123 protein-coding genes and 2 pseudogenes (1 of these 125 cut by a window edge) are annotated in these 109,201 nt (G+C 63.6%); 66 read left to right on the forward strand and 59 right to left on the reverse strand.

Features of this window, described 5'->3' with window-relative positions; translation table 11 throughout:
• Positions 1-158: 158 nt before the first annotated feature.
• A complete protein-coding gene (locus NKI18_RS13520; RefSeq protein WP_352621902.1) occupies positions 159-911 on the reverse strand; it encodes a tryptophan 2,3-dioxygenase family protein in 753 nt (250 codons plus the stop codon).
• Between the two features lie 159 nt (positions 912-1,070).
• Here NKI18_RS13520 and NKI18_RS13525 point away from each other — a divergent pair, with 159 nt between their 5' ends.
• On the forward strand, positions 1,071-1,544 hold the full coding sequence (locus NKI18_RS13525; protein WP_352621904.1) for an Lrp/AsnC family transcriptional regulator: 474 nt from the start codon (positions 1,071-1,073) through the stop codon (positions 1,542-1,544).
• A 4-nt stretch (positions 1,545-1,548) separates the two neighbouring features.
• On the opposite strand, the gene NKI18_RS13530 is transcribed toward NKI18_RS13525, so the two are convergent.
• Positions 1,549-2,022, reverse strand: a complete 474-nt coding sequence (locus NKI18_RS13530; RefSeq protein WP_352453704.1) for an Lrp/AsnC family transcriptional regulator — start codon at positions 2,020-2,022, stop codon at positions 1,549-1,551.
• Positions 2,023-2,133: 111 nt separating this feature from the next.
• Here NKI18_RS13530 and NKI18_RS13535 point away from each other — a divergent pair, with 111 nt between their 5' ends.
• Positions 2,134-2,700: an RBBP9/YdeN family alpha/beta hydrolase gene (locus NKI18_RS13535; RefSeq protein WP_352621906.1), complete on the forward strand. Its 567-nt coding sequence runs from the start codon at positions 2,134-2,136 to the stop codon at positions 2,698-2,700.
• Positions 2,701-2,760: 60 nt separating this feature from the next.
• Here NKI18_RS13535 and NKI18_RS13540 read toward each other — a convergent pair whose 3' ends face one another.
• Positions 2,761-3,720, reverse strand: a complete 960-nt coding sequence (locus tag NKI18_RS13540) for a prohibitin family protein (protein WP_352621908.1) — start codon at positions 3,718-3,720, stop codon at positions 2,761-2,763.
• Between the two features lie 291 nt (positions 3,721-4,011).
• Here NKI18_RS13540 and NKI18_RS13545 point away from each other — a divergent pair, with 291 nt between their 5' ends.
• The 5 genes from NKI18_RS13545 (at position 4,012) to NKI18_RS13565 (ending at position 5,948) form a co-directional block, all read left to right on the forward strand.
• Positions 4,012-4,389 carry a hypothetical protein gene (locus NKI18_RS13545; protein WP_352621910.1) on the forward strand — a complete coding sequence of 126 codons (378 nt, stop codon included), beginning with the start codon at positions 4,012-4,014 and terminating at the stop codon, positions 4,387-4,389.
• Positions 4,386-4,694 carry a hypothetical protein gene (locus NKI18_RS13550; RefSeq protein ID WP_352621912.1) on the forward strand — a complete coding sequence of 103 codons (309 nt, stop codon included), beginning with the start codon at positions 4,386-4,388 and terminating at the stop codon, positions 4,692-4,694. Before NKI18_RS13545 ends, NKI18_RS13550 begins: the two co-directional genes overlap by 4 nt.
• An 11-nt stretch (positions 4,695-4,705) precedes the next feature.
• Positions 4,706-4,888 (forward strand): DUF3606 domain-containing protein, encoded by a 183-nt coding sequence (locus NKI18_RS13555; RefSeq protein ID WP_023675702.1) that lies wholly within the window; start codon positions 4,706-4,708, stop codon positions 4,886-4,888.
• A 221-nt stretch (positions 4,889-5,109) separates the two neighbouring features.
• The gene (locus NKI18_RS13560; RefSeq protein WP_245274654.1) at positions 5,110-5,292 is read left to right on the forward strand and encodes a hypothetical protein; all 183 of its coding nucleotides are present in this window, start codon (positions 5,110-5,112) and stop codon (positions 5,290-5,292) included.
• Between the two features lie 44 nt (positions 5,293-5,336).
• Positions 5,337-5,948, forward strand: coding sequence for a hypothetical protein (locus NKI18_RS13565; RefSeq protein WP_352621914.1), 612 nt, complete (start codon positions 5,337-5,339; stop codon positions 5,946-5,948).
• A gap of 15 nt (positions 5,949-5,963) precedes the next feature.
• Here NKI18_RS13565 and NKI18_RS13570 read toward each other — a convergent pair whose 3' ends face one another.
• The gene (locus tag NKI18_RS13570; RefSeq protein ID WP_023675699.1) at positions 5,964-6,869 is read right to left on the reverse strand and encodes a S1C family serine protease; all 906 of its coding nucleotides are present in this window, start codon (positions 6,867-6,869) and stop codon (positions 5,964-5,966) included.
• 249 nt (positions 6,870-7,118) lie between these two features.
• Here NKI18_RS13570 and yghU point away from each other — a divergent pair, with 249 nt between their 5' ends.
• A complete protein-coding gene (gene yghU / locus NKI18_RS13575; protein ID WP_352621916.1) occupies positions 7,119-8,006 on the forward strand; it encodes a glutathione-dependent disulfide-bond oxidoreductase in 888 nt (295 codons plus the stop codon).
• Here yghU and NKI18_RS13580 read toward each other — a convergent pair.
• The 5 genes from NKI18_RS13580 to NKI18_RS13600 all read right to left on the reverse strand — a co-directional run bounded on the left by NKI18_RS13580 (position 8,003) and on the right by NKI18_RS13600 (position 11,061).
• Positions 8,003-8,485 carry a hypothetical protein gene (locus tag NKI18_RS13580; RefSeq protein ID WP_352621918.1) on the reverse strand — a complete coding sequence of 161 codons (483 nt, stop codon included), beginning with the start codon at positions 8,483-8,485 and terminating at the stop codon, positions 8,003-8,005. The genes yghU and NKI18_RS13580 overlap by 4 nt on opposite strands.
• A gap of 51 nt (positions 8,486-8,536) precedes the next feature.
• Positions 8,537-8,800 (reverse strand): hypothetical protein, encoded by a 264-nt coding sequence (locus NKI18_RS13585; RefSeq protein ID WP_353019875.1) that lies wholly within the window; start codon positions 8,798-8,800, stop codon positions 8,537-8,539.
• Between the two features lie 329 nt (positions 8,801-9,129).
• Complete coding sequence (locus NKI18_RS13590; RefSeq protein ID WP_023675695.1) at positions 9,130-9,381, reverse strand: exopolysaccharide production repressor protein; 252 nt, start codon at positions 9,379-9,381, stop codon at positions 9,130-9,132.
• Positions 9,382-9,536: 155 nt separating this feature from the next.
• A complete protein-coding gene (locus NKI18_RS13595; protein ID WP_502900699.1) occupies positions 9,537-10,697 on the reverse strand; it encodes a KamA family radical SAM protein in 1,161 nt (386 codons plus the stop codon).
• Between the two features lie 193 nt (positions 10,698-10,890).
• Positions 10,891-11,061: a hypothetical protein gene (locus NKI18_RS13600; RefSeq protein WP_023675693.1), complete on the reverse strand. Its 171-nt coding sequence runs from the start codon at positions 11,059-11,061 to the stop codon at positions 10,891-10,893.
• 129 nt (positions 11,062-11,190) lie between these two features.
• On the opposite strand from NKI18_RS13600, the gene NKI18_RS13605 reads away from it, so the two are divergent.
• Positions 11,191-11,622 carry an SAM-dependent methyltransferase gene (locus tag NKI18_RS13605; RefSeq protein ID WP_352621923.1) on the forward strand — a complete coding sequence of 144 codons (432 nt, stop codon included), beginning with the start codon at positions 11,191-11,193 and terminating at the stop codon, positions 11,620-11,622.
• A gap of 61 nt (positions 11,623-11,683) precedes the next feature.
• Here NKI18_RS13605 and NKI18_RS13610 read toward each other — a convergent pair whose 3' ends face one another.
• The 8 genes and pseudogenes from NKI18_RS13610 to NKI18_RS13645 form a co-directional block, all read right to left on the reverse strand.
• Positions 11,684-13,306 carry an ABC-F family ATP-binding cassette domain-containing protein gene (locus NKI18_RS13610; protein WP_352621925.1) on the reverse strand — a complete coding sequence of 541 codons (1,623 nt, stop codon included), beginning with the start codon at positions 13,304-13,306 and terminating at the stop codon, positions 11,684-11,686.
• A gap of 826 nt (positions 13,307-14,132) precedes the next feature.
• Positions 14,133-14,528, reverse strand: a pseudogene (locus NKI18_RS13615) (LysR substrate-binding domain-containing protein); the annotation flags it as partial.
• A 66-nt stretch (positions 14,529-14,594) separates the two neighbouring features.
• Positions 14,595-15,365 (reverse strand): exodeoxyribonuclease III, encoded by a 771-nt coding sequence (locus NKI18_RS13620; protein WP_352621927.1) that lies wholly within the window; start codon positions 15,363-15,365, stop codon positions 14,595-14,597.
• A 9-nt stretch (positions 15,366-15,374) separates the two neighbouring features.
• Positions 15,375-16,019 carry an alpha/beta hydrolase family protein gene (locus NKI18_RS13625; RefSeq protein WP_352621928.1) on the reverse strand — a complete coding sequence of 215 codons (645 nt, stop codon included), beginning with the start codon at positions 16,017-16,019 and terminating at the stop codon, positions 15,375-15,377.
• A gap of 214 nt (positions 16,020-16,233) precedes the next feature.
• Positions 16,234-17,265 carry a tetratricopeptide repeat protein gene (locus tag NKI18_RS13630; protein WP_352621938.1) on the reverse strand — a complete coding sequence of 344 codons (1,032 nt, stop codon included), beginning with the start codon at positions 17,263-17,265 and terminating at the stop codon, positions 16,234-16,236.
• A 59-nt stretch (positions 17,266-17,324) separates the two neighbouring features.
• A complete protein-coding gene (ku, locus tag NKI18_RS13635) occupies positions 17,325-18,236 on the reverse strand; it encodes a non-homologous end joining protein Ku (protein WP_352586985.1) in 912 nt (303 codons plus the stop codon).
• Positions 18,237-18,455: 219 nt separating this feature from the next.
• Positions 18,456-20,954, reverse strand: coding sequence for a DNA ligase D (gene ligD, locus NKI18_RS13640; protein ID WP_352621930.1), 2,499 nt, complete (start codon positions 20,952-20,954; stop codon positions 18,456-18,458).
• Between the two features lie 87 nt (positions 20,955-21,041).
• A complete protein-coding gene (locus tag NKI18_RS13645; RefSeq protein ID WP_023675682.1) occupies positions 21,042-21,266 on the reverse strand; it encodes a hypothetical protein in 225 nt (74 codons plus the stop codon).
• Between the two features lie 183 nt (positions 21,267-21,449).
• Here NKI18_RS13645 and NKI18_RS13650 point away from each other — a divergent pair, with 183 nt between their 5' ends.
• The 6 genes and pseudogenes from NKI18_RS13650 to NKI18_RS13675 all read left to right on the forward strand — a co-directional run bounded on the left by NKI18_RS13650 (position 21,450) and on the right by NKI18_RS13675 (position 27,665).
• Complete coding sequence (locus tag NKI18_RS13650) at positions 21,450-22,457, forward strand: aldo/keto reductase (protein ID WP_352621932.1); 1,008 nt, start codon at positions 21,450-21,452, stop codon at positions 22,455-22,457.
• A 229-nt stretch (positions 22,458-22,686) separates the two neighbouring features.
• Entirely contained in the window at positions 22,687-23,637 is a 951-nt protein-coding gene (locus tag NKI18_RS13655) for a substrate-binding domain-containing protein (protein WP_352472200.1), read from the forward strand.
• Between the two features lie 249 nt (positions 23,638-23,886).
• Positions 23,887-25,455: a sugar ABC transporter ATP-binding protein gene (locus NKI18_RS13660; RefSeq protein ID WP_502900695.1), complete on the forward strand. Its 1,569-nt coding sequence runs from the start codon at positions 23,887-23,889 to the stop codon at positions 25,453-25,455.
• Positions 25,452-26,468, forward strand: coding sequence for an ABC transporter permease (locus NKI18_RS13665; protein WP_352453856.1), 1,017 nt, complete (start codon positions 25,452-25,454; stop codon positions 26,466-26,468). Before NKI18_RS13660 ends, NKI18_RS13665 begins: the two co-directional genes overlap by 4 nt.
• A 241-nt stretch (positions 26,469-26,709) precedes the next feature.
• Positions 26,710-27,078: pseudogene (locus NKI18_RS13670) on the forward strand (endonuclease domain-containing protein).
• 107 nt (positions 27,079-27,185) lie between these two features.
• Positions 27,186-27,665 carry a GNAT family N-acetyltransferase gene (locus tag NKI18_RS13675; protein WP_352617031.1) on the forward strand — a complete coding sequence of 160 codons (480 nt, stop codon included), beginning with the start codon at positions 27,186-27,188 and terminating at the stop codon, positions 27,663-27,665.
• A 197-nt stretch (positions 27,666-27,862) separates the two neighbouring features.
• Here NKI18_RS13675 and NKI18_RS13680 read toward each other — a convergent pair whose 3' ends face one another.
• Genes NKI18_RS13680 through NKI18_RS13690 form a run of 3 tightly spaced genes read right to left on the reverse strand, consistent with a single transcriptional unit; the run spans position 27,863 to position 30,039 of the window.
• A complete protein-coding gene (locus tag NKI18_RS13680) occupies positions 27,863-28,003 on the reverse strand; it encodes a hypothetical protein (protein WP_352617034.1) in 141 nt (46 codons plus the stop codon).
• Positions 28,004-28,045: 42 nt separating this feature from the next.
• Positions 28,046-29,677 carry a chaperonin GroEL gene (gene groL, locus NKI18_RS13685; RefSeq protein WP_352617037.1) on the reverse strand — a complete coding sequence of 544 codons (1,632 nt, stop codon included), beginning with the start codon at positions 29,675-29,677 and terminating at the stop codon, positions 28,046-28,048.
• Positions 29,678-29,724: 47 nt separating this feature from the next.
• Complete coding sequence (locus NKI18_RS13690) at positions 29,725-30,039, reverse strand: co-chaperone GroES (RefSeq protein ID WP_352617040.1); 315 nt, start codon at positions 30,037-30,039, stop codon at positions 29,725-29,727.
• 338 nt (positions 30,040-30,377) lie between these two features.
• Here NKI18_RS13690 and NKI18_RS13695 point away from each other — a divergent pair, with 338 nt between their 5' ends.
• Positions 30,378-30,647, forward strand: coding sequence for an usg protein (locus NKI18_RS13695; protein ID WP_023718102.1), 270 nt, complete (start codon positions 30,378-30,380; stop codon positions 30,645-30,647).
• On the opposite strand, the gene NKI18_RS13700 is transcribed toward NKI18_RS13695, so the two are convergent.
• Positions 30,590-30,946, reverse strand: coding sequence for a DUF982 domain-containing protein (locus NKI18_RS13700; protein WP_352617043.1), 357 nt, complete (start codon positions 30,944-30,946; stop codon positions 30,590-30,592). The two genes, NKI18_RS13695 and NKI18_RS13700, sit on opposite strands and share 58 nt — an antisense overlap.
• Positions 30,947-31,080: 134 nt before the next feature.
• Positions 31,081-31,293 (reverse strand): hypothetical protein, encoded by a 213-nt coding sequence (locus NKI18_RS13705; RefSeq protein WP_245274651.1) that lies wholly within the window; start codon positions 31,291-31,293, stop codon positions 31,081-31,083.
• A 342-nt stretch (positions 31,294-31,635) separates the two neighbouring features.
• Here NKI18_RS13705 and NKI18_RS13710 point away from each other — a divergent pair, with 342 nt between their 5' ends.
• The 9 genes from NKI18_RS13710 to NKI18_RS13750 all read left to right on the forward strand — a co-directional run bounded on the left by NKI18_RS13710 (position 31,636) and on the right by NKI18_RS13750 (position 39,319).
• Entirely contained in the window at positions 31,636-32,112 is a 477-nt protein-coding gene (locus tag NKI18_RS13710) for an Hsp20 family protein (protein WP_352617046.1), read from the forward strand.
• A gap of 29 nt (positions 32,113-32,141) precedes the next feature.
• Positions 32,142-32,651, forward strand: a complete 510-nt coding sequence (locus NKI18_RS13715; protein ID WP_353019880.1) for an Hsp20/alpha crystallin family protein — start codon at positions 32,142-32,144, stop codon at positions 32,649-32,651.
• Between the two features lie 64 nt (positions 32,652-32,715).
• Positions 32,716-33,396 carry a hypothetical protein gene (locus NKI18_RS13720; protein WP_352617052.1) on the forward strand — a complete coding sequence of 227 codons (681 nt, stop codon included), beginning with the start codon at positions 32,716-32,718 and terminating at the stop codon, positions 33,394-33,396.
• 106 nt (positions 33,397-33,502) lie between these two features.
• Positions 33,503-34,105, forward strand: a complete 603-nt coding sequence (locus tag NKI18_RS13725) for a CDP-alcohol phosphatidyltransferase family protein (RefSeq protein WP_352617055.1) — start codon at positions 33,503-33,505, stop codon at positions 34,103-34,105.
• Between the two features lie 26 nt (positions 34,106-34,131).
• The gene (locus NKI18_RS13730) at positions 34,132-35,919 is read left to right on the forward strand and encodes a bifunctional alpha/beta hydrolase/class I SAM-dependent methyltransferase (RefSeq protein WP_352617058.1); all 1,788 of its coding nucleotides are present in this window, start codon (positions 34,132-34,134) and stop codon (positions 35,917-35,919) included.
• A gap of 2 nt (positions 35,920-35,921) precedes the next feature.
• On the forward strand, positions 35,922-37,265 hold the full coding sequence (locus NKI18_RS13735; RefSeq protein WP_352617061.1) for a phosphatase PAP2/dual specificity phosphatase family protein: 1,344 nt from the start codon (positions 35,922-35,924) through the stop codon (positions 37,263-37,265).
• A complete protein-coding gene (locus NKI18_RS13740) occupies positions 37,262-37,690 on the forward strand; it encodes a hypothetical protein (protein ID WP_352617063.1) in 429 nt (142 codons plus the stop codon). The genes NKI18_RS13735 and NKI18_RS13740 overlap by 4 nt, the downstream gene beginning before the upstream one ends.
• Positions 37,691-37,698: 8 nt before the next feature.
• On the forward strand, positions 37,699-38,361 hold the full coding sequence (locus NKI18_RS13745; RefSeq protein WP_031211476.1) for a lysophospholipid acyltransferase family protein: 663 nt from the start codon (positions 37,699-37,701) through the stop codon (positions 38,359-38,361).
• 22 nt (positions 38,362-38,383) lie between these two features.
• Complete coding sequence (locus NKI18_RS13750) at positions 38,384-39,319, forward strand: phosphatidate cytidylyltransferase (RefSeq protein ID WP_353019925.1); 936 nt, start codon at positions 38,384-38,386, stop codon at positions 39,317-39,319.
• A 124-nt stretch (positions 39,320-39,443) separates the two neighbouring features.
• Here the strand turns inward: NKI18_RS13750 and NKI18_RS13755 are convergent, their stop codons facing one another.
• Positions 39,444-41,441, reverse strand: coding sequence for an AI-2E family transporter (locus NKI18_RS13755; protein WP_502900696.1), 1,998 nt, complete (start codon positions 41,439-41,441; stop codon positions 39,444-39,446).
• A gap of 261 nt (positions 41,442-41,702) precedes the next feature.
• On the opposite strand from NKI18_RS13755, the gene NKI18_RS13760 reads away from it, so the two are divergent.
• The 3 genes from NKI18_RS13760 (at position 41,703) to NKI18_RS13770 (ending at position 44,761) form a co-directional block, all read left to right on the forward strand.
• Complete coding sequence (locus tag NKI18_RS13760; protein WP_023675661.1) at positions 41,703-41,999, forward strand: hypothetical protein; 297 nt, start codon at positions 41,703-41,705, stop codon at positions 41,997-41,999.
• A gap of 382 nt (positions 42,000-42,381) precedes the next feature.
• On the forward strand, positions 42,382-42,603 hold the full coding sequence (locus tag NKI18_RS13765; protein WP_023675660.1) for an alkylphosphonate utilization protein: 222 nt from the start codon (positions 42,382-42,384) through the stop codon (positions 42,601-42,603).
• Between the two features lie 187 nt (positions 42,604-42,790).
• A complete protein-coding gene (locus NKI18_RS13770) occupies positions 42,791-44,761 on the forward strand; it encodes an acyltransferase family protein (protein WP_352617071.1) in 1,971 nt (656 codons plus the stop codon).
• 229 nt (positions 44,762-44,990) lie between these two features.
• On the opposite strand, the gene NKI18_RS13775 is transcribed toward NKI18_RS13770, so the two are convergent.
• The gene (locus NKI18_RS13775; RefSeq protein WP_352617074.1) at positions 44,991-45,269 is read right to left on the reverse strand and encodes a hypothetical protein; all 279 of its coding nucleotides are present in this window, start codon (positions 45,267-45,269) and stop codon (positions 44,991-44,993) included.
• Between the two features lie 275 nt (positions 45,270-45,544).
• Here NKI18_RS13775 and NKI18_RS13780 point away from each other — a divergent pair, with 275 nt between their 5' ends.
• Both NKI18_RS13780 and NKI18_RS13785 read left to right on the forward strand, forming a co-directional pair.
• Positions 45,545-45,808, forward strand: a complete 264-nt coding sequence (locus tag NKI18_RS13780) for a hypothetical protein (protein ID WP_352617077.1) — start codon at positions 45,545-45,547, stop codon at positions 45,806-45,808.
• Between the two features lie 223 nt (positions 45,809-46,031).
• Positions 46,032-46,334: a hypothetical protein gene (locus tag NKI18_RS13785; RefSeq protein ID WP_352457316.1), complete on the forward strand. Its 303-nt coding sequence runs from the start codon at positions 46,032-46,034 to the stop codon at positions 46,332-46,334.
• Positions 46,335-46,376: 42 nt separating this feature from the next.
• Here the strand turns inward: NKI18_RS13785 and NKI18_RS13790 are convergent, their stop codons facing one another.
• The 3 genes from NKI18_RS13790 to NKI18_RS13800 form a co-directional block, all read right to left on the reverse strand.
• Positions 46,377-46,982 carry a DUF6456 domain-containing protein gene (locus NKI18_RS13790; protein WP_352617080.1) on the reverse strand — a complete coding sequence of 202 codons (606 nt, stop codon included), beginning with the start codon at positions 46,980-46,982 and terminating at the stop codon, positions 46,377-46,379.
• Positions 46,983-47,047: 65 nt separating this feature from the next.
• Positions 47,048-47,683: a high mobility group family protein gene (locus NKI18_RS13795; RefSeq protein ID WP_353019883.1), complete on the reverse strand. Its 636-nt coding sequence runs from the start codon at positions 47,681-47,683 to the stop codon at positions 47,048-47,050.
• A 69-nt stretch (positions 47,684-47,752) separates the two neighbouring features.
• Complete coding sequence (locus NKI18_RS13800) at positions 47,753-47,995, reverse strand: hypothetical protein (protein WP_352617086.1); 243 nt, start codon at positions 47,993-47,995, stop codon at positions 47,753-47,755.
• A 208-nt stretch (positions 47,996-48,203) separates the two neighbouring features.
• On the opposite strand from NKI18_RS13800, the gene NKI18_RS13805 reads away from it, so the two are divergent.
• A complete protein-coding gene (locus tag NKI18_RS13805) occupies positions 48,204-48,899 on the forward strand; it encodes an XRE family transcriptional regulator (RefSeq protein ID WP_352617088.1) in 696 nt (231 codons plus the stop codon).
• A gap of 220 nt (positions 48,900-49,119) precedes the next feature.
• On the opposite strand, the gene NKI18_RS13810 is transcribed toward NKI18_RS13805, so the two are convergent.
• Positions 49,120-49,413, reverse strand: coding sequence for a hypothetical protein (locus NKI18_RS13810; protein ID WP_352617091.1), 294 nt, complete (start codon positions 49,411-49,413; stop codon positions 49,120-49,122).
• Positions 49,414-49,610: 197 nt separating this feature from the next.
• Here NKI18_RS13810 and NKI18_RS13815 point away from each other — a divergent pair, with 197 nt between their 5' ends.
• Entirely contained in the window at positions 49,611-49,973 is a 363-nt protein-coding gene (locus NKI18_RS13815; RefSeq protein WP_352617094.1) for a hypothetical protein, read from the forward strand.
• Between the two features lie 27 nt (positions 49,974-50,000).
• Here NKI18_RS13815 and NKI18_RS13820 read toward each other — a convergent pair whose 3' ends face one another.
• The gene (locus NKI18_RS13820) at positions 50,001-50,387 is read right to left on the reverse strand and encodes a hypothetical protein (protein ID WP_051406100.1); all 387 of its coding nucleotides are present in this window, start codon (positions 50,385-50,387) and stop codon (positions 50,001-50,003) included.
• Between the two features lie 43 nt (positions 50,388-50,430).
• A complete protein-coding gene (locus NKI18_RS13825) occupies positions 50,431-50,880 on the reverse strand; it encodes a hypothetical protein (RefSeq protein ID WP_023675649.1) in 450 nt (149 codons plus the stop codon).
• Positions 50,881-50,999: 119 nt separating this feature from the next.
• Here NKI18_RS13825 and NKI18_RS13830 point away from each other — a divergent pair, with 119 nt between their 5' ends.
• From NKI18_RS13830 to NKI18_RS13850, 5 genes are all read left to right on the forward strand, one after another.
• Complete coding sequence (locus NKI18_RS13830) at positions 51,000-51,458, forward strand: GNAT family N-acetyltransferase (protein WP_352569172.1); 459 nt, start codon at positions 51,000-51,002, stop codon at positions 51,456-51,458.
• 98 nt (positions 51,459-51,556) lie between these two features.
• Complete coding sequence (gene ybiA, locus NKI18_RS13835; protein WP_352457324.1) at positions 51,557-52,105, forward strand: riboflavin biosynthesis intermediates N-glycosidase; 549 nt, start codon at positions 51,557-51,559, stop codon at positions 52,103-52,105.
• A 130-nt stretch (positions 52,106-52,235) separates the two neighbouring features.
• Complete coding sequence (dinB, locus tag NKI18_RS13840; protein ID WP_352617100.1) at positions 52,236-53,477, forward strand: DNA polymerase IV; 1,242 nt, start codon at positions 52,236-52,238, stop codon at positions 53,475-53,477.
• 170 nt (positions 53,478-53,647) lie between these two features.
• A complete protein-coding gene (locus NKI18_RS13845; RefSeq protein ID WP_352617103.1) occupies positions 53,648-54,292 on the forward strand; it encodes a hypothetical protein in 645 nt (214 codons plus the stop codon).
• 652 nt (positions 54,293-54,944) lie between these two features.
• Entirely contained in the window at positions 54,945-56,102 is a 1,158-nt protein-coding gene (locus tag NKI18_RS13850) for a sulfite oxidase (RefSeq protein WP_352617106.1), read from the forward strand.
• A gap of 188 nt (positions 56,103-56,290) precedes the next feature.
• Here the strand turns inward: NKI18_RS13850 and NKI18_RS13855 are convergent, their stop codons facing one another.
• Positions 56,291-57,166, reverse strand: coding sequence for a sigma-70 family RNA polymerase sigma factor (locus NKI18_RS13855; protein WP_352617108.1), 876 nt, complete (start codon positions 57,164-57,166; stop codon positions 56,291-56,293).
• A 46-nt stretch (positions 57,167-57,212) separates the two neighbouring features.
• Complete coding sequence (locus NKI18_RS13860) at positions 57,213-57,524, reverse strand: hypothetical protein (RefSeq protein WP_352617111.1); 312 nt, start codon at positions 57,522-57,524, stop codon at positions 57,213-57,215.
• A 144-nt stretch (positions 57,525-57,668) separates the two neighbouring features.
• On the opposite strand from NKI18_RS13860, the gene NKI18_RS13865 reads away from it, so the two are divergent.
• Together NKI18_RS13865 and NKI18_RS13870 are read left to right on the forward strand one after the other, a co-directional pair.
• Positions 57,669-58,034, forward strand: a complete 366-nt coding sequence (locus NKI18_RS13865; protein ID WP_023680367.1) for a VOC family protein — start codon at positions 57,669-57,671, stop codon at positions 58,032-58,034.
• 229 nt (positions 58,035-58,263) lie between these two features.
• Positions 58,264-58,488 (forward strand): hypothetical protein, encoded by a 225-nt coding sequence (locus tag NKI18_RS13870; RefSeq protein ID WP_031213090.1) that lies wholly within the window; start codon positions 58,264-58,266, stop codon positions 58,486-58,488.
• 24 nt (positions 58,489-58,512) lie between these two features.
• Here NKI18_RS13870 and NKI18_RS13875 read toward each other — a convergent pair whose 3' ends face one another.
• From NKI18_RS13875 to NKI18_RS13910, 8 genes are all read right to left on the reverse strand, one after another.
• Positions 58,513-59,736, reverse strand: a complete 1,224-nt coding sequence (locus NKI18_RS13875) for an MFS transporter (protein WP_352617115.1) — start codon at positions 59,734-59,736, stop codon at positions 58,513-58,515.
• On the reverse strand, positions 59,733-61,109 hold the full coding sequence (locus NKI18_RS13880) for an FAD-dependent oxidoreductase (protein ID WP_502900700.1): 1,377 nt from the start codon (positions 61,107-61,109) through the stop codon (positions 59,733-59,735). The genes NKI18_RS13875 and NKI18_RS13880 overlap by 4 nt, the downstream gene beginning before the upstream one ends.
• A gap of 50 nt (positions 61,110-61,159) precedes the next feature.
• Complete coding sequence (locus tag NKI18_RS13885) at positions 61,160-61,492, reverse strand: ArsR/SmtB family transcription factor (RefSeq protein WP_352490030.1); 333 nt, start codon at positions 61,490-61,492, stop codon at positions 61,160-61,162.
• A gap of 99 nt (positions 61,493-61,591) precedes the next feature.
• Positions 61,592-62,320 carry an arsenical resistance protein ArsH gene (gene arsH, locus NKI18_RS13890; protein ID WP_352617121.1) on the reverse strand — a complete coding sequence of 243 codons (729 nt, stop codon included), beginning with the start codon at positions 62,318-62,320 and terminating at the stop codon, positions 61,592-61,594.
• 96 nt (positions 62,321-62,416) lie between these two features.
• The gene (arsC, locus tag NKI18_RS13895) at positions 62,417-62,839 is read right to left on the reverse strand and encodes an arsenate reductase (glutaredoxin) (RefSeq protein ID WP_352587067.1); all 423 of its coding nucleotides are present in this window, start codon (positions 62,837-62,839) and stop codon (positions 62,417-62,419) included.
• Positions 62,836-63,528: an aquaporin gene (locus tag NKI18_RS13900; protein ID WP_352617124.1), complete on the reverse strand. Its 693-nt coding sequence runs from the start codon at positions 63,526-63,528 to the stop codon at positions 62,836-62,838. The genes arsC and NKI18_RS13900 overlap by 4 nt, the downstream gene beginning before the upstream one ends.
• 4 nt (positions 63,529-63,532) lie before the next feature.
• Positions 63,533-63,865, reverse strand: coding sequence for an ArsR/SmtB family transcription factor (locus NKI18_RS13905; protein ID WP_352617127.1), 333 nt, complete (start codon positions 63,863-63,865; stop codon positions 63,533-63,535).
• Between the two features lie 375 nt (positions 63,866-64,240).
• The gene (locus NKI18_RS13910) at positions 64,241-64,864 is read right to left on the reverse strand and encodes an NAD(P)H-dependent oxidoreductase (RefSeq protein ID WP_352617130.1); all 624 of its coding nucleotides are present in this window, start codon (positions 64,862-64,864) and stop codon (positions 64,241-64,243) included.
• A 341-nt stretch (positions 64,865-65,205) separates the two neighbouring features.
• On the opposite strand from NKI18_RS13910, the gene NKI18_RS13915 reads away from it, so the two are divergent.
• Complete coding sequence (locus NKI18_RS13915) at positions 65,206-65,949, forward strand: SDR family oxidoreductase (RefSeq protein ID WP_352617133.1); 744 nt, start codon at positions 65,206-65,208, stop codon at positions 65,947-65,949.
• Between the two features lie 46 nt (positions 65,950-65,995).
• Here NKI18_RS13915 and NKI18_RS13920 read toward each other — a convergent pair whose 3' ends face one another.
• A complete protein-coding gene (locus tag NKI18_RS13920; protein WP_352617136.1) occupies positions 65,996-66,586 on the reverse strand; it encodes a DUF922 domain-containing Zn-dependent protease in 591 nt (196 codons plus the stop codon).
• A 115-nt stretch (positions 66,587-66,701) separates the two neighbouring features.
• Between NKI18_RS13920 and NKI18_RS13925 the strand changes: the two genes are divergently transcribed.
• The 5 genes from NKI18_RS13925 to NKI18_RS13945 all read left to right on the forward strand — a co-directional run bounded on the left by NKI18_RS13925 (position 66,702) and on the right by NKI18_RS13945 (position 70,912).
• On the forward strand, positions 66,702-67,466 hold the full coding sequence (locus NKI18_RS13925; protein WP_352617139.1) for a pseudouridine synthase: 765 nt from the start codon (positions 66,702-66,704) through the stop codon (positions 67,464-67,466).
• Between the two features lie 156 nt (positions 67,467-67,622).
• On the forward strand, positions 67,623-67,970 hold the full coding sequence (locus NKI18_RS13930; RefSeq protein WP_353019891.1) for a hypothetical protein: 348 nt from the start codon (positions 67,623-67,625) through the stop codon (positions 67,968-67,970).
• Positions 67,971-68,525: an RES family NAD+ phosphorylase gene (locus NKI18_RS13935; protein WP_352617145.1), complete on the forward strand. Its 555-nt coding sequence runs from the start codon at positions 67,971-67,973 to the stop codon at positions 68,523-68,525.
• Between the two features lie 228 nt (positions 68,526-68,753).
• Positions 68,754-70,145 carry an NfeD family protein gene (locus tag NKI18_RS13940; RefSeq protein ID WP_352617147.1) on the forward strand — a complete coding sequence of 464 codons (1,392 nt, stop codon included), beginning with the start codon at positions 68,754-68,756 and terminating at the stop codon, positions 70,143-70,145.
• Positions 70,142-70,912: a slipin family protein gene (locus NKI18_RS13945; protein ID WP_352617150.1), complete on the forward strand. Its 771-nt coding sequence runs from the start codon at positions 70,142-70,144 to the stop codon at positions 70,910-70,912. The genes NKI18_RS13940 and NKI18_RS13945 overlap by 4 nt, the downstream gene beginning before the upstream one ends.
• A gap of 39 nt (positions 70,913-70,951) precedes the next feature.
• On the opposite strand, the gene NKI18_RS13950 is transcribed toward NKI18_RS13945, so the two are convergent.
• Positions 70,952-71,881: a LysR family transcriptional regulator gene (locus tag NKI18_RS13950; RefSeq protein ID WP_352617152.1), complete on the reverse strand. Its 930-nt coding sequence runs from the start codon at positions 71,879-71,881 to the stop codon at positions 70,952-70,954.
• A gap of 105 nt (positions 71,882-71,986) precedes the next feature.
• Here NKI18_RS13950 and NKI18_RS13955 point away from each other — a divergent pair, with 105 nt between their 5' ends.
• The gene (locus NKI18_RS13955) at positions 71,987-72,997 is read left to right on the forward strand and encodes a zinc-dependent alcohol dehydrogenase family protein (protein ID WP_352617155.1); all 1,011 of its coding nucleotides are present in this window, start codon (positions 71,987-71,989) and stop codon (positions 72,995-72,997) included.
• A gap of 109 nt (positions 72,998-73,106) precedes the next feature.
• On the opposite strand, the gene NKI18_RS13960 is transcribed toward NKI18_RS13955, so the two are convergent.
• From NKI18_RS13960 to NKI18_RS13970, 3 genes are read right to left on the reverse strand one after another with little or no spacing between them, the layout of a single operon-like run.
• Positions 73,107-75,428, reverse strand: a complete 2,322-nt coding sequence (locus NKI18_RS13960; RefSeq protein ID WP_352617157.1) for a xanthine dehydrogenase family protein molybdopterin-binding subunit — start codon at positions 75,426-75,428, stop codon at positions 73,107-73,109.
• Positions 75,425-76,408 carry an FAD binding domain-containing protein gene (locus NKI18_RS13965; protein WP_352617160.1) on the reverse strand — a complete coding sequence of 328 codons (984 nt, stop codon included), beginning with the start codon at positions 76,406-76,408 and terminating at the stop codon, positions 75,425-75,427. Before NKI18_RS13965 ends, NKI18_RS13960 begins: the two co-directional genes overlap by 4 nt.
• Positions 76,405-76,890 carry a (2Fe-2S)-binding protein gene (locus NKI18_RS13970; RefSeq protein WP_352617162.1) on the reverse strand — a complete coding sequence of 162 codons (486 nt, stop codon included), beginning with the start codon at positions 76,888-76,890 and terminating at the stop codon, positions 76,405-76,407. Before NKI18_RS13970 ends, NKI18_RS13965 begins: the two co-directional genes overlap by 4 nt.
• Positions 76,891-77,592: 702 nt before the next feature.
• On the opposite strand from NKI18_RS13970, the gene NKI18_RS13975 reads away from it, so the two are divergent.
• Complete coding sequence (locus tag NKI18_RS13975; RefSeq protein WP_352617164.1) at positions 77,593-78,225, forward strand: TetR/AcrR family transcriptional regulator; 633 nt, start codon at positions 77,593-77,595, stop codon at positions 78,223-78,225.
• 18 nt (positions 78,226-78,243) lie between these two features.
• Here NKI18_RS13975 and NKI18_RS13980 read toward each other — a convergent pair whose 3' ends face one another.
• Positions 78,244-78,684, reverse strand: coding sequence for a lipid-binding SYLF domain-containing protein (locus tag NKI18_RS13980; RefSeq protein ID WP_352451439.1), 441 nt, complete (start codon positions 78,682-78,684; stop codon positions 78,244-78,246).
• 265 nt (positions 78,685-78,949) lie between these two features.
• On the opposite strand from NKI18_RS13980, the gene NKI18_RS13985 reads away from it, so the two are divergent.
• Positions 78,950-79,885, forward strand: coding sequence for a hypothetical protein (locus tag NKI18_RS13985; protein WP_352617167.1), 936 nt, complete (start codon positions 78,950-78,952; stop codon positions 79,883-79,885).
• Positions 79,886-79,914: 29 nt separating this feature from the next.
• Here the strand turns inward: NKI18_RS13985 and NKI18_RS13990 are convergent, their stop codons facing one another.
• Both NKI18_RS13990 and NKI18_RS13995 read right to left on the reverse strand, forming a co-directional pair.
• Positions 79,915-81,477, reverse strand: coding sequence for a serine hydrolase (locus NKI18_RS13990; RefSeq protein WP_352617169.1), 1,563 nt, complete (start codon positions 81,475-81,477; stop codon positions 79,915-79,917).
• A gap of 127 nt (positions 81,478-81,604) precedes the next feature.
• Entirely contained in the window at positions 81,605-83,038 is a 1,434-nt protein-coding gene (locus NKI18_RS13995) for a coiled-coil domain-containing protein (RefSeq protein WP_352617171.1), read from the reverse strand.
• Between the two features lie 455 nt (positions 83,039-83,493).
• Here NKI18_RS13995 and NKI18_RS14000 point away from each other — a divergent pair, with 455 nt between their 5' ends.
• The 6 genes from NKI18_RS14000 (at position 83,494) to NKI18_RS14025 (ending at position 89,252) form a co-directional block, all read left to right on the forward strand.
• Positions 83,494-84,234 carry an ATP-binding cassette domain-containing protein gene (locus NKI18_RS14000; protein WP_352617174.1) on the forward strand — a complete coding sequence of 247 codons (741 nt, stop codon included), beginning with the start codon at positions 83,494-83,496 and terminating at the stop codon, positions 84,232-84,234.
• Between the two features lie 55 nt (positions 84,235-84,289).
• Positions 84,290-85,351 (forward strand): ABC transporter permease, encoded by a 1,062-nt coding sequence (locus NKI18_RS14005; protein WP_352469187.1) that lies wholly within the window; start codon positions 84,290-84,292, stop codon positions 85,349-85,351.
• Between the two features lie 51 nt (positions 85,352-85,402).
• Positions 85,403-86,407, forward strand: coding sequence for a sugar-binding protein (locus NKI18_RS14010; protein ID WP_023677316.1), 1,005 nt, complete (start codon positions 85,403-85,405; stop codon positions 86,405-86,407).
• A 47-nt stretch (positions 86,408-86,454) separates the two neighbouring features.
• Complete coding sequence (locus tag NKI18_RS14015) at positions 86,455-87,204, forward strand: glucose 1-dehydrogenase (RefSeq protein WP_352617177.1); 750 nt, start codon at positions 86,455-86,457, stop codon at positions 87,202-87,204.
• A 183-nt stretch (positions 87,205-87,387) separates the two neighbouring features.
• Entirely contained in the window at positions 87,388-88,299 is a 912-nt protein-coding gene (locus tag NKI18_RS14020; protein ID WP_352617180.1) for a DUF930 domain-containing protein, read from the forward strand.
• Positions 88,300-88,451: 152 nt separating this feature from the next.
• Positions 88,452-89,252: a class I SAM-dependent methyltransferase gene (locus NKI18_RS14025; RefSeq protein WP_352617183.1), complete on the forward strand. Its 801-nt coding sequence runs from the start codon at positions 88,452-88,454 to the stop codon at positions 89,250-89,252.
• 64 nt (positions 89,253-89,316) lie between these two features.
• On the opposite strand, the gene NKI18_RS14030 is transcribed toward NKI18_RS14025, so the two are convergent.
• From NKI18_RS14030 to NKI18_RS14045, 4 genes are all read right to left on the reverse strand, one after another.
• Positions 89,317-89,892, reverse strand: a complete 576-nt coding sequence (locus tag NKI18_RS14030; RefSeq protein ID WP_352617186.1) for a dihydrofolate reductase family protein — start codon at positions 89,890-89,892, stop codon at positions 89,317-89,319.
• A 101-nt stretch (positions 89,893-89,993) separates the two neighbouring features.
• Entirely contained in the window at positions 89,994-90,527 is a 534-nt protein-coding gene (locus tag NKI18_RS14035; protein WP_352617189.1) for an SRPBCC family protein, read from the reverse strand.
• On the reverse strand, positions 90,524-90,913 hold the full coding sequence (locus NKI18_RS14040; protein ID WP_352569142.1) for an ArsR/SmtB family transcription factor: 390 nt from the start codon (positions 90,911-90,913) through the stop codon (positions 90,524-90,526). Before NKI18_RS14040 ends, NKI18_RS14035 begins: the two co-directional genes overlap by 4 nt.
• Positions 90,914-91,058: 145 nt before the next feature.
• On the reverse strand, positions 91,059-91,694 hold the full coding sequence (locus NKI18_RS14045) for an ankyrin repeat domain-containing protein (RefSeq protein ID WP_352617192.1): 636 nt from the start codon (positions 91,692-91,694) through the stop codon (positions 91,059-91,061).
• A gap of 229 nt (positions 91,695-91,923) precedes the next feature.
• Here NKI18_RS14045 and NKI18_RS14050 point away from each other — a divergent pair, with 229 nt between their 5' ends.
• Entirely contained in the window at positions 91,924-92,778 is an 855-nt protein-coding gene (locus NKI18_RS14050) for an aldo/keto reductase (RefSeq protein ID WP_352617195.1), read from the forward strand.
• A gap of 231 nt (positions 92,779-93,009) precedes the next feature.
• On the opposite strand, the gene NKI18_RS14055 is transcribed toward NKI18_RS14050, so the two are convergent.
• Entirely contained in the window at positions 93,010-93,315 is a 306-nt protein-coding gene (locus tag NKI18_RS14055; RefSeq protein ID WP_023677305.1) for a hypothetical protein, read from the reverse strand.
• A 233-nt stretch (positions 93,316-93,548) separates the two neighbouring features.
• On the opposite strand from NKI18_RS14055, the gene NKI18_RS14060 reads away from it, so the two are divergent.
• The 11 genes from NKI18_RS14060 to NKI18_RS14110 all read left to right on the forward strand — a co-directional run bounded on the left by NKI18_RS14060 (position 93,549) and on the right by NKI18_RS14110 (position 102,290).
• On the forward strand, positions 93,549-94,841 hold the full coding sequence (locus NKI18_RS14060) for an Nramp family divalent metal transporter (protein WP_352617198.1): 1,293 nt from the start codon (positions 93,549-93,551) through the stop codon (positions 94,839-94,841).
• 573 nt (positions 94,842-95,414) lie between these two features.
• Positions 95,415-95,972, forward strand: a complete 558-nt coding sequence (msuE, locus tag NKI18_RS14065; RefSeq protein WP_353019899.1) for an FMN reductase — start codon at positions 95,415-95,417, stop codon at positions 95,970-95,972.
• A 52-nt stretch (positions 95,973-96,024) separates the two neighbouring features.
• Positions 96,025-97,389 (forward strand): LLM class flavin-dependent oxidoreductase, encoded by a 1,365-nt coding sequence (locus NKI18_RS14070; protein WP_023677301.1) that lies wholly within the window; start codon positions 96,025-96,027, stop codon positions 97,387-97,389.
• Between the two features lie 40 nt (positions 97,390-97,429).
• On the forward strand, positions 97,430-98,278 hold the full coding sequence (locus NKI18_RS14075; RefSeq protein WP_023677300.1) for an ABC transporter permease: 849 nt from the start codon (positions 97,430-97,432) through the stop codon (positions 98,276-98,278).
• Between the two features lie 58 nt (positions 98,279-98,336).
• Positions 98,337-99,335, forward strand: coding sequence for an ABC transporter substrate-binding protein (locus tag NKI18_RS14080; RefSeq protein WP_352617202.1), 999 nt, complete (start codon positions 98,337-98,339; stop codon positions 99,333-99,335).
• 37 nt (positions 99,336-99,372) lie between these two features.
• The gene (locus tag NKI18_RS14085; RefSeq protein ID WP_352617205.1) at positions 99,373-100,134 is read left to right on the forward strand and encodes an ABC transporter ATP-binding protein; all 762 of its coding nucleotides are present in this window, start codon (positions 99,373-99,375) and stop codon (positions 100,132-100,134) included.
• A 168-nt stretch (positions 100,135-100,302) separates the two neighbouring features.
• Complete coding sequence (locus NKI18_RS14090) at positions 100,303-100,938, forward strand: BA14K family protein (RefSeq protein ID WP_352617208.1); 636 nt, start codon at positions 100,303-100,305, stop codon at positions 100,936-100,938.
• A 128-nt stretch (positions 100,939-101,066) separates the two neighbouring features.
• Positions 101,067-101,396, forward strand: coding sequence for a DUF2934 domain-containing protein (locus NKI18_RS14095; protein ID WP_353019902.1), 330 nt, complete (start codon positions 101,067-101,069; stop codon positions 101,394-101,396).
• A gap of 3 nt (positions 101,397-101,399) precedes the next feature.
• Positions 101,400-101,549 carry a hypothetical protein gene (locus NKI18_RS14100; RefSeq protein ID WP_023677295.1) on the forward strand — a complete coding sequence of 50 codons (150 nt, stop codon included), beginning with the start codon at positions 101,400-101,402 and terminating at the stop codon, positions 101,547-101,549.
• Between the two features lie 216 nt (positions 101,550-101,765).
• Entirely contained in the window at positions 101,766-102,026 is a 261-nt protein-coding gene (locus tag NKI18_RS14105) for a hypothetical protein (protein ID WP_352475623.1), read from the forward strand.
• Between the two features lie 3 nt (positions 102,027-102,029).
• Complete coding sequence (locus NKI18_RS14110) at positions 102,030-102,290, forward strand: hypothetical protein (protein ID WP_023677293.1); 261 nt, start codon at positions 102,030-102,032, stop codon at positions 102,288-102,290.
• Here the strand turns inward: NKI18_RS14110 and NKI18_RS14115 are convergent.
• The 6 genes from NKI18_RS14115 to NKI18_RS14140 all read right to left on the reverse strand — a co-directional run.
• Entirely contained in the window at positions 102,287-102,991 is a 705-nt protein-coding gene (locus NKI18_RS14115) for an SOS response-associated peptidase (RefSeq protein WP_352617211.1), read from the reverse strand. The two genes, NKI18_RS14110 and NKI18_RS14115, sit on opposite strands and share 4 nt — an antisense overlap.
• Before the next feature lie 111 nt (positions 102,992-103,102).
• Positions 103,103-103,321, reverse strand: a complete 219-nt coding sequence (locus NKI18_RS14120) for a hypothetical protein (protein WP_292659780.1) — start codon at positions 103,319-103,321, stop codon at positions 103,103-103,105.
• Positions 103,322-104,401: 1,080 nt separating this feature from the next.
• Entirely contained in the window at positions 104,402-106,186 is a 1,785-nt protein-coding gene (locus tag NKI18_RS14125; protein WP_352617214.1) for an ABC transporter ATP-binding protein, read from the reverse strand.
• Between the two features lie 9 nt (positions 106,187-106,195).
• Positions 106,196-107,224: a glycosyltransferase family 2 protein gene (locus NKI18_RS14130; RefSeq protein ID WP_502900697.1), complete on the reverse strand. Its 1,029-nt coding sequence runs from the start codon at positions 107,222-107,224 to the stop codon at positions 106,196-106,198.
• 6 nt (positions 107,225-107,230) lie between these two features.
• Positions 107,231-108,337: a glycosyltransferase family 2 protein gene (locus tag NKI18_RS14135; protein WP_352617217.1), complete on the reverse strand. Its 1,107-nt coding sequence runs from the start codon at positions 108,335-108,337 to the stop codon at positions 107,231-107,233.
• A 2-nt stretch (positions 108,338-108,339) separates the two neighbouring features.
• Positions 108,340-109,201, reverse strand: partial view of an acyltransferase family protein gene (locus NKI18_RS14140; protein WP_353019904.1) — the 3' portion only. Its footprint extends 335 nt past the window's final position; the window shows 862 of its 1,197 coding nt (coding positions 336-1,197); the start codon falls outside the window, past its right edge; its stop codon occupies positions 108,340-108,342.

Here is a 109,201-nt window from a genome sequence, read left to right on the forward strand (position 1 = left end):
CATCGTCGCCGTCATGCGTAAACTCATCACAGCCCTCAACGCCATGGTCCGAGACAACAAATCGTGGAATCCGGCATCGATATGAAGCACGGTTGCTCATCCGTCTCGGCGCTGCGCGCCGATCCACCTTCTCCCACAAGGGGAGAAGGAAGGTTGTACTACCCCACCTTGACCCCCGGCTTGCTGATCGGCTCCCGTACCGTTCCATACTGGCTGCCCCAGCGGTCGGTCATCGCCCAGCGTATGTCCCAGAGTTCCGGGAAGAAGCGGTGGCGGGCGCCGGCTTCCAGCAATTCGACCGGCCGGCCCTTCAGCGATTTCGCGCCGAGGCCGATCGTGCGGTGGATGAGATAGAGGTGGTTGGCACGGAATTTCTGGAACAGCTCGTCGAACTCGATCAGCGCTTCGGCAACGACATAGCTGTCGCCGTGATCGTAGCCGGCATCGTAGACATCCTCGACCGAAAGGCCGCGGTCGTCGAGGTATGACGCCTTGAAGGCCCGCCACAGATCGGGCGGCAGGCGCAGCAGCTGCTTGAAGCCCGGCGATTCCTGGCCGCTGCCGTTGCCGAGTTGCAGCCGGATCTGCTGGTATTCCTTGGGCGACATGGTTTCGAGCAGGTCGAGCTGCGCCGTCATCAGCCGCATCAGCCGGTGCACGCGCCCCATCAGCGTGACGATGCGATGCGTGTCCTGCTTTTCCAGGAAATCGACGACGTCGATCAGCGTGTAGGCGATGAGCTTCATCCACAGCTCCTCGACCTGGTGCACGATCTGGAACTGCAGCTCGTCGGCATTCACCATCTCGGCCAGCGGCTTCTGGCAGGCCAGCAGTCTGTCGCATTTGAGGTAGACGCCATAGTCGCGCATCTCAGGCGTTTCGATGCGGGCATAATAGTCTTGCTTGTCCATGGCCATGCTCCTTGCCGCGGCCGTTGGGCCGCAGGCGTTTGTTGGATCCCGGTCCCCGAGTCTAATCGCTTTCTTGCCGAACATTGTCCCTTTCTGTTATTCGATTGGCGGGAAACGAAGGACGAAAATTGTCGCTGAAGCAGATTGGAAGAACGAATAATGCTTGATGCGGTCGACCGGAAGATCATAGCTGCGCTCGAACGCGAGGCCCGCATCTCCTTTGCCGCGCTCGCCGATGAGGTCGGCTTGAGCAAGACGCCGTGCTGGAAGCGGGTCAAGGCGCTTGAGGACGCCGGCGTCATCCGCGGCTACGCGACCCGGATCGACCCGGCCAAGCTCGGCTTCGGCATCGAAGCCTTCATCCAGGTGTCGATCGATTTCGAGCTCTCGGACGCCTTCGAGGCGGCGGTCAAAAAGCATCCGCTGATCCGCCGCTGCCACGCCACGACTGGCGAGGCCGACTATCTCCTGCAGATCGTCACTGTCGACATGATGGCGCTCGACAGGATGCTGCGCGAGGAGCTCAGCCGGCTGCCCGGCGTGCGGCGCACGATCACCTCGATGGCGATGCGCGAGATCAAGGGCGGCATCTCGTTCGCCAATGCCGTCGGGCATACGCAGACCAAGCGATAGACCGTCAGGCCCTGGTCATCAATTCGCGTCCCAGCCGCTTCGGTTGCTCGGCGCGCAGAACCACATTTGTCGTCACCGTGCCGTAGTGGCCGATGCTGTCGACGATGCTTTCAAGATCGGGCGGTGACGGGACCACGACCTTGACCAGAAAACAATCCTCGCCGGTCACCCGCAGCACCTCGACCACCTCCGGCAATTGGGCGAACTTCTTCAGGCAGGCCTGGATATGCTCATGCGTGGTGCGCAGGCGGATGACCGCCATGGTGCCGAGCCCGAGCGCTGCCGAATTGATCACCGCCTTGTAACCGGTGATGACGCCGCGCTCCTCCAGCCGCTTCACCCGTTCCGAGGTGGCGGGCTGGGACAGTCCGACGCGGCGGCCAAGCTCGGAGATGCCGATGCGGCCATCCTCCTGCATGATCTCAATGATCGCCAGATCGGTGGGGTCGAGCCTTGGCCGATAATCGCCGTTCCGCATGATTGCCTTTAATCCATCGGATTTCGTCGCTGCTTTCCGATGATCTCTCATTCCGCCACCTGGGAGAAGATCTAGAATTGCACGCGCTGCATCAGGAAAGAAGGGCTTCGCATGACCGACTTCATCATTGTGCCGGGCATCGGCGGATCGGACAAAGCCCACTGGCAGACACGTTGGCAGCAGGCAAACCCGGCGGTGCGGCGGTTCAACCCGGCGAGTTGGGACGCGCCGGACCTCGACGACTGGGTGGCTGCGCTGGAAACCGCTGTATGCCAGGCAAGCACACCGCCGGTGCTCGTCGCCCATAGCCTCGGCTGTCTGCTCGTCGTACACTGGCAGCGGATCTCCCCCCGCTCTATCGGCGGCGCGTTGCTGGTCGCGGTTCCGGACCCTGCGTCGCCGGCCTTCCCCTCCTCCGCCCGGGCCTTCGCCGACGCACCGCAACAACGGCTTCGCTTTCCGTCGCTGATTGTCGCCAGCACCAACGATCCCTACGGCTCGCTGGACTATGCCAGGGCGAAATCCGAGCGATGGGGCAGCGATCTCCATATCGCCGGACCGCTTGGCCACATCAATGGCGACAGCGGGCTCGGCGACTGGCCGGTGGGAATGGAGCTGCTGACAGCCATTCTAAGTCAAACGCAGGCAATCGCCCGAGGCGCCGTGCTTCAGCCGTAACCGCACCAGGACGGCTATCGCGCCGCCGTCCTGATCTGGTTTGCGCCGCGGCGCCGCGCCTCAGTTCGATGCAGCGGCAGGCGTGCTGAGTTCGAGGAACGGTACGGTCGAGCCCGGGATCATCGACTTCGGCAATTCGCCGTTCCATCTCTCCGCCTTGGTCAGTTCGACCAGCAGCGGGTTGTTGGCGATTGCGGCGGCGCGAGCCTTGATGGCGCCCGCGGTCGCATCGCCTTCGACCCTGGTCTTGTAGGCGCTGGCCTCGGCTTCGGCCTTGACGCTGTCAGCGCGGCCCTTGGCCTGGGTGACGGCGATATCGGCCTTGATCTTTTCCTGCTGCAGGTTCTGTTCCTGCTTCTGCACCTCGACCTGCGCCGTCATCCTGGCTTCGACCGCCTGCTCGTAGGCGTCGGAGAAGTCGATGTTCTCGACCTGCACGCTGTCTATCATCACCGGGCCGTCGGTTACCGCCGCGATGGCGTCGGCGACGTCCTTGTTGAACTTCGCCCGGTTCTGGATAACCGACACCGCGTCGTACTGGCCGAACACCGTCTTGATCTCCTGCGGTGCTTTCCTGGCAATGACACGGTCGGCCAGTGCCTCGATCGATCCATAATTGGTGTAGACGTTGCTGACTTCGGCGGCCGGCACGTGGAAGTTGACGGTGACGCGCATGTCGGCCGGCTGCTGGTCGCGCGAATAGGCCTGCATGGCCGGCAGGCCGCTGCAATCGTTCTGGTTCTCGCAGCCCCATTTGAGCACCTGCTGGCGCAGGCTGATCTTCTCGACACGCTGTAACCACGGCAGCTTGAAATGCAGTCCGGGATCAACGACCGAACTCAGCGCTCCGTTGGTCAAGAGCACGCCGCGGTCGCCCTGATCGATCGTGTACCAGGATCCAAACAGCGCAAAGACGCCGAGCGCCACGATGACGAGTGCGATCAGGCCGGAACCGATCGACCCCGATGCCATCCCCGGCTTGCCCTGCGGACGGCTTGAATTGCCTTGCGTTTCGGTCATCACCCCACCCCAACCTGATTGCCCGTGCTGCTTTTGCCCACAATAGTGGCGGCATTGCAATCCTCTGGATATGGAAGGACCTTCGCGCCAGCCGGCCGGACCGGCGGGGTGGTTCAGGCTGGCTAGCGGATTTCCCCTGCAGCCGCGGCAGCGGGCTGGGGCGCGTTGCCTGGCGTCTCCTTCTGCCGTTCGGCATCGGTTTTGCGCTTCGGGCAATCCTCGTAGTCGTGGTCGCGCCCGCCGCAGTAGGAGCAGCATTTTGCTGGCGCGTCGGAGCGAAGCATCGTTGGCATGCACAAGAATGCACGAAACCCGACGGATTGCGAAGGCTTGCGCACCGGCAAGGTCGATTTCGCCACGGAACCGCTCGCGGCGCCTGAAAGTTATCTGCTCATTGCAACCGGAGCACAGGACATGGCCGACGACCCGAACCGCTACGAGACCGGAGCGAGGAAATATCCGGCAAAGACGAGCCCCGACGCGGCCGACGAATTTTCGCAGGATGCGGCCGGCAACAAGCCGCCTCCCGGCGGCATGGGATTGACCAGGCCGGCTGACGATTTCGACGACAGGACCCTGCATTCGGCGGGCCAGAACCCGCCGCGCGCAGCGATCCGGCCAGACGGCAAGGCCACCGCCAAGAAGCCCGGCAAGGACGCAAGACGATGAACGTCGCCAATTTCCAGCTCGAAGGATTGATGATGGCGATCGCGGCCGTCAACAACGCGCTGGTCCACAAGGGCCTGCTGTCGGTCGACGAGGTCGACATGGCGTTGCGCCGGGCCGAGGCGGCGATGACCAGCGACGAGCGTCTCTATGAAGACATGTCGCCATCCAACCGCGACGCCGTCTGCTTTCCGCTCAGGCTGCTGCAGGCGGCCAACAATGCCCAGGGCGAAACCGGCGTGCCGTCCTTTGCCGAACTGGCCAGGATGGTCGGCCGGACCAAGGAGCCCTATAACGACCAGATGTGATGGAGGACGCCATGGCCGACGACAAATCCAAGACCAAGCAGGATCGCAAACTGGTCTCCGGCGAAGAGCCATACGAGGTCGCTGCGTTTGCCCGCAAATACGGCATACCGCAAAGCGAGGCCGCGACCATCATCAAGCGTTACGGCCCCTCGAGGAGGAAGCTCGACGCGCATATGGCGAGCCGCAACGCCTGATCCAATTCTGGCGGCGGCCGCCGTTCACGCCGGAAGCGTCCCTGCCGCCGCCTTGTCGAGAGTATCGGCACCGTCAGCCGTGACCTGTCGGGTTCGCCCCTGCGGGGATTCAACGCCTGGTTTTGACAGCCGCGGAATACTCGCGCGGCGCAACAACTCATTTACCTCGACGCTGTACCAGTCCGGTGAGCAAAGCCGGGGGTCGGATGCAGGAACAATTATTGCGCTACGAATGTGTCATGGAGCCGAACGGCCGTTGGATGGTGTGGGACATCGTTCACGATCTGCCGGCGCAATTTTCGGAAATCGCGCTGATCGGCCTGAGCCGTCGTGAAGCGGTTTCGCTCTGCCGGCTGCTCAACGAGACGAGCCGTTCCGAGACGCGGCAGAGCCGGGCCTCCTGAGAAGCGCGTGCGTCTCAGGTCTGCCCAGGCTAAGAGGATTTTACATGCGATCGACAATATTCGGTCTGGTCCTGCTGCTGCCGGCCGCCGCCCTGGCGGAGCCGATCGAGACCCAGAAGATCATCACGGCGGCGACCGGCGACTGGAACGGCGACGGCGCCGCCGATCTGGCGATGATCGTCGAGACCGAGCCCGGCTCTCCCATGGACCTGTATTTTTTCCTCAAAGATCGCGATGGCGATTTTCTAAAACCTGCCGGGATCGTGCATGATCAGATTGACGGGGAATGGAAGGATTACGACCGGCCGGGCCCCGCCACATCCGACACCGAGCCCGAACTCACTGCGCTCCCCAACGGTTCGATCAAGCTCTATATTCCGGCGATGGAGATCGGCAGCGAGCGGACCAATAAGACGCTGACGCTCGCCTGGCGCAACGGCACGTTCGTCGTCGCCGGTTTTGCCTACGAGTATTGGGATTACATGGACGACAATGTTGCCGGCGACTGCGACTACAATGTGCTGACCGGCAAGGGCAAAAGCAGCAAGAAGCTGGCGGACGGCAGCACCAGGCACGCGACCGTAACGGTCGAAGGCAAGGTCATCCCGTTCGCGGAGTGGACCCCAGGCACTGGCTTCAGCGCTTGCGGAGAGTGAGAGGTTTCGGTTGCCTCACTGCAGCGGCGGCTTCCACAGCAGGCTGTTGCGATCGGCGGACTTGACGCGCAGCCAGGTTTCGCGGCCATCGCGCAGCACCCGGAGCGGGATCTCGGCACCCGCCGGGCCGCTCTTCCAAAGCTTGCGATAAAAATCGGCAAGTCCATCGACCGCCGTGTCGCGGACATCCGAGATGACATCGCCTTGGCGAAGGCCCGCCTGGGCGGCTGGACCGCCCTCGGCGACGCTCATCACCACGACCTTGCCGTCGCTCTCGGCCGAGAAGGCGCCGAGCCACGGCCGCGGCGGCCTGGCGACCTGCCCGCGCGTCAGGAGATCGTCGAGGATGGGCGGCAGAAGATCGATCGGCACCACCATGTTGATGTCGGCGACCTCGCCGTTGCGGCTCATCTGCAGGCGCAGCGAACCGATGCCGAGCAGCCTGCCATCCGCGCCGATGAGGCCGGCGCCGCCCCATGAGGGGTGAGCCGGCGCCGTGAAGATCGCCTCGTCGAGCAGATATTCCCAATAGCCGGCGAATTCCTGCTTGGTGACGATCCGCGCCCGCACGGAGCGGCCGACGCCGTCGGCGAGCACGACGGGATCGCCGATCTTGGCCCTGGACGCATCGCCGAGTGCAATGGCGGGCAGCCCGAGCGGCGCCAGCGCCTGCACCAGGCCGAAGCCCGACTCCTGGTCGTAGGCGAGCGCATGGGCGGGAACCACGCGCCCGTCCTGGTCGGCCAGCCAGACCTCCTCTGCCTCAGTGATGAGATAGCCGATGGTGAGTACCAGCCCGTCGCCGCGGATGACCACGCCACTGCCCTCGCGGCGGGTGCCAAGTGTATTTGCCGTGAAGGCGTCCTCTGGCACGGTGGCGCGGACGGCCACGATGGATCGCAAAAGGGGTTCGATATTCATGCTTTGGTTCCTGGCAATGTTCGCAGGCTGATATGGGCTATAGGTATGGCGCAGGTGATCAGGCGCAAGAGGTGGCGCCGGCTTTGGCGTGGACCGGCGCCGCGCCGTTCGCGCCGGGGTTTTGCAACAGCGCCGGCAGCCCTATCTGTACCTACGGCTATCCCAAGCTGCTCTATGCAAAGTTCCTCCGCCATTACCCACGTTGATATCTGATATCCTCCCAACCCAACCCTTCCAAAGGCCTCCCAAATGAACGACTACGCAACGGACCAATACACGCCGCCAAAAGTCTGGACCTGGAACAAGGCAAATGGCGGCGCTTTCGCCAGCATCAACCGGCCGATCGCCGGCCCGACGCATGACAAGAAACTGCCGGTCGGCAAGCATCCGCTGCAGCTTTATTCGCTGGCGACACCGAACGGCGTCAAGGTGACGATCATGCTGGAGGAACTTCTGGCGCTCGGCCACAGCGGCGCCGAATACGACGCCTGGCTTATCAGGATCAACGACGGCGACCAGTTCGGCAGCGGCTTCGTCGAGGTCAACCCCAACTCGAAGATCCCGGCCATGATGGATCGCAGTGGGAAAAAGCCGGTCCGCATCTTCGAATCCGGCTCGATCCTGCTCTACCTCGCCGAAAAATTCGGCGAACTCCTGCCGACGGAGCAGCCGGCTCGCGCCGAGACCCTGTCATGGCTGTTCTGGCAGATGGGCTCGGCGCCCTATCTCGGTGGCGGCTTCGGCCATTTCTACGCCTATGCGCCGACGAAGATCGAATATGCCATCGACCGCTTCGCCATGGAAACCAAGCGGCAGATGGACGTGCTCGACCGACGCCTCGCCGAAAGCGAGTATTTAGGCGGCAGCGACTATACGATTGCCGACATTGCGGTGTGGCCCTGGTATGGCGGGCTGGCCAAGGGCCGTATGTATGACGATTCCGGCGAGTTCCTGCAGGTGGAGCAATACAAGAACGTGCAGCGCTGGGCCGACGCCATCGACGCGCGGCCGGCGGTCAAGCGCGGCCGCATGGTCAACCGCACCTTCGGCGAGCCTTCGATGCAGCTGCACGAGCGCCATGACGCCAGCGATTTCGAGACCAAGACGCAAGACAAGCTCGCGGCGGCCAAAAGCTAAGCGGATGACGCGCCGATCTCCCGCCTTGTAGGGGAGATCGGCAGCTTCGGCCGACTGCTCAAGCTCGCCTTCACCGCCGCCATCCACAGCCGGTCGATGTTGGCCAGGAATTTCTCGTCGAGTTTGTCGAGGTGCTTCCAGTACATGCCGTCCACGAAGAAATAGCCGAGTTCCTTCTCGATCCTGTCGGCCTCCTCCGCCTGATCGAGCCGCGGGCCGGCAAGCATCTGCGCCTTCATTTCCGATATTCGCGAGGGAGAAAGCGCGCCGAGTTCATCGAGCGTCAGCCGCGGGAAGACCAGCCGGCTGCGCGGCAGGTCGGATAGGTTGACGCACAGGCAGCCGCGCCGAAGCGCATGGATGAGCAGGCGGGCCGACTTCGCCTCGAGGTTGCGCAGGGTGACGTCGTTGCGCAGCGGATCGGCGCGGCCGACGCCGTAAAAATGCGTGTTGCCGGGCTGGTCGTAGATCGCAGCCAAGGAATGCCAGCACGACCGGCTTCTGACTGTGGATCGTCCAGTCGGCCGCCGTCATCGACATGGTGCCGCCGGCATAGACGAAGCCGCCAAAGCTGTTTTGCGCCGGCACGTAATGCGAGGCGCTGAAGATCTGGCCTGCTGCAGGGGACCGCCTTGCGGCATCCGCTCCGCCGGGAAATCGCCGGCATGGACGAGGAAATCCCAGTCGGGGCGCACGCGCCAGGCGTTGTTGATGGCGACGATCTTGCCGAAGGCCTGCTTGGGCCAGGCGGCGCAGCGCACGACATCGGGGGCGCTACCGATCAGCAAGATCACGTTCGGCGTTCCGTCGATCACCACAACCCTCTCGACCGGCCGAAATGCATCTCGATGCCGCCCGGTTGAACGGCTTTATAGCCTCAACGGCCCATCGAAAACACCAGCCGGATTTAAGCTGGCATCAACAAAAGGGAGCTTGCCGGCCGGTTGTAAAATGTGGCCTTAGGCACCGTCGTACAAACAGCAGGCAGGTTTTCCCGCTAGCCCAAAAACGACGATATGAGTTGGGCGATATATATTAGTTGACTAAACTAGCGGAACGTCCAATGCACATTCCCAGAACCGAACATGTCCTGTCTAGACCATGATATCTATATGGGACATTACTACATAAGCTGAACGCGACCTCGACGGTTCGGCGGCACAGCCCTCAGACGCCGCGGCTTTGCCTCCGCGCTTTTCGCCCCGGATCCGTAGATCAACCGGACGACGAACAGGAAATATCCAACCTGCATGACGATCAAGGTCAAGATCGTCCAGGCCAGCGTCTTCCAGATTGAACCCGTCGCAAGGTAAGTCGAGATCGCCACGATGGACGATGTGGTGGTCAGCCCCACCAGGAACTGTGGAAAGTTCATGACTTTTCTGCGCCGCCCCGAAACTCGCTACAGCCGGGACGAACTCCCCTAACCCATTACCCCGGACCAACGTTTTCACTATTTCAGCAATTGCGCAAGCACCAAATAGAACAGCAGTTAACGCATGCTTCCGTGATCAAGCGCTGCATGTCAGGTCACCAAGGTGGGCTGGCTTGGACGGCGGCTGCGCGTCCCTCCTCCCCAACCAGCTCTCCATACCCCCTCACCGCCCCATCAAGCCCACGTATTCGCCACGTCTCCCCTTCCCGTGCCTCAAGATGGGACGGGCCGAGCGGCACTTTCCCTCCGCCGTCCGGCAGGTCCAGCACGTAGACGGGATTGCAGATGCCCGACAGGCGCGCACGCAAGGCGCTGACCAGCGCCTGGCCCTCGGCGATCGTGGTGCGCCGGTGCGCCATTCCGCGCACGAGATCGCCGTGGTGCAGGTAATAGGGTTTGACGCCAAGGCGATACATCAGCTCGCGGCACAGCTCTTCCAGCACCTCGACCGTATCGTTCACGCCTTTCAGCAGAACGCTCTGGTTCAGCAGCACGAAGCCGCCCTGCCGCAACGTGCGGCAGGCCCGCTCGGTCGCCTCCGTGATTTCGCGTGGATGGTTGAAATGGGTGACGACAGTGACCATCAGCCGGCCCTGCAAGGCTTGAATCAACCCGCCGGTGACGCGCGACGGCAGCGCGACGGGTACGCGAGTGTGGATGCGCAACAGCCGCAGATGCTGGATCGCCTCGACACGGGCGCGGATTTCCGCCAGCGCCCTATCCGGCAGCGATAGCGGGTCGCCGCCGGTCAGGATCACCTCGCGGATTTCCGGATGGACCGCGATATAGGCGAAGGCTTCGTCGAGAGCTTCGCGCGTATAGCCGCGGCCGATCGACGTCAGCTGCTCCTTGCGAAAGCAGAACCGGCAATAGACCGCGCATTGATAGGTCGGGAACAACAGAACCCGGTCGGCATGTCGATGCGTCAATCTCGGCACCGGACTGAAGGCGTGGTCGGCGATCGGATCGTCGAGCTCGCCCTCCTGCTCTGCCAGTTCATCGGGTGACGGGATGACCTGAAGCCGAATCGGATCGGCGGGGTCGTTCCAGTCGATCAGGTCGAGATAGGCCTTGGGAATGCGAACCTTGTGGCGCGTGGCCGCGGCTTCGGCCGCCGCCCGCTCGGCTGGCGACAGCGGCAGCGAATCCAGATCGCCTACCTGCCGCACGCCCTCGCGAACATCGTCCCGCCATGCGGCATCCGCCTCGCGAGCGCGCCGGTCATCGGCTGCCACGCCGGCCGCATCGACCGCCATGCTGGCGTCGGGGATGTCGGGATGTGAGGTCATCGCAGGCTCCTTGAATTTCGGGCCGGGGTACAGCATTGGAGCCAGGACTTGAAGGCAATAAACGGTGTTTGGCCGGGTTGGAGGGCGCGGCAGGAAGCCACAACCGGCCACTGATCAGAACAATCGTCCAACATTGCTGACGCAAAACATTAGCTTGCTCTTATATTAGCTTGAGCGTATACACATAAACGGCCGGTGATCTACCCCCCAACCGGTTAGGCTCGGCGCCAGTTCCCTCCCTACCCCTCAGGTCAACGACGCCGGGCCGCTCGGGGTCCGCACGGTCGCCCGCGGTCGAGACCGGATCGTCGACCTCTTCGATGTCGATCATGCCCCCTGCTCAAGCAGCACCCAACTGAACATACCAGCTGAACACATCGGCGATGCCCGCGTCTGTCGGCCTTCCCGTCGCCGGCCGCGGTCGCTAATCTCGGATTGCGAACAAGCTGGAGAAGAGCGTATGGCGAACGACTTGTCGCCAAGGCTTTTGGAGATCGTCAATGCGCTGCCCTTGCGGCAGGGCATGCGAGTGCTGGAGATCGGCTGCGGACCGGGTGCTGCAGCGCGCGAGATCGCGCGCCGGATCGGCGGTGGGCACGTGCTGGCGATCGACCGCTCGGCCAAGGCCATCGCGCAGGCCGGGGCCGCCTCGCGCGCCGAGATTGCGGCAGGCCGGCTGAGCCTTCGCCAGGTCGCCATCGAGGATTTCGAGTTGGAGGCCGATGAGAAGCACTTCGACATTGCCGTTGCGGTGCGCGTCGGCGCGCTGGACGGGCGTCATCCCGAAGCAGGAAAAATTGCCCTGCGACGGCTCAAGGCGGCGTTGACCGCGCAAGGCCGGCTGTTCATCGACGGCGGCGATCCGCTGTGCGAAATTGCGATACATGGCTGAGCACCTCGTGCTTGGCCTCCGGAACCGAGCGTCTACGTGACCGTGAGCGGCAGAGCCGGCCTCAGCTCCGCAACCCCGGCGCCTCCTGCCCGGTGCGCTCGACATATTCGGTATAGCCGCCGCCATAGGTGTGGATGCCCTCGGGCGTCAGTTCCAGCACCCGGTTCGACAGCGCCGCTAGGAAATGGCGGTCATGCGAGACGAACAGCATGGTTCCCTCGTACTGCGACAGTGCCGTGATCAGCATCTCCTTGGTGGCGATGTCGAGGTGGTTGGTCGGCTCGTCCAGCACCAGCAAATTGGGCGGATCGAACAGCATCAGCGCCATCACCAGCCGCGCCTTCTCGCCGCCCGACAGCACGCGGCATTTCTTCTCGATCTCGTCGCCGGAAAAGCCGAAGCAGCCGGCCAGCGCCCTGAGCGGCGCCTGGCCGGCCTGCGGAAATGCATCTTCCAGCGTCTGGAACACGGTGCGCTCGCCCTCCAGCACTTCCATGGCGTGCTGGGCGAAATAGCCCATCTTGACGCTGGGCCCGCGCGCCACCGTGCCATTGTCCGGCTTGGAAGCGCCAGCGACCAGCTTCAGCAGCGTCGACTTGCCCGCACCATTGACGCCCATGATGCACCAGCGCTCGCGGCGGCGCACCTGAAAATCCAATCCCTCGTAGATCGAGCGGCTGCCATAGCCCTTGTGCACGTTCTTCAGCGTCACCACGTCCTCGCCGCAGCGCGGCGCCGGCTGGAAGTCGAACGACACCTTCTGGCGGCGCTTGGGCGGCTCGACACGGTCGATCTTGTCCAGCTTCTTCACCCGGCTCTGCACCTGGGCGGCATGTGAAGCCCGCGCCTTGAAGCGCTCGATGAAGGCGATCTCCTTGGCCAGCATCGCCTGCTGGCGCTCGAACTGCGCCTGCTGCTGCCGGTCGGCAATCGCCCGCTGCTGCTGGTAGAATTCGTAGTTGCCGGAGTAGGCGGTCAGCGAACCGCCGTCGATCTCGACCACCTTGTTGACGATGCGGTTCATGAACTCGCGGTCGTGCGAGGTCATCAGCAGCGCGCCGTCATAGTTCTTCAGGAACTGCTCCAGCCAGATCAGGCTTTCGAGGTCGAGATGGTTGCTCGGCTCGTCGAGCAGCATGGCGTCGGGCCGCATCAAAAGGATCCTGGCCAGTGCCACGCGCATTTTCCAGCCGCCGGACAACTTGCCGACGTCGCCGTCCATCATCTCCTGGCTGAAGCCAAGGCCGTCCAGCACCTCGCGCGCCCGGCCGTCCAGCGCGTAGCCGTCGAGCTCCTCGAAGCGGTGCTGCGCCTCGCCGTAGCGGGCGATGATCTCGTCCATCTGGTCGGCCTGGTCAGGGTCGCCCATGGCGTGCTCGAGCTCGCGCATCTCGGCCGCCACTTCGCTGACCGGTCCGGCGCCGTCCATCACTTCGGCAACGGCGCTGCGGCCGGACATGTCGCCGACATCCTGACTGAAATAGCCGATGGTGACGCCGCGATCGACGGAGACCTGGCCTTCGTCGGGCTGCTCCTCGCCGTTGATCATGCGAAACAGCGTCGTCTTGCCGGCGCCGTTAGGCCCGACCAGCCCGACCTTCTCGCCCTTCTGCAAGGCGGCGGAGGCTTCGATGAAGACGATCTGACGGCCGTTCTGCTTGCTGATGCTTTCGAGACGTATCATGGGTTTCCGGGGAAGGCCAAAGGAGCGTTCCCGCGCCAATACGCGATAGGCCGCGTCAGAGGAAGCCCGCAGTGGCGAGGCGCCCCGCGCCAAATTGTCTGAACCCTATCTGCGCATCGCCCGCCGGAATCGCTCGTCCAGCTGCTGGAACTCGGCAAAGAGCCCATCGCATGCCCGGCGACCCGCTTCGCATCGCATAGTCCGTGTTTGGTACAGACTGCCCTGCCGGTCCCTGCTGAGGCGATTGCAGGTTATGGCGGGATACGCCTGTTCGGTGGGCCTTGTGAAACTCCACTGCGTCAGCCCGTCAGCAGAAACGAACAGTTCGAAGCGGGATGAGGCAGCAACCCGACGCAACGCTGGAGACGCCCTCACTTGCTCGACCAAATCCAGTGCGTCAGCACCGTGGAAACCGCACATCGTCGACGGCCCATGCGCGTCGCGGTGGATGCCTTCGTCCACAGTCTGGGCGTGCGAGGCGCCGTAGGTTGCGAGCATAATCGCGCTGACTATACGAAATCTTCTCACTGGAGCTCCCCTATTGGCTACTGCATTCGGTCAACACTGTTGGTTGCAGCAGGACCACTCACCCGATCCCGTCAGCTCATAGGCGCCGGCGGCGCGCCCGTCCTCAAGTCGCACCGGCCGGCACAAGGACACTGCCGGTGAAGCGCGCGCCGCTCCGATGCATAATGACAGGCTCGCCGATGACATGGACTTTGCGCTGGTCTTGGTCTTGGTCCCGGTCCCGATCTTGTCACTAAACCCAAGCGCGATGTTTATCTCGTCCGATCGCCCTTCGCAAAGTAGCCGGCGGCCCGGACGATCACACCCGGCCCGATGTCCCATCCTCGCCAAAAATCCCGGTCACCCAGTCGATGAACACGCGTACCCGCGGCGCGAGCTGGCGGTTCTGTGGGTAGAGCGCCGACAGCGGTGTCGGCGACGGCGGGTAATCCGGCAGCACTTCGACGAGCGTGCCGCCTGCGAAATCCCCGGCGAAGCGGTAGTGCGGCGCCTGCACCAGGCCGAAGCCGAGACGCGCCAGCTCCGCCATCGTGTCGGAGCCGTTGACCGTCACCCGGTTGGGCAGGCTGACATAACTCAACGCGCCGCCGACGGTGAATTCGAGCCGCATGACCTCGCCGGTCCGCGACGAGCGGAAGCCGACCATCAGATGGCCTTCGAGATCGTCGAGGGTTGCCGGCATGCCGAGGCGTTCGCCCGCGAAGCGGCGCGGCCAACCTGACTGGTTGCCGCCCGGACAGGCGGCGCCAGCCTCCGTGCCTCACATCAACTCCACCCAGACCGGCGCGTGATCGCTGGCGCCGGTCTCGCCGCGCATGTCGCGGTTGATGCCCGCCGCTACCAGCCGGCGCGACAGCTTCTTGCTGAGCAAGATATGGTCGAGGCGCAGGCCGGCATCGCGCGGCCAGCGGTTGCGGCGATAGTCCCAGAATGTGTAGAGCGTCTCGTTCGGGTGCTTCTTGCGCAGCGCGTCAAGCCAGCCCTGGTCGAGCAGCCGCTGGAACGATGCGCGGCTTTCCGGCTGGACCAGCGCGTTGTCGTCATAGGAGCGGGTCGGGTAGATGTCGCGCGGCTCGGGCACGATGTTGTAGTCGCCGGCCAGCACCACCGGCAGGCCGGTGTCGAGCAACTGTGCCGCATGCGCCTCCAGCCTCTCGTGCCAGGCCAGCTTGTACTGGAATTTCGGGCCGGGCTGCGGATTGCCGTTCGGCGCGTAGAGGCAGGCGACGACGATGCCGTTGACCGCTGCCTCGATGTAGCGCGCCTGCTGGTCGCTATCGTCGCCGGGCAGCGCGTCGCGGGTCAGAACGGGTTCTAACCCCCGCGCGAGTATGGCGACGCCGTTCCAGGTCGGCTGCCCGACCCAAACCGCGCCGTAGCCGGCCGCCGCCAGCGCCGAGCGCGGAAACTGCGTCTGCCTCGCTTTCAACTCCTGCAGGCAGACGATGTCGGGTTTGGCGACGGCCAGCCATGCGAGCAGGTTCGGCAACCGGCTGTTGATGTTGTTGACGTTGAAGGTGGCGATCTTCATCGGCCTGCTTCAGCGCACGATGCGTTCGGTCCACGCCTTCACCGCATCAGCGAGCGTCTTCAGATGATCGGCGGTGGAGAAGCCGGAGATGTTTTTGCGCGGCTTCAGATCATGGTCGCCGTCTTCCAGCCAGAAGATCTCGATTGCGTCGGACAAAGCATAGGTCGCGACCTCGTCTTTGGTCCCGAACTCGTCGCGCGTGCCCTGGAAGATCACTGTCGGCGTCTTGAGATCGGCCAGGTGCTTTGTCCGAAGCTGCGTCGGTTTGCCCGGCGGATGGAAGGGATAGCCAAGGCAAAGCAGGCCCAAGATCTCGCCCTTCGAAAACATCTCGTCGGCGATCATCGAAGCGACGCGTCCGCCCATCGACTTGCCGCCGATGATGAGCGGACCCTTCACGCCCTTCGCCCGGAGGTCGGCGATCGCCTTGACGTATTCCGGGTTAACCGTCTCGGCGCGCGGCGGCGGCTTGCGGTGGCCGTAGCGGCGAGCCGCCATGTAGTGGAATTCAAAGCGCGCGACGCGGAAGCCGGCTGCGGCCAGCGCCTTTGCCGTGGCTGTCATCGAGGGCGAGTCCATAGGAGCGCCTGCGCCATGGGCGAGCAGGATGGTGATTGGGGCGGTGTCGGGGCCGTCGAAGAGGAAGGTGGTCATGGGGTGGCCCACGTATGGAGGCCGCGTTCCGTCCCACCCCCCTCTGTCCTGCCGGACATCTCCCCCTCAAGGGGGGAGATTGGATGGCGTCGGCGTTTTCGCCAACCACCAAAGCTGAAAGGCACGCGGGGCGCCGAAGCTGCCGATCTCCCCCCTTGAGGGGGAGATGTCCGGCAGGACAGAGGGGGGTGGTCAAGCGCGGCCATTGAACCACCTATCCCGCCGACTTCTGCGCCAGCTGCAAATCCACGAACTGTATCCCCTTGGCCGCCATGCGCGCCCATTCGGAATTGGCATCGAGCTCGAGATAGCGCACCCAGCGACGCCGCGCCTCGGCGAGATTGCCGGCGTCGAACTCCAGCCTGGCAAGGTTGAATACCGCATCGGCATAATCAGCGTCCAATGCGATCGCATTGAGCAAATGGCGGCGCGCCGAGGCTACCCGCCCCTCTTCGCTCATCAGCCCGGCGAGATTGAACCAGGCCTCGACGAAGCCGGGATCGAGCTTTATCGCGCGGGCATAGTCGTGCGCCGCCTCGGCCGCTTGGCCGGCGGCGCGCAGGCAGTTGGCGCGGTTGAAGGCGGCGATGGCATCGCTCGGGTCGATGGCCAGGCAGCGCCGGTAGAGGGCCGCCGCCTGCTCGTGGTCTTCAGCCCCTTCCGCCGCCTCGGCATCGGCGAACAGCTCTTCCAGCGTGTCGTCATCCTGCGTTCCCAGATCGAACAGCAGCTGGCCGTCGAGTTCGCTCTGGCCGCCTTCGAGATAGATCGCATCGGCCCGCCCGTGCTGCGAGCCGACGGCGAGCGACTTGGCGGTGAGCGAGGCGACCGGGCCCGAGCGGTGCACCGAGCGCGCAATCGCCCCCCATGAGGCGCCGCCGGCAACCAGCCCGGCATATTTGCGGGCGAGGATCAGGTCGCGAAAGGAATACGGTTCGCGATCATGCTCGAAGGCATCGAACAGCGACAAAAGGTCGAGATCCGCGCCGGTCAGCCGCGACTGGTCGATCAGCGACTGCCGCGACAGCGCCGAAGCCTCCGGCGCCTTCATCAGGCCGAGCAGGCGCAGGAAGCCGTTCTCACTGACCAGCTTGCGCCCGGCCGCGCGCTCGGTGACGACGCGGCGCTCAATCTCGGCATCATCGGCCTTGGCGAGGAACGTCCGCCCGAATACCACATGGGTGGTCCGTCTGGTGACTCCGCGCCGCAATTGGCCCTGCCGGCGCGCGACCTCGCGCGCCGCCATGCGAAGCGGAAACGCCGCGAGCGCGCCGATAGTGCCGAAGATCGTGCCAGTGGGCGCCGTCACCCTTTGCTCTTACCGACGGCCTGCAGCAGATTGGCCTTGAGCGGGTTTTCCTTGGCGCCGCCCTTGGCGGACTTTGCTTTGGCTGCCGGTTTCGTCGCCTCATCGGCCTTGCTCTTGGACTTGGCCGGCGGCTTGGCCGATTGGGACAGGCTGGCCTTCAGCGCATCCATGAGATTGATGACATTGCCGCGCTCGGGGGCCGCCGCGATGATCGGCTTATGGCCCTTCAGCTTCTCGCGGATCATCGCCATCAGCGCGATCTCGTAGCGGTCCTCGTAATTCTTCGGATCGAAGGTGGTTTCCTTCTGCTTGATCAGCGCCTCGGCCAATTGCAGCATTTCGGGATCGGGGTTTCCGGCCGGGATATTGCCGAAATACTCAGCCGTGGCACGCACTTCGTTCGGATTCCTCAAGGTGCAGACGAACATGCCGTTCTCGCGCGCGCCGATCGTCACCACGCGCTCGCGGCTGGACAGCACCAGGCGGGCGATCGCCAGCTTGCCAGATTTGCGCATGGCTTCGCGCAGCACGGCGAAGGTCTCCTCGGCCATTGCGCCGTCCGGCGCCAGGTAATAGGGCGCGTCCTGATAGATGACGTCGACCGAATGCTCGTCGACAAAGGCCTCTATGTTCATCGTATGATTGGATTCGATGCGTACCGCATCGAGATCGGAGTCCTCGATGATGATGTACTGCTTGTCCTCGTATTCGTAGCCCTTGACCAGGTCTGAACGCTCGACCAGCCCGAGTTCGGGGTCGACCGGCTTCATGTTGATGCGGTTGTGCGTCTTCTTGTGCAGCTGGTTGAAGCTGATGCGCTCGCTGGCGCTGGTCGCCGGATAGAGCCGGACCGGACAGCTGACCAGACTGAGCTTGAGGTAACCTTTCCAACTTGCCCTGGGCGCCATGAAATACTCCTACGCGGCCTTGTGCTGTCGAACTGTTCGCAGCGTTCATTCGTCCGGAGGACGAACGGGGCTGCCGAAATCCTACATTGCCCCTCACAATACCGCCAAATCCCTAGCGAAATCTTCCATCTCGGCTGAGGGGTCGGCGGTGGGACCCGGCGCGAAGAATAATTCAAATTTTCCGGAGCGTCGATGGAGTCTGGGGCCGCGCCCGCGGGACTATCTCCCGGTGCCTATCACCGGCAAATCCCTGGCGAAATCTTCCATGTCGGCCCAGGGATCGCCTGACGTCGCCAGCAGGCCCGGCAGCGACGAATAATTCAGATCCTGCGGAGCGTCGATGGATTCCAGATCGCTCCAGCTCACCGGCGTCGAGGCCGGCAAATTGGTGCGGGCGCGCAGCGAATAGGGAGCCGCAGAAGTGTGGCCGCGCGCATTGCGGTGATAATCGATGAAGATGCGCCGCTTGCGGTTATCCTTGCCCATGGTGGTGGTGAAAGTGTCGGGCGCGGTGGCGGCAAGATGCGTCGAGATGGCGCTGGTCGCCTGGTGCAATTTCTTCCAGTTCTGCTTTTGCGTCACCGGCACTGATATGTGGATGCCGTGGCCGCCGGACGTCTTGGCGAACGGCACCAGCCCTAGCGCTTCCAGCTCGCCCTTAATGTGCACCGCCGCCTCAACCACCTCGCGCCAGGCGATCCCCTCGCCCGGGTCGAGGTCGAAAACGATCAGGTCCGGCTTGTCGAGCCGCGTGCGATGGGTGCCCCAGGTGTGGAACTCGACGACACCGAACTGCGCCAGCGCCAGATAGCCCTTGGCGTCTTCCACCGAGAGATAGGATTTGGTCTCGCCCTCCGAATTGGTCGCTTCGAAAGTCGCCACAGAGGACGGCATGCCGGTGAAGGCGTGGCGCTGGAAGAAACAGTCCTGCGGCCTGCCGGTCGGGCAGCGCACCAGCGACACCGGCCGGCCGAGAATGTGCGGCAGCATGAAATCGCCGACCAGCGCGTAATAGACGGCAATGTCGAGCTTGGTCGGGCCGGTCTTGCCGAACAGCCGTCGCGTTGGGTTGGTCACCCAGATGGTGGCGAGGTCGGCCTCGGCGATCAGCCGCTTGCGCTTGGCCGAAACCGGCGTCGACAGGCCGACGTCGCGCAGGCCGCGGAACACCGCATGGCGCAGCGCATTGTCGGTGGTCCGGTTGGCGTAGTGGATATGCGCCGAAAGCAGCGGCCGCACCCAGTTCATCTCGCGCATGATTTCGCGGGGAACCCCTTCGGGCGCGGATGCACCCGCCCTTAGCGGCTTCAGCCTGGCCAGCAATTCGCCGGCGGTCCCCGCATCGAAGCCGGTGCCGACCTTGCCGCGATAGTGCAGCTCGCCGTCTTCGAATTCGCCGAGGCCAAGTGCAGCCAACCCCTCTGCCGCATCGGAGACTGTGTAGCCGGCGATGACGAAGTCGCCGGTCTGAAGCGCCTTGGTCTTGGTCCAGGTCTTGGTACGGCCGCTCTGGTAGATTGCCGTGGCGCGCTTGGAGACGACACCCTCCAGCCCCATTTCCGATGCCTGGTCATAAAGCGCCTGGCCGTCGCCCTCGACATGATCGCTGAGCTGGATGGCCGAATTGGCGCCGAGACCGGACAGCAATTGCGAAAGCAGCGCCTTGCGCCGGCGGAGCGGCGCTTGTCTCAGGTCCCAGCCGTCGAGATACAGAAGATCGAAGGCGTAGAAGTGGAGCTTGTTGCCGGCGCCTTCGGCCAGCACATCCTGCAAAAGGGCAAAGCGGCTGATGCCCTTGGCGTCGAGCGCGACGACCTCGCCGTCGATGATCGCCTCGCGGCACGGCAGCCTGGCGAAGGCAAGCGGCAGGTCGCCATAGCGCTTCGTCCAGTCGAGGCCGGCGCGGGTGATCAGCCTGACCTTCCCATCGGAAACATGCGCCATGGTGCGGTAGCCGTCGAACTTGATCTCGTGCAGCCAGGCTTCGCGCGTTTTTTCCGCGGGACCTTCGCCGCCCGGCGGTTTCGAAACCTGCGTCGCCAGTTGCGGCACGATGCGGGTGGGCGGCGGCGCCTTGACGGCGCCCGGCAAAGCAACTGGCTTCAGCACCACTGGCCTGGCAGGCTTGGCGGCCGGCTTCGGCGTTGCCACCAGTTCCTCGATGCGGCGTCCGGATTTGACGCTTTCCGGCCGGGCTTCCAGTATGTCGAGCTTGGCGTCAGCGGCGAGATCGCGCTCCTTGAACAGCAGCCAGTTCTTCTTGCCCTCATCCTCGCCGGGCTTCGGTTTCAGCCGCGTCAGCATCCAGCCGCCATTCAGCTTTTCGCCGGCGAGGCGGAACTTGAAGGAACCGGTGCGCAGGCTCTTCTCGACATCGTCCATCGGCGCCCAGACGCCGGTGTCCCAGACGATCATCGGCCCGCCGCCATATTCGCCTTCGGGAATGACACCTTCGAAGTCGATGTACTCGAGCGGATGGTCCTCGGTCTCGACCGCCAGCCGTTTGTCGGCGGGGTTGAGCGACGGGCCGCGCGGCACCGCCCAGCTCTTCAGCACGTCGCCGACCTGCAGGCGCAGATCGTAGTGATCGGCGGTGGCGTGATGCTTGTGGACAACGAAACGATTGCCCTCACCGGCAACCAGACCGCCGGCTGGTTCCGGCGTCGTCGTGAACTCGCGCTTGGCGCGATAGGCCTTGAGCTTTGGCGGGGCGGTCACGGCCACATGCTCTTGCGCAAAAACAACGGCTTGATGCGGATGTCTTGAATCATTTTGTCAGCATGCGGCAGGTCGGCGTCACGCCGCTCAATCGTCGGTGGCCGGCGTCAATTCGAGTTCGGCCGGCGACAGGCCCTGCTGCAGCTGGCTGAGCCGGAATTCGTCGACCCAATAGGCCTCGCCGTCGACCAGCACCCGCGCGCTGTAGCTGCCGGCCGAAAAACGCTGCGCGGTGATGTACACCTTGTGGCGGTCGAGCGCGTTCCGCACCGCGGCGCGCTTGGATTTCTGACTGGCGACGGAACTGGCCATGCTGGTTACTCACGCACAAGCCGCAAGGCGGCGTGCCTTAAGGATGGCCGAGAGCGTGTCGGCTGTCAATTTGGCGGTCGCTGCGAGCCGCGCGCGGTGGCGCCTCCCGCTCTGTGGAAACCGAGCCGGTGCGCTATATTGCCCTGGCGGCTTGGAACGCGATGCTGACCCGGAGAGCTTCACATGACGTTGATGACACGCAAACTCGGCAGCCAGGGGCTGCAAGTCTCGGCAATCGGTCTCGGCTGCATGGGCATGAGCCAGTCCTATGGCCCGGCCGATGAGGCGGAATCGACCGCCACGCTGCACCGCGCCATCGAACTCGGCTGCACCTTCCTCGACACCGCGGAAGTGTACGGGCCGTTCACCAACGAGGAACTGCTCGGCCGCGCGCTGAAGGGCCGGCGCGATGAGGTGACGATCGCGACGAAATTCGGCTTCCGCATTGAAAACGGCAAGCAAGTCGGCACCGAGCGCGACAGCCGGCCCGAACATATCCGCGAGGCTTTGGAAGGTTCGCTGAGGAGGCTCGCCACCGACCACGTCGACCTCCTCTATCAGCACCGCGTCGATCCGGCGGTGCCGATCGAGGATGTGGCGGGCGCTGTCGGCGAGCTGATCGCTCAGGGCAAGGTCCGCTTCTTCGGCCTCTCTGAAGCCGGCGCTGCCAATATCCGCCGGGCGCATGTCGTGCATCCGGTGTCGGCCGTGCAGAGCGAATATTCGCTGTGGGAGCGCAATCTGGAACCGGAAATCATTCCGCTGCTGAAGGAGCTCGGCATCGGCCTGGTGCCGTTCTCGCCGCTCGGCCGCGGCTTTCTCACCGGCGACGTCAGGCGCGCCGAAGACTATCCGGAGGGCGATTACCGGCGCGGCGATCCGCGCTACCAGGGCGCCAACTATGACGCCAATATGCAGGCGGCGGCCACGGTACTCGACATCGCCGCGGCGAAGCCCGTCAAGCCAGGTCAGATCGCGCTGGGCTGGCTGCTCCACAAGGGGAGCGACTTCGGCATCGACATCGTCCCGATCCCCGGCACCAAGCGGCGCAAGTACCTCGAGGAGAACGTCGCCGCGGCTTCGATCAGGCTGGACCCAGCCGAGATGCGAGTGCTCGACGACGCGCTGGCGCCGGGAAAGGTCGCCGGGCCGCGCTACGGCCAGCGCACCATGGTGATGATCGATCGGTAGGTCTTGCCTGCTCCCGTTCTTGCGCAAAGCTCCGGCCTTGGCTAGCATCCGCCGGCAGGCACCGAGCGGAGGAGAACGTCGCGGTGGACCGGCTGGAGCGCCGTTGCGTCCCTTCAAACACGAGTTGGGCGCTCGAAGGACACTCCATTTTTGAATCGACGCAAGGAACCTTCCGGAAAACCCATTCCGGTTTCGGGGTCGTGCGCTCATCTGGGAGGAGACTAAATTGATCAACAGACGTGAATTCCTGCTGTCGACCGCGGCGATGGGCGCTTTGGCGCTGGCCGCTCCGCAACTGGCTTTTGCCCAGGACAAGCTGACCATCCTTGGTTCGGTGCCGAGCCTCGGCTTTCCGTTCTTCGTGCACATGCTGAACCAGATCAAGGCGGAAGCCCAGGCGCAGGGCGTCAACCTGGTCGAAAGCGACGGCCAGAACTCGGCGCCCAAGCAGACCGCCGATATCGAAGCGGCGCTCGTGCAGAAGGTCAACGCCATCGTCATCTCGCCGCTCGACGTCAACGCGCTGGCCCCAGCCATCGAGGAAGCGGTCAAGGCCGGCGTTCCCGTCGTCACCATCGACCGCCGTGTCGAAGGCGTCGAGGGCATCCTTGCCCATGTCGGCGCCGACAACGTCAAGGGCGGCGAGGCCGAAGCGAAGGCCATGGTGGCGGCGTTCCCGAACGGCGCCAAGATCTTCCATCTGCAGGGCCAGCCCGGTGCCGGCCCGGCGATCGACCGCAACAAGGGTGTGCACAACGTCCTCGATCCAATGAAGGACAAGTACCAGATCATCTTCGAGCAGACCGCCAACTTCGCCCGCGCCGAGGCGCTGTCCGTCACCGAGGCCGGCCTTGCCGCCAACGGCAAGCCCGACGCGATCATCTGCGCCAATGACGACATGGCGCTTGGCGCGGTTGAAGCCTGCGCGGCGCGCAACTTCACCGACGTCAAGATCTATGGCTTCGACGCGCTTCCCGAAGCGCTGGTCGCCGTGCGCGACGGCAAACTGGCCGGCACGGTCGAGCAATTCCCCGGCGAACAATCGCGCACCGCCGTGCAGATCGCGGTCGCCTACGCCAGGGACAAGACCGAGCCAAAGGAAAAGCTGGTGCTTTTGACGCCGATCGTCATCGGCAAGGACAATCTCGACAAGGCGGAGAGGCTGGGCGAGACGAAGTAAGGTTGCACAAAGGGCGCGCAGCGGCAAAAGTAGCATTCTGTCGCGCCCCCCTCTGCCCTGCCGGGCATCTCCCCCACTTGGGGGGAGATCGGGAGCTTCGCCGATGGCGCCTTTTCTGCAACGCAGGAAGATTGGCGAAAGCCGAGGTGACATCCAATCTCCCCCCTCGTGGGGGAGATGTCCGGTAGGCCAGAGGGGGGCGCTGCCCCGCCAGCCTTGCGTGACAACCGAATGATCGAGGAGCAAACTTTGCCCAAGGCAGCCGCCATCGCGCCCTCTCCCGCCCTGCTCACCGTCGAGGGTGTGACCAAGCGCTTTGCCGGCGTCACCGCGCTGAACGACGTATCGCTTGAAGTCCGCCCCGGCGAGATCCTCGGCCTGCTCGGCGAGAACGGCGCCGGCAAGTCGACGCTGCTCAAGATCCTGTCCGGCGTGATGCCGCCGTCCAGCGGCCGCATCGTCTTCGATGGGGTCGAATTCAGCCCGCACAATCCGCAGGATGCCAAGCGCCACGGCATCGTAACAATCTACCAGGAACTGAGCCTGATCCCGACGCTGACCGTGGCGGAGAATATCTTCATCGGCCGCGCACCGCTCGGCCGGTTCGGGCTGGTCAGTTGGCGGAAGATGGAGGAAGATTCGCGCGCGATCATCGCTCGCGTCGGCCTCGACCTCGACCCGGCGACGCCGGTTTCGGCGTTGTCGGTGGCCGAGCAGCAGCTGGTCGAGATCGCCCGCGCGCTATCGCTGAAGAGCCGCTTGATCATCATGGACGAGCCGACCTCGGCGCTGACCGAAACCGAAGTGCACAGGCTGATGTCGATCATGGGCCGGCTGCGCAAGGATGGCGTCGCCATCATGTTCGTCACCCACCGGCTGGAGGAGGCCTCGGCGATCTGCGACCGCATGACGGTGCTGCGCGACGGCAGGCTGGCCGGCCATCTCGACCGCGAAGGCGGGCCGATCAAACTGCCGAAGATCATCGAGAAGATGGTCGGCCGCGCCGCTTCCGAGCTCTATGCCAGGCCGACGCAGCGCGACGTCGCCGGCGACGTCCGGCTCTCGGTGCGCGGCCTGCGCACGGTGCGCGATCCGCAGGCGCCGCACGCCATCGTGCTCGAAGGCGTCGATCTCGACTTCAAGGCGGGCGAAATCCTCGGCGTCGCCGGGCTCGTCGGCTCCGGCCGCACCGAGCTCGCCCGCGCCATCTTCGGCGCCGACCGCATTGCAGCCGGCACCATCATGCTCGACGGCAAGCCGATCGCGCCCGCCTCACCCGCCGACGCCATCGAGCTCGGCATCGGGCTGGTTCCGGAAGACCGCAAGCACCAGGCAATCTTCGCAGCACTCGCCATCCTCACCAATTTCTCGATCGCCGCGCTCGACCGCTACTCCAATGTCGGCTTCATGGCCGAGCGGCGAGAGCGCGAGGCGTTGGCGAACTATAGGAAGACGCTGTCGATCCGCATGGCCTCGCCCGAGCAGGCGATCGAGGGACTGTCCGGTGGCAACCAGCAGAAGGTCATCCTTGCCCGCTGGCTGGCACGCGATCCCAAGGTGCTGATCGTCGATGAACCGACGCGTGGTGTCGATGTCGGCGCCAAGGCGGAGGTGCACCAGATCCTGGTAGAGCTCGCGGCGCGCGGCATCGCCATCATGATGATCTCGTCCGAGCTGCCCGAAGTGCTTGCGGTGTCGGACAGGATCGTCACCATGCGGCGCGGGCGCATCACCGGCGAGATGCCTGGCATCGAGGCGACCGAGGAGAAACTGATGGAACTGATGGCGCTCGACCAGAAGCAGGAAGCAACGCAATGACCAGCACGACCGAACGGAGCCAGCGTGGTGGTGTCAATATTGCGCGCCTGCTGATGAGCTTCGGCCCGCTGATGTTCCTGGCGTTGCTGATTGTCGTCTTCACCGTGCTGAAGCCGAGCTTCATCGACCCGATCAACCTGTTCAACATCATGCGCCAGATCTCGATCACCGGGCTGATCGCGCTCGGCATGACCTTCGTTATCCTTACCGCCGGCATCGACCTGTCGGTCGGCTCGCTGCTCGCCTTCTGCGGCATGGTCGCGGCGGTGGTGGCCAAGGGCGGCACCGCCAACACGCTGTCGCTGTCGACGTCTGGCACGCAAGGCTATGGCTGGTTCGCCGCCCTTCTCGCCGCCGTCGTCGTCGGTGCCGTGGCCGGCGGCGTCCAGGGCTTTGCCATCACCAGGCTGAAAGTGCCGCCCTTCGTCGTCACGCTTGGCGGCCTCACCGTGTTTCGCGGCCTGACCTTGACGATTTCCAATGGCGGCCCGATCTCCGGCTTCGACGCCTCGATGCGCTGGTTCGGTACCGGCCTGATCGGCCCGGTTCCGGTGCCGGCGATCATCTTCGCGATTGCCGCGATCCTGTGCCACATCGTGCTGCGCTATACGCGCTACGGTCGCGCGGTCTATGCCGTCGGCGGCAATGCCGAGGCGGCACGGCTCTCCGGCCTGCGTGTCGACCGCATCCTGATCTCGGTCTACATCATCGTCGGCTTCTTCGCCGGTCTTGCCGCCTTCGTTTTGTCGGCGCGGCTCAACTCCTCCGAAGCCGTCGCCGGCATCGGCTACGAGCTGACGGTGATCTCGGCGGTCGTCATCGGCGGCACCTCGCTGTTCGGCGGCATCGGCAGCGTCGGCGGCACGGTGGTCGGTGCAGGACTGATCGGCGTCTTGCAGAACGGGCTGCAGTTCAACAACGTCTCGTCCTACACGCAAAGCATCGTCATCGGCCTGATCCTCATCCTCGCGGTGGCCTTCGATCGCTGGCTGAAATCGCGGGTGAGGCGGTGATACAGGTGCCATACCTATCCAGGTCGACGGGCCAGCACCCCCCTCTGTCCTGCCGGACATCTCCCCCTCAAGGGGGGAGATTGGACGTCGCTCCAGCTTTCGCCAATCTCTAAAGAAGGGAGAACTTTCGGCGAAGCTGCCAATCTCCCCCCTTGAGGGGGAGATGTCCGGCAGGACAGAGGGGGGTGTTCAAGCGCAGCATAGAGAAGATGGGCAAGTTTCGCGCTGAGGAATAGAAGTAGTGAATCACTATCCCGTACCTCCCCGTAGCCGCGGCAATGCGCGCAAGATGCGCAAGGCCATGACGGATGCCGAGCTGAAGCTCTGGAATGAGGTCAGGGCGCATCGACTCATGGGGCTGGCATTTCGGCGGCAGATGCCAATTGCAGGCCATATTGTCGATTTTGCCTGCCCGGACAAAAAGCTGATTGTCGAACTGGATGGCTCCCAGCATGCCCGGGCCGATGCCTCAATATGAGACGCTACCAGAAGTGCACGGCTTGAAGCGCTGGGCTGGACTATCCTGCGGTTCTGGAACGACGACGTCATTCGCGATATCGATAATGTCTGCCAGCACATAGTCATGGTGGCCGGCGCGGATGTGCGCTGAACTCAGCCGTGGAGGGTCGGCGGGACAGCACCTCTCTGTCTTGCCGGACATCTCCGCTCAAAAGGGGCAGGTTTATGAGGCGAGGTGCCAATGACCAGATAAGGACTATGACCGAACAGGACGTTCCGGCGGTGTCGCGGCTGCTTGGAGGGTCCTGGCGCTACACCTATTCGCCCATCCTGGGTGCCGAGACCACGGCACGGCTTTCGGATGAGAAGCACGCGCCGGAGCGGCTGGCGGCCGAGCTCAGGGACGACAGCAAGATGTCCTTCGTCGCCGAGCGGGCTGACGGCTCGCTCGCCGGTTATGCGATGGCCGCGATGGACGACAAAGGCGAGGTCATGCTCGAGCGGCTCCATTTAGACAAAAGCGAGTACGGCACCGGCCTTGCCGCCGACCTGCTGCATGCCGTTCTTGCCGCCCATGCGGGTATTCCCAGCATCGCCCTGGAAGTGATCGAGGGCAACGACCGCGCAATCGCCTTCTATCGCAAGCACGGCTTCGAGGTCGTCGAGCGCAGGGCGGCTGCGCATGGTGTGGGCGGCCACGCCTCGCTGATTATGCGCCGGCTGCTACCGCGGGCTTAGCAAGCGAAAGCGGCTGAGCGCGTAATCTCCCCACTTGAGGGGGAGATGGCCGGCAGGACAGAGGGGGGCGCCTCGCGTGAAGCGCCAACCTTCTCTTTCGTCCCACAGGGCGTCGCGCCAGGACGTACCGACCCTCTCTGTCGCCTTCGGCGACATCTCCCCCCTCAAGGGGGGAGATTGGCGACTTCTCCGACCGCTCAGACCGGGGCGTTGACGCGCTGTGGGCGCGTTGCCCAGTCGGCAACCGTCGCGCCAGCAACGCTCTCGCCGGCAACCATCCCGCTCGTCTGCGGCGCAAGCAGGTCGTTGCGGCGGGCGAGGGCGATGAAGGCGGACACGGTCCATCTGCCGTTTCGAAGTCGCGCTTTGGAAGCCTGGCCTTAGAAGTCCATGCCGCCACCGCCGGGCATCGGAGGCATGGGCGTTTCCTTCTTCGGCTTCTCGGCCACCATCGCCTCGGTCGTCACCAGCAGGCCGGCAACAGAGGCGGCACCCTGCAGGGCAGTGCGTACGACCTTGGCCGGGTCGATGACGCCCTGCCCGTACAGGTCGCCGAACTCGTTGGTCTGGGCGTTCCAGCCATAGCCGAAGTCGGTCGTCTCGCGCAGCTTGCCGACGATGATCGAACCTTCCGCACCGGCGTTCTCGGCGATCTGGCGCACCGGCGCTTCGATGGCGCGACGCACGATCTCGACGCCGGTCTTCTGGTCGGGATTGTCGACGGCGACGTTGTCGAGCGCCTTCGCCGCCCTGAGCAGCGCTACGCCGCCGCCGGGCAGGATACCCTCCTCGACCGCCGCGCGTGTGGCGTGCATGGCATCGTCGACGCGATCCTTGCGCTCCTTGACCTCGAGCTCGGTCAAGCCGCCGACGCGGATGACGGCGACACCGCCAGCGAGCTTGGCCAGCCGCTCCTGCAGCTTCTCGCGGTCGTAGTCGGAGGTGGTTTCCTCGATCTGGGCCTTGATCTGGCTGATGCGCGCCTGGATTTCATCCTTGCGGCCGGCACCGTCGACGATGGTGGTGTTCTCCTTCTCGATCAGCACCTTCTTGGCGCGGCCGAGCATCTCCAGCGTGACGTTCTCGAGCTTGATGCCGAGGTCTTCCGAGATCGCCGTGCCGCCGGTCAGGATGGCAATGTCTTCCAGCATCGCCTTGCGGCGGTCACCAAAACCCGGCGCCTTGACAGCTGCAACCTTCAGGCCACCGCGCAGCTTGTTGACGACAAGCGTCGCCAGCGCCTCGCCTTCGACGTCCTCGGCAATGATCAGCAGCGGCTTGCCGGATTGCACGGCGGCTTCGAGCACGGGAAGCATGGCCTGCAGGTTGGAGAGCTTCTTCTCGTGGATCAGCACATAGGGTTCCTCGAGTTCGACGCGCATCTTGTCCTGGTTGGTAATGAAATAAGGCGAGAGATAGCCACGGTCGAACTGCATGCCTTCGACCACTTCCAACTCGGTCTCGGCGGTCTTGGCTTCCTCGACAGTGATGACGCCCTCATTGCCGACCTTTTCCATCGCCTCTGCGAGGAAGCGGCCGATCTCGGCATCGCCATTGGCAGAGATGGCGCCGACCTGAGCGATTTCGTCGTTCCTGGTCACCTTGCGGGCATTGGCCTTCAGTTCGGCGATGATTGCTTCGACCGCCTTGTCGATGCCGCGCTTCAGGTCCATCGGGTTCATGCCGGCAGCAACCGCCTTGGCGCCTTCCTGGACGATCGACTGCGCCAGAATCGTCGCGGTCGTGGTGCCGTCGCCGGCGGTATCGCTGGTCTTCGAGGCGACCTCGCGCACCATCTGCGCGCCCATGTTCTCGAACTTGTCCTCAAGCTCGATCTCTTTCGCCACCGTCACGCCGTCCTTGGTGATGCGCGGCGCGCCGAACGATTTGTCCAAGACAACGTTGCGGCCCTTGGGACCGAGCGTCACCTTCACCGCATTGGCGAGGATGTCGACGCCGCGCAACATCTTCTCGCGCGCTTCGGTATGAAATTTCACATCTTTGGCAGCCATTGGAACACTCCTTCGATAGGCAGCTTTTCGTTGACTGGAATACTTGTTCAGGCAGCCTTCTTCATCTCGCCCGTGGCTTCGATCACGCCCAGCACGTCGTTCTCTTTCATGATGAGCAGATCCTCGCCATTGAGTTTGATCTCGGTGCCGGACCATTTGCCGAACAGGATACGGTCGCCGACCTTGACGTCGAGCGGCTGCAACTGGCCGCTGTCGTCGCGCGCGCCCGGACCGGCGGCAATGACCTCGCCCTCCTGCGGCTTCTCCTTGGCGGTGTCGGGGATGATGATGCCGCCCGCTGTCTTTTCGTCGACCTCGATGCGGCGGACCAGGATGCGGTCATGCAATGGACGGAACGCCATGTCGTTCTCCTCTCGGGACAAACAGATTTTCGAATATCCTCCTGACCGGACCGGCAATATCGGCCCGGCACGGGGTGCGCGACCCCTTCATCAGGCATCGCGCGCATACGAACTAGTCGCGCTTTTTTCAGCTTTCAAGAGGATCACGCAAAAATTTTAGCACTCGACACATGAGAGTGCCAATACGCTGTAATTGTTCGCACATTCGCCGTTTCCGGCGCGATGACCCGGCCGGATTTCCAAATCTGTCCGTCTCCTGAGCCGCTTGCGGCGGCTGGAACCTATGTGGAAGGCGAGGCGTTTTGCAGATGGAGGTTTATTGGGAAAGGAAGGATTGCATGACCAGCAGGGACTTTCAGCTCCAGATGCAAGGGTTTGGCCTCACCACGGCGGAGATCCACTACCGCCTGCCCGATCATCGAAGCCTTCTGCAGCTCTACATCTGGCAGGAATACGATATTGCCCCCGATTTCCCGACGCTGAAGCATTTCCTCGATTTCTGGGAGCGCGAGATCGAAGGCCCGCTGCATTCGGTGCGCGTCGCCCATCATCACCTGATCCAGCCCTCCGAATGGCGGGCCGTAAACGGCATTATTACCGTCCACTGAGGAGCAAACCGATCAGCCGCTAGACAGCGGACAAAGTCTCCGAAGCGGGGGAGAGAGGTAGCTAACTCTCCGGCCTTGCGCGCCGCCCTGACGAAGGCCTTGCGCGCATCACACGCGGTGCGCCAGCCGTCGAGCGCGTCGCGGCAGGTCCGATAGGCGCCGCGCCAACTCCGGCCGCGTGCACGGTCCGGCCACTGCTGGCACATGCAATCGATGGCTTCCCAACTGCTGGCGACCTTGCGCTCGCTGGATTGGAATTTCAACGTGATCGGCTCGGCAAAGCGGACGTCGTCGATCACTTCCTCCTTGTTTTCTGATCGTCTTCTTGTTTGAGCAAGCAACGTTATGCTGGCGGCACCGGCGGCCGGCCGGCGCCGCTGAAGGACATGGTTCGTCTATCTGCGCGGTTCAAGAGCATCGCGGCGACAGCCGGTTATTCCTCCTCGTCGGGCCCTTGCAGCAGTTCGATCAGCGTCGCTACCCTTGCCGTCGGCAGCGGTCGGCCCTCGTTCACCAACGCCTCGTCGGCGGCGATCCAGGCCAGGGCCTCGCGCAATTCCTGGACCGTCCCGTCCGTCGCCGCAATGTCGGCGATCACGGCTTCGTCGACCGGGCCCAGCACAGAAATGATCTCGTCGCGTGTCATGGTCAGCTCCATCTGCGAGTGCCGGGAATGGGCCCGGCAACACAAGAATCTGGGTCTTGACCCGCGGCAGACAATAACCGGCCGGGGAAGTCAGCGTTGGCGATTGAAACCAAACAGGCAATCTCCTGCCGGACATCTCGCCGCAAAAAGGGATTGGCAGCCTCGCCGAGCCGACCGAAAACCGGTCCGAAAAACCGGCAAAGCGAAAGCCACCGGGTCTTGACTTGCGGCGGACAATAACCAGATCGAAGGCACCGGTCGCCGAAATGGGGCCGGCGAAACCAGGGAGCGCCAGCTCTTTGGCGCTCCTCGTATCTATGTTGCTCGATGGAGGATGTAGCTATGAGAACCGCATTCGACTTTTCCCCGCTCTATCGGTCGAGCATCGGCTTCGACCGCGTCTTCAACCTGCTGGAAAATGCGCCGCAGGCTTTCGACGCCTGGCCGCCCTATGACATCGCGCGCAGCGGCGAGAACAACTACCGCGTCACCATCGCCGTCGCTGGCTTTTCGGAGGACGACCTCGAAATCACCCATGAACCCAACCTCCTGATTGTCTCCGGCCAGCACAAGGAGCCGGATAACGTGGAGTATCTGCATCGTGGCCTCGCCGCACGGCCCTTTACCCGCCGTTTCGAGCTTGCCGATCACGTCAAGGTCGCAGGCGCCTCGCTCGACAACGGCCTGCTCAGCATCGATCTGGTACGTGAGGTGCCCGAGGAGGTGAAGCCTCGGCGCATCGCCATCGCGACCGATGTCGCCTCGCCGAAGACCGGGCCGAAGGTCGCGCAGGTCGAAGCAAACAAGCAGGCTGCCTGAATGCACCAGTCGAGAAAGGAGACTATGCAATGGCTATTCGTGATCTCATTCCCTGGGGCCGGGAGAACAATCAGGCCCCCAGCCTGTTCCGCAACGGCGATCGCGATCCGTTCCTGACGCTGCATCGCGAAATGAACCCCTTGTTCGACGAGGCGTTCCGCGGCTTCGACACGCGGCTGCCGTCGCTCGGTAGCTTCTCCGCTGCCCGCGTCAGCTGGCCGAGTGTCGAAATCTCCGATGGCGAAAAGGAGATCCGCGTCACCGCCGAAATCCCCGGCATGGACGCGAAGGACGTCGAGCTGCTGCTCGATGACGGCGTGCTGACGCTGCGCGGCGAGAAGCGCGAAGAGACCGAGGACAAGGACAGGCAGTTCTCCGAACGCTTCTATGGCCGTTTCGAGCGGCGTATCCCGTTCGGCTACGAAGTCGACGAAGACAGAGTGAACGCCGCGTTCCGGAACGGCGTGCTCAGCGTGACGCTGCCGAAGACGGAGCGCGCCCAGGCCAAGGCCAAGCGCATCGCCATCGGCAAAACCTGACAGCTCGCAGGACGACGCCCCCTTCTGTCCGCCGGTTGCGGCTGACAGAAGGGGGCAAATTTCGATGACCCGTTCTCCCGACGTTCCGGTACCGCCAGATCAAGCGCAGCAGGCCCTGCAGTGCCTGACGACCGAGCATTTCGTGCTGCAAAACGCTCGCGCGGCGACCATTCAGGAAGCGAACCAGCGAGCCGATCTGTTCCTGACCTCGGTCTCGAGCGCAACGATTGCCTTGTCCTTCGTCGCGCAGGTCACGGAGATGGGCAGGCCGTTCGTGTTGTTCAGCCTGATCTTGCTGCCTTGCCTTTTCTTCATCGGCCTGGTCACCTTCGTGCGCGCTGTGCAGGTTGCCATCGAGGACATGGTGCATGCCCGCGGCATGGCCCGGATCCGCCACTATTTCGTCGAGCTGGCGCCGGTCCTGCAAAGATACCTCGTCAATTCGACGCATGACGACCCCTCGGCGGTGCTGGTCGACAAAGGTCTCAGGCCCTCGCCGCTGCAATATTTCATGACCACCGCGGGGATGGTGGGCACGATCAACGGCGCCATTGCCGGCGTCTTCACCGGCATCGTTGTTAAGTCCGCTTTCGGCGGAGGCATGACGCCCGGCGTGATTTGCGGGCTGCTGGTCTTCGCCGCATGCATTCTCGTCCTGCGGCGTTACCATAGTCGCGCCTGGGCGGCGGCCGAACAAAGTTTGCCCGCACTGTTCCGGGGCGACACGGTCAAAGCGAGGACATAGCCGTCCGGCAAGTTTGCGGAAAGTGGTGGGCGCCGCCCTTGCGTCTTGCGCGCCAATTGACCATCCTCGCCAACATCACTTTGCACCGCGGCCGGGGGGTTCGCACATGCCGACGCTTTATGCGCTGAAACCGGCCTTCCAGGCCAGGTTGCGGCCGCTTGCCGACGGACTGGCCAGGGCCGGCGTCACCGCCAACCAGATCACGTTGCTGGCCGCTGCCCTCTCGCTCGCCACCGGCCTTGTGGTGGCAGCCCTTGCCGGCCACCGCGTGGTCTTTCTGCTGATGCCGCTCGTGCTGTTTACGCGAATGGCGCTGAATGCGATCGACGGTATGCTCGCGAGGGAACATGGCCAGGCCTCGAAGCTCGGCATGTATCTCAACGAGCTCTGCGATGTTGTCTCCGATCTCGCTTTGATCCTGGCCTTTGCCGTCATTTTTCCTGTCTGGGGCGTCGTCGCATTCGCTATCGCGGCTATGATCGCGGAATTCGCCGGCGTGCTCGGCATCGCGGCCGGAGCGGGGCGCAACTATGCCGGCCCGTTCGGCAAAAGCGACCGGGCGCTGGCGCTCGGCATCCTCGCCGTGCTTATCGCGTCCGGCTTGTGGGTCCCGGTGCTCACGCCGCTCGTGTTTCCGGCCATGGCTACACTCTCGCTGGCGACCGCCATCAACCGGATACGCAGCGGCCTTAACGGGAGCGGCAGCTGAATTCCGGTCTCGCCAGGGAGAACAACATGCTTCACCAACAGACGGTTGCCGTAGTGGCTTCAGCCAATATCGAGCGGGTGGCGCAGGAGCGCAGCTTCAAGAGCCATGACGGCACCGAGATCTTCTATCGCTATTGGCCGGCGCTGTCGGAAAACCGCAAGGGCGCCATCCTGCTGTTCCATCGCGGCCACGAGCATGGCGGCCGCATGGCGCATCTGGTCGACGAGCTCCAGATGCCCGACCACGCCTTCTATGCCTGGGACGCGCGCGGCAATGGCCGCTCCGCCGGCGAACGCGGCTATGCGCCGTCGTTTGCCGCGCTGGTGCGCGACATCGATTGTTTTGTGCGCGAGATCGGCAGCGACGGCTTTGCCCGGCGCGACATCGCGCTGATCGCGCAATCCTTCGGCGCCGTGCTTGCCGCCGCCTGGGTGCACGATTACGCGCCCGACATTCGCGCCCTGGTGCTGGCCTCGCCGGCCTTCTCGGTCAAGCTCTACGTGCCCTTCGCCAAGCAAGGCATTGCGTTGTGGCAGAAGCTGAAGGGCCGCTTCTTCGTCAATTCCTACGTCAAGGCGAAATTCCTGACGCATGACCCCGAGCGCATCGCCTCCTTCGACGCCGACCCGCTGATCACCCGGCCGATCGCCTCCAACATCCTGGTCGAGCTCTACGACCATGCCGCGCGCATCGTCGCCGACGCCCGCGCCATCACCGTGCCGACACAGCTTCTGATCTCCGGCAGCGACTGGGTGGTGCGCCATGGACCGCAGCACGAATTCTTCGTCAATCTGGCGAGCCCGGCCAAGGAGCGGCACGTGCTGCCCGGCTTCTTCCACGACACGCTGGGCGAGCGCGACCGCCACAAGGCACTCGACCTGATCAGGCCTTTCCTCGAAAGGCAGTTCACAGCGCCGGAAAAGCCGGTCGACCTGACCGAGGCCGACCGTGCCGGCTACACACGCGACGAGGCCGACCGGCTGGCCTCGCCGCTGCCGCTGCTGTCTCCCAGGGGGCTCTACTGGACAATGAGCCGCGCTTCGATCCGCATGGGCGCCTGGCTGTCGTCCGGCATGAAGACGGGGATTGCCACCGGCTTCGATTCCGGCTCGACGCTCGACTATGTCTACGAGAACGAGGCGCGCGGCATCAGCCCCATCGGCCGCATGATCGACCGCACCTTTCTCGATGCCATCGGCTGGCGCGGCATCCGCCAGCGCAAGCTGCATCTGGAAGAGCTGATCGGCAGCGCCGCCGCCTCGCTCAAGGCCGCCGGCCGGCCGGTCCATATCGTCGATATCGCCGCCGGCCATGGCCGCTATGTGCTCGATGCCGTGCGGAAAGGCGCCGCGCCGCCGGCAAGCGTGCGGCTGCAGGATTTCTCCGAGCTGAACGTCTCGCTCGGCCGCAAGCTGATCGCCGAGCGCAAGCTGCCGGCGACCGTCTCGTTCCATCAAGGTGACGCCTTCGACGCCACGATGCTGGCCGGGCTCGACCCAGCGCCGGATCTCGCCATCGTGTCGGGGCTCTACGAATTGTTTTCCGACAATGCCATGATCGCCCGCTCGCTCGGTGGACTGGCCAGCGCCATGCAGCCCGGAAGCCTGCTGGTCTACACCAACCAGCCCTGGCATCCGCAGCTCGAGATGATCGCGCGCAGCCTGACCTCGCACCGCGGCGGCCAGGCCTGGGTGATGCGCCGCCGCACGCAGACCGAGATGGACCAGTTGGTGGCGGCCGCCGGCTTCGAGAAGCTCGACCAGCGCATCGACCAGTGGGGCATCTTCACCGTTTCGGTCGCGCGGCGCGTCTGAGCATGAACTTGCCTGCCTCTGCCTTACCTCGCGATGCCCCTGCCCTTCCGGCCTTGCCGCGCGAGCCGTATCCCGGGATAGTCCTGCGCGCCGCATTGTGGCTGTCGTTTCTGGCGCCGTTCTTCTACGCCACCTACGGCTTCGCCAATTGGCTGGCGTCGCGGCGCGACGATATCGGCAGCATCGTGTTCGGCTGGGAGCATGGCATCCCGTTCCTTGCCTGGACGATCGTGCCCTACTGGTCGATCAACCTGTTCTATGGCTTGTCGTTGCTGTTGAACAATTCGAAGAGCGGCGTCGACCGCCTTGCCGGCCGCTATCTGACGGCGCAGATCGTCGCCGTCGCCTGCTTCATCCTGTTCCCGCTGACTGCGACGTTCGTGCGCCCGCAGACGAGCGGCCTGCCCGGCTTCATGTTCGCCGTGCTCGGCGGCTTCGACAAACCCTTCAACCAGGCGCCGTCGCTGCATATCGCGCTGCTGGTCATCATCTGGGACCATTGGCGTCACAGATTGACCGGCATCGCCGGCGTCGCCTGGCATGCCTGGTGTTTCCTGATCGGCGCCTCGGTGCTGACGACGTGGCAGCACCATTTCATCGACATACCGACCGGCGCGCTGCTCGGCCTTTTCGCCCTATGGCTATTCCCGCGCGACGGCGCCTTGCCTTTCGCCGGCTTCCGCCTGACCGCGGACCCGAAAGCGCGGCTTCTGGCGCTGTTCTATGCGCTTGGCGCAGCCTTTGCGCTGGCCGGCGCCGCTGCCGGCGCATTGGTCTCGGCGCTATGGCTCATCCTGTTGTGGCCGGCACTGGCGCTGGCCATAGTCGCTTTCGCCTATGCCGGCGCCGGCGCCAAGGTGTTCCAGAAAACAGCCGATGGCCGCGTGTCGCTGGCCAGCCGTCTTCTGCTGTGGCCCTACCGGGTTGCCGCCAAGGTCAATGTGTGGGCGTGGACGCGAAAGCTTCCGGCGCAGATCGTCATTGCCGACGGTGTTTCCCTTGGCCGTTTTCCGACCGCCGCCGAGGCCGACGCTTTCGGCACCGTGATCGACGTTGCCGGCGAATTGGAAAGACCGCGCGGCGCCGCTGGCCGCTGGGTGAGCGTGGCCATGGTCGATCTATTGCCGCCATCGCCGGAGGCGCGTGCGCAAGCGGTGGCGGCGATCGAGACGGCGCGGGGCCAGGGCACGGTGCTGGTCTGCTGCGCGCTTGGCTTCCAGCGCAGCGCCGCCGTCGTCGCCGAATGGCTGGTCGCCAGCGGCCGGGCCGCCACGCCGGATCAGGCGCGAGGCCAGCTCGCCGCCGCGGGCCGGCCTGTGCATCTTGGCATGGACGCGGCGACATGACCGCCTTTCGAGATAAGGCCGAGACGTTCGCCGCCGGACTGATGGTGCAGGTGGCGTGGCCGCTGCTGTTGATTGCTGCTGCTTTGCTGGCGGCGCCGGTCATCGGCCTGGCGGCTGCGCCGCAAACATCGTCGCTGTCCGCGGCGGCCTGGCTGATCGCCGCCGCGGGTGCCATAGCCACAATTATTCTCTCGGCCCTGCTTTTGTTCGACGCGCTGCTGTTCCGGCTGATGGCCAGCCACGCCAGCGAGGCAGGCGGCGGTGCGGCGATCGACGACGTGCTGGCGCGCATGCGGCTGAAACCCACGGCGGCCGGTGGCCGCTCGCTCGACCAGCGGATGGCCGGCACGCGCCGTCTGCTCGCCAAGCAGCGCATCGCCTTCAGCCTGTTCGCGGCGGCCTCGGTCGTCGCGGCATTCTTTTGAGCCCGTCCATGACAAAGCTTCGCGTCAGCACCTACACCCTGCTGCAGACGGTGACCTCGGTCGGCCTGTCGGCACTGGCCTGGGTGGTCACCGGAGTGCGGCCGATCTGGAACGGCAGCCAGCCATCGGACCGGCAGCGTATCTACTTCGCCAACCATGCCAGCCACGGCGATTTCATCCTGCTGTCGGCCTGCCTCAGCGAGAAGGAGCGCGCCCGTACCCATGCGGTGGCGGCCGCCGATTATTGGAGCAAGACGCGGCTGCGCCGTTTCATTGCGGAGGACATGCTGTCTTCCGTGCTGATCCACCGGCAGTGGACGGATGAAACGCAGCACCCGATCTCGATCATGCTGTCGGTGCTCGACCAGGGCCATTCGCTGATCCTGTTTCCCGAAGGCACGCGCAACATGACCGACGAACCGCTGCTGCCGTTCCGCTCCGGCCTCTACAATCTGTCGATGGCGCGGCCCGATGTCGAGCTCATCCCGTGCTGGATCGAGAACATGTCGCGGGTGCTGCCCAAGGGCCAATTCGTGCCGGTGCCGCTGCTTTGCCGCGTCGTCTTCGGCGCGCCGATCGCCATTCAACCGGGTGAGGAACGCCGCGCCTTTCTCGACCGCGCCCGCGAAACGCTGCTGGCGCTCAACCCCCGGCCGCAGCGAGACGATTGAGGACTAAGGCAAAATGCTGCCGATGATGCACGAAACCCTCATTCTGATTGTCGGCCTGCTGGCGGTGCTGATCAGTGCCAGCGTCGTCGCCGGCGTCTTGTCATGGCGCGCGCCAAAGCCGTTGTCGCCGACGCTGGTCAACCTCACCCAGCGCATCAATGCCTGGTGGGTGATGGTGGTGGCGATCACCGTCGCCTTCTTCTTCGGCCGCCCCGGCATGACCATCCTGTTCGCGCTGATTTCCTTCGCCGCCCTGCGCGAATTCGTGACGCTGACGCACAGCCGCCGCAGCGACCACTGGGTGCTGCTCGGCATGTTCGGTATCGTCATCCCGTTCCAGTACTGGTTGGTGTGGACCGCCTGGTACGGCCTGTTCACCATCTTTATCCCGGTCTACTGCTTCCTGCTGATGCCGGCGATCACCGCGCTGCACGGCGACACCGAGCGCTTTCTCGAGCGCGTCTCGGCGCAGCAATGGGCGGTGATGATTTCGGTCTACTGCGTCAGCCACGTGCCGGCGCTGCTGACGCTCGAGGTGCCAGGCTTCGAAGGCCGCAACCTGTTGCTGATCGCTTTCCTGATCATCACCGTGCAAGGCAGCGACGTGCTGCAATATATTTTCGGCAAGCTGTTCGGCCGGCATCTCCTGGCGCCGACGGTCTCGCCGTCGAAGACTTGGGAGGGGCTGGTCGGCGGGCTGGCGGCATCGAGCCTGCTCGGCGCGCTGCTGTCGTTCCTGACGCCGTTCTCGCCGCTGCAGGCAGCCGGCGTCGCCTTCATCGCCTGCCTGATGGGCTTCCTTGGCGGGCTGGTCGCCTCCGCCATCAAGCGCGATCAAGGCGTCAAGGACTGGGGCCATCTGATCGAAGGCCATGGCGGCATGATGGACCGTGCCGACAGCCTGGTCTTCGCCGCCCCGGTCTTCTTCCATACGGTGCGCTATTTCTGGACTGCATGAAGGTTGGCGCCGTTTGCCGCGGCGGACGGTTCAGCGCGACCTTGCGAAGATAACCTGATCCGTTTCGTTATTACCACTTTCGCGAAAGCGGTAATAACCCGACCTGCCGCAGTCTTCGCCGCGCTCATTTTGCCGCGGCGAGCGGCTCTTTCTTGCGCGCCGGCGTCAGACGGCGCATGCGGCGTTTGGCGGTGGTCTTCAGCGCCACCGGCGGAGCGCTGGACAACGCACCGAGCACCGCGCCTGCCATGCCATGTGCGACGAAATCGGCGTTGATCTCGTTGGCCAATCTGGCATCTGCCTCCTGGTTGTCGCTGTCGGCTTCCGACCACAACACGATGCCCACTCGCAACCTTGGTTTGGCGCGTTTCAGCCGACGGACCAGGAACCGCCCGTGCTTGACGGAATCCCGGTTCAAAAATCCGACGACGACACTATCGACGGCGTCGAGCTCAAGGCGGCGAATGCTCCCCGGTTCCATCTCGGCGAAGCTCGCTCTCAACACCGTGGCGCCCTGGACTTCGAGCACCTGCGCCAGCATGGCGGCAGCCGCGTCGTCGAGTTCGCCGCGCCCTCCGGCGCACAGCACCGACATGCCCGTGCCATCCGGCAGTTCGGTGTACTCCTCGCCCTGAACCTGCCCCGGAACGTGCTTGTCCTCGCGTGAGCCGTTGTCCTCGGCCGCGGCCGTGTCGTCCGCTTCCGCCTCCTCCTGCGCGCTGTCGTCGAGATTCGCCACCATCGTCAGCGCGCTGCCCGCGACCTGCTGTCTTTGCTCATCGCTCAACACACCACGCACCCGGTCCTGCTCGCCGAGCAGAAGTGCGGGAATCGCGACCTTGTCGTAGAACACGACCAGATATTCTTCCTCCAGCATCTCCTCGGCATGGTCCGTCGCTTCCTCGGGATCGCCGGCCAACAGCCGCTGGTAAAGCCGGGCGTGCGGTTCGAGCACGGGTTCGTTGCCGAACAGAACGTCGAGGAATTCGAACTGCGGCACATGGCGGCCGAGCACGACGAGGCAGACCGTGAGCGGCGTCGACAGAACCAGGCCCAATGGCCCCCAAAGCCAGGTCCAGAAGATCGCCGCAACGATGATGGCCAATGGCGACAGCCCAGTGCGCGAGCCGTAGAGCCAAGGTTCGATCACGTTGCCGGTGATCAGTTCCACCACGACGAAAAGCCCCGCGGTCCATAGCACGAGCGACCACCCGGGCGCCACGGCCAGCGCCAGGAACAGAGGCAACAACGTCGCGATGACCGGGCCGATATAGGGAACGAAGCGCAGCGCCAGCGCCAGCAAGCCCCACAGCAATGGATTGGGTATGCCCAGCAGCCAAAGTCCGATTGCAATTGGGACGGCATAGACGATGTTCACGACCAATTGCATGAGCAGATAGCGGCCGACGCGCTTGCCGGCATCCTGCAGCGCCTCGGTGGTTCGATGCAGATCGCCATAGCCGACGAGGCGTATGAAACGATCGCGCAGGTCCTCCCGCTCGAGCAGCATGAATATGACGACCACGACGATCAGTCCGGCCGATGCCAGCGGGCTCAGCAGCGGGCCGATCAGATTCTGGAGAACCTCGAGCGGTCGTTCGCGCGCGACGATTTCGACCGGGATCGGTTCCCGCGGAGGCTGATCGGCGGCGGGTTGTGCGGGTTCGGGTCTGTCGAGCTCCTGGCCGACGCGTTCGATCACCCGGCTCAATCTGGAAACGATGCCGCCGCCGACGCCGGTTTCCTTGAGCGACCGGACCTTGGTCAGGATATTCGCCTGGTAAAGCGGAATGTTCTGCGCCAGTTCACTGACCTGCGTGGCGACGATGAAGGAGAACAGAGCCAGCACCGTGAATGCGCCGAGCACACTGGCGATCACGGCAGGAAGACGCGGAATGCCGGCTCGCTTGAGTGCCGACACCATGGGCACGAGCGCAAAGGTAAGCAGCAGCGCGATTGCGATCGGCAGAAAGACCTCGCGCCCGAAATAGAGCGCCGCGACGGCCGTCACGACCGACGCTACGCTGGGCAACGATGTGCGCGGAAGCGCCCTGGCCGCGGAAACAATACCCGCCCGCCGGGGCTCCGACAGGTGCGCGTCGTTTCGACGATTTGCCGCCACTTGATACCTCCGCCCCGCCGTCGCCATGATCGGGCATATTGAGCCGGCGTGCAACTTCGCAGCGTCTCACCCAGCTGGACGCCGATTGCCCTGGTCGGCAGCGCCGCAAATTCAGTCATGGGTAGAATTTTTTGCATTAATGACGTCACGGGCAATCCTGTTCCATGTCTGCGCCAGAACGTGGAACTTTTGGGTCAAAACACCGTTCCTTCGTAGATCGCTGATGGACAACCTCAAAGCAGCAGCTCAGGAGGAATGATCATGAACATCAAGACGCTTTGCATGGGCGCGATGGCGCTTTCGATGATGACCGGCGCAGCGCTTGCCGCCGGTGCCACTGGCACTTCGGCGCTCGACGATCCGCAGAAAATGAACCCCTTCTTCACCGACGCCGGCATGAAGACCATGAAGTCGGAAGCCGAATTCAAGGCGGCATGGATGGCCATGTCCACGAGCGACCGGGCCATGATGTTGAAGGAATGCAGCGACGCAGGCATTGCCACGATGCATGCCGACTTCTGCAAGATGGCCAACCAGCTCGGTGGCGCCAACAAGTGATCGTTGCCAATTGAAATAACGCACCAAGCGAAAGGGCGGGCAGGTCTGTCACTGCGACCTTCCTGTCCGCACGGGCGGGCGCTCATCTATTTGAACTCGTGCCGGAATATCCGCGTAAAAGGCCACGACTTCGATTGCCGTGGCGCCATTGGCATGGCTTGGCCTGAGCGCATGTCGCGAAGCGGCAATGCCACTACCGCCCAGGGGGTCCCAGTCTGCTCACAATCCGGGTTTTCCGGTCGGCCGTCCGCCTAGCATTAGCGGCCGGCACGCTTGGTTACCGGCACGCTGCCCCCGGCACGCTTGACCTCGCCGCCAACCGTGGGATAGGCCGGGTAATGAGCCAACCACCTCCGCACCGGAGTCCCACGAAAGACCTGCCATGACCGACGCGATCATAAGAGACAGCAATGGCACGGCGCTGCACGAGGGCGACTCCGTGACCCTGATCAAGGATCTCAAGGTCAAAGGCACGTCGGAGACGATCAAGCGCGGCACGCTGGTGAAGAATATTCGCCTCACCGGCAATCCCGGCGAGATCGAATGCAGCACCAGGCAGGTGAAGGGCCTGGTGCTGAAGACCGAGTTTTTGAAAAAGGCGTGATCGCCTCGGCACCCTTCGCTTCGATATCAGTCGCTCTCGAATCGCTCATGTGAGTGAATCGCCCACGCGAGGAACTGGAGGAGCCGCGCCCTCCCCCTATGTTGCACTGCGTTAGATTTGTTGCATTGCAATATCGTCGCATCGGGTCGAGCCTCTGCGAGGTGGGCATTCCTTGCATGAGGTGATTGTGTCGGCATCATTTCGGCCTGACATCGAAGGGCTGCGCGCGCTGGCGGTGGCGGGTGTCATCGCCTTCCATTTTGGTCTGTCCGGCCTGCCCGGCGGCTTTGCCGGCGTCGACATCTTCTTCGTCATCTCCGGCTATCTGATCACCCGTCACCTGGTTACGGAAATCACCGAGACCGGGCGGCTGAACCTCTGGCGCTTCTACGCCCGGCGCGCCCGGCGCCTGTTGCCGGCGGCACTATTCGTCATCCTCGCCACGCTGTTCACGGGTTACTTCATCCTGTCGCCGGAGGAACAGGCGCTTTATTCGAAAGGCGCCATGTTCGCCTCCGCCTACATGATCAACCTTTGGCTGATCCGCTGGTCGTTCGACTATTTCGCCGCCGACGCCACCAACAACCCGTTCATCCACTTCTGGTCGCTCTCGGTCGAGGAACAGTTCTATTTGGCATGGCCGGCGCTGCTTCTTGCCGCCGCTTGGCTGCGTCCCGGCAAGCGCGCCGCTATAATCGTCATCGGCGTCGCCGGCGCGGCTTCCTTCGCCGCCTGCGCCTGGCTGACGGAAGTGTCGCAGCCCTGGGCGTTCTATTTCTCGCCGCTCAGGGCCTGGGAATTCGCCGCCGGCGGCCTCGCGACCATGGCGCCGGCAAAGATCTGGCGCGACCGGCCGCTGCTGGCCACGCTCCAGGCATGCCTCGGTCTGGCGCTGATCGCCTGGGCCTATCTGATGCTGGACGAAGACTCGCCGTTTCCCGGGGTGAATGCGCTGGCGCCTGTTGCCGGCACCGTGCTGCTGCTGCTCAGCGGCAGCGGCGGCCGCAATCTGCCGAGCGCCGTGCTGGCGCTGCCGCCCATGCAATGGTTGGGCCGGCTGTCCTATTCGCTCTATCTCTGGCACTGGCCGGTCATCGTCTATGCGGCGATGGTGGTTCCCAGCCTGTCCATCCTGGACCGCCTTGCCTGCGCGGCGCTGACGCTGCTTCTATCGATGTTCACCTATCATTTCATCGAGAACCCGATCCGCCGCAACGGCTGGCTGATGGCCGGAGCAGCGCGGGCGCTGGTGCCCGCCGTCGCGCTGACCGGCGCCGGCGTGGTCGCAGCCTATGGCAATGCGCGCTTTGCCGAGCACAATCTCAGCCCCGAACAGCACGTCATCGCCGACAGCGCCGCGCAGCTCTCCACCGTGCGCGCGAGCAATGGCGGCTGCGTGCTCGATTTCGAGACCGTCAAGCCGAAGCCCTGCATGTTCGGCCGCAAGGATGCCCAGCGCTCGGTCGTGCTGTTCGGCGACTCGCATGCCGACCATTGGTCGACGCCGCTGATCAAGGCGGCCGAGAAGAACAATTTTCGCGTCGTCACCTTTCTCAAATCCTCCTGCCGGGCTTCGCGGGTGACGACCTGGAACTGGCGGCTGAAGCGCGACTACACCGAATGCGATCAATGGCGCGAGCAGTCGGTCAAGGACATCATCGCGCTCCACCCGCAACTGGTGGTGATCTCGGAGTTCTCGATCGGCAATGTGATGAAAGAATCGCCCGAGGAGTTGAAGCACGCCGATTGGCAAGCGCAGTGGCGGACGGGCCTCACCTGGACGCTTCAGGCCTTCAGCCAGGCCGGCATCAAGGTCGCGGTCATCAGGGACGTTCCCTACAATGCAAGCTACGCCGACAAATGCGTGGCGCGGGCGCTGTGGCGGGGCCAGACGCCCGCGACATGCGACACGCCGAGGATCATGGCGGCAAACGACGACATCGCCACCATCGAGCGCGATATCGTGCGCTCGACACCGAACGCTGCTTACATCGATATGACCGACCGCTTTTGCGACCAGACCACCTGCCATGTCTTCATCGACGGCAAACTAGCCTTCCGCGACCGCCACCACCTGGCGACGCCCTTCGCCGAAACGCTGGAACCGGCAGTGGAGCGGGCGCTGTTTTCGGATGTGATGGCGGCGGCTGTAAAGTAACGGCTCCGGATCTTGTCGGATCACGACCCAGCCCCTCGGCAAGGAACCATGCCGGACTCAGCTAAGGATAAGACCCGCCAGGAAAACCGTAAGGATAAGCGACAGCGGAACTGCAAGAAGGCAGCACAGCTCGAAAGTATCGGCTCGCCAAGAAGTCATTGGGCGCTTTTCCATGTTGGCCTCCTCCCTCAACGGCCAGACCGAGACGGCAGTTCCGCTTAGATAGTGCTCATCCCCACCACTCATCATGCAATTGGCGCAACTCGTTCCGCTTCCTGGTCATCCATCGTGCACGCGCCAGATGTGTCGCCCACGCCCGGAAAGCCCTCTCCGGCTCCTGCTCCGGATCAATGTGCAGAACGATGCGGGCGACCTCGCGCCAATCGGTCCCTTCAGCCGACGCGTCGAGCAGCCGGATATAAGTAAGCATGCGATCTTCGTCATAACCGGTCGGCACTGAAGACGTCGGCGCTGCGTTCGCGATATGAGAGTTTGGCTGCTTTGGCATTGCGACCTACCAGCAATGGCGCACCGTAGCAGCCTATAAAGAAGCCCGCGCCCTTTGATCGGAGGATGCGCCGATCGAGATTCGCCTCGACGGTCGGCAAATGGGGGCCTCAGGCGGAGTTCACCGCCCAGGTGGGATCACGCCTCATCACATCGCGATCGGGTCGGTGCAATCTCGTATATTTTAGTGGAACCTAATTTAGGTGGCACAATTATGCGTGCGTGAGAAAGCGTGAAATCCAGACCGTCACTGAAAGCCGGCTATCGCGAGATCAGTTGGCCGATGATCCAGTGATTGCAGTCGATTTGACGGAACGAATATTACAGGCGGCCGACAACGACAGGATTGTCTGCCTCGTCGTGGCAACGGAGGAGCTGGAAACCGACCGCATCGAGAAAGCGGAGCCTAAGGAGACCAGGATTGCCGCAAGCTTCGTCCGGGACTTTGAGGTAATGCTGCTTGTTCTTTATGCGGCCTACGCCCTCGCTGTGCTGGGTGCGACCGCGTTCGTTTTGCTGGAATTGGGCCACGTCCTGTAGGCAGACGTCGGCAAAAGACGGGACTGACGCGCGATTGCCGCTGTTTGATGAGAGGAGCAGCCACGCTGCGTCGACGATCCGACCCCGGCGCAGCCAGCGGCGTTTTCGCGCCAGCAGGCGCTAAACTTCGGGCTCGTCCGTTCGTTACATCTTGCCAATCTATGGAACGAGGCTGCCCCTCGGGGGTTTTTCTATTAGAGGGACGTTAAAGAAGGAGGTAGCTATGAAGAAGCTCCTGCTTGCCTCGGTGATCGCCATCGCCTCGGCGGCTTCCGTGATCGGCCCGGCGAATGCCGGCGGCAGCGTCACGATCGGCATCGGCAACGGCTATGACGACGACTATTATTATCGCCACCATCGGTATTCCGATTACGACGATGAGTACGTCCCCCGTTACCGCTATGATGTCTATGACGAGGACTACAGGCCGCGCTACCGGTACCACCGGCGCTGTCATACCGAAGTCGTCAAGCACTGGCGCCATCACCACCGGGTTATCGAAAGAATCCGTGTCTGCCGTCGTTGACGGATCGATCCGGCCGGTAGTGCCGGCCGGATCGGCGGCTCCTCACCACGGCTTGCGCATCAGCATCATGCCGTAATGCACGGCCAATATGTCGAGCCCGATCTTGAGCAGTTTCACCACCACGTCGCGCGGCTCGCCGGCCTGTTCGGCCAGGCTCTTGACCGTTGCGTCGGCACAGCAGACCTTTTGCACGATGCCGGCGATCTCCCAATGGACAAGCGCCCTGGTGGCCTCGGCATGGTCGCGGCCGGCGGACAGGATGTGTTCGGCGACGCCGCTGCCGGTGCGGCCGCCGTCGACGCGCTCGGCCCAAGCCATCGGCTTGGCGGTTGCCTGGGACGAGTTGCGGAAATCCTGGCGGTAGCGCATGCCCGCCTCGCGCTGCTGGCGCGACAGCGAGGTGAGGCCGCTCAGCGGGTCGACGTTGCGCACCCGCACGATGCCGCCGGTCGCTGTGTGGCCGTCATTGGAGACCTCATAGAGGCGCGCTCCCTCCTGCGTCCCCTTCGCCAGCCGCTTGCGGCCGAACCGGTCGTCCTTCAGTGCGAAATCATGGCCGATCTCCTTGCGGATGCGCACCTGCTCGGCCTCGCCTTTCGGCAATCTCGGTGGCCTGGCTTTGGCCTTTTGGGCGGTTTTGGTGCTCATCGGCTCGGTCCTCCTGGGTTTTGGTCGTCGGGCTCTGGCGAACTTCCAGCCTCATTGCAGCGGGCTCAAATCGCTTCGGCCGGCAGCGTGCGCAGGAAGCGCGCAGCGTGATAGACGCAGTAGCTTTTCGATGGGTTCGTGCGAATTCCGCAGCACAGCATGTCCAAACCTGGCCGGCTGCCGGAGGCGTCGTTTTCCGCATCCTCCTGCAGCGTCGTGTCGAGCGGCGCGCGGCAGCGCTCGAACAGGCTATCGATGAAGCGCATAGCGGCGAAATGCGGCTGGCGACCGCCGGCGGCGATCGGGCGCGGCGCCGGCATTTCGAGCGGTGCGCCATCGGACCCGGTGATCCGAGCCGGACCCGGCTGCCAGGCCGGCGGCGCCAGCCTGGCCGACAGCCTTGCCGGGCGGCAGCGTGGCTCGGCCTTCGGAGCCGACTCCGCTTGACCTGCGGTGCTTGATGGCTCAGGCGCCGAATTTCCGAGCCGGCCGCCAGAGCGTCCGCCACACCAGCCCTTGGATCTGGCAAGGCCGATGGTGCGCAAACGGGCGGTGCGGTGGACGATGCCGATGATGGCTGCACGCGAGGCCGGGCGGCCGCGCAGCGCGGTCAACCGGGTGGCGATCTTCGCGGCCGACAGTCCGCTCATCAGCCAGTTCTCGATTTGTTCCAGTTCCGAGGCGGAATAGCGGGCGGCCATGATGTTTCATTCTCTGCAAAAATGGTTGTGTGCGGCGCCGGCTTCGCCGGCCTCAGGCTCGAAAGCCGGTCAGCCTTCGCGTGGCCTGCTGCGATCGAGCTTCATCTCGGCCGCCTGCCTTGTTGCGCCGGACACTGCCTTGCCCGTCCGCTCGTCGAAGGCGATGACCGTGCCGTCTTCGGTGCGGGTGCAGGAAACCGCGGCATCCGCATTGCCGGCCGGCAGGTAATTCGTGGCCGGAGCCGTGAGGGGAACGGCTCCGGCCGTTCCGGCCGCTTGCGCTGCCGGATCCGAGGCGCGAGCCTCGGGCATCGTCCCGGCCGGGGAGGAGGACAGCCGCGACGAAGGGGAAAGGGTTGGCACATGACTACCTCGGCCGCCGCCTTGGCGCTGAAGGGCGGATTCGAGGACCGAAAGCTGGCGGAGCGACTTGTGCATGACCACATAAGAGCATAACTCAAACCATAATGCAAGCGATTCTTGCATAGACGAAACCGAATCTTGTGCCTCAGATGGAGCCATGGTGAAAACTGCACTGTCGATCAAGGTCGGGGCGGCGATCCGCCGGGCGCGCAAGCAGCGCGGCCTGGTGATGCGCCACATTGCCGAGCACAACGACACCGATGTCGCTGCCGTCGGCAATTGGGAAACCGGGCGCAACCTGCCCAAGACCGAGAACCTTTTGAAGACCGCCGCTTTCCTGCGCGTCGACCCGGTGGCGCTCGGCAAGGGCGAGGTCGTTTTCCTCGAAGATGCCGGACCGGTCGCCGATGCCGAGATCGTCACCGATCCCGGCCCCCTGCCCGCCGGGCCGATGGACATCCAGCTTCTCGGCACCGCCGTCGGCGGCGACGATGGCGACTTCACCTTCAACGGCCAGCCGGCCGGCTATGTCCAGCGGCCGCCGGGGATCCGGCATCTGCGCAATGTGTTTGCGCTGCACGTGCTGAGCGATTCGATGGTGCCGCGCTACGAGCCCGGCGAGATGATCTATTGCGGCGGCCGCGAAGCGTTGCCCGGCGACCATGTGGTGATCGAGACCCTGCCCGAGGAGAACGAGCAAAACGGCAAGGCCTTCATCAAGAAGCTGGTCAAGCGCACCGCCGCCGAGCTGATCGTCGAACAGTACAACCCGCCCAAGACGCTGTCCTTCAACCGCTACGCCATCAAGAACGTCTTCCGCGTCATCCCGCTCAAGGAACTGCTGGGGTATTGAGGGCTTGTTGCCTTCTCCCCTTGTGGGAGAAGGTGGATCGGCGCACAGCGCCGAGCCGGATGAGGGGTGCTGGAAGGAACGCGGCGGAGGAAATGTAGAAGCGTTTTTACGCACTTACGCCATCAAGGTAGCGATCCGTCCAACACCCCTCATCCGACCGAGCTTCGCTCGGCTACCTTCTCCCACAAGGGGAGAAGGCAAGAGCAGCACGCCCGCCCCCTCAAGCCCGCCTCGACTGCAGCTCTCGACCGTTGAGCAGGCGCGCCTCGGCGCGGGTCCGTTGCCGGTCGTCGATGAAGGCGGCCTGGATCGAGACGGCGGCGCCCGGCAGGCCGTCGGCCCGGCAGGCCTTACAGATCAGGCGCCCCGAAAGTGCGGCCAGCGGTGTCTCCGGCATCACCCCATGCCGCTTGAGCTCGGCCGGTTTCCACCACCTGTTGCGGCCGCAATCGATGCATTCGACGGCAATCGAGACAACATCGGCGATCGTCGCTTCCTTGCCCGCTAATGCCATGGCCATTCCCAACGTTGTTCCTGCTTTGTTCGCAACATTATCGGTTTTCGGGGCGGAGTCGAGTCGGTTCCGCTTGCATCAACGTGAAAGTTTCACTTGTTCAGATATTTGAGTTATGCTTTATCTCGAGCAGGCTTGAATCGGCGCGAGCAACAGAACCGCGGCCGCTCCGTCGGCCGGCAAGCAAGGGAGTGACGATGGACCTCGCCCAGTTCGCCCAGGCCTGCGGTTATGCCGGCGACAGCCCGGCCATGCTTGCTGCCTTCGCGGCCATCCGCCAGGACGGCATCCGCAAGGCACGCCAGGGCCATCGCCAGCGCAAGGCGGCGATCGACCGGATGAAGCCGAGCCGCGCTTTGTTCCTGGCGGCGATCCGCCCGGCGCAGTCAGCCGAGGAGGCCCTCGAGGATGCCGCCCGCTTCCTGTCGATGTTCCGCAACATGCCGCACTGGCGACAGGAAAGGCGCGCCGCCGACCTCACCCGCGCCAGGCAGCAGCGCCTCTTCGCCCGCTTCTTCCGCCGCTACGGCCACCGCCTCTGGGCGCTCGAGGCGGCGTAAGCCCGAGCGGAGCGGCCAGCCAGCCGATCAAAGCTGCTGGCTGCGAGCGAAAATGCGGCCGTAGCTGGCATCGTCGATCTCTGCGAAGTGATGGGAGCGCAGGAAACGCTGCAGCCGGGGATTCGGTGTGGCGCAGGTGGCGGCATGGACATTCCAACGGATCAGCTTGAATTGCCGATCGATGGCATAGGCCCGGACAAGCCTCCACAAGACGAGCAGGACGCCTTCGCCACCGCCGTCGATATGGGCAAAATTGACCAGAAGCGTGCCGCCATTGCGATTGAATTCGGCCAGGACGGTGGCGCTGCCCATGGCGAAGGAGATCGGCCGGCCGAAGGCCAGCAACGCATCCTGGTCCGCGCGCGACAGCGCCCTCAACGTCTCCAGGGAGACACCCTCGATTTCGATCCGCATTGAAGGGTTGACCCTCGCTAAGTTGCTCGCCTCGCCCATTGCCCTAGTCTGCTTGCCAGAAAGACAGCTGATAATCCTCCAGGTCTCTGGAGTCTGAAGCGAAAAACTCGACGACAAACCTTCGGTTCGCAAACTGCCATTGCAGTTTTGCCTCATAAATCTCCTTGAGAACCGAGCCGAGAAACACGAGTTTGTCGCGAGAGATGTCGGCGGCGCCCAAGGCGTGAATGTCGGCAATGTGCAGGTGGTTCATAACCGCTTCCACGGACTGTCGTGTGGCGTTGGGGTCTCGTTCAAAGCTTCGCAGGCCTTCCTCGCTAAACCCTTCCATCAAAACGTAGCGTTCGAACGTCACGAATTTCGGCCAGAAAATGGTGCTGTATCCCACAGCAAGCGCAAATCGGCCCTCGCACCCGACCCAGCTTTGTAGATCGATGCCGGACCCATTGTTCCAGGCTGCCAATTCAGCCTTCATGCTGGCTGGAACATCCATATCGTAGCCTCCCGATCTCGCCTGTCATAGGTCTTTCAACGGCTGCTTTCCAGTAGACCGGCAAAGTTGCATCCCTTCACGCTTGTCGTCCCCAAATCCGCGCCGTATGTCTCCACGCGATGAGCGAGATCGAATTCCGTCGCGCGCAGGCGCCCGACCTGCCGGCGATCGTTGCAATGCTTGCCGACGATGTGCTCGGCGCAGACCGGGAAGACCCGTCCACGCCGCTTGCGCCGTCCTATCTCGATGCCTTCAGCGCAATCGATACCGATCCCAACCAGTTGCTGGCCGTCGCCGTCAACGCCGGGCAAGTGGTCGGAACGCTGCAGCTCAGCTTCCTTCCAGGCATTTCGAGAAAAGGCGCCTGGCGCGGCCAGATCGAAGGCGTTCGCGTCGCCCGGCAATGGCGCTCGCGCGGCCTCGGCAAGCTGATGATCGAATGGGCGATTGAAACATGCCGTTCGCGCAATTGCAGCTTCGTCCAGCTCACCACGGACAAAGGTCGACGGGAGGCGCACGCTTTTTACGAGCGCCTCGGCTTCACCGCCAGTCATCTCGGCTACAAGATGGCGCTGTAGATCAGCATTTCATCGCATTCAGCGCCGACCGCTCATCTTCGCTACCCGCTCTGGATGGAGCATTGACAAGCCGGCCTTTCGCCCTGCTCCATCCGCCCATGATTTACGACCGAACCTGGCTTGAGAAAACCTTTCGCGCAAAGCCCCGGCAGAAGTTCCTGTTCTTCTGGGGCCATCAGCCGTCTAAGGACGGCCGCATAACCACATCGTGCTTCAGCCAGTGGTGGCATGCGCCCTTTACCGTCGATGGCCTGAGCTATCCGACTGCCGAACACTGGATGATGGCCGAGAAGGCACGACTGTTCGGTGATGCTCCGACGGCAACACAAATCCTCAGGGCGGCGAGCCCCAAGCAGGCAAAGCAGCTTGGCCGCCAGGTGAGCGGCTTCGATGGCACCAAATGGGATGCAGACAAATATCGCATCGTGACTGAAGGGAGCTTTCAGAAGTTCCGTCAGAACGCGGCGCTGCGCGAATATCTGTTGTCGACGCATGACCGGGTGCTGGTCGAGGCGAGCCCTGTCGACCGGGTGTGGGGTATCGGCCTTGCGGCGGATGACGAGAGGGCGGTGAACCCGCTGCTGTGGCGCGGCGAGAACCTGTTGGGATTCGCGCTGATGCAGGCCCGCGATCGGCTGCGCGGCTGAACATTGCCGTGCGCTCGTCATCTGCGGCAGCCTCCGCGCTGCTTGACAATCCACCCACAATGTTCTCTTTATGTTCTCATCACAACTCGAGACAATGCGGCGTTCGAACCGCCGCGGGCGAACGGGCCGGATGGAAGCCAACATCCTCCACGCGGATCTGGATGCCTTCTATGCCTCGGTCGAACAGTTGCTCGACCCGGCCTTGCGCGGCAAGCCGATTGCCGTCGGCGGCGGGGTAGTGCTCGCCGCATCCTACGAGGCCAAGGCGTTCGGCGTGCGCGGCGGTATGCCGGGACGGCGGGCGCGGGAACTCTGCCCGCAACTCATCTTCGTCGGCGGCCATTTCAAGGACTATCAGCGGCTGGGCGATGCGGCAATCAAGGTGCTCGGCGATTTCACGCCGGTGGTCGAGCGGATTTCGATCGACGAGGCCTTCGCCGACGTCGCCGGCTGCACCCATTTGTTCGGCTCGCCGGCCGAGATCGCCGGCAAGATCCGCCGCCGCGTGCAGGCCGAGCTCGGCCTGCCGATCTCGGTCGGCGTAGCCCGCACCAAGCATCTGGCCAAGATCGCCTCACAGGTCGCAAAACCGGACGGGCTGGTGGTGGTCGATCCGCGCCACGAGCTGGAGTTCCTGCACCACCTGCCGGTCGAGCTGATGTGGGGCGTCGGCCCGGTCACCAGACAGCGGCTGGCCGGCATCGGCGTCAACACCATCGGCGAGCTGGCGAAGACCAATGGTGGGGCGCTTGAGCGCCTGCTCGGGCCGGCGGCGGGAGAGAAACTCAACGCGCTGGCGTGGAACCGCGATCCGCGCAAGCTCGAGACGCAGCGCCGGGCGCGCTCGGCCGGCGCGCAATCGGCGCTCGGCCAGAAACCCGCCGAGGAGCAGGTCTTCGTGCCCGCTTTGCTGCATCTGGCCGACAGGGTCGCCACCAGGCTGCGGGCGAAATCCCGGCCCGGCCGTACAGTGACGGTTCGCGTCCGCTTTGCCGATTTGCGCTCGGTGACGCGCTCGATCACGCTCGATCAGCCGATTTCGGCAACCGCCATGCTGGCCGAGATCGCCGAGGCGCTGGTGCGCAAGGTGCTCATCGACCATCCGCACGAAAAGACAATTTCGCTGCTGGCGATCGCCGTATCGCATCTGGAGCAGCATGCCGGCCTGCAACTGGAACTGCCGCTCGGGCTCGACGACGACCGCCGCCGCCCCGGCACCAGCAAGGGCGCGGCGCGCTGGACCGCCGATCGCGCCGTCGACAAGATCCGCGACCGCTTCGGCTGGGAGGCGGTCGGCTACGCCTCGGTCGCGCTCGGGCTACAGCGGTCGGTTCCCGACGCTTTTCGCGAACTGGCCGAAAAGGAATTGTGAGCCTCGATTACACTTTGGTTGCCAAGTCGCCGGAATGACGTTGAAGGCTGCGGACTTGTGAATTTATCTTCGGTCCAGTTGGTCGTGCATCGGTTTGGGCATCAGCCAGACAGGGTAGCACCCGCCCGCAAATCCTTCCGCACCTTCATTTCGAACGACAGGAGATCGGCATGGGACAGAACGCCGGATATTTCGCACTCATCGTTGCCGGACTGGTGACCAATGCAACGACGCTGGCCAAGCCGCTCAACCCGGACCGGGCGATTCCATCCCTGGGCGATATCAACTCGCCGCTGGCCAGTCCGCTATTCAAGCAGGTCAAGGCTGGGCCGCTGGAGATAAAGCTTGAGGAAACCACGCTTGCCGATGTCGAAAAAGCCTTCGGCGGAGCGATGCACGATGAAGGTGACGCCGGAGATTCACGCCACTGGCTTTGCTATGCCGGCCCCGACGCCGGCGGATCGCCGTCGATCTTCTGGTTCGTATCCGGCGAGATGGGCGGCTCCGACCACGGTGTCCTGTCCGTCGCCCTGCAGCCGAACCCGGAAGGCAAGGTGCCGGAAGGATGCGCCGGCGCGCCTGCCAGCCTGACAGCTATTGAACTCGATACGCCCGGCGTCGGAGCGCCGCTGAGCGACGTGGCCGCGAAATTTGGCGCCGCCAAGCCCGATCGTTACGGCCATTTCGGCTTCGCCGCCTCTTATCCTCCTTCGTCTCCCGACCAGAAGGACGCCAAGGTCACGCAGACGCTCACCTACACAGCCGGGAACGGCAGGATAACCGGCGTGGCGGTGACGCAAGTCACCACCAATTAGGGTGTCCCCGCTCGGTTGGCGAATGGTTCACGTGTGAATGATCTGCCGCGCCCGAGCCAGGCGGCCTGGTTGCTGGCCACCTCGTAATGCAGACTGGTTTGATGTGCCGCCCGGGCCCGCCCTCCTCCTGCAAATTCCTGATCTTGAAATATTAGACCGCCATCATACAGCTGCGCCGGCCGCACCGCCATCCTGTCGCGCCCACAGACGGCAGGCCAACGCAGTTTCTCGTCGAAATGGGTGAACATCCGCCCTGGAGTTGGCAAGGCCGATATCGGAACGGCAGAAATTGGGTCGGAACGGCCCTTCCGATGGCACCCGCGAAGGTCCCGAAATGACCCAGAAGCGGGCGTTCGGCAGCGATCCGAGCAGCAACGATTTTGGCAGGACAGGAAATCGGCATGGAATGCTGCAATCATCATCATGTCCCGTCCAAGTTGTGGACAGTTCCTTCTCAAAGGCGCACTCTTAGCGTGCGAAACGCGAGCTGGCGTTTCGTGCAATGCTTCACATGCTTGACTTGCGTCGGTGATTGTCTGACCTATGCGGATACTTCCGGGTGGGCAGACCTCACATTGTGTCGTCTATCCGTGATCAGGCTGCGGCCAAGGCACGTTGCAGCCCGTTCCGGATCAACTGGGAGGTAAACAACATGCCTGATTTTCAGCGCAGAGAACTTCTTGTTCAAGGAAGCGCGGCTCTTGCCGCAATTGCTGCTCTCTATACCTCGCGCCGGGCTTACGCTTTTCCAACACGGCCGAACGAGGAAGTTATTCCATGGCTGGATCAGCCGACCGAAAATCCCGATCCGGCGGGTATCCAGAAGCAGCTTGTCTGGGAGGATTTGGATAGCTGGATAACGCCAAACGACAAGTTCTTCAGCATCTCGCATTTCAACCGACCAACGATCGACGAGAAGACATGGTCGATGGAGATCGGAGGCCTGGTTAAGAAGCCCCTAGAGTTAACGCTCGCCGACATCAGGGCGCGACCGAGGCAGGAAGTCGTTTTCACAGTGGAATGCTCGGGCAACCACGGGTTTCCCTTTTTCACCGGCGGCATCGGCAATGCTCGCTGGGCAGGGACGCCGCTCGCCCCGATCCTCGAGGAAGCCGGCGTTCTGGAGAAGGGCATCGAGGTCGTCTTTTTCGGTACCGATACAGGCGAGGTCCCGATACGCGACGTCAAGATGCAGCAGAACTTCGCTCGTAGCATGTCGCTCGCCGACGCGATGAACCCCGACAATCTCCTCTGCTATGAAATGAACGGGGCCGCCTTGCCGGCGCCCAATGGCTTCCCGGTACGGCTCATTGCGCCAGGCTGGTACGGGATCGCCAACGTCAAGTGGCTAAAGCGCATCGAGGTTCGCGATACGCGGTTCATGAGCCTTCTGATGGCCCGCGACTATGTCACCATCCGGGAGGAGGACCACAACGGCGAGACCGTATGGGCCGAGACGTCAGTCGGGCGAGCGCTGATAAAGTCCGCGCCTGCGAAGGTTACCCGGAAAGATTCAGATTACCGCATCGTTGGGGCAGCCTGGGGGGCGCCGATCGACCGGGTCGAAGTGCAAATCGATCAAGGGCCTTGGACACCAGCGACCATTGACCACAGTGAGGAGGCCGAACACGCTTGGAAAATATGGTCCCTGGCTTGGGCAAATCCCTCTCCTGGAGAACACACGGTGACCTCGCGCGCGGTCAGCACCACGGGACAAATTCAACCGGCGATGGACGATCCCTTGATTGCCAAGAAACACACATACTGGGAAAGCAATGGCCAGGTGACGCGCCGCGTGCGTATCGGCTAGAGCATTTTGCAGCCAAATGGAATCATTTGGCGTCCGCGTAAATGCGGCAAAACAGATAGTTAGAGCGAGTTACCGGTTCCAAGAGAACCGGAACCGCTCTAAGAACGTGCTGCCATGTGGCAATTGCGTTTGGGTCAAACAGGAGGAGGCTGCCTGATCGCCATTTCGCACCATTTCCAGCGCTCTCCTCACCCCTCCACGGCCCTGATCTCCGCGTCGACCAGACACCAGGGCGCATAGCGGAAATCGCGGATCTGGATGACCTGATCGTCCCTCCATTCGACCAGCATGAAGCCGCGCACGGCGCCGTCGGCCGCCTGCGGGTCGCGGATGAGGATCGCCGGCCGGCCGTCGACCACGCCGAGCGACAATGTCCAGTCGCTGATACGGGAATAATTGCCGAAATAGGTCGAAACCTCGGCCTTGCCGCGCAGGCGGACGCGGTTGACGACGTCGAGCCGGACGTCCTCGGCGATCAGTGCCCGCACGGCATCGAAGTCGCGCGCGTTGAACAGGTCGACATAGCGCCGCAGCCGGCGCTCGTCATCGGCGTCGAGCCTCGGCGCAAGCGCCTGTTCGGGCTGCAGCGCCAGCTGCTTGAGCTGCGCCCGCCCGCGATGCAGCGCGGCCTTGGTGGCGGCGAGCGTCGTGCCGGTCACCTCGCAGGTCTCATGCAGGCTGAGGCCGAGCACGTCGACCAGGATCACAGCGCTGCGCTGCGGCACCGAAAGCTGCATGAAGGAGCGCAGGCTGGTCTGGGCGGCGAGCCGGCTGTCGGCGCTGCCGGAGGGATCCTCGATGACGCTCATGTCGGCCTCGGTCATGCGCGACCTTTCCCGATTGCGCCGCCGCAGATGATCCTGCGCGGCATTGTGGGCGATGCGAAACAGCCATTGCTCCGGCCGTTCGACCATCGCACCGCCGTCGATCGCCTGCAGCGCCTTGATCAGCACCTCCTGGACGATGTCCTCGCCATCGATCACCGAGCCGGCCATGCGTGCGCAGTAGCGATGCAGCCTTGGCCGCAACCCGACGAGCATCGCCTCCAAAGTCGCCCTGTTCATTTTTTCGGCGTAGCGTCCCATTTCTGCGCGAGCGGCACGGCAGGCGCTACCCGGCTTTCTGATCCGCCAGCATACGGTAATTGCCGATGACTTTAACAGGCGATCGCAATGCCGGGGTCGAACGGCGCTCGGCGTGGTTTTCCGTAAACGCCCTGAAGGCCGCAAGCCCGGTCAGCGCCGACGAATCGCCGTCCTGGCCGACGATGTGGACGAACGAGCCGTCGTCCAGCTCGAGCACGAGATAACGCACCGTCGGCGGTGCCGCCTCGCCCAGCGCTTCAAATACTTTTTCGACCAGCACGCGGTTATCTCCCAGGTCGGCTTGCTTCACACCGTATCGAATGAGCGCGTAGTTCATCGTCGTCTCCTGACTGGTTGGTATGAACGAAGGACGACCGGCTGCGCTGAAAAGATTCTCCTTGCCGAAGAATCTTTTCGGTTGCCCGCATCGTCTTTCCCGCGTGGGCGGCTGCGCGGCAGCCATCAAGCAGGAGAGACGATCATGCATATCCAGTTTGCCGAGCTTCCGGTGTTCGAGCAGGACCGCGCCAAGGCGTTCTACACCAGGCATCTCGCCTGCCAGGTCATGGCCGACCAGAAGATGGGTGATGGCGGCTGGCGCTGGATCGAGCTGGCATTTCCGCATGCCGTGACGAACCTGCATTTTGTCAGGCGCGCCGACGATGCACCCGGCGCGGAGCCGGTATTGGTGCTGGTCGACGAAAATGTCGGGGCAATGATCGCGGCCATGAAAGCGGGCGGCGTCGAGATCATCACCGAAGCGCATGAGGCGCCGTGGCAGCCGGGGCGCACGGTGGCGGAGTTTCGCGACAGCGAAGGCAACCGCATGGTCCTCGCCAGCCGATAAGGCACCGGAGCCCTCTGTCCGGCGGGGCGTCGTACCTAAGTCCTACCTCCGGCCGGACCATCGGCCGTACTTCCTTCGTATTATTATTTCGTGACCTCTGCGCGCCGGAACCTTCCCTTGCATCGGGCGTTCGGGCGCTGTATCGCGATGCCTCATATTTAGGCAGGCGGAGGAAATACGAATAGGGCGGGTGGCAAAACAAACATGGGCCGGGGAGGAGCATCTTACCATGTCGAACCGTAAAATCGGAATGTCCCACAGTTTGGGGCTGCGCGTCGCTGACCTCAAATCCAGAATGCAAAGTGCCCAGATTACCGAGCATGAGATCAAGACATTTCAAAAGGTTGCGGCCATTATGGGCGGCGCCAAAGGCTCACTGCGCCTCGATGCGGACGATCTGATCGCCGCGTCTTTCCTTGTCGATCCCTTGGAAGATCTCCCGCTCTCCAGTTGAAGGCGCTGAACGCAGGTCAAAATCCTATCGGGTTTGAACCTGCGATTGCCGCCGGCGGAGCATCCGCCAGCCCAAGCCGCATGCGAGGATGACGTTGGCCAGCGCTAGACCAGAAAGCGCGGCCAACGTCCCGTGCGGGCCGAAGCGCTCCAGCAGCAATGCTCCGGCCGAGGGTGCCGCCGCCTGGGCGATCAGGCTCGGCATGGCGAGGCGGCCCATCAGTCTCGCGTAGCCGTTCGAGCCGAACAGCGCGAGCGGCAGCGTTCCCCGGGCGATGGATTCGAGGCCGATGCCCGCGCCGTAGAAACCGAGCGCCAGCGGGATGATCGGCATGCCGGCCCAGAGCGTCGAAACGCCGATCGCCACAAACGCAACCGAGGCAAACTTGGTGAAAATCGGATGGTGGTAGCGCGCGATCATCATCTCGATCGCGCGCGCCGCCACCTGTGATGGACCAACCAGCACGCCGAGCCCGACGGCTGCGGCAAGCGCCATGCCGCTGCCTTGCAGGATTGTGAGCAGATGCACCGATAGTGTCGACGAGATCACCGCTGCGAGTGTCAGGGTCGCGGCCAGAACGATCACGATCGACGGATCGGCTTGGTTGTCAAGAATGGGTGCCGCCTCCTTCAATCCTGGTTTGACTGCCGGTTGCGGCGGCTCCCGGGGCAGGATCACCAGATAGAGCGGAAGCGCAATTGCCAGCTGAAAGGCGGCGTAAACCAGGCAGGTCCCGCGCCAGCCGACCTCCCCCAGCAGCAAGGCTGAGATCGGCCAGCAGATGGTGCTCGCAAGGCCGCCGAACAGCGTCAGCATGGTGATGGCGGAGCGCGCGCCGTGGCCGTAGTGGCGGCCAAGCGTTGCGAAAGCGGCATCGTAGAGCCCCGCCCCCATGCCCAGGCCGATGACCAGCCAGGCCGCGATATAGGCCGCAAGATTAGGGGCAAGAGCCAGCCCGATCTGGCCGAGCCCGATGCATCCGGCGCTGAACGCCAGAACGTTGCGGCCGCCATGCCGCTCGATCGACGAGCCGACGCGCGGAGAGATCAATCCGGCCACAAGCAAGCCGAGGGACAGGCCGCCGACAACCCATGCCAGCGGCCAGCCGGTATCGGAGGAGACTGCCGGCGCGATGACCGCGGGAAGATAGTAGGAAGATCCCCACGCCATGATCTGCGTCAGGCCAAGCGCGGTGATGATCGCGCCGCGGCTGCGCAAGATGGTGGGCGAAGGCGCCAGAAGGCTCATGCCGCGACGCTGCAGCCACAGCCGCCTTTGCCGACCGCCTTCGCCTTGGCGCCGGCGACACAGCACGCATCCACCGCTGCCGGCGCCGGACCGCCGCAGCACCCCTTGTCGGCCACGCCGATCCGCGGCACGGTGCAGACGCCGGTCTCCGGCAGCACGAGCTGGACATTGTCGGCCGCAACCATGTCGCCGGCGATCGCCGCGGCGACGGAGCGCACCTGCTCATACCCGGTCAGCAGCAGGAAGGTCGGTGCGCGGCCATAGCTCTTGATGCCGACCGTATAGAACCCGTGCTCGGGATGGCTGAGCTCATGGTGGCCGTGCGGCGGCACGTCGCCGCAGGAGTGCTCGTTGGGATCGATCAACGGTCCCAGTGCCTTGACGCTTTCCAGCCATGGATCGAGCTCGAGCCGAAGCTCACGGGTCAGCGACAGATCCGGGCGTTGTCCGGTCGCGGCGATGATGCGGTCGACCGGGCCGAGCGCCTGCAAGCCGTCCCTGGTCTGGCCTTCGACGACCAGCCGGCCGTCGGCATCGCGGATCGAAACAGCCGCAAAGCCCGTCACCAGCCTGATGCCGCCGCTCTCGGCGAGTTCGCGCACGTCGGCGCCGAGTTCGCCGCGTGCCGGCAATTGGTCGGCATCACCGCCACCGTAGATGCGCACCAGGTCGGTGCCGCGCGTTGTCCAGATGAAAGCGGTGCCGGCCTCCACATTTGCCAGGCTGGCGAGATCCAGCACCGCATTGGCGGCCGAATGGCCGGAGCCGGCGACCAGCGTCGTCTTCCCCGCGTAAAGGCTGCGGTCGCGGCCGAGAATATCGGGGATGCCGTAGGCGATGCGGTCGGCAAATTCGGCCTCGCCTTCTGCAGGAATTCCGCCGGCGCCGAGCGGGTTCGGCATCTGCCAGGTTCCCGAAGCATCGATGACGGCACGTGCGCTGTCGCGTCTTGTACCATCGGCAGTCTCGACCGCCAGCATGAACGGCCGGTTCTCGCGTCCCTTGCTCAGCACCTTGTCGGCGCCCCAGCGCGAAATGCCGACGACGCGGGCGCCGGTTTCGATCGACGGCGACAATTGCGGAAGCTTTGCCAGAGGCTCGAGATAATCCGCGACGAGGTCGTCCGCGGTTGGGAATGCCTCGGGCTCAGGCATCCGCCGGCCATGCGCCTCGAGCAGGTTTCTGGCCGCCTGATCGACGCAATAGCGCCAGGGCGTGAACACACGGACATGGCCCCAATCCCTGAGATTGGATGCAACCGCATTGCCGGCTTCGTAGACTTTGACAGGAATGCCCCGCGCGATCAGGTGGACCGCTGCCGCCAGACCGACCGGCCCGGCGCCGATCACCGCAACGGGGAGTTTTTCGATCATCTCCATGTCTTCCATCCTTCCGGTAATTTCGAATTATAATGGCAAAAAAATCATGCCGCCGTTTTGGCGGCCGCTTCCGCCGATGCCGGCGCACAGGTGGCGTCGGCGCAGCATTCGTCTGCGAGGTATCCGATGAGCCCGTTCATGGCGGGATAGTTGGCCCGGCAGATCAGCGTGGTCGCCTGCCGCTCCTGTGTCACCAGGCCGGTGTCGACCAGCCGCTTGAGGTGATGCGACAGCGTCGAGGCAGCGATGCCCAATCTGTCCTGGATACGCCCGACCGGCAGCCCCTCATCGCCCGCCCGCACCAGCGTCCGATAGAGCTGCAACCGCGTCGGGCTGCCGAGGGCTTCAAGTTGCGAGGCTGCTTTTTCGAGTTTCATGGAAACGTCTTAGCCCCGAGACCCCACGGCGTCAACGCTTATTTCGAACATTCTCGAATAACCTGGCAATCGCCGTCTCGTTTGCGCCAACCGCCCGCCTCAAATCGAGCGCTGGTCTACCCGCTTGGCAAGCTCCTCGGCGCTTTCGACGCGCTCGGAATAACGGTTGGTGAGATACGCCGACCGGTCGCGCAGAAGAAGCGTGAATTTCATCAGTTCCTCCATCACGTCGACGATGCGATTGTAGTAGGGCGAAGGCTTCATGCGCCCGGCCGCATCGAATTCGTTGAATGCCTTTGCCACCGACGATTGGTTCGGGATGGTGAACATGCGCATCCAGCGGCCCAGGATACGCAGTTGGTTGACGGCATTGAAGCTTTGTGAGCCGCCGGAAACCTGCATGACGGCAAGCGTCCGGCCCTGGGTGGGCCGCACCGAGCCCAACGACAACGGCAGCCAGTCAATCTGCGATTTCATGATACCGGTCATCGAACCATGACGTTCGGGCGAACACCAGACCTGGCCTTCGGACCAGAGCGAGAGCTCACGCAGCTCTTTCACCTTGGGGTGATTGGCAGGCGTCGAATCCGGCAGCGGCAAACCGGCAGGGTTGAAGATGCGGACTTCAGCGCCAAGCCAGGTCAAGATACGCGCAGCTTCCTCAGTGACCATGCGGGAATAGGAACGCTCTCGCAAGGAGCCGTAGAGCATCAAGATCCGAGGTTTGTGGGCCGAGGCGGTCACATCGAACAGCGCAGATGCATCGATCGCCGGGAGTTGCTCCATATCGATGTTTGGCAGGGAATCGGCGTGGTCGGCTATCGTCATGGTTTCAAAGCTTCTTTCTTATTTCGAGTTTTATCGAAATAAATAGGTGCGGTTCGCCGTGGCGTCAAAGCAAATTTCGAGAAATATCGAAATACTCTAGCCGACGCGCTTGCCGCTGGCGTCGATGACGACCTCGCCGTCCTCCTTGGTGAACGGGCCGATATCCGGATTGGGCAGGATATCGAGCACCGCTTCGGAGGGTCGGGCGAGCATGGTGCCGAGCGGCGTCACCACGATCGGCCGGTTGATCAGGATCGGATGCGCCAGCATGAAATCGAGGATCTCGTCGTCGCTCCACTTCGGGTCGCCCAGGCCAAGTTCGGCATAGGGCGTGCCCTTTTCGCGCAGCAATTGGCGCGGCGTCATGCCCATCGCTGCGATCAGCTCGACGAGCTTTTCGCGCGACGGCGGATTTTTCAGATATTCGACCACCTCAGGCTCCTCGCCGGACTGCCTGATCATGGCCAGCGTGTTGCGCGAGGTGCCGCAATCGGGGTTGTGATAGATGGTGATGGTCATTGCGCAGCTTTCATCTGTCCGGCTGGTTTCGGTTGGACGATCAGCCACCCTGCCAATGCCATGGCGAGCAACGCGCCCAAAAGTTCGGCGCCGATGAAGCCCGGCAGATCGGCGGGGCGGATCCCGGCAAAAGTGTTGGAGAACGCACGGGCGATGGCGACGGCCGGATTGGCGAAGGATGTCGATGCGGTGAACCAGTAGGCGGCGGTGACATAGAGCCCGACCAGCCAGGGGATCGAATCCGGACGGGAACGCAGGCCTGCGAGGATGGTGAAAACCAGCCCGAAGGCGGCGACCAGCTCCGCAATCCATTGCCCGCTTCCGGTCCGCACCGTCGCCGACACTTGCAGGATCGGCAGTTCGAACATCGCATGCGCGAGCAACGTTCCAGCGATGCCGCCGGCAATCTGGGCGGCGACGTAAGCCAGCGCTGCGTTCGTTTCGATCTCGCGTCGAAGCGCGAATACCAGCGTCACCGCCGGGTTGAAGTGCGCTCCGGATATCGGTCCGAATATGGTGATGAGCACGACCAGGATCGCCCCGGTCGGCAAGGTGTTGCCGAGCAAGGTGAGTGCGACCTCGTCGGTCAGCTTATCGGCCATGATACCGGAACCGACCACGGTGGCGACCAGAAGAGCCGTGCCGAGGGCTTCGGCAACAAGGCGGCGGGGAAGATTGCCGGAGCTCATCTGGCTAGCAGTTGCAGGTCACGGCCTGGATGACAGGCTGGCAAAGTTCCGGCGCGCCGTTGCAGCAATCCTCCATGAGGTAGGCCAGCAGATCGCGAAACCTGGTCATGTCGGCGAAGTAGCGCACGCTGCGGCCTTCCCGTTCGGTCCGCACCAGGCCGGCATGCGACAGGATCTTGAGATGCGCCGACATCGTGTTCGGCAACGCGGCGAGCCGTGAGGCGATCTCGCCCGCAGCCACGCCCTCGGCGCCGGCCCGCACCAAAAGGCGAAAAACGTCCAGCCGGGTCTCCTGGCCGAGCGCGGCAAGCGCCGAAAGGGCGAGTGTCTTATCCACATTTCCAGGATTCCAGAAATGGGGAATAGAGTCAACGCATGGTGTCGGTGGCGCAATGCAATCGCTTGAGGTTTGAAGTCGCCCTCTGCTCCGAGCGTTGGCGCTGCCCCTCACCTGCCTGCCGGCATCCTCTCCCCGTATAGTGACGGGGAGAGGGGTGCTCTCGTCGCTGCTTTCGCCAATCGCCAGCATTGCAAGAAGGGCGCCGAGGCCGCGATCAGCCCCTTCTCCCCGTCCCTATACGGGGAGAAGTGCCCGGCAGGGCGATGAGGGGCGGCGCCGACTTCGACAACTGGCCGTCCCCAACACAAATCTGAAGGCTATCGCCTGTCCGAAGCGATTGCCCTGTGCCGGCGGCGGCTCGCCTGGTCCAAATCAGCCAGGCACTGTGGCGGCGACGGCATCAGCGCGACCAAGGCCGGCAACCGCTTTTCTGACCCGCTGCAGATGCGCCTGGCGTCCGGCGGCCGGGACGCTGTCCATCCGGTAGAGCGCCAGGAATTTGGTCCGGCACAGCGGATGGCAGACGGAGCGGAAGCCGCGCAGCAGGGTCCGCCGGCCGGGCTGTCCCATGATCCACGACATCAGCGGCGTGGCGCCGCATGTGGTCATTGCCATCACCCGGCGTATGTGCCGCAATTTGGGCTTGGGGCCACGGCGGGCGGTCGGCATCTCGAAGGCGAAGCCCGGCACCAGCACGCGCTCCAGCCAGCCTTTCAGCATCGCCGGCAGGCCATACCACCAGGTCGGATAGATGAAGACGACCGCCTCCGCCCAGAGCAGCTCCTGCGCATGTTCGTGCACCGGTTGCAGGTTCGCCGCCTTGTCGTGGTAACCGCGCCATTCCCGCGTGCGCATGACTGGATCGAAGCCGGTCGCATAGAGGTCGAGCAGGTGGACCTGATGGCCGCTTTCGGCAAGCGTCTCCAGCACCGTGTCGCGCACGGCGCCGTTGAAGCTGTCGGTGCAGGGATGGCAATAGACGACGAGGACCTTCATCTTGCGCTCGGTCGCGAGAGTGCATGCAAGCGCGTCACATGCAAACAAGCCACCCGCAGACATAGTCGATCAGCTGTTTTCATGCGAAGCCCCGCAGCCCCGTATCAAGACGCAACAGCTCCAGTCACGTCAAGGCCCGCTCGTCAGCTCAAAGGAAATTGCGCGCACATGGGCTTGCCGGCGGGCACTGTCCCGCATGCCTTGCGGTACTCTGCGGGAAACGGGCGCTGCCGCGTATTGCGCCCAGGAACTCCAACAGTGGATTCGGTTTTTCGATCAGCATTGTTCCAGAAAGCCTGCGCCCTAGCTTCACGGCGTGTCCAAGCGTCAGGAGAGAAAACATGCACACAGGAAAACTGAGCGGCAAGATCGCCTTGGTGACGGGCGCCTCTTCCGGCATCGGCGAGGCCACCGCCTGGGCGCTGGCGGCCGAGGGCGCCACGCTGGTGATTGCCGCGCGGCGCGCCGAGCGCCTGGACGACCTGGCGAGGCGGATCCGTGAGACCGGCAGCGCGGCACTGCCGATTGCCGTCGACGTCACCGACGAAACGCAAGCCACGGCGATGGTCGAGCGGGTCCAGCAGGAGTACGGCCGGCTCGACATGCTGCTTGCGGTTGCCGGCGTCGGCGTCGCCGCGCCGTTCCGCAACACGACGCCGGAAGAATACCGCCGGATGGTCGACGTCAACATCCTGGGCCTGCTTTATCCGATCCATGCGGCACTGCCGTCGATGCAGCGGCAAGGCGCCGGCCACATCGTCGTCGTCTCGTCTGGCACCGGCCGTTACATCCACCCTTCGGTGGTCTATTCCGGCACCAAGCACGCGGTGAGCGCGATGGCGGAATCGCTGCGTCGCGAGATCGGCAAGGATGGCATCCGCGTCACCTGCATCGAGCCTGGCGCCGTCAAGACCGAGTTCACCCAGAATATGCGCGCCGATGTGCGCCAGGCGGTCGAGCAAAGGCTGGGCGACATGGAGCAGCTGGAAAGCGAGGACATCGCCGCCGCCATCCTGTATGCGGTGAGCCAGCCGCCACGGGTCAACGTCAACATCCTGACGCTCTATCCGACCGAGCAGGCGTGAGGGCCGCAAAGGTGGTACCCTGCGCCGCCCCCGCAGCCCTGCAGCATCATCCACCGATCATCAGCGTGAACACAAGCTGCCGCAACTTGCCGCCCGGGCCGAATTCGACCCGGTCGAAATCGCGGCTCGCCTGCCGTTGTGCCTGCGAGATTCCGGCGAGCCGTCTCGTCACTTCGATCCTGATCTTGCTGCAGCCCCGGTCATCGGCGACGGTCAGGCCGATGGTGGCCGCCTCGATCTTGTGCACCATGTCGACGATGCTGGCGCCGTGCACCTTCTCGTGGGCGGCAAGGCCGGCTGCGAAAATCTCCCAGTTCTTCTGGATTGCGCCCGGCAGCCGCGCGGCCGGCTTCGGTAAGGTGTAGGTGATGATCAGCTTCGGCTGCGCCGACACCAGCACGCAGGCGTCGCCTTGCGGCTGGTAGTCCCTCACCCAGGTCAGCTTGAAATTGGTATGCGCGATGACGCGGCGTTCGCCGAGCAGCGGCCCGCGCCCGCCGATCGAGGCGTAGAGCTCCGGCCCGGATTGCCCTGAGATGGCATAGGTCTCGACCTTCTCGACCGCCTGCCAGCCGGCATGCGCCGGCGATGTCGGCAGGAAGGCGAGCAGCAGGCAAAGGCGAATGGCTGTTTTCATGCAAGTCCTCGCAGCCGCTGCGCACGACGCAAACGATATGCAGTTCCCTTCCGTGGACATAGCCGGCGGCCGGCTATAGTGGGATGCTCGTATACAAGAATCCACAGGCAACATCATGTCGCCGCGACCGAACATTGCCCGGCAACGCCCTGCCCCCGGGGCCCAGCCTCCCGGCGTCAGCCTCTGTCGCGCGCTGTCGAAGCTTGGCCTGTGCTCGCGCAAGCAGGCCGAGCTTCTGGTTGCCGAGGGGCGCGTGCGGGTTGCCGGCAAGATCGTGCGCAACGGCTCGATGCGCGTCGATCCCGGCCGCGACCGCATCGAGGTCGACGGCCGCCGCGTCGCCGCCGAGCGCAAGGTCTATCTGATGCTCAACAAGCCGCGCGGGCTGGTCACTACTCGCGACGACCCGCAGGACCGCGGCACCGTCTATGATTGCCTGGCAGGGCTCGACCTGCCTTTCGTCTCGCCGGTCGGCCGCCTCGACAAGGCCAGCGAAGGCCTGCTGTTGATGACCAACGACACGCGCTTCGCGCAGCGCCTGCTCGATCCCGCCTCGCATGTCGCCAAGACCTATCACGTGCAGATCGGCGCGCTGCCCGACGCGGCCATGTTGGCGCGGTTGCGCGCCGGCGCGACAGTCGACGGCGAATTGCTGGCGGCCCGGTCGATCGAGCTGCTGCGCGGCGGCACCAGCACCGCCTGGCTGGAGATCGTGCTCGACGAGGGCCGCAACCGCCATATCCGCCGGCTGCTCGCCGCCCACGATATCGAGGTGCTGCGCCTGCTACGGATCGCGATCGGATCTCTGCAACTCGGCGACCTTGCCAAGGGCAAGGTACGCCATCTGACTGCCGAAGAGCTGACGCTGCTTCAGGCCTGAGCGACCAGGCACTGGAGGCCCCTCGAACCGAAGCGGCAATTGACATTTGCATCTCTGTTTCATATTTTCCATTTGTGAAATCGAAATGCGCCGATGCAGTCAAAGTGTCAGGCTGACACGCATGGGCGAAGCTGGCTTGGAAGCCGGAGAGAAAACATGGCTACGGCGTTGCGGGCGGTCCCCAGGTTCCTGGACGAATTGGGCACGTTTGGCGGTCTCAAGGGAACCGATATTGCAAACATCACCGACGTGTCCAAGGCCACGGTTTCGAGGTGGAAGGCCGGCGACATCAAGCCCCAGCCGCGCAGCGAGCTCATTCTATCGGACCTGCACTATATCGTCGGCCGACTGCAGGAATTCTACGAGCCAAGCGATATTCGCACTTGGCTTTACGCTCGCCACCCGCAATTGAACGGTGAAAGGGCGATAGATCTCATTCACGACGACCGTGCTCTCGACGTGCTCAAAGTCATCGATCGGCTTGAGAGCGAGGTCTTTCTCTAGTTGGCGATCGCCGGGCGGAAACGACGCGATAGCCGGCTCATCGACGCTATCGAGGCAATAGTTCCGGTCGAATACTCCGCAACGGTTTGGCGTGTGGTGCGCCAGGGCCGCAGCCCGATCCAGTGCTCGAACTCCGGTGGCCGTTGGGACGATGGAACATTCGACGTGCTCTACACCTCGCAAGAGCGCGAAGGTGCCTTGAGCGAGATGAGATTCCACCTGACGCGCGGGCAGCCAGTGGTCCCTTCGCGTGTCAGATACAATCTCTTCGAGATCGATCTTGCTTTGGACCGGACGCTCAGACTGCTCGACCTGGCAGCCTTGCAGACCCTTGGCCTCGACACCTCGCGCTACGGGCAGCTTTCGTATCAGGAAAAGCACGCCGAATATCCGAGGTCGCAAGACATCGGCGAGGCCGCGCATTTCCTCGATTATGACGGTCTGATCGTGCCCAGCGCGCGATATGACTGCCTGAACGTCGTCGCGTTTTGTGATCGGCTGCCGGCCGGAGCGATAACGACAAGAACCGATCACGGGGAAATCGACTGGACTTAGCGGCGGCCCCGCCGCCGTCGGGTGCGGCCGCCGACCTCGTCTATATGGCGCAACATGCCGTCGGGTCTGCACAGCCGCGGAACGTGCCCGATTGGCGGAGCTTCTCGGTGCCGTAGCCGCCGCTGAGCAGGCCGACGCCCAGCAGGACCGTGCGATGCGTCACCCGCCGCGAAGCGTCATGGATTTCGGCAAAATCCAGCCCATATTCCTAGATGTGGAGCTTTGAGCGTGAAACTCGCGCGTGCGGTCCTGCTTGCCGCGGCTTTCGTGGCTGTTGCGGCCGTTTGTCCCTCTTCCGCAACCGGAGAGGCGGACGGCCGGGAGAAAATTGTGTTGCGCGTCGAGATAGACGGCGCCATCGGTCCGGCGAGTGCCAGGCAGCTCGAGGAAGCGCTGGCGGTGGCCGCGGACCGAAACGCCCAGGCTCTCATCCTGCAGATGGACACCCCCGGCGGGCTGGTCACCAGCATGCGCGAGATGATCGCCGGCATTCTCGCCTCGCCGGTTCCCGTCATCGGCTATGTCGCGCCCGCCGGCGGGCACGCGGCGAGCGCCGGAACCTACATCCTCTACGCCACCCATCTGGCGGCGATGGCGCCCGGCACCAATCTGGGCGCGGCAACGCCGATCGAGATGGGCGGGCCGCTGCCATCGTTTCCCGGCGGCAAGAACGATGGCCCGGAGGCGGACAAGGACAAGAAGAACGCACCCGCGGGCGATGCGATGATCGCCAAGGCGACGAACGATGCCGTTGCCCTGATCCGCAGCCTGGCTGAATTGCGCGGGCGCAATGCCGAATGGGGAGAAAAGGCCGTGCGCGAGGCGGCCAGCCTGTCGGCCGGCGCGGCGCTGCAGCAGCATGTCATCGACTTCGTCGCCCGCGACACCACCGAACTGCTTCAACTGGCCGACGGCCGGACCGTCGAGATCGCCGGCAAAAAAGAGGCATTGGCGACGAAAGGGCTGCCGGTCGAAACGCTCGAGCCAGGCTGGCTCATCCGGCTTCTCGCCGTGATCACGGACCCGAACATCGCCGTCATCCTGATGCTGGTCGGCGTTTATGGCCTCATCTTCGAATTCACGAGCCCGGGCGCGGTCGCACCCGGCGTGATCGGCACGATTTGCCTTCTGCTCGGACTCTATGCGCTCAATCTCCTGCCGATCAGCTATGCCGGCCTTGCCTTGATGCTGCTTGGCATCATCTTCCTGGCCGTCGAAGCCTTGAACCCGACTGTGGTCCTTGGGCTGGGAGGCGTGGCTGCGTTTCTGCTGGGCGCAGCCATGCTGCTCAGGATCGAGGGGCCAGGCTTCGAGATGTCGTGGGCCGTTATCGGCACCGCCGCCGTCCTGACGCTCGGCCTGGCGCTGTTGACCGGCAGCTATCTGTGGGCGGCCCGCAAGAACGTTCCGCGTGTTGGCGCACAGGCCATGCAAGGGCTGCCGGCGGAGGTCCTCGACTGGCAGGGCAGCGAGGGCCACGTGCTTGCCCGGGGCGAGCGCTGGCGGGCAAAAGCCGACGAACCGCTTGCAGTGGGTGACAGCGTCGAGGTGGCTGATGTCAGGGGTCTTGTGCTGACGATACGACGCCGCAATGTGAGAAGCGATGGAGCAAGGCAATGATCATCGGTTATGTGGCCTATTTGGCAGCAGCGCTCGTCGTGGTCATGTTCCTGTCCGCGGCCATTCGCATCCTGCGGGAATATCAGCGGGGCGTGGTCTTCACGCTCGGCCGCTTCACCGGGGTCAAGGGCCCCGGCCTTATCATCCTCATCCCCTTCGTGCAGCAGATGGTGAAGGTCGACCTGCGCGTGGTGGTCCAGGACGTCCCGCCGCAGGACGTGATCTCGCGCGACAACGTCTCGGTGAAGGTCAACGCGGTGCTGTATTTTCGTATCGTCGACGCCGAGCGGGCGGTGATCCAGGTTGAAGACTTCATGACCGCCACCAACCAGCTGGCACAGACCACGTTGCGCTCGGTGCTCGGCAAGCATGAGCTCGATGAAATGCTGGCCGAACGTGACAAGCTCAACAGCGATATCCAGGAGATTCTCGACCAGCGCACCGATGCCTGGGGCATCAAGGTCTCCGATGTCGAGATCAAGCATGTCGACCTCAACGAGAACATGGTCCGCGCCATCGCCAAGCAGGCCGAGGCGGAACGGCTGCGGCGTGCGAAAGTGATCAATGCCGACGGCGAACAGCAGGCGGCGGCAAAGCTCGTCGAGGCCGGCAAGATGCTGGCCGAAGCACCGCAGGCCATGCAGCTACGCTATTTCGAGGCTCTCCATGACATCGCCGGTGAGCGCTCGTCGACGGTCGTGTTTCCGGTGCCGATGGATCTGCTCGGTCATTTCATCAAGCAGGGTGGTGGAGGCGGAGGCGGCTGAGCGCGTAATCTCCCCCCTCAAGGGGGGAGATCAGCACCCTCACCTCCGCCACGGCGGGACCGGCGCAAAGCGTTTGCTGATCCAGTCGGCGAAGGCACGTGTCTTGGCGGCTTGCCCCTTGGCCGAAGGCATGACGACATAGACCGCGCCTTCATCGGCAAGGGTCCAGTCCTCCAGCACTGGCACCAGCCGGCCGTCGGCGAGTTCGCGTCCGACCAGCCAATCCGTGCTCATCATCAGTCCGACGCCTTGCACGGCGGCTTCGACCAGCACCTCGGCGTCGTCGGTGACCAGCGGCCCGGAGACCTCGATACTGACGCGGCGACCCGTGCTGTCGGTCATTTCCCAGGCCGGAAAGGTCTGGAAACCCGAGAAGCCCAGGCAACTGTGTTCCAGCAGCGCCTCCGGCGCAGTCGGCGTGCCCCGGCGGGCGAGGTAGGACGGCGCGGCGCACAGCAGCCGCCGCCGTGTCGCGACCTTGCGCGCCACCAGCCGCGAATCCTGCAGCGCGCCGAGACGCACGGCGACATCGAAATTCTCGGCGACGAGATCGACGAAACGGTTGGAGAACTCGGCCTCGATACGGACTTCGGGAAATTCGGTGAGAAACTGCGGCAGCAGGGGGCCGATCCACATGCGCCCGAACGAGCCGGGCAGCGCCAGCCGCAATACGCCGCGCGGCCCGCCGCCGGCATGCGCCGACGCGACAGCCTCGGCCTCGTCGACCGCAGCCAGGATGGCGCGGACGCGGACGAGAAATTCCGAACCCGCCTCGGTCAGCGACACGCTTCGTGTCGTCCGGTGCAGCAGGCGCACGCCCAACCGCTCTTCCAGCGAGGCAAGGCGCCGCGACAGGATCGTCGCGTCGCGGCCGATGCGAGCAGCCGCCTTGGTGAAGGAGCGTGCTTCGGCGATTGCCGCGAAGGCGGCCATTTCGACCAATGCTGCCGGTTCGTGCGATTGCTGCATCAGGCGCAGAGCTCAAATGTAAAAGCCAAGGATTATATACCAATAGCGCAGCAGCTAGTTTCACTCAATCCCGGCCCGTCAATCGGCCATCAACCGGAGTGAGACATGAAAGCGATCGAACTGACTGCCCCGAGACTGGACGCGTTTCGCGCGGCCACCGTTCCCACGCCTGAACCGCAGCGCGGCGAAGTGCTGATCCGCCTACGCGCCGCAAGCCTCAATTTTGTCGATGTCGCGATAGCGAGCGGCAACTATCCAGGTCCGAGCTTTCCGCTCATTCCCGTCGTCGACGGCGCCGGCGAGATCGTCGGCATTGGCGAGGGCGTGTCGAGGCTCGCCATCAACGACCGCGTCATCGCCCATGCAAAACCGCGCTGGATCGGCGGCCGTCCGCGGCCTTATGAGACCAGAGAGATGCGCGGGCTGACACTACCCGGCTCGCTCGCCGAATATGTCGCGCTGCCGGCCAATGCCGTTGTGCCGATGCCGGCGCATCTGTCCTTCGAAGCGGCAGCGACGCTGCCGATCGCCGGCACCACCGCGTGGAATGCGCTTCGCGCCGCCGATGCCGGGCCGGGGTCGGTCGTCGTCCTGCTCGGTACCGGCGGTGTCTCGATCCTGACCCTGCAGCTGGCCAAGGCAGCCGGCGCCACGGTCATCATCACCTCGTCGTCGGACGAAAAGCTGGCCCGCGCCAAGGCTTTGGGTGCTGATCACCTCATCAACTACCGCGAAACAACGGACTGGGACGCCAAGGTGCTCGAGTTGACCGACGGCCTCGGCGCCGACCTGATCGTCGAAACCGGCGGCGCGGCGACCTTCGCCCGCTCCATCAATGCCGCGGCGCCCGGCGGCACGGTGTTCGCCATCGGCTTCGTCACCGGCGCCGAGGCCACCACGAACCTGCTGCCGATCATCATCAAGGCACTCAAGGTGGTAGGCAACAACACCGGTTCGGTATCCGACCTGCGCGACGCCGCGCGGGCCATCGGCGCCGCCCGTATCGATCCGGTCATCGACACGGTCTACAGCCAGCACCAGGCGACCGAGGCCTACGCCCATATGGCAGCCGGCGGCCGGCATTTCGGCAAGCTTGCATTCAGTCTGTCGTGGTGAGCCTGAAAAAGGCAGAGCGTTGAAGCTGCCGATCTCCCCTCTCGTGGGGAGATCGGTCGTCACGTCGGCTTTTGACAATCGCCAATGCGCCGACAGTCCCAACCTCCGCCTAAATCAGCTTCTCCAGCGTGATCGGCAGGTCCCGCACCCTTTTCCCGGTGGCGTGGAATACCGCGTTGGCGATCGCCGGCGCCACGCCGACAATGCCCAGTTCGCCGACCCCCTTGCCGCCCAGCACCGAGGAATGCGGATCGGGAATACCGACCGAGATCACCTCGATGTCGGGAATGTCTGCATTGGTGGCGATGAGATAGTCGGCGAGGTTGTTGTTGACGATGCGGCCGTGGCGGCGGTCGACGATGCCCTCCTCGAGCAGCGCCTGGCCGATGCCCATGATGATGCCGCCCTTCCATTGGCTTTCGGCGAGCTTGGGGTTGTAGAGCCGGCCCGAATCCAGCGCCGACACCACGCGGGAGACGCGAACCGTGCCAAAGTCCTCGTCTACGCGGACTTCGATGAAATGCGCGCACCAGCTGTGGCGGGAATAGTCGCCCTCGGTGTGTGGCAGCGCCATGGCTATGGTGGTGTAGTTCTTGTAGCGGTCCTCGACCGTCGAATTGGCCGGCATGGTGTCGCCCTTCGCCTCGATATGCTCGCGCCCGACGCTCCTGAGCAGTTCGGCGATGGAAGCTTCAGGGCCGTTGCCGCGCGGTGAAGCAATGCGGCCATTGGCGACGACGAGCGTGTTGGCCTGCAGTGCATGGAACGGCGAAGCCGGATCGCTGATGGCGAGCCCGATCAGTTGGTCGAGCGCGGCACTCGCCGCCTTGTGGACGGCGCCGGTCATCACCCCGGCCAGCCGCGAACCGCCGGTGACGCCGGCACGGGCATAGCGGGAATCGCCAAGCTTGACGACGACGTTTTCCGCCGGCACGCCCACCACCTCAGCGGCGGTCTGCGCCAGGATCGTGTAGGTGCCCTGCCCCATGTCGATCGATGAGCTTTCGACCTCGACCGAGCCGTCGGCGAGAATGCGCACGACCGCCTCGCCATAGGCGCGCCGCACCGGGTAGGTGCCTGCCGCGACACCCCAGCCGATCAGCTGGTTGCCGTCGCGCATCGAACGCGGCCGGGGGTTCCGCTTCGACCAGCCAAAGGCTTCGGCGCCGGCCGCGAAGGCCTCACGCAGCTGCCGTGTCGACCACGGCTTCTTCGCATGCGGATCCTGCTCGGCATAGTTCCTGAGCCGGATTTCCAGCGGATCGATACCGACCTCATAGGCGAGCTCGTCGATGGCGCTTTCGATGCCGAAGGCGCTCGGGTTCTCGCCCGGCGCGCGCAATGCCCCCGGCACCACCGTGTTGACCCGCACGACGTTCTGCCGCGACGAGAAATTCGGCGTCGCGTACATGACCGAGGTGACCGAGCCGAGCGGCTCGACCCACATGCCGTCGACCGAGGTCTCGTTGACGCCGCGATGCACGATCGACTGGATCTGGCCCTCCGCGTTGGCGCCGAGCGCCACGGTCTGGCGCGTCGCCGCCCGTCCGCCATAGGCGGTGAAGGTCTGCGGCCTGGTGACCGCCAGCTTCACCGGCCGTCCCAGCATTTTCGCGGCGACTGCCGCTACAGCGCCGTAGCCATAGGCAAACGCCTTGGAGCCGAAGCCGCCACCAATATAGGGCGAGACCAGTCGTACATTCTCGAACGGCACGCCGAACCATTCGGCATAGGTCCGCGCCATGCCGTCGAGCCATTGGCTCGGCTCCCAGACCGTCAGCTGGTCGCCCTGCCACTTTGCGATCAGGCCATGCGGCTCCATCGGCGCCTGGTATTCGCGCGGCGTGTTGTAGGCGTTGCAGATCCTGACCGGAGCCGAGGCGAACGCTGTCTCCGCCTCGCCCCATTCCTTGGTCATCGCATCGACGGGGATGCCGTCGCCGGCCTTTGGATCGCTGAGGTCGACGATCGCCGGCGCCTCGTCATAGGCAATCTTGACCAGCGCTGCGGCCGCGACCGCCTGCTCGAAACTCTCGGCCACCACCGCCGCGACATGCTGGCCGCTGAAGGTGATGTCGCGCGCCAGCGGGCAATAGGCGACGTCCGGCGGCGGCGTACCCAGCCAGTCCGTTGCGGTTCTCAGCGGCAGGATATTGTCGGGCGTCAGCACCAGCAGCACGCCGGGCGACGCCTTGGCCGCGGCCGTGTCGATCGAACGCACCCGGCCGGCGGCAATGGTGCTCTCGACCAGCACCGCATGGGTAAGCCCCTCGAGCTGCTGCTCGACGGCGTATTTGGCGGCACCGGTGATCTTGGCCGGGCCGTCGACGCGCGACAGCCGGCCGCCGACCTGATCGGCGAGGACGGCACCGTCCGAAGCGTCGCCGCGTTTGGCATCGCCGGGTCTTGTTCTCAACTCGTGAACGGTCATGCCGTTTCTCCCATTTTGAGGATGGCGCGGGTGACGACGCGCGGCGCCAGTTCGATCTTGTAATGGTTGGCGCCATGGTCGACGGCGCCCTCGACGGCGAGCAGGCTGGCTTGCCTGACTACCTCCGGCTCGAGCACTTTGCCGTTCAGCGCCTCTTCGACGGCACGGGCGCGCCATGGCTTAGTGGCGACGCCGCCAAGCGCGACGCGCAGATCGCGAATTGTCCTTCCGTCGGCTTCGAATTCAATGCCGACCGCAGCACTTGCCGCGGCGAATTCATAGGACTGGCGGTCGCGGACCTTGAGATAGGTCGAGCGGCGGGCGGCGGCCGAAGCGGGAATGCTGATCGCGGTGATCATCTCGCCGGGCTCGATCGCATGTTCCCTTTCGGGCGCGCTGCCAGGCAACAGGAAAAAATCATCGACGGCGACCTGACGGTCGCCGAGATGGACGATCGCGTCGAAGGCGACGAGTGCAACCGCCAGGTCGCCGGGATAGGTGGCGATGCAGGCCTCGCTGGTGCCGAGCACGGCATGGCCGCGGGTGACGCCGCCGATCGCCGAGCAGCCGCTGCCGGGCGAGCGCTTGTTGCAAGCGGGGAAATTCGCCGGATCGCGGAAATAGGGGCAGCGCGTACGCTGCATCAGATTGCCGCCGATCGTCGCCATGTTGCGCAGCTGAGCCGACGCCGCCTGCCACAATGCTTCCGAGACTGCGGGGAACCGACTCTTGATATCGGCATGGTCGGCGACGCGGCTCATCCTGGCCAGCGCGCCGATCGTGGCGCCCCGGTCATCAACGGCAATCGTGTCCAGTCCCTTGAGATGGGTGATGTCGACCACGGTCTCGGGTTCGGCAACGCCGCATTTCGCGAGATCGACAAGCGTCGTGCCGCCGGCCAAAAGCATGGCGCCGGGAAGTGCTGCTGCCTCACGGGCTGCATCGGCGGAGCCGGCGCGGAGATATGAAAAGTCCCTCATGACGCGGCCTCCACGGCGGCCTGGCGCACGGCGGCGACGATATGCGGATAGGCGCCGCAGCGGCAGAGATTGCCGGCCATGTATTCGCGGATCTCCTCGTCGGAGCCGGCATGGCCTTCGCGAATGCAGGCGACCGCCGACATGATCTGGCCCGGCGTGCAATAGCCGCACTGGAAGGCATCCTGTTCGAGGAAGGCGGCCTGCACCGCATGCAGCGTGCCATCCTCCCCGGCAAGCCCTTCGATGGTGGTGATGTCCCTGCTTTCAGCCTGAGTGGCAAGCGTCAGGCAGGCCAGCACGCGCTGGCCATCGATATGCACGGTGCAGGCGCCGCACTGGCCCTGGTCGCAGCCCTTCTTGGTGCCGGTCAGGCCGAGATGGTCGCGCAAGGCGTCGAGCAGGGTAACGCGCGGTTCGACCTCCAGCTCATGTCGATGTCCGTTGATTCGAAGTTGGATTGGAGTTCGGGTTTTGCTTATCATGGGGCGTCTGGCTCCAGTTGCTTGACGCGGGAGGGGATGATCTGGTGCCCGGCCGGCGAGCGGCAAGGTCAGCTTATGGCTAGGTGAAGGCTATCTTCCCTTTGGGGGAAATGCCCGGCAGGGCAGAGGGGGTCTGCCTGACTTGGTGCGAGCTCCGGGAGGGCTGCGGCTTGCGAGGTCGAAAGACGTGACATACCCGATCCCGTGATTACATGAGAAAGGCGCTCCACAATCGGAGGCGCCTCCGCTTATTACCTAAGGGCCTGCTCCGCCCTGTTCAAGCCCAGGATCGAAAATGATCAAAATTGGAGAAAATTGGCAGGCAGCCAGCCGTCATGCCTGGAGACAAAAAAGCACCACCGGCCCAAGCCGGTGGTGCTCTCTGAACTGTCTGTAGGGGCAGGACAGTCCAATGATCCTGAGGGGATCGTGCTCAACGTGGGCTCATTTTTGCCCCACGGCATCGGCCGAACAGATGAGGAGTGCCGGCCGCGAGGAAATATCCTCCGTCGTCATCCACCGGCCGTGCACCGGAGGCGGGCAAGATGCCTCGCCTGCCGGAACGCCGGCCCAGACTCGATCCTGTGATTATATTTACTTGCGATTATATTTGTCGGAGACGTAACGAAGGTGGAAGCGTCTGCGTTCTTGAAACGGGGCCTGCCTATCCGGGTATGCTTCGGATCAGCACTGGAGAAAAAATTGGCCGCGGAGCCGCCCGTCATTTCTGGAGACAAAACCGAAGCCGCCGTTGCAAAACCACTGCGCGCCGACGCGCAGCGCAACCGCGATGCGCTGGTCGAGGTCGCGGCAAAAGCCTTTGCCGCGCAAGGCGTCGATGCCTCGCTGGAGGAGATTGCGCGCCAGGCCGGCGTCGGCATCGGCACGCTCTACCGGCATTTCCCAACCCGCGAGCACCTGGTCGAGGTGGTTTATCGGCGCGAAGTGGAAGGACTGTGCCAGGCGGCCGACGAACTCGCCCACGATCATGCGCCCGACATGGCGCTCGAACAATGGATGCAGCGCTTCGTCGACTACATCGCCACCAAGCGCGGGCTGTCGACAAGCCTGCGCATCCTGCTCACGACCAACTCAACCCTGTTCTCCGACGTTTCCGGCAGGGTGACGCTCGCCTTGCGGCGGCTGATCGATGCCGCGGTCGCCGACGGCTCGATCCGCGGCGATGTCGATGCCTCCGACGTGCTGCATGCGCTGGGCGGCATCTATTCGGCCCCGGACACCAAGGACTGGCGCGACCGCTCGCGCCGATTGGTGTCGCTGCTGATGGATGGGCTGCGGTTTGGAGCGGCCAAATCCGACCCATCCAAGGAATAACGAATGCAGTGACTGTCCTTATTTCAGCGAGATGCTCATACCGCTGAGATCGGCATTGACTTGCAGCCCTACCTGCCTGCCCGTGAGTTCGAGTTGGGCACCCTTGTCATTGGTCATGACGATCACCTGGGCTCCTTTGCCGAGCGCGCCGCCACCGCCCGCTGCACCGTACACCCCCGTCACATCCCGGGCGCGGCGTATGTGGCGCACGGTACCTTTGAAATAGGTCTTGGAGGCGCCGAAGGCGAGGCCGCCCGAGATGCCGCCGACCGAGATGGGATATCGGCGACCATGGAAGGTCAGTGTGCCCTCGCCTCCGGAGCCGCCGATGAAAAAGGCCGCCTTGTAGACGGCGAAGCGGATCGTACCGCTGTCGGCATGCGCGACGCTGGCAAAGCTAACTGCCGCCGCAGCGATGACGGCAACTGCGACTGAACGAAATCTGGACGAAATCTTCATGATGAGAACTCCTCAAGATCGCCGCATGCCCAGCCGGCCGGGCACGTCGGCGTCGTATCAAAGTCATAGCTGAACAGTCTCGCCCGTCATTGGTTCCAAGCACGCGGCCTGAATCCGGCTGCGAGAAGACCGCCACGAAACGAGGCGGATGGCGAGCGTAGTCCTGGCTGTAAGAACAGTGGCCGAATGGTGGGGATGATCGTAGGTGTTGAGGCGGAATGGTATTAGTCTGCGCTGTCTGGGGTTTCGGGAGCGCGGCAAAGGAATGGACTTCAACTCACGCCATGGCTACCTGCTGATCGGCGGCCTGATCCTGGTCGGTGCCGGGCTCGTGGTCGTTTCGCTGATCGTCAATCTTCGCGTGGCGCACAGTGTGCGTGACGACGTACGCCATCGTGAAAAGCTGCTGGAATATTATCGCAATATCTTTTCGCAGCTGGGCGTGATCCTGATCGGGATTGGCGTGTCCCTGTTCATCTTCTTTTTCCAGCAGAATTATCAGGACCAGCGCAAACGCGAAACGGAGCTCCAGCAGGTTCTCGCCAAACTGGCGGCGCGTGTTGCCCGCGGCAGCGCTGTCGTGGAGGCCCTCGGCGAATTCGATGAGCTGCTGGATGATGGCGGCGCCTATGTCAGTCCGGAACTCGGCGGAAACAATGCCGCCGTCAGCGCCCACGGAACGGCGCTCGCCAAGCAGGTTTCGCAGATCCTTCTGGTCGAGCGCGACGTCGATGTTCAGGGGTTCGATATTCTCAATCTGTCACGCGATTTCGAAGCATCGTTCGTCGTCAACGAGCTCAACCCAATGCTATGGTTCAACATCGTCCGGGACGAGAGCGACATCAAATATGCCACTACCCAGATCGCCCTGGATTACAAGGACCTGCAGGATGCGATCGGCGGCGAGCCGATCGAGGTTGCGATCGCCAATCCCGAAAAGGAGCGGAAGATCAAGCAGGAGGTGCTCGACATCTTTTATGATGCCGACCTCCTGCGCCAGCGCAGCAGGCGGTTTCTCGGCCGCGCGTGCTGGCTTTTCAGCAACGGGCGCGGCTTCGTCAAGCTTGCACCGGCCAATGAAATCGAAGCCGATGCCAGATCGCACCAGGAATGGCTCGACCGGTCGAAACCCTTCCTGACGCAGTTGAAGTCGGGAAGCGGCGATTGCTTCAAATTGCTCCAGTTCGGCCCGGCATCCTGACCCGGCAAAGGCTCCCGCGGCCGCGATGGCTAATCCGCCACGCGCTGCAGCGTGCCGAGATGATTGTCGTCGAGAAATTCGACGGTCATGGCCGACGCCTTGCCGTCGGGGCCGACCGCAAAGCTGACGGCCGAGGGCCTGTCCGGCATCTCGGCATCAGGGAAGGTCACGAAGAGGTCGCGGTCGAAATGCTTCAGCGAATAGGACCGCGCGCCGGCCGGCCCGACCTTGAGGACAAGAGTGTCTCCTTCGCCCGACACAATAGCTTCGCCGAAGAAGTCGTTTAAGTAACGGCCTGCATAGGCACTGGCCGGCTCGGCCGGACTTGCTGGAGAGGGCGGCGCGGCATAGGTTGCCTTGGCCGCCGCAATCACCGGGCCGAATATGCTCGCATAGATATTATTCCATGCCTTTACCTTATCCTTGCCCAGCGTTCCGTCGAAGACGAGATCGGCGAAGCTGTCGGACAGCCCGTCCGGCACGCCTGTCGGAAAGGCGTTGGCGATAACGACGATGCCAAGCTTCTCCTCGGGGAAGAGCATCACCAGACTGCGTGCGCCGGTGCTGAAGGCGCCCGCATGACCCCAGATCAGCCCGTGCCGGCCGAATTCGATATTCCAGCCGAGACCGTAGAAGGCCTCGCCTCCGGAGACGGGGTTCTTGCCGCGAACCATCAAGGGAATATGTGTCTGGTCCAGCGCATCGGCGGCAATGAGTCTCTTGCCGGCATAGACCCCGTTGCCGAGCACAAGGCGCATCCATTGCGAGAGGTCGCGTGCGGTAGAACTGACGCCGCCTGCTGGCGCCTGCGCATCCGGATAGCGCTGGACCTTCGCGGTCCACGCGCCATCGATTTTGGCGTGGAGCTCGGCGCGGTTGGCGTGCTTGATGAAGTCCGAATGACGCGAGCTGGTCGAGGCCATTCCAAGCGGACGGTAGAGCTTCTCTTCGGCGACCTCTTCCCATGATTTACCCGTCGGCTTCGCGGCCGCGACGGCACCCTCGGTCAGTCCGAAATTGCTGTAGGAATAGCCCGCACGAAAGCTCGATGACGGCGACACGAACCGCAGCCGGCGCAGGATCTCCGCGCGGTCATAGCCGATGTCCTCGAGGTCGTCGCCGGCGGTGCCGGGAAGCCCGCTGCGGTGCGCAAACAGGTCCCGGACCGTGAGTTCGCTGGTCGGATAGGGCTGAGCGAGCCGGAAAGCCGGATCGAGGTCGGCGATCTTGGAATCCCACGAAGCGATCCCGTCGCTGACCAGCGCCGCCACGACGGTGGCGGAGACCGGCTTGGAGAGCGAGGCAATCTGGAAGACCGTGTCAGCATCGACGATCTCCGGTTTTCCGGCTTCGCGATGCCCGAACCCCTTGAGGAAGATCACCTCGTCGCCATGCACGACGCCGATGGCCAGACCGGGCACGCTACCATCCGCGACGACGCCTTCGGCCAGTAATTCGAGCTTCGCAATGGCCGCGGCGATCCGGTCGGGCGTAATGGTGTCGGCCGACGCCGCTTTCGGCGAAAGCGTAATGAGGGCGATGAAGGCCAACATCCTCCACCGGAGGTGGTTCCAGTTTGTGAACAGCCGCATGCTCAGCCCCTCCGCCTCACCGGCGTCCACTATTGCAGCCTGACGCAGGGGAGGCCAGCCCCAACGATCGCTTCCATCGACCGATGTTCGCTTCGCACCAGTCGACCTTCAGACAGCCGCGCCTGAGCTACGAAGCAGCGCGCAGGCGGAGGCGCCGCCTGCTGGCGCGGGCCTTCTCCGCCACCGCGGCGGTGATCTCGACCACGCCGTCTTCACGCGGTCTGGCGTTGGTGACCTTGTGGAGCCGCTCATAGGGCAACAGTTCCTTGACCCGGGCTTGAAGCGACGCGACTTCGGCTCGTAGATCCTCGCATTCCTGCCTCTGGACGTCGAACTGTATCTGTTCGGATGCCTGCTGCAGGGAAAGCTGCGAAAAATTCGTGCTGATTGCGGAAAGGTTCATCTTGTCGTTTTCGCTCTCCTTCGTGAGAGCGGACAATTTTTGCACGACAATTTGCTTTTCGGCCACCGCGTCGCTCGCTTGGGCCTTGAGCCTGGCGATCTCGCTGGCGGCTTCGCTATTGTGGTTGGAGGCGGCCTCCAGTCGCGATCGAAGGTCCTCGATTTCAGAACGCAAGCCGGTCATTTCCGCGACACTGCGTGCAAGCTCGGCTTCTCTGTCACCGTCCCTGAGGCGGGCCGCTTCCGTTATTTCCGATAGCTTCGTCTGCGCCACATCGAGCGATTTCTGCAGCCGCATCTCCTCTTTCTCGCTCTTGCCAAGCGCGGCCAGCAGTTCCGAAACCTGCGCGGCGTCATTGGCATGGACAGTCGAGAGTTCGTCCAGCCTGTGCCGGGCCTCGGCCTCCCGTTTCAGCGCCTTGTCGAGGTCGATCGACAGGCTGACATGTTTCTCCCGCAGCATTTCGTTCTCGCGCGAGCGTCTGTTGGCCTCGACGGCTCTGGCCGAGAGTGTTTTGACAAGCTCGCCGAACTCGGCCTCGCGTTTTGCGCTCGCATTGCCTGCCACGACGAGTTCCAGCCTTGCCGCAGCCAGCGCGCCGCGAAGTGCTTCCTTGTCCTCGACCAGGCTTGCCTCGTGCTGCTGCAGGGCCTCGATAGCGCTGTCGCGCTCGCGCTGCTTTCTGGTCGCTTCGTGGAGCTGTTCGGACAGCACTCTTTGCTGCGCGGTCAGGCCGGTATTTGCCAGCTCCAATTCGTTGGCGCGAAGAATGTCGCCGTGGAGCAGTTTTAGGAATTCGCCCGTCAGATGATGCGAGGTCGCGATCTCCGACAGTTTCGCATTGATCTCCCCGAGATATTCCTGCGCGTCGTGAAAGAGCCCATCGACCGCATTTAAGGCAGCCAGCCGGGTTTGCGTATGGGGGGACAGCCGTCGTGCGGTCTCGAAGGCGTCCGCATTGGCCTCGAGCTGCGAGCTGTCATCCGTTGCCGGGAGATTCTCATCCGATACCGTCTCATCCGGCACAGCGACGTCGTTCAACGGCGACTGATCGTCCACATTGAGACATTCGCTAAACGCGTCCGCCAAATCGGTTTCGAGCTCCTTGAACGCTCTCTCCACAGTCTCGGCACGCTTGATCAAACCTTTGAAATTCATGACCGAATATCCCTCTCGTGCAGCGCCGTTATGGAGCGGACTTTCAACACTTGACCCTCGCCTCCCCCGAATGCGGGTTCATCTCCTGACGTGCGCTCTGGCCGACGCACGCTAGGGACAGGCTTGGCCACTGTCCTCGTGTGTTTGAATGACGCAACCCCGTGTTCTGCCGCGCTCCATACCCGAGGCGTTGGCACCGCTCGCAAAAATGCCCACTCATTTCACCCGAAACGGATATGAAGCGGCGCAAGCCTGAGTATCGCCTGGTGATTGTCTTAAGGACCGGCCGAGCCCTCGGTGCTCTGCAGCAGCTACAAGGTTACAGCCTAAGACGACGCGTGTCACTGCCGGGAGGCCTGACCTAATAAATGATTGTGTTGAATACGTTTCGCTGATTAGCTGCTGTGCATAGACCAGGGACAAGACCGATAAAATGTTGTCCCGGGAGGACCGCGATGCCGGTGCTTGAGGTTCGCCACGTCTCCAAGAATTTCGGGGCTATCCAGGCCCTGACTAACGTCAGCTTCCAGGTGGAGCGAGGCGAAGTCGTTGGTCTGATGGGGGACAACGGGGCCGGCAAGTCGACGATAGTCAAGACTGTGGCCGGGAATTTTCCTCCGAGCGACGGCGAAATTGTAGTCGAGGGCGAGGTGTGCCACTTCCACCAGCCCGTGCAGGCCCGCGCCAAGGGGATCGAAGTTGTTTATCAGGACCTGGCGCTCGCCGATAATCTGACGGCCGCGCAGAACGTCTTTCTGGGGCGCGAGATCAAGAAAGGCTTCTGGCCGATCAGGATTCTTGACAAGCAGGCGATGATCGATCGCTCGGCAGCGCTGTTCAAGGAACTCAAATCGGAAACCCGGCCGCGCGACCTCGTCAGGAAGATGTCGGGTGGGCAGCGCCAGGCGGTCGCCATCGCGCGGACCCGGCTTTCAAATGCTAAGCTGGTGCTGATGGACGAACCAACGGCCGCCATCTCCGTGCGCCAGGTGGCGGAAGTACTCGAACTAATCCGACGCCTCAAAGCACAAGGAGTCGGCGTCATGCTGATCAGTCACCGAATGCCTGACGTGTTCGCCGTGGCAGATCGCATTATCGTCCTCAGGCGGGGCTCGAAAGTTGCCGACAAGCCAGCCGACAGAACATCGCCCGAGGAAATCACTGGACTGATAACGGGGGCCATCCGTGGCGAATAGTGTTCAGGAGTCAGTTGGCGTTCAGGGCTCAGTCGAAGAACATGGCCGGCCGGCCATGTCGGATTTCGTCCCGACCAAGGAAAAAACAGTTCTCCAACGTGTGATTTCAAGTCAGCCCTTCTGGGTGACGATCGCGCTCATCGCGCTCGTCATGTTGATGACTGCGATGGAGCCGAGCTTCGGCACGTCTGAAAACGTCGCCAATGTGACGCGCAATTTCGCACCTTTCGGCATCATGGCACTTGGCATGACGATCGTCATCATCACCGGCGGTATCGATCTGTCGGTCGGCTCCGTCATGGGTCTCGTGGTCATCGTCGCCGGCCTGTTCCTCACCTGGCATTATCCCTGGTACGTCGCCTTCGCCATGGGCCTTTTCTCCGGTCTGGCCTGTGGCGCGGTCAACGGATTCTTTGTCGCCTATGTCGGGATGCCGTCCTTTGTGGTCACCCTCGGTATGCTGTCCGTCGCGCGCTCGCTGGCGGTCGTATTCTCGGCCAACCAGATGCTCTACCAGTTCGGGCCCGATGCTCCGATCGTGAAGGCAATCGGTCAGTGGAAATGGCCGCGGCATGGTCCGAACGACTGGGCACCGCATTGGATACCAGAACTGTCGTCACAATTCTGGACCATGGTGATCCTGGCCCTGATTGTCGGCTTCGTATTCAACTTCACAGCCTGGGCCCGGCATCTCTTCGCCATCGGCGGCAATGAGGAGGCGGCACGGCTCACCGGCGTTCCGGTCAACTGGATTAAATTCCAGGCCTATCTCTTCTCGGCTTTCACCGCCGCGCTCGCCTCGCTCCTGCTCCTCGGCTACAACGGCTCGGCCATCAATGCCATGGGCCAGGGCTATGAGCTGCGCGTTATCGCCGCGACAGTCATTGGCGGCGCCAGCCTCATGGGCGGCGCCGGCACGGCCTTCGGTGCGATCATCGGTTCGGCCTTCCTCGAGGTGATCAGGAATGCGCTGCTGATGGCCGGTATCGATTCAAATTGGCAGGGTGCCTTCGTCGGCGCCTTCATCGTTCTTGCGGTTCTTTTGGGCATGCAAACCGGCGGCAAATCGATTCTCGCCGCGTCGCTGGCAGTCTTGATGCCCAAAAAACGCCGCTAGAAACCCGCCGGCGGGAGGCTTGCGGGATCACACCCAGGAGGAGAACGTCACATGAAAAAACATCTGCTGACGGCCGCCGTGGCGCTTGGCGCAATGGTGCTCGCCGTTTCCGGCGCCCAGGCGAAATACACCTTCGCCCTGGTGCCGAAGAACATGAACAATCCTTTCTTCGACCAGGCACGCGACGGCTGCAAGAAGGCCGAAGCCGAATCCAATGGCGCCGTGGAGTGCATGTATATTGGCCCCGGCGAGCATGGCGGCGGCGACGAGCAGGTACAGATCGTACAGGATCTTGTGGCCAAGAAGGTGGACGGCATCGCCGTGTCGCCATCGAACGCCGCGGCGATGGCGGTTGCGCTGCAGGCCGCCAAGGAAGCCGGCATCCCGGTCCTCACCTGGGATTCCGACCTCCTGCCCGAAAACAAGGATCTGCGCGTTGCCTATATCGGCACGCACAATTATGAGATCGGCGAGAACCTCGCCAAGCTTGTCATGCAGATCAAGCCCAAAGGCGGCACGATCTGCATCCAGTCCGGCGGCGCCGCGGCGGCCAACCACAACGAGCGCATGCAGGGCATTCGCGATACACTTTCGGGCACCAAATCGGCGGCCTCGCCCGGGGATCGGCTGACTGGCCAGAACGGCTGGACCGAAATCGAAGGCTGTCCGCTCTACACCAACGATGATTTCCCGCTTTCGGTGCAACAGTTCGAGGATATTATGGCGAAAAACCCGAACCTCGACGCATTCGTCCCAACCGGTGGCTTCCCGCAGTTCATTCCCGATGCCAACCGCGCCGCGGTCGCACCGTACAAGGACAAGATCGCCTCGAAAGCCCTGGCCCTTGTCGTTGCCGACACGCTTCCGGTACAGATCGACCAGATGAAGGAAGGTTTCTCCCTTGGCCAGGTCGGCCAGCGGCCGTTCGAGATGGGCTACAAGACGATGATGGCGCTGAAGGAAATGAAGGAGGGCAAGGCTCCGCCGGCCGACCCGACCTACACGGGCCTCGATGTCTGCACTCCGGAGACAGCCGACACTTGCGTCGCCAAATAGTGCTTTTGGGCGGGAGGAAACTCCCGCCCTTTTCACAGGGGATCTCAATGCCGGAATTGTTCTCGCTCAAGGGCCGTGTCGCATTGGTCACGGGTGCCTCGCGTGGTCTTGGTTTTGCCATGGCCAAGGCACTTGCGGAAAACGGCGCGACGGTGATCGTCAATGCGCGCGACATGGCCGCCCTTTCCGCGGCCGCCGAAAGGATCGGTGCAGAAGCCCTGCCGTTCGATGTCACCGACGCGGCGATCTCAAGGGCGTCGCTCGAAGGAATCGTCGAACGCCACGGCCGCCTCGATATTCTGGTCAACAACGCCGGCATCCAGCATCGGAAACCGCTGGTCGAATGGCAGGACGAGGATTTCAACCATGTGGTTGCCGTCAATCTGTCGGCTTGCTTCCGCATGATGCGCGACGCGGTGCGCCTGATGCTGCCAAACAAGTTCGGGCGCATAATAAACACCGGATCGGTCGCAGCGATCCTTGGCCGTCCCACCATTCACGCCTATGTGGCGGCAAAGGCGGGCCTGCACGGGCTGACACGCTCCACTGCCGCTGAGCTGGGCCGTCACGGCATCACCGTCAACGCGATCGCCCCCGGCTATTTCGCCACCGAGCTCAACATCGCACTTATGCGCGACGAGGCCTTCACCAAATGGGTCGAGGCACGAACCCCCGCGGGCCGCTGGGCCCAGCCTGAGGAGCTCGGCGGAGCCGTGGTGTTTCTCGCCTCCGACGCTGCCGCTTACGTCAACGGGCACGTGCTGGCGGTTGACGGCGGGCTATCGGTTTCCCTGTGATTTCAACCGGTGACACCGTGCCGGCAGGGCGTGCGTGCTAGCCGCCTGAAATGACGACTTGCTGCATGCGCTGCTGGCCCGGTCCCCTGCACGGACGCCGACGCCAGGCGATTGGATGACGCGCCGTGTTGCAGCCGCCGACTTTCGATTCGCAACGGGTTATTTCGACGTCCGGCGGCATCGATGCTTGATGCCGCCAATATTTCATTCCACACACCGGTCACGATGAGAAACGACATACGGGATCAGCGCCGGGTATTCGGGTGGGCCTTGCCCACCTCGATTGCGCTGCATCTGCTCATCGTCGCGCTTTTGTTGTTCGGACTGCCGGCAACGCTCTCGCAGCCAGGGAAGGAGCAGCCCATCGCAGTGGATATCGTGCCGCCGCCTAAACCGCCGGAAAAAACCAAACCTCCGTCCCCCGCTGAACCGCCCAAGCCGGAAAAGCAGCCGGAAGCCAAGGTCGAGACCCCGGCGAGCCGTGAGGTCGCCGCGCAGAGACCTGTCTTCCAATTCGGTGAGACGGACGCCGGTCCTCGCAAGTCTCTGGACGGCAACAGTGCGGAGGATGGTTCGGAACAACCGCCAGCGCCGCAAGTTCCCAGTAACCAGGATCTTGCACAGCCACCTGCCGACACAGCGGTCGAGGGGAAAGACCAGGCTCCGTCGCCTGGCGCATCACCGCCGCCGAAGCCCAAGCCAGCGGATGTCGCCAAAGTGCAAAGGCCCTTGAAGCTTCAGGAAGCGAAGAGATTGTTCTCGAAATCAGCAACCGGTGATCCGGTAGCGACAACCGCAATGGCTGCTTTGCCGCGCGGCGAACGGGTCGGGCAGCTCTGCGCTACGGAACTCGGCGGGCAGTTGCTCCACGCCTCGCCCCCCTATTTTTTTGACAGCATTCCCAAGTATCGGCTGAAGGCCGGCACGGTCATGAACGTCGCCAGTGCGCCGTTCCCTGCAAACGGGCAGTGGTACGATCTGAGCTTTCGCTGCGAGGTCGATCCGAACGCGACGAGAGTCGTGTCGTTTGCCTTTCGTGTTGGAAATCCGGTGCCGCGCAGCGAATGGAAGCGCCGCGGGTTGCCCGCCGAATAGGTGGTCGAGGCCACGGAGGCTGGCTGGCCGGCACCATCAAATCCGGCCGGCGATGTCTTCGCGCGCTCCGGGCTGCCGAACCAACACGCGCCAAAAGTGGCTTTCGTCAGCGGCTGCCGAAGTCTAGCATACGGCTTTGGGAGGAGGCTTCGATGACTTCAAGTTTCAACGTTCATCATGCTGCCGGCTATGAGCAGCTCATGGGCCGCTGGAGCCAAAGACTCGCGCCGCTGTTCATCGACTTCGTGGGGCTTGCCGACGGCGAAAAGATCCTCGACGTCGGATGCGGCACCGGCAGTCTGACCTTCGCGCTCGTCAAGGCCGCTGACCTCGGTGAGGTCGCGGCGATCGACTTTTCGGCCGTTTTCGTCGAGGAGGCAATCCGGCGCAACACCGATCCGCGGATAAAAATCCGTCAGGCGGATGCCTGCGCCCTGCCCTTTGAGGATGGCGCGTTCGACCGTGCCCTAGCCCTGCTCGTGCTCCATTTCGTGCCCGAAGCCGGCAAGGCAGTCGCCGAGATGCGCCGCGTCGTGCGGCCGGGCGGCGTCGTCGCGGCGACGGTATGGGACCATCTCGGCGGCATGCCGGGGATGCGCATGATGATCGACACGGTGGCGGTGCTCAGTGAAGGCGGACGCCAGCTGCGTGCCCGCTATTGCACGCAGCCGATGATGCAGCCGGGTGAAATGAAACGGACCTTTGTCGAACAGGGTCTCCGCGACATTACGGAAACCCAGTTGATGATCCGCATGGACTACCAAAATTTCGATGATTACTGGGCGCCGATTGCCGCCGGCGAAGGGCCGCTCGGCAAGTATGTGGCCGCGCTCGACCCGGAAGAGCGGGCGCGCACCGACGCCGCCATGCGCGACGCCTATGAGGCCGGCCGGCCCGACGGCCCGAGGTCCTTTGCCAATGTCGCCTGGGCCTGCCGCGGCGTCGTTGCCTGACGTTGGCGCTAATGCATGCCGCGCAAAAAGCGCGTCGCATGAGGCCGATCGAACGCGACGCGCTTTAGTCGATCCCGTAGACCAGCCCGACGCGGCCGTCCGAAAGCTGCTCGACCTTGCGCAGTTCGAGCCCACGACGATTCTTCGCCGTTCCAAACAGCGCCTTTCCGTCACCGGCGAGCAGCGGATAGACGATCAGCCTGAGTTCATCGACCAGCCCGGCATCGATAAGGCTCGCGGTAATTCGGGCGCCGCCCATAAGGTAGATGTCCTTGCCGGGCTGCTGTTTCAGCGCAGCGATATCCTCGAAATTCCGCACGAAGCGCGTCTTTGGCCAGGCCGCCGAAGTCATTGTGTTCGACAGCACATAATGCGGCGTCTGCGCGGCGAAGCTGGCCCATTCGAGCTCGGCCGGCTTCGGTAACTTGCCGGTCATCAGCAGCGGCTTGTCGGGCTCGTTCTGGATGGCGCTCCAGTAGCGCTCGTAGCCGGCATACATGACGCTGCCAAGCAGGCAAGCGTCGATTTGCGGCGTCAGGCCGTATTCGTCCGACCACGCGTCGACCCAATCGGCATAACCCTCGGGCCCCTCCATCTTGCCGTCCACGGAAATTTTCATTCCAGCGATCAATTTGCGCATGACTTCCTCCATCAGGCTTGCGGGATGCAAGCACGTTTCATCGTTTCAGCGTTGCTTCGTGTTGCTGGCGGCGACCTCAGGGATGGCCGCCGCGAGTTACATCAGGCCGGCAGGCGGCGGTCGTATTCTTCCCGCAGGCGGCTCCAGCCGTCCCAGAACGGGGTCGGCGTCTTGCCCGCCAGGCGGGCGGCCAGCAGGTCGAGGTGTATGTGCCAGCCGGCCGTGATGTTGAGCTGGATTGCACGTTCCGGCAGGCGGCGATGAACGACGGTGAGCAGCACATCGCTACCCTTCGCCTCCAGCAAGAAGGAGACGCCGCCGGTGTTTCCCCAGGTGATGGAAAGCTTGTGCGGCGGATCGAGTTCGGTGATCCGGCCCTCCATCCGATGCTCTTCGGGAAAGCCCGCGGGGCGCTGGCCAGGCGGGTCCGTCAGCTCGTCGTTACGCCAGACCAATTCGAACGAGCTGCCCGCCTTCATTTCCATCTGGCCCGCGGCCATCCATTGCCGGCGCAGGTCACTCTCGGTGAGATAGGCCCAGACGCGCTCGATGGGGCCGGGCAAGAGGCGCTGGATGGTGAACGTGGCGGGCTCGCTCAGCTCGCCATAGGCGTCGATGGTTCTCATCTGGTTCATTGCTCGTCTCCTTCTTTCGGGTTGGGCGATTTCCTGGACTCATCCTGGGCTTTGCGTGCGTCCTCTTCGCGAAGAAGGCGTTCGAGAACATCGAGACGACCGGTCCAGAAGCGCTCGTAGAAGCTGAGCCACTGATGGGCGCTGGCCAGCGGTCCAGGGGCTAGTCGGCACAGATGCGTGCGGCCCCTCACCTCTCGACGAATAAGCCCTGCGTTCTCCAGCGCCTTGATGTGCTTGGAGGCCGCCGCGAGCGACATCGCGAACGGTTCCGCCAGCTGGCTTACCGTTTTCTCGCCATCGGCGAGATCGCGAAGCATGTGCCGCCGGGTGGCGTCGCCAAGGGCGTGAAAAACCGCGTCCATCTGGGGTGTCTCTAATTCAACCATGTAGTTGAATATAGACGCACGCTTTGAGATAGTCAACCGTTTGGTTGAATAATTTTTGTGAAGCGCCGCGGGGCCGTTTGCGCCATCGAGCGTGTCGACGTGACGGGAGATACGGACGCGCCCCGCGACAGTAAGGGCGAGGCCCTTATTTGCCGTTGAAGAAACTGTGGATCGCGGCTTCCAGCTTTTCGATAAGCTGAGGGTTGTGGCAGCTGCCAGCCCAGATCAGGGCGTTTAGCCTCATCTCTTTGTTGATAAAGCTCACTTTCCCAGAATCCAGCAGGTATTCCGCGATCTCGTAGTGCCGCCCCTTGATAGCCTCGATGAGCGCGTTGTTTCTCCCCGTCTTGTCGGTCAAATTTACTTCCGCGCCATTCTCCACGAGCAACTTGACGACTTCGAGATGCCCGTTCTTCGCCGCCTCGATAAGAGCCGTTCTGCCGTAGTAGTCAGCTCGCGCGTTGATCTCTATTTGGGGGTGTCTCACGAGGACTGAGATACACGCGTAATGTCCCTTGGCCGACGCAAGGCTCAAGGGCGTGCTCTTCCACTTGTTTCTGGAATTCACGTCGATTTCCGGGTCTTCGATCAGCGCCTCCACCACAGCTGTGCGGTCATTGAGGGCTGAAAGGTGAAGTGCAGACCAGCCGCCGTCGTCCGACTGATTGATGTCGGCGCCAGCCGCCAATTCCGATCGAACCGCCTCCGCATCGCCTTGTTCTGCCGCGACCAGCAGGGGCGGCCAGTCTCTTGCCCCTTCGGCTTCCAAGCTGTTGGTCAACGCAGTCGCCTCCTCGGATAGTCCACAGAATACCACAGAATCCGCGATAGTGGGGTCGTCCTGTATAGAGTTCCCTGGAGTCCGTGGGTCACAGAGAGCTGTCGGCCCGAAGCGGAGGATCAGCGCTTCACGTCCGTCTCCTCACATTCTCCTGATATCGACTAGCTTTGGCGGCCATTCAGACTAGATAGAGCCTGCGCCGGGCGGAGCGATGCAGAAGGACCTGAACATGCCTGAACAGATTACCCTGAATAGACCTGAACAAATCAGATTGAACGACGCCTCCGCCATTCCGCAAATCGGCCTCGGCGTGTGGCAGGTCGATCCAGCCATCACCGCCAAGGTGGTGCGCTGGGGGATCGAGGCCGGCTACAGGCTGATCGACACCGCCGAAGGCTATCAGAACGAGGAAGGTGTCGGGCAGGCGATCCGCTCGGCCGGCGTGCCGAGAAGCGAGTTGTTCATCACCTCGAAACTGCGCAACGGCGCACATCAGCGCGACGCCGCCTTGCGCGCCTTCGACGAGACGATGAGCAAGCTCGGCATCGAACAGATCGACCTGTTCCTGATCCACTGGCCGGTGCCCAGCCAGGACAGATATGTCGAGGCCTGGAAGACGCTGATCGAACTCAGGCAATCAGGCCGGATCAAGTCGATCGGCGTTTCGAACTTCAACCAGGACCACCTCGAACGGATCATCGGCGAGACCGGCGTCACGCCGACCGTCAACCAGATCGAGCTCCACCCCCGCTTCCAGCAGCGTGACAAACGTGAATTCCACGACAGGCACAACATCCGCATTGAGAGCTGGAGCCCGCTGGGCAGCGGCCGGCTGTTGAGCGATCCGACGCTTGAAAGCATCGCCATGAAACACGGCAAGTCGGTGGCGCAGACGATCGTCAGGTGGCACCTTCAGGAAGGGCTGATTGTCATTCCAAAGTCGATCCACCAGGACCGCATCGCCGCCAATTTCGATGTCTTCGATTTCGAGATGGAAGCGAAGGACCTCGAGCTTATCCGGGGCATGGATTCGTCCGACGGCCGCACCGGCCCGAACCCCGCCACGGCCGCATTCCTGTTCTAACGAGGCGGGCCAACCGGGACGTTGGCATTCCTTCACACCCCCCTCTGTCCTGCCGGACATCTCCCCTTCAAGGGGGGAGATCGGCAGCTTCAATAGCTGCGCCCTTCTTGCAGCGTCGGAGATTAGCGAAGGCCGCGATGAGGGCCAATCTCCCCCCTTGTGGGGGAGATGGCCGGCAGGCCAGAGGGGGGTGCTGTCCCGCCAGCGATCAAAACTACCCTTCCCGCTAGCTCATATCCCGGAGCCATCCACCAGCGGCACATCTTCGCCCTCCCAGGGGCTCGGCATCGATCCCTTGCTGAGATTGGCCGACGGCAGCGGCATCCAGCACTTCAGTTCGGGTTCGGCATATTCGACGATGCGTCCTGGAGACGAGTCGGAGGCGCGCCAGCCTTCGCTGCCGAACTGATCGGCGCGGGCCCAGTAAGCCATGTCGACCTCGGCCGGACCCTGTTCGGACGGCCGAACCGTGACAAGGATTCTGCTGCCGTCCCTTGGCGCGCTCGACATGTGGCGCCACTGACCGGGCTCGTCCATTGCATTTCCTCCTGCGATCTTCGCCTCGAACGGATAGTCGCTTCGCGTTCGGAAGCGGTCAACCCGAACTTTTTTGCCTGAGACAAAGCCCCTGTCCCGTCGTCGCGGAACAAGTCATGGCACGCCGGGTTTGGGCAAGTTGAAGGAAGCAAAATGAGACCAGCGCCGCGACCGATCCTTACCATTATTGCATGGCAGGCCGCGTCTTTCGTTCGCAACCCGGTCCGGTCGCAATGAGGCAGGCCGGTTCCGATCATTCCATCCCACCGAAGGAGGGCAAAGGCGGCATAGGACGAGCGCTCGGCCTCGGACTGATAACAGGGGCGGCCGACGACGATTGTTCCGCAATAGGCACCTATGCCAGTGCCGGCGCCCGTTTCGGACCCGACCTGCTCTGGACGGCTCCGGTGACGTTGCCGATGATGTACGCGGTCGTCTACCTGTCATCAAAGCTCGGCCAGGTGTCGGGGCGCGGATTGTTCCACGTCATCAAGGACTTCTACCCGCGGTGGCTGCTCTGGTCGGTGCTGTTGGGTGTGCTCGTCGGCAACACCATCGAGGCAGCGGCAGATCTTGGTGGAATGGCGGCGGCGATCAATATATTCGTGCCGCTTCCCATTCCGGTGATCGTGCTGTTCGTCGCCGGCCTCATCTTCGCCCTCCAGGTCTTCGGCTCCTACACTTTGATCCGCAACATTTTTCGCTGGTTGGCGCTGGCGCTGCTCGCCTATGTCGGTGCCGCCATTCTGGCCAAGCCGGAGGCCGCGGCGGTGCTGCGCGGAACGCTGCTTCCCAGGATCGAATTCAACCGGGAGTTCCTGTCGATCCTGGTCGCCATCATCGGTACGACGCTGTCCGCCTATCTCTATACGTGGCAGTCCAATGAGGAGGTCGAGGAGGAGATTGCCCAAGGGCGAACGACGCTCAGGCAAAGGAAGGGCGCCACCGCCGGCGAACTCCGCCGCTCGCGCCGGGACATCCTCATAGGCATGACGTTTTCAAATCTCATCATGTATTTCATCATCCTGTCGACGGGTGCTACGCTCTACAAGGCGGGCCATCACGATATCGACACGGCCGCGCAAGCCGCGGAGGCGCTGCGCCCACTCGCCGGCCAGGCCGCAAGCGTTCTGTTCGCCGCAGGCGTGATCGGCGTCGGTTTCCTAGCGGTTCCTGTCATGACGACCGGCGCTGCCTATGATGTGGCACAAGCCATCGGCTGGAAAAACAGCCTGCACGCCCGGGCTCGAGAGGCGCCCAAATTTTATCTCGCCATCGGATTTTTTACGGCGATCGCCGCCGGCCTCAACTTCCTCGGCTTCAATCCGATGAAGGCGCTGGTCTGGTCCGGCATCGTTCAGGGCTTCTCGACGCCGCCCTTGCTGCTGCTCATCATGCTGATGACTAACAGCCGCAGGATCATGGGCGAGCAGGTGAACAGCCGCAGCACCAACATACTCGGTTGGGCAACGACCGCCGCTATCTTCTCGGCGACGATCGGCCTAGTGGCCACCTGGTTCATGTAAATCCGGCAGGACAAGGGACGCCGCTAGTTGGATTACCCGTTCCCGCTTGCGGATTGCCCCAGCTTTGCCGGCCTTGGAAACTCCACAACATCTCCCACCGGCCGCTTGTATTGCGCTGCGACAATTGCATCGATCAGGAGATCCAGAGCCGCACGAGCCGTGCGGCTCGTCTCGTCCTCGCCGCTCAAATAGTGGCAGGCTCGTTCAAGGTGCAGGTGTGCGGCGGCAAAGTCGCTTGTCATAGGCATCTCCCTGTTGCCCGCCCGCCGGCAAGATGACCGCCTCGATTTAGCCAAAAGCAAATATCCACAGCCGGATTTGAATCAAATTGACCTGATTCACCGCAGCCCTAGGGACAAGGTGCTGCCAGGCCTTTGCGTCGCTGGTCGATGCGCTGCGGGCGCAGTGCGCCGCATTGAATGAACCAATTGCGGGCGATGTGCCGCAAACTCCGTTCGCCCAATGCGCTACCTTTGAAATTTTCTCACTCTCTTAATTCTACAAACTCTCTAGACTTAACATAGATCACTAGACCCAAGATCTTAAAATAGAGCGCTTGAGAGGGAGCCAGGAATGTCGAAAAAGCTCGTGGTGGGGCTGTCGGGCAATTTGACCCGGCCATCGAAGACCAAGGCGTTCGTCAGCCACATTGTCGGGCAGGCCGCCGAAAGCATCGGCGCGGCCTCGGCCGTCTTCGACATCGAGGATCTCGGCGCGTCCCTGCCGCAGGCAAGGCGCCTCGGCGATCTCGACCCGGCGGCGCGCAACATCGTCGAACGGCTGCTGGGCGCCGACATCCTGGTGGCCGGCTCGCCGACTTTCAAAGGCAGCTATACCGGGCTTTTCAAGCATTTCTTCGACCTGCTCGATCCGTCATCGCTGAGGGGCAAGCCCGTCATCCTCGCCGCGACCGGCGGCGGCGAGCGCCATTCGCTGATCGTCGAGCACCAGTTGCGGCCGCTGTTCGGCTTCTTCGAGGCGCTGACCGTGCCGACCGCGATCTACGCCTCCGACAAGGATTTTGCCAATGGCGTGCTGGTGTCGGAAGCCATCCACGCCCGCGCCCAGCAGGCGGTCGCCGAGGCATGCCGTGTAACCGGGGTGCCCTACGGCGTCGGCCTTGCCGCCTGAACGCACCACTGACCCGAGATCCCCTTTCCGATCCGTCCAGGAGCACGCCGCGATGACCAGATCCACCAAATCCAGGCAAATCAAACTGGGCGCTTTCCTGCCCGGCGGCGGACAGCATATCGCCGCCTGGCGCCACCCCGAGGCGCCGGCCGACGGCGCCACCAATTTCGAGTTCCACAAGCAGCTCGCCCTGACCGCCGAGCGCGGCCTGTTCGATGCCTATTTCCTCGCCGACAATCTGACGGTCGGGCTCGGCGCCCGCGAAGGCGGCAATGCCAAGATCGCCGGCTTCGAGCCAGTGACGCTGTTTGCAGCGCTGGCGCCGCTCACCACGCATCTCGGCTTCATCGCTACCGCCTCGACCACCTACGAGGAGCCCTACACGCTCGCCCGCAAATTCGCCTCGCTCGATCATCTGTCGAACGGCCGCGCCGGCTGGAACGTCGTCACCTCGGCCGGCGACGAAACCGCGCGCAACTTCAATCGCGAGACGCAGCCTGCCCACGCCGAGCGCTATGCCCGCGCGCATGAGCACGTCGAGACGGTCAAGGCGCTGTGGGACAGCTGGGAGGACGATGCCTTCATCCGCGACAAGAAATCGGGGCGCTTCTACGACAAGGACAAGCTCCACGACATCGACCACAAGGGCCCACATTTCAGCGTCAAGGGTCCGCTCAACGTGCCGCGCCCGGTGCAGGGGCACCCGGTCGTGGTGCAGGCGGGGCAATCGGAAGACGGTCGCAAGCTCGCCGCCCACTCGGCGGAAGTCATCTTCACCGCCCATCAGAACCTGGCGTCGGCGCAGGAATTCTATCGCGATATCAAGGCGCGCGTGACGGCCGTCGGCCGCGATCCCGAGCAGGTGCTGATCATGCCGGGCGTGGCACCCTTCGTCGGCCGCACCGAAGAAGAAGCGCGCGCCAAGTACCAGCAGCTGAACGATCTCATCCTGCCCGAAGACGGCGTCGCCCTGCTCAACGGGCTGGCCGGCCAGACGCTCGACATCACCGGCTATCCGCTCGATGGACCGCTGCCGCCGAGCAAGGAGACCGAAGGCATGAAGAGCCGCCAGGCGCTGATCCGCCAGATTGCCGACGAGCACAACTTCACCATCCGACAGCTCTACCAATGGGTGGCAACGGCCCGCGGCCATTATACCGTCATCGGCAGCGCCACGCAGGTCGCCGATCAGCTGGAGGAATGGTTCGGCAACGAAGCCGCCGACGGCTTCAACATCCTGCCGCCCTGGCTGCCCGGCGGGCTCGACGACTTCGTCGAGCTGGTGATCCCCGAGCTGCAGCGCCGTGGCCTGTTCCGCACCGCCTATGAAGGCAGGACGTTGCGCGAGAACCTCGGCCTCAGGCGGCCGGAGAACCCCTGGACCGCCGCCCGCTCGGCGGTGCTGGCCGCCGAATAATCCCGAGAAGCCCGATATTTTCCAAGCAGGAGGCAAGACGATGACCTTGCAGCACATCGAACAGGCCGCCAGCCTCGGCACGCCTGACAGCACGACAAGCCTCGGCACGGACTTCCTGCGCCTCGGTGGCCGGGCGGGCATCCGCTTCCTGTCGCGCTACGGCGTCCTCATCGCTTTCCTCGCAATCTGGCAAGTGTCGAGCAGCGCGGGCTGGGTCAACGCGGCCGTGCTGCCGCCGATCGACATGATTGTCGCAGCACTTTGGAAGGGGCTGGCCGGCGGCACTCTGCTCGGCGACATCGCCATCAGCCTGCAGCGCGCCGGTCTCGCTTTCGCGGCCGCCGTGCTGGTCGCCATCCCGCTTGGCCTGTTCATGGGCCAGGTGCGGGCGGTCGAGACCGCGCTCGATCCCATCCTGCAGGTCTTCCGCCAGACCTCGGCGCTGGCGCTCTATCCCGTCTTCATCCTGCTGCTTGGGCTCGGCGAAGCCTCCAAGGTGTTCGTCATCTTCTGGGCGACGCTGTTCCCGCTGCTGCTCAACACCATCGGCGGCGTCAAGCAAGTCGATCCGAAACTGCTGGAGATGGCCCGCGTCTATGGTGCCAGGCAGCTCACCGTCTTCCGTCGCGTCGTGCTGCCCGGCGCCGTGCCGTCGATCTTCGTTGGGCTTAGGCTCAGCGCCACCACGGCGCTGCTGCTGTTGATCGCTTCCGAAATGATCGGCGCCAACAAGGGCATCGGCTTCCAGGTGATGAACGCGCAATACAATTTCCAGATCCCGCTGATGTTTGCGGCAATCGTCATCCTCGCCGGCCTCGGCCTGATTGCAAACCAGGCGCTGGTCAGCCTGCAGCGGCGGCTCTGCCGCTGGAGCAATGCCGTCGACTGACCACCCGCGCTTACCAATCTCAACCAGGCCAGAACTCAAATCAGGAAAGACCCGGACCATGAAAATCTCCCGCCGTTCCCTGCTTGCCGGCGCGCCCTTCGCCGCCGGCCTTCTCACCGCCGGCCTGCCGCGCTTCGCCTTTGCCGAAGCGGCACCCGTCAAGTTCCGCTCCCTCGCCAGCCGTGGCAGCATCTCTCCGCATGAGTTGGCCGCCGAGCTCGGCTATTTCAAAGGCCTCGGTATCGAGGTCGAGAATGTCGGCTATTCCGGCGGCGGCCCGGAATCATTGTTTGCGCTGGCCTCCGGCAGCGTCGATATCGGCTCGGCTGCAACCGCAGCCGTGATCAACTCGATCTCCGGCGGCAACGACTTCGTCGCCGCCTATCCGAGCAACGGCATCAACAGCAAGGTGCGTAGCGTCTTCTACGTGCTGGACGACAGCCCGATCAAATCGATCGCCGACATCGCCGGCAAGACCATCGCCGTCAACACGCTCGGCGCCCATCTCGACTACACCGTGCGCGAGGCGCTGCACAGCGTCGGCCTGCCGCCGGATGCCGCCAATCTCGTCGTCGTGCCCGGACCGCAGCTCGAACAGACCTTGCGCTCCCGCCAGGTCGACATCGCGGCGCTCGGCTACTGGCAGGCGACGTTTGCCGGGGCGCTGGTCGACAATGGCGGCGTGCGTGGCGTGTTCAACGACACCGACGTGCTGGGCGAGCTGGCCGGCGGCTTCGTCGTGCTCAGGCGCGACTTCATCGCCGCGCATCCCGACGCCGCCCGCAACTTCGTCGAACAATCCGCCCGTGCCTCCGACTGGTCGCTGCAGAACCCCGACGAAGCGCGCAAGGTGCTGGCAAACATCCTCGACAAGCGCGGCGAAAACGGCGAGCTGGCGCGCTACTGGACCGGCTTCGGGCTGCGCCAGGGGGCCAAGGCGACGGACCGCGACATCGACTTCTGGGTCAGCGTGCTCGAGCGCGACGGCCGCCTGCCAAAGGGTAAGCTGAAGGCAGCGGACATCCTCTACCGGCCGGGCGAAACCAAGACCAACTGACAAAAGCAACCGACCAACCAGTTGGGAGACGAGCGCGATGAGCAGCACAAGCGGCGGTCAGGTCAGCATACGCGACCTGTCCAAATCGTTCAGCATCAGTGGGCGCTCGCTCGCCGTTCTGAGGACCCTCAACCTCGACATCCGCTCGGGTGAATGCCTTGTCATCGTCGGCGCCAGCGGATCGGGCAAGACCACGCTGCTGCGCATACTTGCGGGGCTGGAGGCTGCCGACAGCGGCGGCGTCGCCATCGACGGCAAGCCAGTGCACGGCGTCGGCGCCGAGCGTGCGGTGATTTTCCAGGAGCCGCGCCTGCTGCCCTGGCTGACCGTGCTCGGCAATGTCGCCTTCGGCCTCGAAGTGCGCGGCGTGCCCAAGGCCGAGGCCGAGGAACGGGCGCGCTTCTATATCGCGCTCGTCGGCCTCGCCGAATTCAGCGAGGCTTACCCAAGGCAGCTATCGGGCGGCATGGCGCAACGCGTCGGCATCGCCCGCGCCCTGACCGTGCAGCCCGAAATCCTGCTGCTCGACGAACCGCTGGGCGCGCTCGACGCCATGACCAAGATCGGCATGCAGGAGGAACTGGCGCGCATCTGGAGCGAGGAGAACGTCACCATGGTGATGGTGACGCACGACCTCGAGGAAGCGATCTACCTCGCCGATAGGGTGCTGATCCTGCCCAAGGAGAAAGGCGGCGCGGCGCGGCTGATCGATATCGACCTGCCCCGCCCGCGCGAGCGCAGCGAAAGCCGCTTCGTGCGCTACCGCGAAGAATTGCTGCGCGAATTCGGCCTGCACTGAAAGCCGCCTAAGGGGCCTTGGGTTCCTCGCCCCGCAAAGCGGGAGAGGTGTCTCGGCGTAGTCGAGACGGAGAGAGGGGTCCTCCTTTAGTGCCCTGCCCCCACCCTCTTCCTGGAACCGGATTCCCCACCCCCGCATTTCCTTAACCGGGAGGCGAAGGAGCGCGGCATGAAAGCCTTGTTCGCAATCTTTGGCGGCTTCGTGCTGACGCTTGCCGTATTCGTCAGCGGCCTCGCCTTCGCCACCTGGCTTCTAATAGCCAAGCCGGTACGGCCGGCCGCCCCGGTCTCCAGCGTCGCCGAACTGTGGACCAGGGACCCGCGACCGGTGAACCCGGCCTCGCAGCGCCTCGAGCGCCTCCCGGCCCGCCCGGTCCCCGTTCGCACCTCGGAAGTCGATCGCACCTCGAAACCCGCCGATGCCGCCGCAGCGTCGACAACCGACATCACCGCGACCGGCTCTATCCAGCCACCAGCGGAAGAGCAGCAGACGCTGCCCGCCGCTCATGTCGAATGGTGCGCCAGCCGCTACCGCTCCTACAGGCCGGACGACAACCACTACACATCCTATAGCCGACAACAGCGCCCCTGCATCTCGCCCTATCTCGGCGCCGCCGATGACGGCAGCTATTTCGAGGCGAGCGATAGGTCGTCGGTGGAGGGCTACCCGCCATCGGATGAACCCGGCGCCGCCGAGCTCTCATTCGACCACGTGCAATACTGCTTCAGCCGCTACCGGTCATATCGACCGGAGGACAACAGCTATCAGCCGTATTCGGGCGGGCCGCGCAGGCAGTGCGAGTAGGCAGGCCGGGGGGTGGCTGGCGGCCGCAGTGCATGGCGCCTTGTGCGACCCCACCCAACGATCACGCAGATTTCTTGGATCGTTCGGGTTGGCGCGGCGTTCATCCGATACCCAAAGGAGAAATCAACATGGGCGACGACCGGGAAGACAAGATTCGTGAGCGCGCATACCAGATCTGGGAACGCGAAGGCGGGATCCATGGCGATCCCGAGCGGCACTGGCACCAGGCCGAGGCCGAGATCGACAGGGAGGCAGCCCTGCCACTGACGGCAGGCGACGCCCTGCCGGAAACCCGCGAGGTCGCGAGCTCCGACATTTTGACGGTGGAGGCCCTGGCGGTGCGCACCGGCATATCGGGCGAACAGGCGCAGGAGCTGATCGATAGGCTGGGAAACGACAGGGCGGCTATCGAACAAGCCGCGCGCAACCTTAAGGGGAAGCAGCGGCTCGGGGAGTGACAGATGATCAGAAAACTCAAAGACGGAAAATACCGCCTCTATTCGCGCAAGAAGGACGAAAAGACCGGCAAGCGCCGCAATCTCGGCACCTTCGATACCCGCGAGGCCGCCGAAAAGCACGAACGCGAGGTGCAGTATTTCAAGAGGCATTGAGGGGCGTGCTGTCGCTTCCCAGGCAGCCGCGCCGGAGGGCTGCCTCCTGGCGGCTGTCCAGCGTCACGATGTGGTCCATGGCGGTGCCTCCGATCGTTCCTGTTGAAATTGAACAAAACGGGAACAAAAAGTGTCAAGAGCGAATTGACTCCGCGAGGAATGCCTTCCTATTTGTCAGTAGGCGGGGCGGTTGCTCACAAATCGAGGAGAGCCGCGATGGGCAGACGAAAAAGCCGGTTCGACAGGCTGTCGGCGAGGGATGCGGAGGCGATTATCAGGGACGCTTTGAGCCTGCGCCGGACGGTGCTGTCGTCGCAGCTGCATCTGAAGGCGCATGGCGAGCTGTTCTGGCAGCTTTGCGGGCTTGTCGAGAAATTGCATGGGGTGCTGGCCAGCGTCGCGGAGAAGGAGCCTGATTACCGGATGGCGGAGCTTGGCCTGCTTCCTTTGCCCGAGGATTACTCGACCCGGAAATGAGCCATGGCCGGGCCGATGGACAGCGTTGGGCGTGCCGCCAAGGCCAACATGCTGCTCATCGTGGAGTGCGGCCATTGCTACCATGTCGGACGCTTCAGGGCGAATGACGTGGCCCAGGTGGTGGGCTGGAACAAACCGCTGGAAGCGATCAGGTTCAGGTGCAAACGATGCAGCCGCAAGGACACGACGGTGAAGACGCAGTTCATCGACCAGGACCATCCACCCAAGGGCTACATCTGGGTGCTGCAGAAATTCAAGCGCTAAAACAACGAGCCTTGCGCCGGCGCCTGCTGCGGAAACTTGATCTGCGTCGCCGGTTTTTCGACGATCACCAGCGCGTCATCGGGCGCCGTGCGCTGCAGGTGCCTCGCCTCCGACCACGGCACGGTGAGCCAGGTCTCGGTTTCTTCCGGCGTGGTCAGGATCACCGGCATTGCCTTTTCGTGGATCGGCGCGATCAGCGCGTTGGGCTGGGTCGTCATGAAGCCATAGACCTGGTGATCGGCGGGGCCGTCCTTGATCTTGCGAGTGCCATGCCAATGCGTCCACAGGCCGGCAAAGAAGAACAGCGGGCGGTCCTCGCCGAGTGCAAACCAGTAGTTGCGCTGGATGCCGGTCTCGGGGTCCTTGTCGCCGGGCGTCGGGCTGGGCTCGGCAAAGCTGGTGACGGGCACCACGCAGCGGTTCTCGATGCCGAGATATTGCTGCCAATGGCCGTATTGCGGATTGCGGATATTGGTGGTGCCATAGTCGGCCTTGCCCTTCACCCGCTCCAGTGGCGTCGGCATACCCCACAGCAGATTGGCCAGTTCGCGTTCGCCGTCCGGCGTGTTGCGCACCACAGGGCCTGGCTGGTTGGGATAGATGTCGATGGAGGGTTCGAGATTGCCGAGGATGTCGCGCAAGGCGCGGGTCCACTGGCGGATGGCCTCCTGGCTGGTCGTGATATTGTAAAGATTGCACATTTCAGGCCGTTCCCGGATGCTCAGGCATCTTGTTGGAAACGGCCCGGAATTTCCAGCGCTGTGCGTCGGGTTGCTGACACGGCAGGCCGTGTCAGCAATGGTTTGTGAGACCTACCGCGCCGATTGTCTCATAGCTTGTGCGGCGACTGCCGCGAGAAAGGCCCTCGCCGCGGCATCGCAGGCCGCTCGAGACGGGCCTTTGGCGAAAAGAAGAAGCTCGGCGGCTCGAATGTTGAGCCCGTGCTTCCTTGCGAATGTGGCTAGATCGTAAGGCTTGTTGTCGTAAGGTTCGTCGTCGTAGTCGATCGTCAGATCGTAGTTTTCTTTCATTTTCTTCCTCCCTTTAGCGATCTCCCCCCTCCTGTCGCTAACGCAAAATTAACGTCGATGGCGGCGGGCGAGTCCACCAATCAGAGATTGTGTAAAAAACGTACGAGCTCGCATGCTCGCCCTCGCAACGGGCCTGCGAGCAATCGCCGCGGACCGGACCGGTCGAAAGTGCCGATTATGATGGCAATGTTGGAAAGGCTGCCACGGCCTGGTGCTACGGGGTGTCCGCGACGCCTAGCGTGCCTAAATAGCCGGCATTTTCATCTTCCAGGCCCCGGTCCGCAGCCGGCCTCGTTGGGTCCGGCTAAAGGATAAATCCGGCTAATAACACCGTGAGGAGCAGCGACAGCGGAACGGCCGCAAGACACCAGATCTCCAACGTGTTGTTTTGCAGCGGGTCCATCATCAGCCTCACTTTTTGGTTTGTCATTGTGACACTAACGGTTGATCGGAGGTAGCGGTTCCAAGCGACGCCGTTCATAGAGCGCTGCCTGTGCTGCATATTAGCAACAGCTTGACGACCGCTGCGTACCGCTTGGACAACTTCACTGGCGCCGGTGGATGCGTATTCCGCAGGACTGCAAGCGCCCTCGGCATCAGTCGTGCGGGGATCGATCGCCGCCCATGATCAGCGCCGAGCCGTCATGCCCCGGAACCCGATGGCCGCATCTATCTCCGGCCGAAGTTTCGCTACCACCGAGCCGATCCGATGTTCACTCCAGCCAGCGATGCGCGTTTACAGGGACCTAAGTCTGACCTGCCTGCGCAATGGTCTTGTGTACGGCCGGCGTCGGGAACAACTGCGCCCGTCTTCAGTTGATGGCGTCACCTCCTCGAGGAGACATCGGCGCAGAATCAGTCCCTTCATGCGCCGATTAGGGTCCGCCTGCCATTGCTGGATTTGGCAGGCGGACCCTTGGTTCTGTACGCTCCAGATGGAAAGCGGGTAAGCTCGGGATCACTCATCATCCCAGAAATCCGGTAGAGACGTATGGCGGAGGTCTTCCTCGCCCCTGAGATGCTTGACCTGGCTTGACATCCGAGACGACCTCCCAGCGCGCGCACGCAGCGGGGTCGCCCTCAGCCTTCCAGCGCCTCGTGCTGGTAAAGCTCGTCCATGCTGAGCGTCGCAAGCGCGGCGAACGGCGCCTGCTTTTTCACGCGGCCGTGGCTCAGGATCACGACGTCGTCGCAGAACGAGATGGTGCTGCGATGATGGCTGATGACAATGGTGGTGCGACGGCCGGCGCGCGACTTGAGCGTCTCGACGATTGCCGCTTCCGACAGGCCGTCCACCGCATTGGTGGCTTCGTCGAGGATGAGGATATCGGGATCGCGCACCAGGGCCCTGGCCAGCGCGATCCGCTGCCGCTGTCCCGCCGAGAGATTGACGCCGCGGTAGCCGACGACCGTCCGGTAGCCTTGCGGCAGCTGCTCGATGAAGCCATGCGCTTCGGCCAGTTTTGCCGCGCGCTCGGCGTCATCGGCCGAGGCCGCGTCCTGGCCGTAGATGATGTTGTCGAAAATCGTGCCGTCGACCAGCTCCAGCTCCTGGCTGGCGAGCGCGATGTGCTTTCGCCATTGGCTGGGGTCGATGCGGTCCAGCGGCGATCCATCAACGAGAATCCTGCCGCTATCCGGTTCGACGAAGCGGCACAAAAGATTGACGATCGTCGTCTTGCCGGCGCCCGACCGGCCGATCAGCGCGGTCGAGCGGCCGCTGCGGAGGTCGAAGCTCGCCGCATGCAGCACCACCGCGCGCTGTTCCGAGCCGGAATAGGTAAAGGTGACGTCCTCGAACTTGATGCCTTGGCTGAGCCCGGGGAACGCTGCGCTGCCTTGCGGCGGCGCGGGCTTGTCGGATGGGTCCAGCATCCACGTCACCTCTTCCAGCGATCCGCTCAGGCCCTGCAGCTGTGTCCAGGCCATTTGCAGCGACCGCATATAGGGCTGCAGCCGGTAGAGCAGGATGACGAAGGCGACGATCAGCGGGAAGGAAACATTGGCGAACCAGGCGCCGATCACCACCGCCAGGAACAGCATGGCGTGCAGAACCTCGGTCAGCGGCGGCAACGCTCCCTGGCGGGTTAAAAGCACGAACGCCGCCCGGCGCACCGCGTCGGATGCCTGGTCGAAAGCCGCTTTCTCGCGTTGCTCCTGGCCAAAAATGCGGATCAGCCGCCCGGCATGCACCAGATGCAGCATCTGCGATGCGAGCTGGCTGTTGCGGGAGGCGACGCTGCGGCTCGGCGCCTTCAGATTGGCCGACAGCACGGCGTGCGCGACCTGGACGAGGGCCAGCCCCAGCGTCACCAGCAGCGTCATCTGCCACGACAAAAGCAGCAGGAAAGCCAGAAGGATGATGGCGGCCGATGCATTGACGATTGCCCCCAGCGTGATCTGGATGGCGTCCGAGGCCCGCCAGGATTCGTTGGAGATGATGTTGAGCAGCCGTCCCGGGCTTTGCTGCAGGAAGAACGGGTAGCCTACCCTAAGCAGCTGCTCCGACAGCGCGCTGCGGATCGAATGGCTTGCCTTGCCGTAGATGAAGGTGGTCAGCAGCGTGTTGGCGTAGGCGAACAGGTTCTTCAGTACGATCGAGCCGAGAATGGCGACGGATATGACGATCAGGCGGTCGCGCTCGCTCAGGCTCGATCCGACATGCTGGAAGACGGCGGAAAAGCCGGCCATGCCGGTCTGCCCTTGCCCCATGATTATGTTCAACAACGGAATGATCAGACCGATACCAAAACCTTCAAGCGCGGCGCTGAGCAGCCCGAGCACCACCACGGCAGGAAGCAGGCGCAACTGCTTTCTTCCGAGCGCGCGGCGCAGCATCGGCAGGCTGGGCGGCATCAATCGCATGGTGGCGGATCACCTTGCCTCGGCATTTGCCTGTTGCTCCTGTCGCATTTCCGTCGTCTCGGGGGATTTCGCCAGCAAAAGCACCGCGAACTTGGCCGCGCCGAGCAAATTCATGCCGACGATCGGCCAGTGCGACAGCTTGAGTTCACGGTCGAACAAAGGGCCTTTCACCAGTTCGCGCAAGGCCGCCCTCATCGACCAGTAGCAATGCCGAAGCAGCCACGGCGCGTGGCGGATATGTTTCAGGCAAAGCCCGCCATTGCCCATGCTGTAGTCGCGGTGCAGCTTTTCGATGGCCTTGCGGTCGCGCCGGCCGTGATGGTGATAGATAGTCATGTCGGGCACATATTCGACCGGGATCCCAAGTAGCACCGCCCGCACTAGATAGTCCGTATCCTCTGCGGAGCGCAGCGGGCCGCCGGCGCCGAAGCGTTCGTCGAAACGGCCGATGCGGGCGGCAACATCGCGGTGCATCGTCATGTTGCAGCCAAGCACGAAGCCGCCGGGATGGACGTCTGGGGTAAGCCGCGCGCGCACCGGCGACCGCTTGATGGTGAACGGCAGGTCGCGGGGATCGCCGATCTCGACGCGGCCACCGCGGATGACCCGTTCGCCTGCCGCATAGTGCCGCTGCAGATCGCGCAAATAATCCCGGTGGACTGCGCAATCATCATCGACGAAAACCAGCACGCGGCCCCGCGCCCGCTCCAGCCCGGCATTGCGCGCGGCCGCCAATCCGGGTCGCGGCTCGCAAATTGCGGTGAACGGGATGTCCGACAGTTCGGCGATGCCGGCCAGCCGTTTGGCCGTGCTGTCGGTCGAGCCATTGTCGACAACCACCAGTTCGGCAGAGAAGGCAGCGTAGGCGCGGCACGCGGCCTGGATCGACTTTATGCAAGGCTCGAGCACGTTGACGCGGTCGCGTGTGCAGACAATGAAGCTGACCTCCGGTGCCGGCCCGTGCTGCGGCCGGGGCGACATGGCCGCCGGCACCGTCGAGCGGCCGCGCTGCTGGAGCTGATGGGATTTGACGAACATGCGCTGCTAGCTCAACTGGTTCGAAGGCAAAACCGCCGCGGCCGGCACGGACTGCAGATACCGCGACAAGGCATCCACCTGCCTGGTGACCGACATCGAGGCGAGACTGAAGCGCGGCGCGAAGGCACCGGTGCGAAACACGTACTGCTCGCGCCGCCGGATGAGTTTCCATTTCGCAGTCCGCGTCAGGAATTCGTGCATCAGCAGCGGCTGTCTTTCTCCCGATATCAGCTGATAGAGGAAATAGAACAGGTTCAGCGTGCCGGCCTGGTAGCTCGGCCTCGTCTCGGCCGGCAGTGCGGAAATCCTTTCTTCCAGCGCAAGGATCCATTCGGCGGCACGGCGAACCGTGTCCATCGACAGGACCTCACCGATGTCGCGGAGGCCTTGCGTCTCTTGTGCGAGCCCTTCGCGCTCGAGGTTCTCGGCGACGATCTTCAAATGGGTCCTGCGCATTTCGCGCTTGTGCCTGTTGGTCACGCTGTCGTCATGGATACGATAGGCGATCAGGCTTTCGGGGATCATGGCCGCAGGGTAGCGGTCGGTCAGTCGCCTGAACAGGTCGAAATCCTCGGCATGCTTGTAGCTTTCGTCATAAAATAGAACGCTCTCTTCGATGACCTTCCTGTTGTAGACGACCGTGGAATGCATGAAGATCGTGAAGAACATCGACAGTATTCGCAGGATACTGTCCTGGAATATCGGATCGGGCGAACCCCTGACGATGCGGTCGCCGAGCAAGGTATCGAAACCCGCGCCGCATAGAGCCAGGTCAGGCTGCCGGCTGAACAGCGCGACCTGCCGCGACAGGCGCTGGGGATAGGCGATGTCGTCGGCGTCCATCCTGGCAACCAGATCGCCGCGGGCCATGGCCAAGCCTTCGTTCAAAGTTGCGATCAGGCCGCGGTTTTCGCGTGAGATGATCGAGATGCGATTGTCGGCCTGGCGGTATTTCTGCAGGATCTGCAGCGAGTTGTCGGTCGAGCCGTCATCGATGGCGATGACCTCCAGACGCTCGTAATCCTGCCGCAGGATGCTGCCCAGCGCAGCGGCGAGATAAGGTCCCGCATTGTAGATCGGCAGCAGAACGGAAACCAAGGGAGCAGCAGCCATGATCAGCTCCGATCGGTTCGGTGCAGCTTGCGCGGCAAGGGTGACGTGCCACCATCAAGCGGCCTGCCCGGATATGCTCCCGCCGCGAGCCATCCGGCATTGCCCACGTCCATGCCTGCCGGGATGGCGCCGCGGCCTTTTCCAGCAACATAGGGGAAGTGGCGCTTGAGGCTGTTGAGCGGCTTTTCGAAAAGCAGCCACGAAACCGAAGCCAGCATGAGCGTCGCAGTTCCCGCGACCAGGAACCGTCCCGGCCCTTGCTCCGAGACGTTGAGCGGGATCCAGGGCTGCGACTTGACGACCAGAGCCAGCACTATGGGATGGTAGAGATAGACGCCGTAGCTGATGCGGCCAAGGCCAAGCAGCGGCGGCAGTTCGAGAAGTTTTCCGACGCGACCGCCAATGCCCGTTGAACAGCTTGCAACGATGACCACCAGAGGCGCGACAGGCAGGATCTGCAACAGCAGCCAGAGACCCCATTCCTGCACCGGATTTGCCGGCGCCGGCGCAAACCACTGCAGAACGAAAAACGCCACCGCGAGCCCCGGCCAGCCAGCTCGAAGCCATTGCGGCAAGCCGGCTGTTCTTGACCGGTAAGCGGCAAGCAGCGCGCCCGACGCCAATGCATCCATCGACGCCGGCGGCAGCAGGTCGCGCGCCAAACCGGGCGTTCCCGCGATCGGCCAATAAAACCGGTAGGCCAGCGACAGCACGATCACGCCGATGCAGATCGATTCCAGGTGCCGGCGCGGCGCCAGCAGGACGATCAGCGGCCAGGCGATATAGAACTGCTCCTCGATGCTCAGGCTCCAGAAATGGCAGAGCAGCCAGGGCGTCCATTCATTCTGCGCCGCGTACCAGAAA

The organism is Mesorhizobium sp. M0800 (assembly GCF_040320095.1).
Lineage (GTDB): Bacteria > Pseudomonadota > Alphaproteobacteria > Rhizobiales > Rhizobiaceae > Mesorhizobium.

Coding starts and splice junctions, on each gene's coding strand:
- dinB (WP_352617100.1), top strand. CDS start 52,236: ATGGAAGCCAACATCCTCCACGCGGATCTGGATGCCTTCTATGCCTCG.
- NKI18_RS14005 (WP_352469187.1), top strand. CDS start 84,290: ATGTCGGATTTCGTCCCGACCAAGGAAAAAACAGTTCTCCAACGTGTG.
- NKI18_RS13865 (WP_023680367.1), top strand. CDS start 57,669: ATGCATATCCAGTTTGCCGAGCTTCCGGTGTTCGAGCAGGACCGCGCC.
- NKI18_RS13690 (WP_352617040.1), bottom strand. CDS start 30,039: ATGGCGTTCCGTCCATTGCATGACCGCATCCTGGTCCGCCGCATCGAG.
- NKI18_RS13715 (WP_353019880.1), top strand. CDS start 32,142: ATGGCTATTCGTGATCTCATTCCCTGGGGCCGGGAGAACAATCAGGCC.
- NKI18_RS13765 (WP_023675660.1), top strand. CDS start 42,382: ATGACCGACGCGATCATAAGAGACAGCAATGGCACGGCGCTGCACGAG.
- NKI18_RS13910 (WP_352617130.1), bottom strand. CDS start 64,864: ATGAAGGTCCTCGTCGTCTATTGCCATCCCTGCACCGACAGCTTCAAC.
- NKI18_RS13810 (WP_352617091.1), bottom strand. CDS start 49,413: ATGGCATTAGCGGGCAAGGAAGCGACGATCGCCGATGTTGTCTCGATT.
- NKI18_RS13985 (WP_352617167.1), top strand. CDS start 78,950: ATGGACTTCAACTCACGCCATGGCTACCTGCTGATCGGCGGCCTGATC.
- NKI18_RS13610 (WP_352621925.1), bottom strand. CDS start 13,306: ATGATACGTCTCGAAAGCATCAGCAAGCAGAACGGCCGTCAGATCGTC.
- NKI18_RS14085 (WP_352617205.1), top strand. CDS start 99,373: ATGAGCAGCACAAGCGGCGGTCAGGTCAGCATACGCGACCTGTCCAAA.
- NKI18_RS13540 (WP_352621908.1), bottom strand. CDS start 3,720: ATGACCGAAACGCAAGGCAATTCAAGCCGTCCGCAGGGCAAGCCGGGG.
- NKI18_RS13760 (WP_023675661.1), top strand. CDS start 41,703: ATGAACATCAAGACGCTTTGCATGGGCGCGATGGCGCTTTCGATGATG.
- NKI18_RS13620 (WP_352621927.1), bottom strand. CDS start 15,365: ATGAAGATCGCCACCTTCAACGTCAACAACATCAACAGCCGGTTGCCG.
- NKI18_RS13825 (WP_023675649.1), bottom strand. CDS start 50,880: ATGGATGTTCCAGCCAGCATGAAGGCTGAATTGGCAGCCTGGAACAAT.
- NKI18_RS14070 (WP_023677301.1), top strand. CDS start 96,025: ATGACCAGATCCACCAAATCCAGGCAAATCAAACTGGGCGCTTTCCTG.
- NKI18_RS13695 (WP_023718102.1), top strand. CDS start 30,378: ATGACCAGCAGGGACTTTCAGCTCCAGATGCAAGGGTTTGGCCTCACC.
- NKI18_RS14055 (WP_023677305.1), bottom strand. CDS start 93,315: ATGGACGAGCCCGGTCAGTGGCGCCACATGTCGAGCGCGCCAAGGGAC.
- arsC (WP_352587067.1), bottom strand. CDS start 62,839: ATGACCATCACCATCTATCACAACCCCGATTGCGGCACCTCGCGCAAC.
- NKI18_RS13735 (WP_352617061.1), top strand. CDS start 35,922: ATGAACTTGCCTGCCTCTGCCTTACCTCGCGATGCCCCTGCCCTTCCG.
- NKI18_RS13750 (WP_353019925.1), top strand. CDS start 38,384: ATGATGCACGAAACCCTCATTCTGATTGTCGGCCTGCTGGCGGTGCTG.
- NKI18_RS13820 (WP_051406100.1), bottom strand. CDS start 50,387: ATGCGGATCGAAATCGAGGGTGTCTCCCTGGAGACGTTGAGGGCGCTG.
- NKI18_RS13625 (WP_352621928.1), bottom strand. CDS start 16,019: ATGACCACCTTCCTCTTCGACGGCCCCGACACCGCCCCAATCACCATC.
- NKI18_RS13570 (WP_023675699.1), bottom strand. CDS start 6,869: ATGAATATCGAACCCCTTTTGCGATCCATCGTGGCCGTCCGCGCCACC.
- NKI18_RS13530 (WP_352453704.1), bottom strand. CDS start 2,022: ATGCGGAACGGCGATTATCGGCCAAGGCTCGACCCCACCGATCTGGCG.
- NKI18_RS13930 (WP_353019891.1), top strand. CDS start 67,623: ATGGCTACGGCGTTGCGGGCGGTCCCCAGGTTCCTGGACGAATTGGGC.
- NKI18_RS14105 (WP_352475623.1), top strand. CDS start 101,766: ATGGGCAGACGAAAAAGCCGGTTCGACAGGCTGTCGGCGAGGGATGCG.
- NKI18_RS13885 (WP_352490030.1), bottom strand. CDS start 61,492: ATGAAACTCGAAAAAGCAGCCTCGCAACTTGAAGCCCTCGGCAGCCCG.
- NKI18_RS14075 (WP_023677300.1), top strand. CDS start 97,430: ATGACCTTGCAGCACATCGAACAGGCCGCCAGCCTCGGCACGCCTGAC.
- NKI18_RS14100 (WP_023677295.1), top strand. CDS start 101,400: ATGATCAGAAAACTCAAAGACGGAAAATACCGCCTCTATTCGCGCAAG.
- NKI18_RS14040 (WP_352569142.1), bottom strand. CDS start 90,913: ATGGTTGAATTAGAGACACCCCAGATGGACGCGGTTTTTCACGCCCTT.
- NKI18_RS14125 (WP_352617214.1), bottom strand. CDS start 106,186: ATGCGATTGATGCCGCCCAGCCTGCCGATGCTGCGCCGCGCGCTCGGA.
- NKI18_RS14090 (WP_352617208.1), top strand. CDS start 100,303: ATGAAAGCCTTGTTCGCAATCTTTGGCGGCTTCGTGCTGACGCTTGCC.
- NKI18_RS13535 (WP_352621906.1), top strand. CDS start 2,134: ATGACCGACTTCATCATTGTGCCGGGCATCGGCGGATCGGACAAAGCC.
- msuE (WP_353019899.1), top strand. CDS start 95,415: ATGTCGAAAAAGCTCGTGGTGGGGCTGTCGGGCAATTTGACCCGGCCA.
- NKI18_RS13950 (WP_352617152.1), bottom strand. CDS start 71,881: ATGCAGCAATCGCACGAACCGGCAGCATTGGTCGAAATGGCCGCCTTC.
- NKI18_RS13725 (WP_352617055.1), top strand. CDS start 33,503: ATGCCGACGCTTTATGCGCTGAAACCGGCCTTCCAGGCCAGGTTGCGG.
- NKI18_RS14120 (WP_292659780.1), bottom strand. CDS start 103,321: ATGAAAGAAAACTACGATCTGACGATCGACTACGACGACGAACCTTAC.
- ku (WP_352586985.1), bottom strand. CDS start 18,236: ATGGCGCCCAGGGCAAGTTGGAAAGGTTACCTCAAGCTCAGTCTGGTC.
- NKI18_RS13595 (WP_502900699.1), bottom strand. CDS start 10,697: ATGGCGGTCGATGCGGCCGGCGTGGCAGCCGATGACCGGCGCGCTCGC.
- arsH (WP_352617121.1), bottom strand. CDS start 62,320: ATGACGATAGCCGACCACGCCGATTCCCTGCCAAACATCGATATGGAG.
- NKI18_RS13815 (WP_352617094.1), top strand. CDS start 49,611: ATGGACCTCGCCCAGTTCGCCCAGGCCTGCGGTTATGCCGGCGACAGC.
- ybiA (WP_352457324.1), top strand. CDS start 51,557: ATGATTTACGACCGAACCTGGCTTGAGAAAACCTTTCGCGCAAAGCCC.
- NKI18_RS14110 (WP_023677293.1), top strand. CDS start 102,030: ATGGCCGGGCCGATGGACAGCGTTGGGCGTGCCGCCAAGGCCAACATG.
- NKI18_RS13600 (WP_023675693.1), bottom strand. CDS start 11,061: ATGATCGACATCGAAGAGGTCGACGATCCGGTCTCGACCGCGGGCGAC.
- NKI18_RS13705 (WP_245274651.1), bottom strand. CDS start 31,293: ATGACACGCGACGAGATCATTTCTGTGCTGGGCCCGGTCGACGAAGCC.
- NKI18_RS14035 (WP_352617189.1), bottom strand. CDS start 90,527: ATGAACCAGATGAGAACCATCGACGCCTATGGCGAGCTGAGCGAGCCC.
- NKI18_RS13845 (WP_352617103.1), top strand. CDS start 53,648: ATGGGACAGAACGCCGGATATTTCGCACTCATCGTTGCCGGACTGGTG.
- NKI18_RS13980 (WP_352451439.1), bottom strand. CDS start 78,684: ATGAAGATTTCGTCCAGATTTCGTTCAGTCGCAGTTGCCGTCATCGCT.
- NKI18_RS14130 (WP_502900697.1), bottom strand. CDS start 107,224: ATGTTCGTCAAATCCCATCAGCTCCAGCAGCGCGGCCGCTCGACGGTG.
- NKI18_RS13800 (WP_352617086.1), bottom strand. CDS start 47,995: ATGCCCGAGGCTCGCGCCTCGGATCCGGCAGCGCAAGCGGCCGGAACG.
- NKI18_RS13590 (WP_023675695.1), bottom strand. CDS start 9,381: ATGAACTTTCCACAGTTCCTGGTGGGGCTGACCACCACATCGTCCATC.
- NKI18_RS13900 (WP_352617124.1), bottom strand. CDS start 63,528: ATGAGCTCCGGCAATCTTCCCCGCCGCCTTGTTGCCGAAGCCCTCGGC.
- NKI18_RS13730 (WP_352617058.1), top strand. CDS start 34,132: ATGCTTCACCAACAGACGGTTGCCGTAGTGGCTTCAGCCAATATCGAG.
- NKI18_RS14020 (WP_352617180.1), top strand. CDS start 87,388: ATGCTTGATGCCGCCAATATTTCATTCCACACACCGGTCACGATGAGA.
- NKI18_RS13525 (WP_352621904.1), top strand. CDS start 1,071: ATGCTTGATGCGGTCGACCGGAAGATCATAGCTGCGCTCGAACGCGAG.
- NKI18_RS13850 (WP_352617106.1), top strand. CDS start 54,945: ATGCCTGATTTTCAGCGCAGAGAACTTCTTGTTCAAGGAAGCGCGGCT.
- NKI18_RS14115 (WP_352617211.1), bottom strand. CDS start 102,991: ATGTGCAATCTTTACAATATCACGACCAGCCAGGAGGCCATCCGCCAG.
- NKI18_RS13630 (WP_352621938.1), bottom strand. CDS start 17,265: ATGGCGGCGCGCGAGGTCGCGCGCCGGCAGGGCCAATTGCGGCGCGGA.
- NKI18_RS13790 (WP_352617080.1), bottom strand. CDS start 46,982: ATGAGCACCAAAACCGCCCAAAAGGCCAAAGCCAGGCCACCGAGATTG.
- NKI18_RS13745 (WP_031211476.1), top strand. CDS start 37,699: ATGACAAAGCTTCGCGTCAGCACCTACACCCTGCTGCAGACGGTGACC.
- NKI18_RS14095 (WP_353019902.1), top strand. CDS start 101,067: ATGGGCGACGACCGGGAAGACAAGATTCGTGAGCGCGCATACCAGATC.
- NKI18_RS13605 (WP_352621923.1), top strand. CDS start 11,191: ATGGCGAACGACTTGTCGCCAAGGCTTTTGGAGATCGTCAATGCGCTG.
- NKI18_RS13665 (WP_352453856.1), top strand. CDS start 25,452: ATGACCAGCACGACCGAACGGAGCCAGCGTGGTGGTGTCAATATTGCG.
- yghU (WP_352621916.1), top strand. CDS start 7,119: ATGAACGACTACGCAACGGACCAATACACGCCGCCAAAAGTCTGGACC.
- NKI18_RS13995 (WP_352617171.1), bottom strand. CDS start 83,038: ATGAATTTCAAAGGTTTGATCAAGCGTGCCGAGACTGTGGAGAGAGCG.
- groL (WP_352617037.1), bottom strand. CDS start 29,677: ATGGCTGCCAAAGATGTGAAATTTCATACCGAAGCGCGCGAGAAGATG.
- NKI18_RS13720 (WP_352617052.1), top strand. CDS start 32,716: ATGACCCGTTCTCCCGACGTTCCGGTACCGCCAGATCAAGCGCAGCAG.
- NKI18_RS13855 (WP_352617108.1), bottom strand. CDS start 57,166: ATGAACAGGGCGACTTTGGAGGCGATGCTCGTCGGGTTGCGGCCAAGG.
- NKI18_RS13785 (WP_352457316.1), top strand. CDS start 46,032: ATGAAGAAGCTCCTGCTTGCCTCGGTGATCGCCATCGCCTCGGCGGCT.
- NKI18_RS13740 (WP_352617063.1), top strand. CDS start 37,262: ATGACCGCCTTTCGAGATAAGGCCGAGACGTTCGCCGCCGGACTGATG.
- NKI18_RS13520 (WP_352621902.1), bottom strand. CDS start 911: ATGGACAAGCAAGACTATTATGCCCGCATCGAAACGCCTGAGATGCGC.
- NKI18_RS13970 (WP_352617162.1), bottom strand. CDS start 76,890: ATGATAAGCAAAACCCGAACTCCAATCCAACTTCGAATCAACGGACAT.
- NKI18_RS14010 (WP_023677316.1), top strand. CDS start 85,403: ATGAAAAAACATCTGCTGACGGCCGCCGTGGCGCTTGGCGCAATGGTG.
- NKI18_RS13960 (WP_352617157.1), bottom strand. CDS start 75,428: ATGACCGTTCACGAGTTGAGAACAAGACCCGGCGATGCCAAACGCGGC.
- NKI18_RS13795 (WP_353019883.1), bottom strand. CDS start 47,683: ATGGCCGCCCGCTATTCCGCCTCGGAACTGGAACAAATCGAGAACTGG.
- NKI18_RS13675 (WP_352617031.1), top strand. CDS start 27,186: ATGACCGAACAGGACGTTCCGGCGGTGTCGCGGCTGCTTGGAGGGTCC.
- NKI18_RS13555 (WP_023675702.1), top strand. CDS start 4,706: ATGGCCGACGACAAATCCAAGACCAAGCAGGATCGCAAACTGGTCTCC.
- NKI18_RS14080 (WP_352617202.1), top strand. CDS start 98,337: ATGAAAATCTCCCGCCGTTCCCTGCTTGCCGGCGCGCCCTTCGCCGCC.
- NKI18_RS13775 (WP_352617074.1), bottom strand. CDS start 45,269: ATGCCAAAGCAGCCAAACTCTCATATCGCGAACGCAGCGCCGACGTCT.
- NKI18_RS14025 (WP_352617183.1), top strand. CDS start 88,452: ATGACTTCAAGTTTCAACGTTCATCATGCTGCCGGCTATGAGCAGCTC.
- NKI18_RS14135 (WP_352617217.1), bottom strand. CDS start 108,337: ATGGCTGCTGCTCCCTTGGTTTCCGTTCTGCTGCCGATCTACAATGCG.
- NKI18_RS13830 (WP_352569172.1), top strand. CDS start 51,000: ATGAGCGAGATCGAATTCCGTCGCGCGCAGGCGCCCGACCTGCCGGCG.
- NKI18_RS13545 (WP_352621910.1), top strand. CDS start 4,012: ATGCACAAGAATGCACGAAACCCGACGGATTGCGAAGGCTTGCGCACC.
- NKI18_RS13805 (WP_352617088.1), top strand. CDS start 48,204: ATGGTGAAAACTGCACTGTCGATCAAGGTCGGGGCGGCGATCCGCCGG.
- NKI18_RS13650 (WP_352621932.1), top strand. CDS start 21,450: ATGACGTTGATGACACGCAAACTCGGCAGCCAGGGGCTGCAAGTCTCG.
- NKI18_RS14030 (WP_352617186.1), bottom strand. CDS start 89,892: ATGCGCAAATTGATCGCTGGAATGAAAATTTCCGTGGACGGCAAGATG.
- NKI18_RS13860 (WP_352617111.1), bottom strand. CDS start 57,524: ATGAACTACGCGCTCATTCGATACGGTGTGAAGCAAGCCGACCTGGGA.
- NKI18_RS13710 (WP_352617046.1), top strand. CDS start 31,636: ATGAGAACCGCATTCGACTTTTCCCCGCTCTATCGGTCGAGCATCGGC.
- NKI18_RS14000 (WP_352617174.1), top strand. CDS start 83,494: ATGCCGGTGCTTGAGGTTCGCCACGTCTCCAAGAATTTCGGGGCTATC.
- NKI18_RS14050 (WP_352617195.1), top strand. CDS start 91,924: ATGCCTGAACAGATTACCCTGAATAGACCTGAACAAATCAGATTGAAC.
- NKI18_RS13965 (WP_352617160.1), bottom strand. CDS start 76,408: ATGAGGGACTTTTCATATCTCCGCGCCGGCTCCGCCGATGCAGCCCGT.
- NKI18_RS13645 (WP_023675682.1), bottom strand. CDS start 21,266: ATGGCCAGTTCCGTCGCCAGTCAGAAATCCAAGCGCGCCGCGGTGCGG.
- NKI18_RS14015 (WP_352617177.1), top strand. CDS start 86,455: ATGCCGGAATTGTTCTCGCTCAAGGGCCGTGTCGCATTGGTCACGGGT.
- NKI18_RS13925 (WP_352617139.1), top strand. CDS start 66,702: ATGTCGCCGCGACCGAACATTGCCCGGCAACGCCCTGCCCCCGGGGCC.
- NKI18_RS13920 (WP_352617136.1), bottom strand. CDS start 66,586: ATGAAAACAGCCATTCGCCTTTGCCTGCTGCTCGCCTTCCTGCCGACA.
- NKI18_RS14060 (WP_352617198.1), top strand. CDS start 93,549: ATGAGGCAGGCCGGTTCCGATCATTCCATCCCACCGAAGGAGGGCAAA.
- NKI18_RS13870 (WP_031213090.1), top strand. CDS start 58,264: ATGTCGAACCGTAAAATCGGAATGTCCCACAGTTTGGGGCTGCGCGTC.
- NKI18_RS13565 (WP_352621914.1), top strand. CDS start 5,337: ATGCGATCGACAATATTCGGTCTGGTCCTGCTGCTGCCGGCCGCCGCC.
- NKI18_RS13955 (WP_352617155.1), top strand. CDS start 71,987: ATGAAAGCGATCGAACTGACTGCCCCGAGACTGGACGCGTTTCGCGCG.
- NKI18_RS13945 (WP_352617150.1), top strand. CDS start 70,142: ATGATCATCGGTTATGTGGCCTATTTGGCAGCAGCGCTCGTCGTGGTC.
- NKI18_RS13880 (WP_502900700.1), bottom strand. CDS start 61,109: ATGATCGAAAAACTCCCCGTTGCGGTGATCGGCGCCGGGCCGGTCGGT.
- NKI18_RS13875 (WP_352617115.1), bottom strand. CDS start 59,736: ATGAGCCTTCTGGCGCCTTCGCCCACCATCTTGCGCAGCCGCGGCGCG.
- NKI18_RS13550 (WP_352621912.1), top strand. CDS start 4,386: ATGAACGTCGCCAATTTCCAGCTCGAAGGATTGATGATGGCGATCGCG.
- NKI18_RS13915 (WP_352617133.1), top strand. CDS start 65,206: ATGCACACAGGAAAACTGAGCGGCAAGATCGCCTTGGTGACGGGCGCC.
- NKI18_RS13990 (WP_352617169.1), bottom strand. CDS start 81,477: ATGCGGCTGTTCACAAACTGGAACCACCTCCGGTGGAGGATGTTGGCC.